Consider the following 115,343-nt stretch of genomic DNA (forward strand, 5'->3'; position numbering starts at 1 on the left):
ACAGTATGGCTCTGGTTGCAAAACTAACCCACGAACTCGGAGGTCAGCACCTCTTGGGGAGTCATTATGTCTATGTGTGCGCAAACTACAGACAACAGACGGAGACTTGATGACTGATTATTATGGTACTTGTCTGTGTGGCAATGCAAAATTTGAAGTGCAAGGGACGTTCGACGGTTTTTACCTGTGTCATTGTCAGCATTGCCAAAAGGATACAGGGTCTGCTCATGCGGCTAATTTATTTTTGAAGTCAGCTAAGTTGTCCTGGTTGGCAGGCTCAGAGTCTGTGACTACCTTCACGCTTCCAGGCACCCGCCACACGAAAAGTTTTTGCAAGTTCTGCGGTTCAGCATTGCCTAACATTCATGAAGGCGGTTTGCTTCTCGTTCCCGCAGGGTGTCTGGATACGGCAGTCTCTATGTCACCAACAGCTCACATCTTTACGTCTAGCAAAGCTGTTTGGGATAAAGATTTAGATGATGTACCAGAATTCGATAAGCTGCCAGAGTGAACGGCTATTACATAAAAATCCGTGTTAGTTCGCACCTCCCGGCGCCGGACTCGCTGCGCTGGCCAATTAACTTGGGCGTTAACTGTCTGAGTAAATCGCAACGTGCTTAAAAATCTGGCATTAATAGAGATTTTACTTTCAACAGCTTTTGCAGCGTTGGTTGTATGGTCTGTGTCAGGAGTTTGCTATGGAAGGTATGTCGATATTAACTGTGAGAATTTGTTCATTCTCGGAGTAAATATCTTCGCTCCACTGTCTCTGCTTTTGTTTGTTGGCTCAATTTGGTCTTTAATTAGAAAAACGTGGGTTCCTCAGTATTTTTTGGTTTTTAGTTGCGTAGTGAAGATCATCTACTGGTTGGTACACGCTCTGTAAAACAAGGTATAACAAACCCAAACAATATGCTGCGGCTCGACGGGCTTTCGCGTGACGCCCAATGCTATGCACAGGGAGTAAGCACTTATGAGGATGAACACACCTATGTGGATGCCGGTCGGCATATCCATTCTATTATTGGTATTCGCTGGTTGCAGGGATACCGCATCACCCCGGGACCCGCGTATTGCCAAAGCAGAATCGATCGCCAGAGAGTACGCGACGACCGGGAAATGGCATGGTGGCTTGCTAGTCGCTGACGGCAAGACGGTGCTTTTCCGGGGGGCGGTGGGCCAGGCGGACCGTGATGCTGGGCTGTCGAACACAGCAAAAATGCCCTTTGACCTATTCTCCGTCTCGAAGCCGTTTACTGCGATCATTGTGCTGCAACTCGTGGAGTCAGGTCAGCTCAATCTCAACGGCAGCATCGCCGACTATCTGCCGGATTACCAAGGACCAGGGGCAGCGAAAATCTTGATCCATCACCTTCTGAGCCATACCGCAGGTGTGCCCGACTATGTCTCTGTCATCCCAAACTATTGGGACAATCTCCCCAATCTCCAGCGTGACAGTGTACTTAGAATAGTCTCTGAGCAACCCCTGGAGTATGCTCCCGGAACGGGATTTGGCTATTCGAACACGGGCTACATTCTGCTGGCGAAAATCATAGAGGAGGTTACCGGGCGCTCATTTGAGGAGGCTTTGCACTCTCGCGTATTCGAACCTCTTGGCATGCGCGAGACACACTGGGCGTCAATTCCGGCCAAGGCTGGGGGTGTTGCCATTCGCTATCGGGGTGAGCAGCCAGCTCCGATTGAACGTATTCAAAAAGGGGAGGCGGGGATTGTCAGCACGCTTGATGACATGTTGCTCTTCGCACGGGCACTGGGGTCTGATTTGCTTCTCTCACAAGCTTCCTGGAACCTCGTTTTCACCCCGCACGGTGACCCTTCGCTTGCTCAGCGGTTTCACCCGGCGCACGGTGCACCCTACGGTTATGGCTTTAGCCTTCCCGTTCTGGAGCTTGAAGATGGGCGCCGGGTTCGCGTCGCGGAGCATGGCGGTGCGGGATCCGGAGGGAGCGCGATGTTCCAACGGATAATTGACGCGGATGGTGTTGTAATATTGTGGAACAACGTCGAGGAGGCCATTCCTTACATGCCGGAGATGTTGCTCCTGGTCGCTACTCCGGCTGTTGAGTAGTGGCAAGAACTGGCGCCTCCCAACAAAAAAGCATGCTGCGGACTTTCTGCCAACCGCCGCTGACGCAGACTGTTAAAAGCGAATGGAGTTATCATTGAGCATCAGGTGCGAATGATAGTGTTTTGTATGCGGCGCTGAAAAATAGCTTTATTCAAAAGCACGAAAAATTGGCGATATCAGCCCGGCTGGGTTTGAACGCCAATTTGCATAGCCGAGTGTCGACTATTAATAGGTAAGAACAATATTTTGCTGTTACATTGTTTGTTTTATCTGCATTATTTCAATCCACAGTTCACGGCAAGGAAAAGCATATGTCTGGGCCAGCACAAAATGGTGTTGTTATTTACTCTGGTGATTTGAGCAACTTATCAGCGTTTTATGAAAAACTTTTCGGCATGCGGGTTGTTCGTAAAACCAATGATTTTATCAGCCTGGAAACAGATGGTTTTAACTTAATTATTCATGTTCCGCCGTTCGATATGCCGGAGAAAACATTCAGCCCCATTAAGCTTTTCCTGACGGTAGATGATATGGCTATGTCGCGTGAGGAGGCTGTTAAATTAGGTGGTAAAGCATTCGAGGGTGAGTGGAGCAATCCAGTATTTAAAGTATCAAACATCGCAGATCGTGATGGTAACCACATTCAACTTCGTCAATTTAATAAATGATAAAAAGTATGTTGTTGGCAGTAGTAATGGTTAAAGCACATAACAATTTGCTGTTGTCGCCGCTATCGCGGCTGGGACTGCCTACGCTGCGCTACGGCAGCCCCAAAACTTCGCGTTATGCCTTTAGTTGAGCTATGAGCATTAAAATAGAAATTGGCAGTGCTGCGAATATTGCAGCCCTTAGCAAACAGATACCTGAGTTTGAGCAATCAACAACTCTTGAGCGATTACAGAGCAGGCTTGATGGAGTAGTTGGTTTAATTCTGGTAGCAAAGTATGAAGGGAAGCTTGTTGGCTATAAAGTTGGTTATCAATTAACTGAAGATACTTTTTATAGTTGGCTGGGTGGAGTTATTCCTGAGTATAGAAAACAAGGTGTTGCTACATTGCTGCTGAACTATCAGGAAGAATGGGCTCGCAATTTAGGTTACAAACAAATTAAGGTTAAATCCATGAATCGCTTTCCTGGCATGCTTATTATGCTGATATCTAACGGCTATAAAATAGTCGGTATAGATAAAAGTGCTTGTGGGTCGGAAGACAAAATAGTGTTTGTAAAAAAGCTGGCAGTTCAGGGTCAACTAACGCCTTAAACAAAGGGCTCCGGCCTTATCCCGAGACAAGTTACTAAAATTTTTTGCGGGCATAAAATTGCTTTTTTAAACTCTGGCTTAATAAGGTGTATTAGAGACTTTCAGCTGCTGGGGAGTTTTAGCAATGTTACTGAAAGCATCAAAACTTAAGGGAGTTCTGGCATGGCAGACGAATATAACGATCAGCAAAAACGTTACATTGGCGCTGGAATTTCTATCGGTGTCGCGGTCGGTATTGCTTTTGGTCTGGCGATTGGCAACCTGGCAATCGGTATTGGCCCTGGGATAGCTATCGGTGTTGCTGTTGGCATTTTAATGGCAAAGAAACAAGCTACGAAGCAAGATGGTGCGCCCCGCGATGAGGATTCAAAGTGAGCCTGTAATTTTAATGTCAATGTTAATAAGGGTTGGTGCATATTTGTTATGGATGCCAGCATGCAGGGAATAGGCTAAGGTTTGCAAAATAAAGCGGGCAATATGGATAACAGACATGTCGTGATTTTTGATGGCGAGTGCAATTTTTGCAATGGGGCGGTCAATTTCATTATTAAGCGTGACCCCGATGCTCAGTTTGTATTTACCCCCATGCAAAGTAAGCATGCGGAACAAATTATGCAGCGATACGGCGTTAGCAGCAGTGATCCGGACACTTTAATACTGTTGAAACATGGCAAAATTTACATTCTGTCAGATGCGGCCCTGGAAATTGCAAAAGATCTTCGTGGCTACTGGTACCTGTTTAATGTGTTTAAAGTAGTACCCAAATCGTTTCGTGATTGGTGTTACCGGCTGTTTGCCCGCAACCGCTACAAAATGTTTGGCAAAGCCAACAGTTGCAGAGTACCGGCAGAGGCTGAAAAAGATCGTTTTTTATGAATATTGAGCAAGCTACTATCGTAGATCTGGCGGAAGTAATAACCTGGTTAAGCAATGCAGATGAGAGCCGGACCTGGGCCGGACCAAGGGTAACTTATCCGCTGCAGCCAGCACAACTTGCTGCTGAAATTATGTTTTGTCAGGATAACAGTTATTGCTTAAAGCACGATAACGGCCTTGCCGGTTTTGGCCAGCTTATTAAAATTAATGAAGATTGCTATCATCTGGCCCGCATCATCACTAACCCCCAATGCCGGGGGCAGGGTGTGGCGCGGCAACTTTGCAGCCAGCTGATTAATCTGGCCTGGCAGCGTGGTGCAGACATACTTAGCCTGAATGTATACCGGCATAATCAGGCAGCTATTGCGATTTACCAAAGCCTGGGGTTTAAAGAACAGATTGAAAAATCAGATGAGACGCTGGTGTATATGCTGCTTGGCAACGATAACACACTAACAGCTGACAATTAGCGGTTTGCTCAGAAAAGCCCAGATGCCACCGGTAAGCCACCATACTTCATATTAAATATTTGCGTCGTGCAATGTAAAACTTACCGCCTGATTGGCGGCTTTTTTTGGTGGCAAGATTGCAAAACAATGATTTTCTGTTTAGATTGGTTAGCATAATTAGCAACAGATGGCAGGGAATAACAATGAAAAAATGGTTAGGTGCCGCAGTGGCCGCGTTGATAGTAACTGCACCGGTGCAGGCAAACACCCAGGACTACAAGCTGATAACGGTGGCGGGTTATTTAAATTTTTATCTGTTGAATATTAATGCCTGCCAGGATTTTCATCCGCAGGTGCGACAGGCTGCCTATGAGGCAGAGCAAAAACTGTATCCATGGTTAGATAAACTGCACAGCAAACTGGGTGATGGCAAACAGGTTGCTGAAATTGTGCTTAAGCGCCGGGCGATGCTGAATACCCAAATTGGTGAAGGCGATTTTACTCTTGACCATTGTCAGGCGATTGTCAAAATTTTAAACGAAGATGGCCTGGATAAAACCTTACTGGCAAATCTGGACTAAGGCCGGTATTACCGGCTATCATCGCCGCGTAGCATAATCAAACCCATTCACTGCCGGCTTTCTGCCGGCAGTGTTGTTTATTCAGGATAATTCAGGAGCGGCGTGTGCCCCCGGCGTTGTTACGACTTAATCAGGCCGCGTTAGTTATCGATGGTCAGACAATCCTTGAACCCGTTAGTTTTAGCGTTAGCAAAGGCGAGTTTATTGGTATTATCGGCCCAAACGGGGCGGGTAAAAGTAGCTTGCTAAAGCTGATTAATGGTAATCAGCCATTAACAACCGGCGATATTCTGCTTCAGCAACGTTCCCTGTCAAAACTGAGCAGCCGCCAGCGGGCTTGTCGCATTGCCAGCGTCAGCCAGGTTAGCCCACCGGTGTTTGCGTTAACGGTGTATCAGGTTGCCGCAATGGGCTTGTTACCTCACAAAGGCTGGTTTGACGTTAACAGCAGCGAAGATGAACAACATATAAAGTTGGCACTGCAGCAACTTGGCCTGGAACACAAAAGCCAGGCACTGGTTGAAACACTCTCTGGCGGCGAATTACAGCGGCTCTATCTGGCAAGGGCCTTAGTGCAGCAGGCTGAGTTGCTATTACTGGATGAACCAACTAACCATCTTGATGTGTTGTATCAGCATCAGATATTACAGCTAAGCCGGGGCCTGGGTAAAACCGTGCTTGCCTGTCTGCATGACCTTAATTTAGCTGCCCGTTACTGCGATAAAATTGCATTGCTGCACCAGGGGCAGTTACTGGCGTTTGGTTCACCGGAGCAGGTTCTGACAGCAGTACAGTTAAGCCAGGTATTTCAGCTACCCTGTGAAGTTAAACTGCACCCGGTGCATGGCAAATTACAAATTACCTTTTTTGCCAGCGGGGTGTGGGAATGAAGCAACCCTTTGTTCTGATGTTACTGCTGCTGGCATTACTTTGCAGCGGATTACTGAGCCTGACCATTGGTAGTGCCAGTTTATCAGTGGCTGATGTATGGCGCGCCTTGCTGGGTGACGCGAATAACCCGCTTGCCAGTACCATTATCTGGCAGGTGCGGTTACCGCGTTTGCTGTGTGCCATGCTCGTGGGGGCAGGGTTGGCTGTCGCCGGGGCTGTGTTGCAAAACGCCAGCCGCAATCCGCTGGCTGATCCTTACTTGTTTGGTTTAATGGCCGGAGCCGGCCTTGGGGCCAGTATCGCCAGCATAGTGTTACCTGAACATATGCTAAGTCTGGCTGTTGCTGCATTCCTTGGCTCACTTTTTGCGGTAGCACTGGTGTTTCTGGTATGTATGGGCCGGCAATGGCGGAAAATTGAAATGACGTTGCTGGCCGGGGTGGCCGTGTCGTTTATGCTCAGTGCCATTAGTAGTTTTATTTTGTACTTTGCCGAGCCTTTCGCCGCCAACAAAGTTATTTTCTGGCTGATGGGCAGCCTGAGCCGGACCAACTGGAGCAGCGTTGGCTTAATCGCGCCTGCTGTCAGTGTATTATTGCTGATAGCACTGATGCTGCGCCGCCAACTTGATGCGCTATTACTTAGCGACGAGAGTGCTCAGACGCTTGGCGTTAACCCAACCCGCTTACGTTTTATTCTGCTACTGCTAACGGCGCTGGTAACGGCCTGTATTGTAGCGCAGTGTGGCGGTATTGCATTTGTTGGCCTGATGATCCCGCATCTGGTTCGTTATTTTGTCGGGGTTACTGCCGTGCCGTTGCTGCTGGGTTGTGCAGTGTTTGGCGCAATATTTTTAGTCTGGATTGACAATCTGGCCCGTAGTGCATTGCTGAATCAGGAGATCCCGCTTGGGATCATTACCTCGGTGCTTGGCAGTGTGTTTTTCCTGGTAATTATGCGTCAGCGCAAAAGTGCCGCCTAGCATTCATTGTTAACAGCATGGCTAATAACGATATGACTGATAAAATATGACTGATAAAAATATGACTGAAAACGATAAAACTCCTAATACTGGTAGTAGTGAGCAAACCAGCCAGCAACGCCATAAGCAGCGCCAGCAAAAGTTACAGCAGCATGTGCAGCAAGGTATCGCTAAAGCGACCGCCGAGAAAGGGTTGTTACTGATTATCACTGGTAATGGCAAAGGTAAGTCTACCTCAGGCTTTGGTACCGTAGCGCGGGCCGTGGGCCATGGTTTAACGGCAGCAGTAGTGCAGTTTATTAAAGGCAGCTGGGATTGCGGTGAGCGGAATTTACTTGAGCAGCATCAGGTGGAATTTGCGGTTATGGCTACCGGTTTTACCTGGGATACCCAGGACAAAGCCGGGGATATTGCCGCGGCAGAGCAGGTATGGGCGAGGGCAGAGCAGATGCTGGCTGATCCTGCCATTGATTTAGTGTTGCTGGACGAGCTGACTTACATGGTCAGTTATCACTATATTGCGCTGGAACGTATTGTTAAAGCTTTGCAAAACCGTCCGGCGTCACAGCACGTGGTCATTACCGGTCGCTCGTGTCATCGTACCCTGATTGAGATGGCTGACACGGTTAGTGAGGTGCAGGTGGTCAAGCACGCGTTTGATGCCGGCATTAAGGCACAGCGGGGGATTGATTGGTGATAAAGCATGGGCTTATGTCTGCCATATTGTGGCTGGTGCTGGTATGTTGTGGCAGCGCTGCCAGTGCTGCCAGTACAACTGAACCGGTACCGGCCGATAAAGCTGCTGCAATACCCCAACGGATTATTGCCCTGGCACCGCATATTACCGAAATGCTGTACGCAGTTGGTGCCGGTGAGCGGTTGGTTGGAGTAAGTGCGTACAGCGATTACCCGGCCGCGGCCCGGGAATTACCTGAAGTTGCCAATTATGCCGGGGTAAATCTCGAGGCTATTTTAGCACTGCAACCCGACTTAGTGATTGCCTGGAAAACAGGTAATGTTGCTGCTGATGTCAGCCGCTTACAACAGTTCGGCATCAACGTCGCGTTCTCTGATCCGCTGCTGATATCTGATATTGCCGCTGAGTTACGTCATTTAGGTCAGCTGACTGGCAATCAACAACAGGCCAATACTCTGGCCAGCCAGTTTGAGCAGCAATTAGCGGCAATTCGTAAGGCATATAAAGATAAACCCCGCTTAAAAGTGTTTTTCAGTATGGGTACTGAACCATTAACGTCGGTGGCTAATCAGGCATGGCCGGCACAAGCAATGAGTCTTTGCGCGGCAGATAATATTATTGCCGGTGCGAAAGGCGATTACCCGCAACCAGGGTTAGAGCAGGTATTGCAGGCTCAGCCTGAGGTTATTATTCAGGCAACGGCGGGGGCCAGGCCTGCCGATAACCGTTTCTGGCAACAGTACCCGGTGCTGCCTGCCGTTGCCAGCAATCAGTTTGTAACGGTTGACGCCGACTTACTTTACCGCACCAGCCCCCGCACCATCCAGGGGATTGAACAGCTATGTCAGGCGCTGGATCGGTTTCGCTAGCTGTTAATACTGCTCATCAGGGTGTTTGCTCTGCGCATAAGTCGTTCAGCACTGCGTACCTGATTGGTTTTTAACAATTCACCTGACAGGGTAAGGTACTTGTCTGCCAGTTGCCGCTTTAAACCAACCAGTAAACTGAAATCAGCCGGCAACTGGCTGCTGTATAGCTGATACTGCTGATAAATAGTATCGGTATCACGCGCTGACCGGCTGCTGGTTAACTCTTCGCTCAGACGATCAAAGGTTTGCTGATAAAACACCGCCGCCTCCTGATGGGGGAAGGGCAGTGGTACGTCAGTTTCTTTCGCCGCATGATAAGCCGCCATGGCCTCAACCGCTGCCTGCAGTTGTTCACCGTGGGCCAATAGGTCCTGCAGTTGTCCGCTGTTAGCAAAAAATTGTTTGCCGGCTTTAATCAGTGCCTTTAAAGCCGGCGCATCGTGTTCCCTGCTTGCATCGGCAAAGGCACTTTGGTAGGCGGCAATTTCAGCGTCATCCGGCACTATGGTATAGCGTTGATCTATGCGGTTGATATCTTCCAGGATATTATAAATATCAGTCTCTTCAGTATTAACCTGATATTGCTGATTAACGAGCAGGCTATTAAGCTGATTACGCAGCACATCCAGCGCTGTTTGCTTACTGCGGTTCATGCTGCTGGCGATATCTGCCAGATACCGTGAATCCGGATACAGACTTTGCGCCTGCGCCAGCAATTGTTCAATTTGGGGGTAATCGGGGTAATTATGCCGCCGGTCGCTGATCACACTGTCAATTTGCTGTTCAAAATAGGCCAGTAGCTTGTCAGACTGTAATCGTAGCAAACCAGAGCGTACCAGCGGCTCAGCAGTTTCCAGGCGGCCATAAGCCTGTAAAAACTCAGCGGCATCGCTGTCAGCCAGTTGCAAATAATGCTGTTGCTGTTGTTGTTGTTGCTGCTGAAGTTGCTGCATTGCCAGCAATTGTTGCTGTTGCTGATTATGCAGCTGCCATAGTCCGGTTGCTGCCAGTACACCAATGCAAGCCGCCGTTGCAGCCGGCCAGTAGCGGCGGTTCAGAGCGCGTAACAGCTGATCAATGGTGGTGTTACGTGCGGAGCTTTCAAACTGCAGTGCGCGTTTTAGTGCCAGCCATTGTAACAGGTTCAGGTGCGCAGGTTTAGCTGGCTGCTTTTGTTGCTTAGCCGCTTTATCGGCCGGGATCCGCTCAAACGGATGCTTACTAGTCAGCAATTCGTAGCTGATACAGCCAAATGAGAAGGTATCATCGCTAACCGACGGGGTTTTACCCCCCAGTAAATCGGTGCTGGCATAGGCCGGGGTGTAACCACTGACGGCCGCAGCCGGGTTATGTTGCTCTGCAGCATAAATATCATGATTAAGCTGCAGGGTATGCGCCACGCCAAAATCGAGCACCTTTAACTGACCACTACGGTTAACCATAATATTGGCTGGTTTTAAATCAGCATGGACAATGCCTTTGCTATGGGCAAAGCACAGGGCTGCACCAAGCTGATCAAGCAATTTAACAGCGGCTGTCAGTGGTAAACCTTTCGGTTTGTAACGTTTGATAACCTGATCCAGGCTTTCACCGTCCAGATATTCCATAACGATAAAATAGCAGTCCTGTGAACAGTCAACATCAAATACCCTGACAATATTCGGATGCGATAACTGCTGGGTCCGGTGAGCTTCCTGCAGCAATAACTGTAGTGCTTCTGGCTGACTGACAAACTGTGGTTGCAGCACTTTAATCGCAACCTGATTTTCAGTAACCCCTGCCTCGGCTAAAAAAGTATCCCGTGCCCGGTAAATGTCGCTCATGCCACCGGAACCAATTTTTGATTCCAGCAAATAACGTTGCTTAATGGTTTTACCGCTTAAATCGCTGGCTGGCGCGCTGGCAGGCTGATTTGGTCTGGCAAATCGGGTTTTTTCATTATCGTCAGCGACCTGCGTTGCCGTGTTATCTGGAGTGCCCGCTTTAGTAATATCGTTATCAGCTGCTGCGATATTATCTGGAGGTGTCGTTTTATCGGCGTTATCAGACATCTTTAGGGTTACCTTGTTATTTATTCTGCTGTTTTATTCATCCATGCACAGCGGTGTACTGAATGTATGTTGCTGTAAGTGGCTCAGCGTTAACAAATGAGTGACAATAATTCTTTTTGCAATAATATTGTGAGGTAAATTCTGGGCGGTTAACGACTAACCGGCCAGAACGCACTCACTAAAGCTTCGCTATTTTAGCTTTAGATGAAAAAACATCAAGCTAAATTGCAAATATGTAAATAAGATATATATTGACCTGATTCTTTTTAGGCGCTAATCTTTGCCGCTGCATATTTTAGTAAATTAAATGTAGTCAACTAATGCAATGCTGGCAGGGAGTGTTAAGTGAGTCAGACGGATATGTTACTGGAACTGTCGGTGTTAAGTTATCACCGTTTATCACCTCGCCAGGTAGCGTTAAAACGATTTGATGCTAATGGCGGCACCCTTGGCCGTGCTGAGCATGCCGACTGGCACTTACCGGATCCGGAGCGGGTGGTATCTGGTATTCATGGCCAGATCAGTTTTAACGACGCAGGTTTCTGGATCACCGACAGTTCAACTAATGGCCTGTTTGTTAATCGTTCGGTAACGCCGTTGGGCAACGGGAACAAAGTCCAACTCGCTGATGGCGATTTAATTTGTCTGGGCGACTATGAAATAAAGGTAGCCATTATTAATCCGTCAGCTCAAAGTGCTATGGCTTTTTCAACAAGCCCGGCAGCGAAAGAGGCAGGCCAGGGCCTGGCGGTCAGTGATTTTGACTTTGACGGCCTGTCATCATCGGCCGGTGTCGCGTCAGGGGTGGCTCAGGGGGCGGAAAGCGAGAGTCTGACCGCTGCCACACTGGTCAGCAAGGGGGAAAACGTGCTGGCAAATAATGATATGCTTAGCGAAAGTTTTACTCCGCCACACAGCCTTATTCCCGATGACTGGCAACCCCAGTGGCAGCAACAAACCTTGCCTGATGAGCCAATTAAGCTGGCCGCAGCGCAACAGCAAACTGTTAATACCGGCAGTTCTGATGAGGCAATGTCCCGCTCACAACCCGACGCTGCGCAGCAGTGTTTACAGGCATTTCTCCGTGCCCTTAATGTGCCTGCTGTGCCAGAGCAGTATTTGAATAATCCCGCCTGGTGGCAACAGCTGGGCGAAGCATTGCAAGCCTCGTTACAGGGCATTATTGAGGTAATGCGCTCCCGCTCTGAGCTGAAAAGCAGCTTACGGGTGAACCAGACAACCTTTCAGCAACGCGAAAATAACCCACTGAAGTTTTCCGCCTCAGTGAGCGAAGCATTTCATAATTTATTTAACCACAACGCCAGTAGTTTTATGGGGCCACGGCAGGCTGTTAGCGCTGCGTTCGCCGATATCAGCCAGCATGAAGCAGCAATTGTGGCCGGTGCCGCTGGCGCTATGCAGGGGTTGCTGGCCCAACTGACGCCGGCAATGGTTGAGCAGCGCGATTTTGGTGGCAGCTTTATTGATAAAGTTAACCCGGCGCAACGCTATAACCGCTACTGGAGTTTATATCAGGCCTTACATCAGGAATTGCTGGCTGAAGTAGGCCGTACGGCCAAAGGCGGGGTAAATGATGATTTTATCCGGGCTTATGAAGCGTATTTAACAAATCAAAAATGACAGATTAATGGAGTTGTCACATATGAAACGGATCTATCTGCTGATGTTCGCTTTGATAGCAATGAGCTTAGTAACAGGGTGTCAGGCTGTCTATTCTACTTTCCCACCTTCCACCACATTGCACTTCAGGGTGGCTGAGGATATTAACCCTGATGCTGATGAGCGGCCATCGCCCGTTATTATCAAAGTGTATGAACTGGCGTCAAAGACGGTATTTGAGAATCAGGATTTTTTTGCGTTGTACGATAACCCGGAACAAACCCTGCGTACCGATCTGCTCAAAATTGATGAGCTGGTATTTGAACCCGGCCAGCGTAATGAATACAAAATGGCTTTGTTGCCGACAACCAAAGCCGTGGCAGTCATCGCTGCTTATCGTGATATCGAAGGCGCACGCTGGCGGGCAGTGGTTGATGTAAAACCAACCGGCTATGACGACTTTTATGTCTATGTTGATAAGTTAGCAGTGTATATCCGTGAACACGATTTAGAGCGGCCAGCCCGCTGATTGCGGCGTTACCCGGAGTAATAATTTAATGAGTGAATTTAGTAAAATTGCCTGGTCAGAGGGCATGTTTTTACGGCCGCAGCATTTTCAGCAACAAGAACGCCATCTGCATTACACAGATCAAAGCCGGCAGGCTCAGCTAGCACCTTTTTGCTGGGGTGTGTATGACTACCAACTGGACAGTCAGTGTCTTAAGTTTAGTCAGTTTGGTTTAACCAGGTTAAAAGGCATTTTAGCTGACGGAACCTTGCTGGAACTGCCGGATGTAGAGCCATTACCTGCGCCGTTGAGTATTGCAAAGGGGTGCCGGGATCAGCAGATATTTTTATGTCTGGCTATCGATAAGGCGAACGGTTTGAATATTGCCGATCAGCAAAGTCAGCAAATTACCCGCTTTCAGTTCGCTGATCATAGCCTCACTGATAACAGCTTAGCCGAAGCAACGGTTGAAACCTTGCAATTAGCCCGATTGCGGCTGTTGCTGAAGCTGGAAAGTGACGACAGAAGTGGCTTTGTTGGTTTGCCGATTGCCAGAGTAAGAGAAGTGACCGATCAGGGGGAAGTAAAGCTCGATGACAAGTTTATTCCGCCGTTGCTTAACGTTCAGCGTAATTCAAGCTTAAAAGCCCTGATTAATGAAACGCTCGGCATGCTTAATCAACGGGCACAGGCACTGAGCGGACGAATTGGTAAAGGTCAGGGCAATAGCAGCTCTATCGCCGATTTTTTGATGCTGCAGGTACTTAATAGGTATGAGCCGGTGTTAAAACACTGGCAGCAAATGGATGGCAGCAACCCACTGGCTATGTATCAGCTGATGGTGTCGATGCTGGGAGAACTGGCAACCTTTACCAGCAAAGACAAACGGCCTCCTGAATTTCCTGCTTACATCCATGACGATTTGACCATGGTATTCGGAAACTTAGCGGTGATTATGAACCAGACGCTGAGTGTAGTGCTGGAGCAAACCGCGCAAGCCCTGCCATTAGAGCAGGCAAAGTTCGGCATACTGGTATCACCGCTAACCGACAAAACGTTATTGGATCATGCCCAGTTTGTGCTGGCAGTAAGCGCTGATGTGCCGGCGGAAGATATTCGGAAACATTTACCAGCCAGACTGAAAATTGGTCCGGTTGAGCATATTCGTGAGCTGGTAAATAACCAATTACCAGGTATTGCGGTTACCGGGTTGCCGGTGGCACCACGCCAGGTACCGTACCATGCCGGATATCATTACTTTCAGCTGGATAAAAGCAGTATTTACTGGCAAAGGCTGGCTAACAGTGGCGCACTGGCTTTGCATTTGTCCGGTAATTACCCCGGGTTAAAGCTGGAGCTCTGGGCGATTAAGGCCTGATTAACAGGGAAAGTTGGCAATGTCAGATCAAACCATTATGAAACCGCGGCCGGGCGGTCGCAGCAGCCAGGCAGCAGCCGCTGCTACTATAAAGCCAGAATCTGTGGCAGCTGGGCCAGATATTATCGCCGGCGGTGCCGGCACAGATAATGATAAAACCCGGATTGCTACCGGCAATAGGGCCACAACAGCCGGTCCGGCTGTGCAAAGTTTATCTGTCAGCGATAATGTGCTGGTTGACGAAGCTGCAATGCTTTTCTCTCTGGTGGCACCCATTCGCAGTACGGCCAGCCATAACGATGTAAATGGTCTTAAAAAACAGTGTGTTAACTTAATTAATCAGTACGAGCAGCGCCTGCGGGCCCGGGCAGTAGTACCTGAAGTCATTGAGCAGGCCCGCTATACCCTTTGTTGCTTTATTGATGAAATTGTTCTCAATACCAGCTGGGGAGGCAACAGTGAGTGGGCCACTGAGAGTCTGTTGTCGACATTCCACAATGAAACCTTTGGCGGTGAGTACTTTTTCACCCTGTTAGAAAACGCTATTGAACACCCGGCCCAAAATCTGATGCTACTGGAATTGCAGTACTTGTGTCTGGCGTTTGGCTTCGTTGGCAAAATGCGGGTGGCAGACCGCGGCTATGAAAAACTGGAACTGATTAAAGACCGTGCCTACAAAGCGATCCGCAGTCAGCGTAAAGAGCCGCCCCGTGAGCTTTCGCCCAGCTGGCGCAGCGATGTTGAGCAATCTGGTGCGTTGGAGCACAGGTTACCTTTATGGGTATTGTGCTCAGTTGTTGCGGCACTATTGCTTGGCGTTTATATGTATCTTAATTATCAAGTTAATGATTATTCTGATCAGGTTCATCGCCAGCTCAATACCCTGGTTAACTGGCAACCTGAAGCAGAATCGGGCGTTAACGGTCAGTCTCAGCTGGATGCAGTGCGCTTACAACAATTACTGCAGACAGAAATACGCCGTGACATGCTGCAGGTTATTACTTTACCTGATCGGGTCAGGATCCGGGTTGGCCTGCATCATTTGTTTACCCCTGGCAGCGTGACAATTAACGAAAGCTTTGTACCCGTTATTACCAAAATTGCCCGCGCGCTGGAAGGTGCCGATGGCCGGATCCTGGTTAGTGGCTATACCGACGACCTGCCAATATTCACCAGTAAATACCCGTCAAACTGGCATTTATCGCTGGCCAGAGCAAATGCAATGGCCGATGCCCTTGCCGCTGGCGGCCAGTTGCATGGCCGGCTTTGGCCGGAAGGACGGGGAGAGGCCGATCCGATAGCGCCAAATGATACGGCTGAAAACCGGGCATTAAACCGGCGTGTTGAAATAGATTTGTTAGCGCAATAGCAAACAGCAAGGAGCAGATGTATGAAATTTAAAGGATTTTTTCTCTCATTGCGTCGCACTCTGACCGCGGGCTGGGTTATTACCCTATTGGGTTTAACCGCGCTGGCACTGCTGATTTGGTTTGGTGGCCCGCTGGTTGCTATTGCCGGTGTTGAGCCACTTGCCAGCACAACAGCCAGGCTGGTTACGCTACTGGTAATTGCGATTATCTGGGGAGCCAGCCACTATATCCGGGGCTTACGCCAAAACCGCTCTAATAAGCAAGCAGTTGATACCTTGCTAAATGGTGATGAGCAGCAGCACGATGCAATGGCAAAACGGGATATTGAAATTCTGCGTAACCGGATGCAAAAAGCGCTGGATATTTTAAAGCATGCCCGCTTTAGCAAAGCCCGTGATATTTATCAGCTACCCTGGTATATGTTGATTGGCCCGCCGGGTTCAGGGAAAACCACCGCTTTGCAGCAGTCCGGGCTGGAATTTCCCCTGAAAGAACAAATGGGTGTTGACGCAATAGAAGGTATCGGCGGTACCCGTCAGTGCGACTGGTGGTTCACTAATCAGGCCGTTCTTATCGATACCGCAGGACGCTATACCACGCAGGACAGTCATGCTCAGCAGGATGCGACTGCCTGGCAGGGCTTCCTCGGCTTATTGCGCAAGCACCGGCCACGCCGGCCAATAAACGGCGTGGTGGTTTTTGTCAGCCTGGCGGATTTACTGAACCAGACCCGCACCGAACGCAACCTGCATGCCAGGGCCATTAAACAACGGGTGCAGGAGCTGCAAAACCAGCTTGGCATGAGTTTTCCGGTTTATGTAATGTTTACAAAGGCCGATTTGATCGCAGGTTTTTCTGAGTTTTTTGATGATTTGGCGCCGGAAGACAGAGAGCAGGTATGGGGTACAACCTTTGCGTTGGAGCCGGAAGACGACGAAAAAGGCGTGGTTGCCCAGTTTAATAAAGCATTCCATGCCATGGTTAATCGCTTGCATCAGCGGCTGTACAGCCGGTTGCAAACCGAGCGGGAGCAGTCCAGCCGCGCCGCGATTTACGAGTTTCCCCGGCAGCTGCGGCTGTTACAAAGTGCCGCAGATGATTTTTTAAAAGAAATATTTGCGCCTAATCCTTTTGAAAAGGCGACCATGCTGCGTGGGGTTTATATTGCCAGTGCCACGCAGCAAGGGCAACCAATCGACCGGGTTATGGCTCAGTTGGGCGGCAGTTTCGGCCTGGCTGAACCACCCCTGCGCCGACATACCGGTGAAGGCAAAAGTTTTTTCCTGAAACGTTTTTTTGAACAAATCGTTATTCCTGAGCGCGAGCTGGCCTCGGTTAATCTGCAACATAAAAATAAGCACCGATGGATCAGGCACGGCACGCTGGCCGCGACTGCTGTCGCCTCGGTATGGTTACTCAGTGCCTGGACCTCAAGCTATAACTGGAACCGGCAACTGGTTGACGAGGTAGCGTTATCATTGGAGCAGTATCAGCGTCTGGAGCAGGAGCAGGCAGAGCAGTCGATGCTGCAACTAAATGAAAAGCTTAATGTGTTGCGTGATATGCCCGCCGGCTATGCCGGTTTGTTACCGGTTGACGGTCCGAAGAATCTGGGGCTGTATCAGGGTGATAAACTGGGGCAGTCGGCCAGGACCGCTTATCAACGTGCGCTATATGCTGATTTTGTACCATTTTTATTGCAAAGTCTTACCGCTGAAATGCAGCAGCATGCCGATCACCGTGACTATTTATATGAAACCCTGAAAACCTATCTGATGATATTCCAGCCGCAGCGTTATCAGCCAGAGCAGCTGCAAGTCTGGTTTACGCAATATACCGAACGGATGTTGCCCTCAGACATTAACCAACCACTGCGTGTGTCATTGCAAAGCCATCTTGATGCGTTACTGCAGGGTGGAATACAGGGTGCCCGCTATGATGAGACCGTGGTAGCTGCCAGCCGGGATTTACTGATGACGGTGCCGTTAGCCGAACGCGCGTATCAGCGCATTCGCACAGAACTGATGGATAGTCATATTCCGGATTTCAGGTTATCTGATGTGCTGGCAACCGACAGTGTTACGTTATTCAGCCGACGCAGTGGTAAGCCGCTACGGCAAGGGATCCCGGGTTTGTATACTTATCAGGGGTTTCATGGCGTATTTAATATTGAAAAACGCCGGATAATTCGCCAGCTCATGGCCGATAGCTGGGTGTATGGCGAAGATGAAAATGTCGATGAGCATAGTAATTCTGATTTGTCAGCTCAGGTAACCATGCGCTACATGCGTGATTACGCCCACTTATGGCAGGAGTTATTAAACGACATTGAACTGCAGGCTATTACCAATGTAGAGCAGGGGCTGGCACAAACCAAAATTCTGGCAGGACCAGAGCAACCTATTCAGAATATTATTAAGGCGGCACAGCAGAACTTGCGGCTGACTCAGTTGCCCCAATCGGCAGAACTTGATATGGCGGCAGATGTGGCCGGTAAAGTAGCGACAACCCAGTTTTCCAGTCAAACCAGCCGCCTGAACCGGGTATTGCCGGATGAAATGCCTGATGTCAGCCGTAGCTTACCGGGTAAGGAAGTGGAAGCTGCTTTCTCAGCTTTGCTGGCAATTGAGGCGGAGCAACTGGAGCAAATTGGCCAGACAACAAGACGTTATTACGAATATTTAGAGCGGCTATATGTGCCGGGTGGCCGGGCGCGGCAAGCATATGCCAATCAGCTTAACTCTGAAGAAGGCAACGAGCTGAGTGTCGCGCTGCGCCGTATACAAAGTGAAGTACCTGCGCCGTTCAGTACCTGGCTGGGAAATATTTCCGGCGACACGGCCCGTTTATTTGCCAGCGGCAGTCGGCAGCACATCAATGAAGCCTGGCAGGGTAAAGTATTATCTGAATACCGGGGCGCAATAGCAGGGCGTTATCCGTTAAACCGTAAGGCAGTTGAAGATATTAAACTGCGTGATTTTGAACGCTTCTTCGGTTATGGCGGCACCCTTGACAGCTTTTTCACTGATTACCTTAGCCCATTTGTCAACACCAGCCGCACTACCTGGACCTTTAAAAAAGATATCGGCCTGGATGCTCAAGTGCTGAAAACCTTTCAGCGTGCCCAGCGGATCCGTAGTACTTTTTTTGAACCGGGCAGTCAGAAACTGAAAGTGGGCTTCAGTTTAAAGCCATTGTTTCTTGATCGGCATATTACCCATCTGATGCTGGATATCGATGGCCAGGAGTTGTCATACCGGCATGGCCCAACCCGCTCAAGCCAGTTCTACTGGCCGGGCGATCGCAATAAACTTAAAACCCGCTTAGTGTTTACCCCGGCCAATGCGGGCTTGTCAGCCAATGCCAGTTATGAAGGCGAGTGGTCGTGGTTCCGCTTACTGGACGAACTTACCCGGGAGCGGCCACAAACCCGCACTGATAAAGTTTTGCATCTGGCTGTACAAGGCAATAAAGCGCGACTCGAACTGATACCCGATACCGTTAATACCCCGTTCTGGAGTAATGAGCTGGAGGCCTTCTCGTGTCCGGCCAGCCTATAGCAAGCAGCCCTGTGGCAAGCGTTGGTATTTGCGGCAAAGTGGTCAGTCAGGGCGACTTTCTGGCGCAGGGACTCGATGTTGCTTTTGTTGACAGCTGGAACGAATGGCTACAAGCAGTATTGGCGGTCAGCCGTGAGCAACTGGCTGAGAGCTGGCTGGAGACATATTTAACCAGCCCGGTCTGGCATTTTGCGTTATCAGCCGGGGTGTGTAGTGATAAGGCAATGGCGGGAACCTTAATGCCGTCGGTCGATCAGGTTGGCCGCCATTACCCTTTTACTCTGGCCGCTGAGCTGGCCGTTACCCCGGTTCAGGCGTGGCATGAACAGGATTGGTGTGGCCCGCTTGAGCAGCAGGCGCTGGCAACGCTGGAGGAGGGTTTTAATTTGCAACATTGGCTGAAAACCCTTGCAGATACGCCCTTTGCCTGGCCAACATCGCCGCGGTTTAGCGTCAGCCAAAGCAGTAACGAGGCTATCCGCCCGGCCTGGACAATCAGTGCCAGTCAGCCGTTGGACACTATTGCGCTGCTTCATCAGAGCTATTTACAACAGTTTTCCAGATACTGCCTGTGGTGGACTGCCGGCTCTGACAAGGTTGCACCCTGTCTGCTGGTTACATCTGGTTTACCCCAGGTAAGTCAGTACGCAGCCATGCTTGACGGCGACTGGTCACGCTGGAACTGGCAGCAAAAACATATTCAATATTAATCCGGACGGTTTCAGTTTATGCAAATTGCTTTTCATGCCCAGAGTCACAAGGGGTTAGTTCGACAACTTAACGAGGATGCCTGCCTGGCGCTGCCAGAAGCAGGGGTGTGGGCGGTGGCGGATGGCATGGGTGGCCATGCTGCCGGCGATGTGGCCAGTCAGATGGTGATGGATATGTTAAAAACAGTGGTCGATGGTGCTGGCAAGGCATTAACCACTGCGATGCTGAGCCAGGCCTTACAAAATGCAAATAAAGCGCTTGTTCAATACAGCAAGCAGCGGTTGTTTGGCACCATGGCCGGGTCAACGGTTGTCGTGCTCTTTATTCAGCCTGATCGTTATCATCTGTTGTGGGCAGGGGACAGTCGTTGCTATTTGTTGCGTAATAATAAGTTACAACAACTGAGCCACGATCATAGCCAGGTAAACGAAATGGTAGCACAGGGGCTACTTGCTGCCAGTGAAGCTGAAAGTCATGAACTGGCGAATGTTATTACCCGGGCTGTTGGCGTGGATACTGAATTAGACGTTGCAGTGGTATCTGATCAATCTGTACCAGGTGACTTATTTTTATTGTGTACAGACGGATTAACAAAAGAGTTACCTGATAATGAAATTTTCCAGTATTTACAACATGATGATTTAGCCGATGCCAGTAAAGCATTGCTACATTCTACGCTGGTTGCCGGGGCTAAAGACAACGTCACCAGTATCTTGGTAAAGCTGCAAAGTATAAGTAATGTTAACTCAAGTGATAAAACCATACCGTTAAACTTAAAAAATGTATAAATATAGTTTGCATTGTTGTTATTTGGTGAACTATAAAGTAACATATTTTGCTGTTAATGGTTTAAATGGTTAATTGTGATGGATCGCAGTGAATTAATAGATTTTGATATGTTAATTAACCCCGTGGCGGCCCAGGCCACCGCGGGCATTGATCCACGCAGTGATATTTCTCCCACCTCGCAATATTACACGTTAAAAGATGTTCGTAGTCAGGCCCGGGCAAATGAGCGGGCGATGCTGTTTGAAGACGACGATTTCCAATCATTGGTGCTGGACTGGCGGCCACTGGCTCAGGCCTTACCCGATATTCTGATGAACCAGAGCAAAGATCTTGAGTACGCAGCCTGGCTGATTGAAGCCTGGTGCCGGACAGAGGGCTTTGCCGGTCTGGCTGCAGGTTTTAAAGCGACCCGGCTTCTTATTGAACACTTTTGGCAGGATATTTATCCGTTGCCGGATGACGAGGGCATGGAGGCCCGAATCGCCCCTTTGATTGGCCTTAACGGCTATGAAGGCGATGGTGCACTGATTACCCCAATTCTAAGTATTCCGCTGACCGAAGTAACGTCGGTTGGCTGCTTTGCCTGCTGGCAATATGTGCGCGCGGCAGAATTATCGCGTAAAGACGAAACAAAACAAAAACAACGCGCCGATGCTGGAATAGCAAGCCTTGAGCTTATTCAGCAGGCTGTACAGGAATCTACGGCGGGTTTTTATCAGCAGTTATTTAACGACATTCAGTTGGCTATCGCCGAATTTAAATTATTGTCGGATGCGATGGACGCAGCCATGGGCGGCGAACCACAGCCAACAACCGCAATAAGCAAAGCGATGCAGAAATGTCTGGATGCGGTGACCTACCTGGCAGCAGATAAACTGAAAGTAACAGACGATAGCGCCGCAGTGGCCGATGCTGACGGTGAGATTGCCAATTTAAGTATTAATACTGTTGATGAGCAGCTGCAGTCACGCCAGCAGGTTATTCGCTCGCTGCAGCAAGCTGTCGAATTTTTCCGAAAGACTGAGCCTCATTCGCCAATGTCCTACGCGCTTGAACAGGTGATCCGCTGGAGTGATCTGACATTGCCGGAGCTGCTGCAAGAGCTGATTGACGATAGTAATACCCGAAACAATTATTTTCGTCTGGCGGGGATACCGCAGACTAAGTAGTGCAACCGGCCAGCGTTGCCTGCGCGGCCACGACAGACAAATGATAGGAGAGAGTAAATGGAAAGTATTCACAGCAAGTTGTCACGGGTGCGCAAACCCAGAGTCCACATTACCTATGATGTTGAGACAGAAGGTAACGCAGTTAAGAAGGAATTGCCTTTTGTCGTTGGTGTAATGGGCGATTTTGCCGGCCACAACACCCAGGCGCTGAAGCCACTGAAAGACCGTCGTTTTGTCCAGATTGACCGCGACAACTTTGACGAAGTGTTAAAGCGGATGAACCCGAAGCTTAATTTTAAAGTGGAAAATAAGCTGGCCGGTGATGGCAGTGAGTTTGCTGTAGATCTGGAATTTAAATCAATGCAGGACTTTGAGCCTGCTGCCATTGTCCGGCAGGTTGAACCACTGGAAAAACTGATGGCAACCCGGAATAAACTGCGCGATTTAATGACCAAGATTGATCGCTCTGAAGATTTGGAAAATATCCTGGAACGGGTACTTAACAGTGATGCTGACCTGCAACAACTGGCGCAGGAACTGAACTTAGAGGACAAATAAAATGAGTACGGAAGCCTTAGCACAAAGCCATGAAAGCGGCAGCGCAGAATTAGCATCGCTGCTTGATCAGGCCATCGGAGCCACCAAACAAACTGACGCATCCCGCGCCGAAGAGCTGATTCGTACTCTGACTGAAGAAGCGATGAGCGGCACAGTCAGCTGGAACAAAAACCTGACCGTAACCTTTAATGAGGCCATCAGTCGGTTGGATAGTCTGATATCTGATCAGCTGGCGGCCATTATGCATGCCGAAGACTTTCAGAAACTCGAAGGCAGCTGGCGCGGTTTGAATCACCTGGTAACAAATTCTGAAACCGGCAGCTCGCTGAAGATCCGCATGATTAGCATGAGCAAGAAAGAGCTGTACAAAGATTTAAGCAAAGCGGTGGAGTTTGATCAGAGCCAGACCTTTAAAAAGGTGTACGAGACTGAATTTGGCACCCCTGGCGGCGAGCCTTATGGCGCCATCATTGGTGATTACGAATTTACAAACCATCCGGAAGATATTGAAACGCTGACCTATATGTCAAACGTATCTGCCGCTGGCTTTTGCCCGTTCTTATCCAGTGCGTCGCCGGCGTTATTCGGCTTTGATGAGTGGACTGAGTTGTCGAAACCGCGCGATCTGGAGAAGATTTTTGAATCGCTGGAATACACGAAATGGCGTTCATTCCGTGACAGCGATGATTCGCGCTTCGTTACACTGACGATGCCACGGGTACTTGCCCGTCTGCCATACGGCAGTTCTACCAGTCCGGTGGAGGAGTTTGGCTATGAAGAGTTTGAACTTGATACCCAGAAGGCCGTCGCCAAAAATACTAACCATAACCATTATTGCTGGATGAACGCCGCCTATGTGCTGGGCAGCCGGTTGACGAATGCATTTGCTCAGTACGGTTTCTGCACGGCAATACGGGGTGCTGAAGGCGGCGGCAAGGTAGAAGGCCTGCCATCACATATCTTTATGAGTGATGATGGCGACCCGGATTTGAAGTGCCCAACTGAAATTGGCATTACCGATCGGCGTGAAGCTGAACTTGGTAAAATGGGCTTTTTACCACTTTGTCACTATAAGAATACTGATTATGCAGTGTTTTTTGGTGCTCAGACCGCCCAAAAGCCGAAGAAATACGAGAGCCCGGAAGCAACGGCTAATGCTGCTATTTCTGCCCGTCTGCCTTATCTGATGGCAACCTCCCGTTTTGCCCATTATTTAAAAGTACTGGCCCGCGACAAAATTGGCAGCTTTATGGAAGCCGAAGATGTGGAAGTGTGGCTCAACCGTTGGATCCTAACCTACGTTAACGCCTCAGAAGGAAGCGGCCAGGAAGTGCGTGCCCGCTATCCGCTGGCTGATGCCAAAGTGCAGGTTCGTGAGATCCCGGGACGACCGGGTTCTTACAACGCCGTGGCGTGGTTGCGGCCATGGCTGCAACTGGAAGAATTGTCTACTTCGTTACGTTTGGTAGCCAAAATTCCGGAAATGGGCAGCTAAGCCAGGCTGGCTGAGTATTAACAGCGGCTTTGTTGAAGTAAGGACGGACAGGTCATGGTTGACGCAGTTAAGTTTGTTACCGACACAGTTTTCGATATCGAGGAAGACTGTAAGGCTTGTCCGTCTTATGCCAGCGCGGCGCGCAAGGGATTGCTCAGCCGGTTTTTGCGTGAATCGGATCCGTTAAAAGCAATATTGTACTGGTTACAGCACATAGAAAGTCGGCCATGCATCAGCGCAGCCTTTGTTACCCCGGTGCTGGGGCGGGCCATTGCTGAAATTGACAATCTGATTAATCGGCAAATCAATGTCATTTTACATTCCGCCCCCCTGCAAGAGCTGGAAGCAAGCTGGCGTGGTCTGTTGTACTTAACTGAGCAGGCTGAGCGATATGATCGCGAGCAGAAAGTAAAAGTTAAATTAATATCCCTGTCATGGCCTGAACTGAGTAAAGATATCAACCGGGCAATTGATTTTGATCAGAGTGATTTTTTCAAACTTATTTATGACAATGAATTTGATATGGCAGGTGGTGAGCCTTTTGGCGTGATTATTGGCGATTATCAGATAAGCCATAAGATCCGCCGCGGCCAGAGCATTAATGATCTGGACACCTTAAAAGAAGTTGCCCGTACCGCCGCCGCCGCATTCGCGCCTTTTATTACCGCCGCTCATCCGTCACTTTTCGGGGTTGATCATTTCTCTGAACTTGGCCAGGTAGCTGATATCGCCAGCCAGTTCAAACAACCTGAATATGTAAAGTGGCGGGCACTGCGTAATATGGAAGATGCGCGGTTTTTAGGCCTGGTGCTACCGCAGGTACTGATGCGACCACCTTATAAAGATGATGGCAGCCGCAGTGAAGGCTTTGTGTTTAAAGAGCAGTTCAGCCGGCCGCAGCGCGATTATTTGTGGGGTAATGCTGCCTGGGCGTTTGCCGGCGTACTGGTGCGGGCTTATAGCGAGTCGGGCTGGTTTGGGCAGATCCGGGGTATGAAAGCAGGGCATTATAACTTTGGCCTGGTGAGCCATTTGCCAGTCAGTCAGTATGAAACTGATAAGTATCAGTCTTTTAACAAGCCATCGGTAAACTTGCTGGTGGGACACCGGTTTGAGGCTTCGTTATCCGATGCTGGCTTCGTGCCGCTTTCGGCCGTGCCTTACAGTGATTTCTATGCATTTTACAACAATGCCTCAGTGCAGGAGGCAAAAGCCTACGACAAAACTCTTTCTACGGTGAACGCCCGTTTATCTGCCATGTTGCAGTACATCTTATGCGTAGCCAGGTTTGCCCATTACATCAAGGTTATTGGCCGTGACAAAGTTGGCGGCTATGTTTCGGCAGAAGAATGTGAGCAGGAGTTACAGCGCTGGTTGCATAACTATACCACCGCCTCAGAAGATGCCTCTTATGAGGTTAGAGCCCGCAGACCGCTGCGTGAGGCCCGGATAAAGGTAAAAGAGAAACGCGGCCAGCCAGGTCGTTACTATTCAGTTATTCAATTGCAGCCGCATTTTCAGCTGGACCAGATGGTGACATCAGTAAAATTAGTCGCGGAGCTGTCTCCGAAACAAAAGGCGTCAGCCTGAGGAAATTTTTATGAAAGAACTTAATTCATTAATCAGTAGCGGTCAGCTAAAGGGCGCATTAGAGCACGCATTAACGGTGCTCAGAGATGACCCGCTGAATGCCCAGATGCGCGCAGTATATGTTGAGTTGCTGTGTATTGCCGGTGAGCTGGATAAAGCCGATGCCCAGCTGGATATGATAGTACGTCAGCACCCGGATTTTTTACTGGGCGCAGTCAATGTCAGGCAGTTAATCAGGGCTGAAACTGCCAGGCGGGATTTTTACCAGGGCGGCATGACCGCTACCTTATTTGGTGAACCTGCACCCATGTTCAGCGCTTTGCTGCGGCTGCGTTTAGCGCTGCACGAACAGGATACCAGCGCTGCAGCGCTGGCGGCGGCAGAAATGGAGCAGTTGCGGCCCCGGGTGGCGATGGAGCAGGCTGGACAATTGCATACCGATATTCGCGATCTGGATGACAGTCTGGGTGGTTATCTGGAGTTGTTTGGTACTGATGGTAAATATTACCTGGCCGGTTTTGAGCAGATAGCCAGTTTAAAGTTGCATCCGCCGAAAAGCCTGCTGGATATTATCTGGCGGCGGGTTGATATCAGTATTATTGATGGCCCTCAGGGTGAAGCATTTTTGCCGCTGATTTATGTTGCTGCGACAGCGGAAAACGCTGTTAGCAGCAGTGATCCGTCGCTTAAGCTTGGCAGGGAAACCGACTGGCATGAGCACGATGCCAGATTGGTTACCGGCAGTGGCCAGAAGATGATTTTACTGGGTGAGCAAGCCGTGGCGCTAAGTGATCTGGTTGAGCTGGATGCGCGCAGTGACCAAAATGAATACGCCGTATCTGCTACGGCAGCATTGGCTGAATAATCTGGATGAAAGTGCATCAGAAACAGGCGCTGCAAATGTCGCTGCTTGATCGGTTGATAGATGAAGCACCTGGCCTGAAGGATTCGGGCCGGCAACGTCGTGGCTTTGATTTAAAAGCGTTACGCCAGAGTGTCCGGCGTGATCTGGAAAACCTGCTCAACACCCGGGTGCAATGGCATGTCTGGCCCGAGAGCTACAGTGAGCTTTCGCAAAGTTTGCTTAACTATGGCCTGCCGGATTTTTCAGTAATGGTTGTCGATTCAACTGAAGGTCGTCAGCAACTGTGTCGGGCGGTGGAGCAGTGTATCCGCCGTTTTGAACCCCGCTTTGTTGAGGTTGAAGTGTCTCTGCCAGACGAGCAGCAAAGTATTGAACGGGTGCTGCGGTTACGCATTCAGGCGCTGTTGTACGCAGATCCGGAGCCGGAACACATTATGTTTGATTCCGAAGTAGAGCCGGTTCACTTAGGGCTGACCATCAGGGATTATCAGTAATGAATGATGAGTTGTTGAAGTATTACAATCGTGAGCTGACTTTTATTCGCAGGATGGGGGCCGAGTACGCTGAAAAGTACCCGAAAATTGCCGGCCGCTTGCGGATAAGTGAAGAAACCGTGGAAGATCCGCATGTATCACGGTTGATCGAAGCTTTCGCCCTGCTAAGCGCCCAGATCAGGCAAAAGTTAGACGATAGTTTTCCGGAATTAACCGATGCCTTGCTTGGCCAGATGTATCCCGATTATCAGGCGCCAATCCCGTCAATATCTGTGCTGAAGATGGTTAGTCAGAATTTATCGACGTCCGGCATCACCATTAAACGCGGTACAGAATTTGAAACTAGGGCAGAAGGCTTAAAGCCCTGTACCTTTCAAAGTTGTTATAACACCGATATCTGGCCGGTTGAAGTTGTCCAGGCCGAATTTAAAAATGCGCCCTTTCACGCGCCGAAACCGCCCGCCAGTCAGACGGCTAAAGCGTTGTTAAAACTGAGCTTAGCCTGTGAATTTGATAACACGTCCTTCAGTGAGCTGGCCGTTGCTAAGTTGCGGTTTTATCTGAATGGGCAACGCCACCATGTGTACAAGCTGTTTGAGCTTATTGTCCGGCAGGTGATCAGTATCGGGGTGGCGCCGGCCGGGCAGCCTGAGCAGATGCGCTTTTTGCAGCCCCGGCACATTCAGGCTGTTGGCTTTGCAGATGACGAGCAGGTGGTGCCTTACAGCCAGCGCAGCTTCAGTGGTTACCGGCTGTTAGTCGAGCAATTTTTATGTCCGGAAAAGTTTCTGTTTTTCGCGCTGACGGATCTTAACCCGGACTGGCCTGGTGTTGCCGATAAAGTCGATTTGTATTTTTATCTGGCAGAAAGCGCTGATGAGCTGGAACGGCATGTTACCGCCGACAGCGTACTACTGGGTTGTACACCGGTTATTAATTTATTTAAACAGAAGCTTGAGCCGGTTAAGTTAGAGTCGGCCCAGTATGAATACCGGCTGGCGCCGCGTTACCTTGATGCCGATGTCTGTGAAGTGGTGCAGGTGCAGCAGGTTCAGGCATTTGATCCACAGGGTAATGAATTAACGCTTAATCCTTATTACAGCCAGGGGCACCCGGATTATTTGCAGCAGCAACAGTTGTTCTGGCACACCCGGCGGGAATTTGTCGATTGGGCTGGCGGATATGCAGAAGCTGGTACCGAAGTGTATTTATCTATTGTTGACCGTCAGTTTAAAGGGGTAAGCAGCGATGATGAGCAGCAAAACTGGGTAATTCAGGTTAATGCCCTGTGCAGCAACCGCAACCAGCCGGCATATTTGCCTTTTGGTGGTGGAGAGCCGGAATTTGCGATCAGTAAACATGCTGATGTAATTAAGTCAGTTCGCTGTCTGGTCGCACCAACAATGAGTGTTCGTCCGGCATTGGCCGAAAGCAGCCGCTGGCAGCTGGTTAATCATCTTACCCTGAATCATTTCAGTGGCGATGAAGCACTTAGCGTGTTGCAGGAAACGCTGAGACTATATGATTTTCGTTGTACGCCGGAGTCTAAAGCACTGATAGATGGCATTGTTGGCCTGAGCCTGAGCAGCGGCTCGGCCAGAGTTAATCAGCAGGGCCGGATTGCGGTATGCAGCGGCACTGAAATTTTGCTTGAGTTTAGTCAGTCGGCTTATGCGGGTAGCAACGTTTACTTTTTTGCCAATATTCTGGATGCTTTTTTTGCCCAGTACGCCAGTATCAACAGCTACACAAGGCTAACCGTTAAGCTGAAAGAGCACGAGCAGATTTATCATCGCTGGCCCGCCAGAGTAGGCAGCAGGGTGTTGTTGTGAGGTTACCTGCATGAGCTTAGCAACATTAGTGGCCAGCCCGGCAGATTTCGACTTCTACCAGGCGGTATACCAGATAGAGCGCCAGCTGAGTACCGAGCAAAAACAATGGCATGGTGTCGGCCGTGATGCATTTCCAGCGGCAGAGTTAGTCCGGTTTAAAGCAGAGCAGCATCTGGGGTTTGCCGGCCAGCCAATTAACAAGGCCAATGCCCGCAGCAACAGTAATGACAAGCTGGCACTGGAGCTTTATGTCAGTTTTCTGGGGTTAACCGGGCCAAGTGGCGTGCTGCCCCAGCATTATACTGAAATGGTGCTGCAACGTCTGAAGCAGCGCGACGGCGCCATGCGTGATTTCTACGATATGTTTAATCACCGGCTGATCTCATTGTATTACCGGGCATGGGAAAAATACCGTTTTGCCTGTCAGTATGAAAATGCAGATGGCCTGAATGACCCGTTTAGTAAGCTGCTGCAACAATTAACAGGCTGTCGGGATAACCTTGGTTTGTATTACGCCGGTGCGTTTAGTCAGCGTAATCGCCCGGCCCAGTTTCTGCAGCAAATGTTAACAGAGTTAGTGGGTGCTACCGCCCGGGTATTATCACTGACCGGACGCTGGTTAGCTCTGGATGTTACTGAACAAAGCCGGCTTTCTTCCCGCACAATGCCGGAGGGGCAGAGTGGTGCACTTGGCCATACCAGTATGCTTGGGCAACGGGTGTGGGATGTCAGTTCTGCGGTAGTGATTGAGGTTGATGCCCCGCCTGAAAAGCTACCCGACTTATTACCAGGCGCCAGCCGTTATCGGTTAATTCAGCAAATGGTTAGCCGTTATCTTGACCCTCATCTGCAGGTACGGCTGGTTATCAAAGGAAAGCACCAGGATTTTGCCTGCACCCGTTTGGGTAGCCGGCAAACTGCTCTTGGCCGCGGTAGCCGCTTAACTATTCGCGCTGCAATATCGCAGCATCCTGCTCAGGTTGGTTTTAGCCTGAGCCGGCTTTAAACATTGCACAGGAAGCATGTATGTCGACAAGTTCTCTGAAAAGTCTGGTTGAAAAACTTAATAATGATTGTAAGCAGGCACTGGAAGCGGCGACAGCACGTTGCCAGTCACGCAGCCACTATACCGTGGAAATTGAACACTGGCTGGACGCCTTGATACAGCAAGGCAATGCTGATTTTAATTTATTGTTTCGCAGCTTTGGCGTCGATACCGGCAAACTTCAACAGCAGCTGCAGCAAGCGCTGGAGCAGCTGAAAACCGGTAATAACTCATTACCCGGCATATCTGTGCAACTTATCAGCTGGTTAAAAGCAACCTGGCTTAATACCACTATTGAATTTTCTGATCGTCAGATCCGCAGTGCTTATTTGCTGTACACCTTACTACAGGATGAAAGTCTGGCAGGATTAGTGCTGCGCCGGATCCCAGAGCTGGATAACGTTAATCCGGCAGAGTTGCTGCGGGTCTGGCCGAGTCTGGCGGCACAATCAGCAGAGCAGGGCACTGCGCCTGCCATGCTAAACGCTGCACAGAGCGGCAAAACGCTGGCGCTCGATCAGTTTACTATTGATTTAACCGCGCAGGCGCGGGCCGGGAAAATTGATCCTATTGTTGGCCGCGATTTTGAAATCCGCCAGATGATAGATATTTTAACCCGCCGGCGCCAGAATAACCCTATTTTAACCGGTGAAGCGGGGGTGGGTAAAACCGCCGTGGTAGAAGGTCTGGCGCTTAGAATTGCCGCGGCAGACGTGCCTGAAAAGCTGAAGTCTGTAGCAATAAAGGTGCTTGATTTGGCCTTACTGCAGGCCGGCGCCGGCATGAAGGGCGAATTTGAAAACCGCCTTAAAAACGTGATTAACGAAGTGAAACAAAGCCCCACACCGATTATTCTGTTTATTGATGAAGCTCATACCATGATTGGCAGCGGTGGCCAGGCCGGGCAAAACGATGCTGCTAATTTACTGAAACCGGCGTTAGCCAGGGGGGAGCTAAGAACCATTGCTGCCACCACCTGGGCTGAGTATAAAAAGTTCTTTGAGAAAGATGCAGCTTTAACCCGACGTTTTCAGGTGGTTAAAGTTGAAGAACCCAGCCCGGCTAAAGCCGTGTTAATGATGCGCGGCTTACTTAAGGTAATGGAACAGCACCATGGTGTCAGTATTACTGATAAGGCGCTGCAGGCTGCAGCATACTTGTCAGATCGCTATATAAATGGCCGTCAGTTGCCCGATAAAGCAGTGGGTTTGCTTGATACAGCCTGTGCCCGGGTGGCGATGAGCCAGGATGCGGTGCCCGGCACGGTAGAGGATCAGCAGCGAAGGGTAGACCAGCTGCATAGCGAAATCAGCGTGCTGCAACGAGAGCAAACTCTGGGCGTGCAACATACCAGTCAGCTGGAGGAATTACAGCAGCAACTGGCAGCGGCACAAATTACACTGCAAGAGTTGCAGCAACAATGGCAAACCCAACGCGAGTGGGTAATGCGCGCTCGTGAGCTGGCTGCAGCCCTGCATAAGGCTGACGCTGACGCAGAGCCCGGTACTGCTGCGCAGCCCGAAAAGGAACAGCTGTTACAGCAATTAACTGAGATCCGGGCATCATTAGCGGAGCTTGCCAGCCCTATGGTGCACTGGCAGGTGACAGAGCAACTTATTGCTGAAGTGGTGGCAGACTGGACCGGCATTCCACTTGGCAAAATGCATATCGATGAAATTAATAATGTACTGGCGTTGGAGCAGCACCTGGCTGAAAGAGTTGTGGGCCAGCAACATGCATTGGCGCTTATTGCCCGAACAGTGCAAACCTCAAGGGCGCAACTGGCTGATGAAAAGAAACCAAACGGCATTTTCCTGCTAACCGGGCCAAGTGGCGTTGGTAAAACTGAAACCGCGTTGGCAATCGCTGAGCAGGTGTATGGTAGCGAAGAAAATCTGACCGTTATTAATATGTCAGAGTTTAAAGAAGAGCATAAAGTATCACTGCTGCTGGGCTCACCCCCGGGCTATGTCGGTTATGGCGAAGGGGGCATTCTGACCGAGGCGGTGCGGCGCAAACCATACAGCGTTGTATTACTGGATGAAATGGAAAAAGCCCACCCCGGGGTGCAGGATATTTTTTATCAGGTTTTTGATAAGGGCACCATTAAAGATGGTGAAGGCCGTGATATCGACTTTAAAAACACCATTATAATTATGACGTCAAATGTGGGTACCGACACCACTATGCGGTTGTTTGAAGATCCTGATACTGCGCCGTCAGTTGAAGGCCTTGGCAAAGCACTAAAAGATGACTTACTGCAAATTTTTAAGCCAGCTTTTCTGGGACGTTTGAATGTCATTCCGTATTTGCCTCTGGCTGACGATATTCTGGCAAAGATTAGCCGCCTGCAACTGCAACGGATTGAAAAGCGTCTGCAACAACATTACGGCGCGGCTTTCAGTTATCAGCAGCCGGTGATTGATGCTATCGTCAGTCGTTGTCAGGACGCCGGCTCCGGTGCCCGTACCATTCACAATATTCTGCAAAACAGTTTGTTACCAGAGTTGTCGGTGTTAATCCTGCAACGCAGTGCCCGGCAGCAACCCATCGGGCACGTTACTCTGCGTGTTACTGATGAACATTTCGACTTTGCTGTTGATTAAATATTACATTTATTAAACAAATATGATTTCAAGCTATCATGAATATAGCTTGCAATCTTTAAGGTTAAAAATAGATATAAATAGTTAATTAAAAGTTGATCATACTTACTTTGAATGTATAATTTGTTCAGTTTAAAAAAGTGCTTTACCGACAAATTCCGCTTTAATGTTTAAACATTGTTAATTATGTTTGCTGTACGCAGAGTGGTTGAAGGGAGTGTTTTTTTGGCGTTTGGCCGGGGTGTGGTTTGCCCGGGTTTATACCTGTCCTGAGTGGACACTATTTTAAATATGCAAAAGGAGCATAGCATGCAAGCAAATACCTACCTGCAGTATGGCGCGATCAAAGGCGAATCAACCGCTGATGAATTCAAAGACATGATCACCGTACTATCGATGGATTGGGGTTCTCACCGTGAGTTAACTTCATACACCGGTACTGCGATGGACCGTGAAGCCAGCTCTACCCGGTTAAACGATATTGTTATTACTAAACTGCAAGACAAAGCATCACCGGATTTATTCAAAGAAGCCACTATCGGTAAAGGCCAGAAGGCAGTATTTCACATTACCAAGCAGGGCGACAAAATTGAAGAAATCATGAAAATTGAACTGACTGATGCCATGATCAGCAGCTATCAGATGTCAGTTTCTGGTGACCGTCCGGTTGAAACTATCGTAATCAGCTACACCGAGCTGATGATGACTGTTACACCTACTGACGATAAAAACAACGTTACTGCTCCATTGGTATACGGTTACAGCGGTGTTAAAGGCGCCAAGCTGTAAGTTGCAGCTGCAGTTGGCGCCCTGTGCGGTGCCAGCTGCATTACTTGTTATTTATGATAGCCCGGAATTTTTACCAATCCATTCTTGATTGAGGCATACGGATGCAAAAAGCTACCCAGGATGAGAACAGCATCAGAATTGATACCCCTTTGGGTAAAGATGCACTTTATCTGACCCGGTTTGTGTTAGATGAAGGGATCTCCCGGTTATTTTCGGTGGCGGCCACGGTGTATACCAATGGCCAGGAAATTGCAGCTAAAGATTTGATTGGTAAAGAGGTCTGTATAACGCTTGAAATGGGCAATGACAGCCAACGTTATGTGCATGGCGTTGTAGCCAGCTTAACATCATTGGGTTTAAGGGTTAATAAAGACGCCGGTGACAACAAGTTTCGCGACTATCACCTTACTATCGTTCCCGCCGCCTGGTATATGCAGCATAAGGTGAATAGTCGCATTTTTAAAGCACAGAATGTACTGAAAATTGTCGAAACCCTGGCATCTGAACATGGTATTAAACTGGATGCCAGCGCCAAAATCAGCAGCAGTTATCCTGATTATGAATACAAAGTTCAGTACGAAGAAGCCGATTTCAGTTTTATCAGCAGGCTGCTGGAGCAGGAAGGCATTTTCTATTTTTTTGAACACAGTAAGGGCCAGCATAAACTGATCCTGGCTGATAAAGCATCAGCGTACGAACCCTGTATCGAGAAAAGCGTTAAATTTCACACCGGCACGTTGGCAGAAGCGCATATCAGTCAGTGGCAAAAGGCGCTGCGGATGGTACCGGGGAAATTTGTCGAGCGCGGTTACAATCTGGAAAAACCAAAAGCGCTGCCTACCGGTAGCTATGACAACGGCAGTCTTATCAGCAAACATGCTGACTATGAAATATTTCATTACGGCGCAGAGGCCGATACCCATAAGCGCTCGAAGGCAATTGCTACCCTTAGGTTAGAAGCGCTGCAACGGGATATGGCCATGCAGCAGGGCGCCAGTAGTTGTCGTAGTTTCACCGCCGGTCGCACTTTTACCATCAGCGAACATGAAGATAAGGCAGAAGAAGGTAAGCAGTATGTGATTACCGACTTGCGGTTAGACGCAGCAGTGATTAACCAGGCTGGCGCAAGTCAAAGTGCAGAAAACCTTATTACCAACAGTTTTCGTTGCGTGCCAAAAGACGTGGCATACCGGCCGTTATTGCAAACCCCGAAACCCCTGGTAAAAGGGGTGCAAACGGCGACGGTAACCTGTAAAGGTGGCGAAGAGATATCAGTTGATAAGCTTGGCCGGGTTACGGTGAAGTTTCACTGGGATCGCAGTGATATTACTGATAATGAAAGCTCTTGCCCTATCAGGGTTAGCCAGAATTGGGCGGGAAAAAAATGGGGTATGTTCTTTTATCCGCGCCGGGATCAGGAAGTATTGGTTGAGTTTTTAAATGGCGATCCGGACCAACCAGTGATTATCGGTGCCGTTTATAACTCCGATCATATGCCGCCATATGACCTGCCCGTTGCGAAAACCCAGAGTGGCGTTAAAAGCCGCTCCAGTGAAGGGGGCGGTGCAGGCAATTTTAATGAAATTCGTTTTGAAGATAAAAAAGGCGATGAGTTGCTTTATCTGCATGCAGAAAAGAATTTCAAACTGCAGGTGGAAAATGATCAGCAGATTAATGTTGATAATGACAGCACCCGGCTAATTAAAGGGAATGATAAGGACACCGTTAATAAAGACCGTACCAGCACCATTGACGGCGCTGAAACCCATAAGGTGGGTAAGTCGCTGACAATTGAAGCAGGCGATGCAATTACCATAAAAACCGGTGCCGCCTCGATTGCGATGAAAAGCGACGGCTCTATTGCCATTAAAGGCGTAAAAATTACCATTAATGGCGCCAAGGTCAGTATTAATTAACTATCAGCCCTGGCCGGTATTACGATAGCGCCATAAGTTAACGTTAATGTTATGCAGGTAAAATATGAGCAAACCCGCTGCGATAATCGGTTGTATGCACCTCTGTCCTAAAACCACAGGCCAGGTGCCGCATGTCGGGGGCCCGGTATTGCAAGGCTCACCGAATGTCAGTATTGCAGGAATGCCTGCAGCAAGAAAGGGCGATAAATTACTGTGCGTCGGCCCGCCTGACAGTGTTAGCAGCGGTTCTGCTACGGTATTTATTAATGGCAAAAATGCTGCACGCTTAGGTGATGACACCGCCCATGGCGGCAAAATTGTGGTTGGTGTGCCCACTGTGCTGATTGGTGGCTGAGTAATGGCGCAAGCAGGTTTAAGAAATGATGCACACCTATACTGATCTGGCCGAGCGCACCCACTTACTATGGTTGCAGCGGTTGGCTCTGACAAGCAGTGATTACGTTACCCTTAGTCAGCTAAAGTTGCATGATAACCGGCTGCTGCAAAGTGTCAGATTATGTCAGCGATATCTGAGTGGTAGCGATCCCGAATTGCCATTATGGCTTAACGCTTTGCTGGATAACCGGGTTGCAGATCTGGGCACAGTGCTAACCATACCACTGCCGCTTTCGGCCCAGGCTTTGCTGGCTGAACTATGGCTGGCATTACATCAGAAAACCGCGAGCCATTACGTTCAGCAGTATCAGCGGCCGGAGCAAAGCCCGCTGCTCTGTTTATTAGTAAACAAAGCACTGGCGGCAAATTTGTACCAAGCAATGCAGGCACTGGATTTAAGAAGCGCAGTGCAGCTGGCCGGCCAGTTCGGATTAACAGAGCAACGTGGGCTGTTACAGCAGTTTTCTTCAAAGCCCGGAACCAACTCAACGCTTTTGGCCGAGCTGAATTACAGCTTATATTTGCTGGGGCAACGTACCAACGAGTTTGATTTAGTGCTGTCGCTGCAGCAAGCAGAGTGCCTGACACCAAGGCAGCTGCAATTACTGTTATTGGCGGCGCCTGCTGAGGATAAAGTCAAAATAGTTAATGCGTTGTCTGTCATTGATATCGGCCTGGCGATCAATGCGATGGGGTTTAGTGGTCAAACTAAATTTTTGCCTTTACTGCATGAGCTTACAACCGATCCAGCGTATCAGGGAGCTGCGCAAAGTGCGCTTATTACCATGTCCGGTAATCTGAGTGCCGAGACCCTGCAAATGCGCGACCCACTTACAGTAAACGGCGTGCAGCACAGTAGCAATCAGCATCTGATTGGCGGCATGACAGCTGAAACGCTGAATTTACCGGCACTATGGGCTGATGGTAATCAGTATCAGCGCTTTGCTGCGGCAGCACTGCTGGTTTTACAGCAACCGGGTTTGGCGCTGGCTGAGCCAAACAGCTGGCAGGGAGGGTTATGGCCAGTTGCATAGCGCTGAAACAACATGCGGTAATTGTGGGCAAAACATCTGATACTGACTGGGCATTGCAGCTGGATGTGATGCCGGTGGATCCAATACTTATCCAGCAGGCAGGCCAGTTGCGACAAGTTAACACTTTAAGCGGCATCGATGCTGCGCTGCCATTTAACAGCAGGTTACTGGCAATGTTAACCAGACTATTGGCTCAGTTTGAACCCGGCCCGGCTAATGCACCGGTATTGTTAGTGCTACCCGAGCTGTTAGCAAATGAGACAGTATTGTCTGCTTTTGTTCAGCAGTTACGACAACAGTTTCCAACGTTGTTAAGTCATGGCGGATGTCAGTTATTCCCCTACGGCCGAAGTGCAGGTCTGATGGCACTCTCAGCGGCCAGACAACTGCTGGAAAGCGGCGAGCCTGTCGTCTGGATCATTGGCCTGGATAGTCCGGTGGCATTGCTGCAAACAATGGGATCAGAGCTATCAGCATCTGCTGCCCAGCAGCTAATTTCTGAGGATCAGCAGGTGGAGCAGGTAGTATGGTCTGAAGGCGCGATAGGCATGGCATTGCAGCACAGCGATACCGGGCTTAGCTGTCAGTATCTGGCGTCAGATGCCACGGTAGGTAACGATGTTGATGAGTTGGCGCTGGCTCAGCTGTTTAAGGGAGCAGCGTCACAGGCTGGCAGCAGTATGGCGCAGCTGTATATGCCCGATAATGGCTTAAGCGAACTAACAGCTTGCTGGCAACCGCATTATCTGCATCTGGCGCCGGTAATCAGTAAAACAAGTCAATTGTGTTTTCCAGCCTATACCACCGGTGAACTGGGGGCTGCAGGCGGACTTTACCGGTTTTTACTGTTATATCTCAGTTATAGCAATGCAAGCCAAAGTGGTTTAAGCCTGCAGTGTGAGATCTCTGAGCGATTATATCGCGCAGTGGCCGTTTTTAGCTGGCAGAACGCCGGCAGCTTATCTGAAAATTAAGGACAATTACTGATATGGCTGTGCACTCGTTAACCCTTAAATCCCGTTCGGGCAAAATGTTTCTGTTTTGTACTGAAAGCCAGGGGCAAAGCGGCACAGTTTTGCAGTTTGCCAGCTGTGACGCGGCAAGCCAGTGGATTAGGCAATCATTCGATCGCCATCCAAGCCAAAGTGACAGTATCCGTAATGTTTATCAGTGGTTTTCCGGCCAATTGTCGGCGAAAGATTTGCTGGCGCCCTGGAGTGCAGTACGTGACGCTGAATTATGCCGCACCCTGGCAACTGCGGTGCTGGAAGGCAAGCTGCTTATCTTGCAGCAACCGGAGAGAACAGCGGTTTTAACTGCCCCGCAGTCGGTTACCCCTGCGCCTGCCAGCAGCAAAACCCTCGAGCGTGGTGGCAAAGCCACTGACAAAACCCCGACGACAAACTCCAGTGTAGCCAGCGGGTTGGCTGGCACTAATGCGGCAAATAACCCGACGCCGGCAACGGAAAATGTGGAAACTTGCGGCGATCCTGTAGCAATGTGTACCGGTGAAGAAATTCTTGAACTTACTGATTTTGAGCTGGCCGGGCCTTTGCCAATGCAATGGATCCGAACTTATCGCTCGAGCCAAAGCCATCAGAATATTGGTTTTGGTTACGGCTGGCGCAGTAATTTCAATTTATATATCGACACCTTGACGGCTGACGACGGCACCGTTGCCCTGCAGTTAGTTAACGAGGAAGGGCGGCGGCTACACTTTGCCAGGCCTGAACCGGGACAAACCAGTTATCAGCTGGCAGAAGAGCTGGCACTGCGCTCGGAAGCTGATGGCAGCCTGGTGTTACTAAAACCAGATAATACCCATTGGGTATTTGTGCCCGCTAACAGCAATGCCGGTTCTGCTAAGAGCAGGCGCTGGCTGTTACATCAGGTGATGGACAGTGTCGGGCGCCACTTACAGCTTTACTATAATTCGCAAAGCCAGTTAAGCCGGATAGATTACACCGGTAAAAAAGGTATTGAGCTGCATTACAACAGTGCTGGCTTACTCAGCCGGATTGAAGCGGTAAGCCTCAGTAACCCAACTGAACAGCCCGGCAAAACAGCGCAAACTCCGCCAGTGGTGCTGGCACAGTATTGCTATAACGACGATCAGGAGTTAATCAGCGCCGCAAACAGTGCTGGCCAGACCGAAAAATATCAGTACAGCCAGCGTTTATTAACAGTGCGGCAGCGGGCCAGCGGCTTCTGCCATTACTTCAGCTGGCAGGGCAACGGCCCGGCTGCCCGGTGTATTCGTAACTGGGGTGACGATGGCATTTATGACTATCGTTTCAGTTATGATGATAAAACCCGCAGTGCCAGTAGTATTGATGGCAACGGCCATTGCTGGCAGTACTTTCACAATAAACGCAATCTGCTGATTAAGAAGGTGGCACCAGATGGCTCGACCTGGCAGTACAGCTGGAATGCACAGGGTAAAAAAACTGCTGAGACCACGCCTGATGGCAGTACCACCCGTTTTTATTACAACGAAAAAGGCCAGCTGGTTACCCGGGAACAGGCCGATGGTGCCATTACCCATTTCCAATACAATGAGCTGGGCCAGCGCAATGTCATTATTGATGCAGAAGGCCGTCAATGGCGCCGTGAATATAGTGCTGCAGGCTTATTGTTGTCTGAAATTAATCCTGATAGCTCGGTTACGCGTTATCAATACAGTGGCAATAATCAGCTTGAAAGAGTGTATCTGCCCGATGGCAGTACTCAGCGTTTACTCTGGAGTGACGAAAGTCAGTTGCTGGCACTAAAGCATAATGACGCGCTAACCCGCTACAGTTATGACAGCCTGGGCCGGTTAAACGGTGTGGTCGATGCCAGTGGTCTGGTAACAGAGTACCATTACAACCCTGCCGGTAAACTACTGAAACAGGTGCAATACCCGGCTGATAGCGCAAGCCGGGCTGATGCGCCAGTATTGGAGCAATACTTCAGCTACGATGAAAGTGGCCGTTTGCTGAGCACTACCAATGCCAACGGAGATATCGTTGAACGCCAGTACGGCGGCTTAAGCCAGCCTACCAGCTTACTGCAGGCCGATGGCAGCGCTTTTCATTACGAGTACGATAACGAGCGTAACTTGACAGCTATTATGCGCAGCGACGGTGCCCGTTATCAGCTTGATTACGATGCATTGGAGCGACCGGTACGACTGCAGGGCTTTGATGGCCGCCAGCAACAGTTTCAGTATGATGTTAATGGTAACGTCGCCAGCGTTCGTGATGGCAGTAAGCGGCAGCTTAAAGTAAAACGCGACAAGTGTGGCCGTATTGTCGAGCAAACCGCATTGCATGGCCAGAACCTGACCAGCAACCATTTCCATTACGATAAAATTGGCCGGGTATTGCGGGCCAGTAACGGCCAGCGCAAATTGCGTTTCAGTTATCATTTAAACGGCCAAGTAACGGAAATATGGCAGGATAACAGCTGTATTGCGCATCAGTACAATCAACAGGGAAAGCGCAGCAGCACCACATTGCCGGATGGCAGTCTTATTGATTATCGCTATAACGAAGAGGGGCAACTGACACAACTGGCTGTTAATCAGCAACCTTTGTTATGGCGCACATTTGACTGTGCCGGACGCGAAACCGCCCGCGAGTATCAAAGTGGTTTGTTGCTACAGCAGCAGTTTGATGCGTTTAACCGGCTAACCTCGCAGCAGTGGCAGCGGGGCGAGCAAACTCAGCAGCGGCAGTACAGTTATTCGCCATTACATCAGTTGCAAAAAGTAACGGATAACCAGCTTGGTGATATTGAATATCAGTACAATAAGCTGGATCAGCTAATCAGCAAGCAACATAGTGCAGACCCCAGCCAGAACGAAAGCCATCAGTGGGACAGCTTTGGTAACCCGCAAGGCGACGGTATTGAGGTTAAACAGGACAGGTTGCTGCGCTATCATAATAAACAGTATCAGTATGATGACAGCGGCAATCAGATACATGCTGTCTCTGGCCCTGCCGGTCAGCAGCGCGAGTTTAACGGCTTAAACCAGCTCACCAGCGTAAGTTGTAACGGTGCCATCAGCCGTTACGAGTATGACGCTTTTGGCCGGCGCAGCGCGAAAATCAGCGACGGTGAGCGCACCGAATACTTCTGGGATGGTGATAAGCTTATCGGCGAAAACCGGGCTGGTGAATATAGCTGGTTTATATATGAGCCAGGTAGCAACAAACCTCTGCTGTTACTGAAAAATGGTGCGGTGTATTACTATCAGCTGGACCAGCTCGGCACGCCGTTGTCACTTACCGACAGCAACAACAACATAGTCTGGCAAGCCAGCTACTCAGTTTTCGGTAAAGCGACCGTTACGCGTAACGAAACTGATAACCCAATCCGCTTCCAGGGCCAGTATTTTGACAGTGAAACCGGGTTACACTACAACCATTTTCGCTACTACGACCCCGAAACCGGACGTTTTATCAGCCAGGATCCAATAGGCCTACTCGGCGGTATTAACCACTATCAGTATGCGCCTAATCATGTGAATTGGATTGACCCGCTGGGGTTGAGTTGTAAGGAGGGTAAGCCGCGTTACAAAATAACTGATCTTTTGCCTGGGTATATAGGTGAAAATGATCCAGACAATTGTAATCGTTGGAATAAACCTAATGTAGTTGAATACCTTAATGAAAAACAAAAACTAAGTTTTGAACTTGAAGTCAGTAATGGTTTACTAGTAAACAAAATTTCAGGTCAGCCTTTCGATACGGGGGAGTCAATTTCAATTTGGGGTGGTGCTATATTTATTATGGAAGCCGACGGTCGCATATATGCTTCTAATTATCAAGAACGAGAGATATTTCATCATTCTTCGTTAGCGAGTGGTTCTGCCGTTGCATCAGCGGGTACCTTGCAAGTCATTGATGGATTATTAACTGAAGTGAGTAATAAGTCAGGTCACTATGAAACGACCCAAAATCATAATAATCAGTTTTTCGAGGAATTAGAGAGCCGTGGCATGAAAAAGGAGTTTTTAGATAAAGTTAAAAGAACTGGATATAGACAAGACGGCTTTTCAATGAATGAAAAAACTCATGCAGACTTTAGAAGAGCAGAGAGTTGGCAGACGGGTGAGGAAATTCCTGATGACTGGATGGATTTTTAATGATTAATAACTTACCAAGAAACGTGTTTTCATTTTTACATACTATGTGGGGGATTATCCCTAATAAAAACTTTACATTTCTCTCACCAAAAAAAATTAAAGAAGCTAAAAAAGATTTAGCTAAACTTACTGAAGATTGTAAAGCGATAATTTGGATTCTTTCCCACAAAGATGCAGACTACACTGAGACCGTTGCGAAATGTTATACCAGAGAAGATGTTTGGCATTTTGCTTCTAGTACAGCGATAATTTTTGAGCATGAAAAAATATTTGATTTTTGTGGTATAAAATTCGATCGAAAGAAATTAATAAGTGAAATTAGTGAAAATGATGTTTTGAAATTCTACGTGGATTACCCTCCAGAAATAAATATAATGAGATATTTATATAGTAATTGCAAAGATTCAAAAGCTTTAGAAAGTGATATTTCTGATAAATTTATGGGTAAAACTCTGAATATGCTACAGGCTATAGAATCAATGTCACATTTTGATTCAGTCGATTATGCAATTGCTCTTGAAGATTATGATCATCCTGAACGAGCTGAAAAATTTTTCCGAACTTTAGAACAAACACTCAATGAAACTATCACTAAACAGTAGTAACAAATCGTTATGTAGATTAGGGTAGATCAGTTCAGAACACAAGTTGATTTAGGACAAGCATTTTACACCTTTGACGTGAGTTCCCCTACAGAAGTATTAGTGATTAAATCACTACAGGCTAAAGTACTCGAGAGAACATATGCGAGTTTTAAAGACAAAGGCTTTGATATAGCAGGTTACGACGTAATCTTGTTGGAGAACGAACAGGTTTGGATAGTCGTCTATCAACCGTCCGATTATCCGGTCGGCCAAAGAGGTAGTGTGGGTAAAAAAGTTTTTACTGTAGAGGTAGATAAAACTAATAACAATGTCATTAAATCGTATTACTCCTGACCTTTCCCCCAAATTTAAAACCATGACATCGATGAGATTTCCAATAAAATGGAGCCAATGGAGATCTCAAAATGAAAAAGCGTTACACCGAAGAGCAAATTATCAAAGCTATCAAGCAGCATGAAGCCGGGGCAAAGGTCGACGACATTTGCCGTGACATGGGCGTTTCTGTTGGCACGTTCTTGTAGTGGTCTAATAAAACCGGACACCATTTTAGGTGGTAAGATTACCACGTTAGAAGAGGTGTTCAATGGCAAAACAACGTCGTACGTTTTCAACAGAATTTAAGCGTGATGCTGCCGGTCTGGTGCTTGACCAGGGCTACAGCATTGCAGAAGCAGTTAAGTCCCTTGGTGTTGGTGAGAGTGCACTTCGCCGCTGGGTAGAGCAGCTTGAGCAAGAGCGCGGTGGTGTCACACCGAAGGCAAAGGCTCTGACGCCGGAGCAGCAGCGAATTCAGGAGCTGGAGGCCAGAGTCAACAGGCTGGAGCGGGAGAAGTCCATACTAAAAAAAGGCAACCGCTCTCTTAATGTCAGACGAGTTCGAACGTACACGCTGATAGACCAGTTAAGAGAACATGAAGCGGTAGAAGTGGTCTGTGAGGTGTTTGATGTGCCCGTCAGCAGCTATTACGAACATAAGCAGCTCAGTAAGCAAATCAATGTCGAACGGTTAGAACAGCGCAGTAAAATCAAAGAGCTGTTCAAAGCCAGCCGTCATTCTGCCGGTAGCAGAACCTTGCTTGGCATGATGCGGGAGCTGGGTTATGAGATTGGTCGCTTTAAAGTCATGAGCCTGATGCGGGAGGCAAAGCTCATCAGTAAGCAGCCGGGACCACATCGTTACAAAACGGCTCAGGTTGAACGGGTTGATATTCCTAACCATCTCGACAGAGAATTTGATGTCAGCGCGCCTGATAGCGTGTGGTGTGGTGATATTACCTACATCTGGGCAGAAGGCCGGTGGCACTATTTAGCTGTGGTTTTGGATTTGTACCGTCGTCGTGTTGTTGGCTGGGCGTTATCGGCCAGGCCTGATGCAGAGCTGGCGATTAAAGCACTGGATATGGCGTATGAGCAACGTGGCAGACCGCAAGGTGTGATGTTCCATTCTGACCAGGGCAGCCAGTACGCCAGCCGCTTATTCCGCCAACGGCTGTGGCGTTATCGGATGACGCAAAGCATGAGCCGCCGGGGTAATTGCTGGGATAATGCCCCAATGGAACGACTGTTCAGAAGCTTAAAGACTGAGTGGGTGCCGGTAACCGGTTATATGAGCAAAGCAGAAGCACAGCGTGATATCAGTTTTTACCTGATGGATTATTACAACTGGAGCAGGCCACATCAGTTCAACAATGGTGTGCCACCGGCAAAAGCTGAGGATCTATCTAATTTACTGTCCGGAATTAGTTGACCACTACATCTACAACTGGCGTAGCAAGTATGCTGGATTGGAAGTGAACGAAGCCAAGCGGCTGAAGGAGCTTGAAGTCGAAAATAATAAGCTTAAAAAGATGCTGGCTGACAAGATGTTGGAAGTCGAAGCCATGAAGGATGTGCTGTCAAAAAAGTGGTGACGCCAGCGGCACGGAAACCGGTTGCTCAACATCTGATTGACGCATTTCGTCTGAGTGAACGGGTGGCCTGTAAGCTGGCGGGGGTAAGCCGAACGGCATTTCGCTACAAACTTAAGACAAGTGCAGATAGTGGCCTCAGGAAGCGCTTAAAGGCACTGGCAACGCAATACCCACGCTATGGCTATCTGATGCTGCATGGCTTGCTACGCGGCGAGGGCTGGGTGAAGAATCGTAAACGCACGTACCGGCTTTACACCGAAGAAGGCTTACAGGTTCGGACGAAGAAACGCAAAAAACTGACCCGGCCGCGACAGCCGATTGAAGTACCAACAGCCCCTAACCAGCGTTGGTCAATGGACTTTGTGTCAGACCAGCTTAGTAACGGCAGACGCTTTCGGGTGTTGAATGTGGTGGATGACTATTCGCGTGAAATGGTTGGTCAATTAGTTCAAGTGTCTATCAGCGGCAGACAGGTGGCCAGATTCCTGAGCCTGCTGATTGAACAACGCGGTAAGCCTGGCAAGGTGGTCTGTGACAACGGAACTGAATTTACCAGCAAGGCTATGTTCTTCTGGAGCAAAGAAACAGGTGTCACTTTAAGTTTTATTCAGCCAGGTAAGCCGACGCAGAATGCGTTTGTTGAGAGTTTGAACGGTAAATTCAGGAACGAATGCCTGAACCAACACTGGTTCAGAACACTGGATGAAGCCAGATATGAAATCGAGTTATGGCGTGAGCACTACAACAATGTACGACCGCATAGCTCATTGAATTACATGTCGCCTGTTGAATATGCAAAACAGGCAGCATAAGCTGGAAAATCTCATCACGGGATTGGTATTAATTCCGGGGAAAGGTCACTCCCGATAGGTAGTATCTGTGTTGACCGAATTGGGAGCAGCCTGTCAGCACCTTTGAGGTAAATAAACTTATGACGATTAACTAGTTGTTGCTGGCAAATGGATAAAAGCATGATATTCGAAAATGCACGTGGAGGCATCTATATTCATGGAAATACTGAAATTAATATTCCCGATTATGACCCTAGCCAAATATTTTCTGCTGAAGAATCCGAATTTAAAGCCAAACTGATCGATGCACTAGTTAAGTGTTACCGCACTGGACTGTTAGTTAATATTCGTAGGCATATTGCTGTTTCTAAAGTATCAGAGTTCTCAGAGAAATGTATGTTTGAATGGAACAATGAACAGGTCTCACTTGCTGATGCTGAAATAATTATTAAAATGAATATCGAGATTTACTATTTTAAAACATCTCTGATTTATAATGTTTTTAGACATGGCTACAAACCAGATAATTGTCTGATTAATATTATCATACAGCAATTTGGATGAGGGGGAAGCCATGCATATGATTGCTAATTTGCCAAGGCCAGTATTTGCGTTTCTTTACTTAATGTGGGGTGGAGTGAAGCATAAATATATGACTTTTCTTACCCCTAAATATGCGGCCAAAGCGAAGCAGGATCTTGCAGCACTAAAGTTCGATTGTGAAGCTATAATTTGGATCCTTAGTAATAAGGATGCCGACTACAGTGGAGCTGTTGCTCGTGCCTACACCAATCAGCATGTAATCAATTTTGCGGCAACTAAAGCCACCATTTTTTTACATGAAGATATGTTTCAGTTAGCTGGGGTAACATTTAATGAACGGCTGATTCCTGAACATATAAAAAAGGAGGAGGTTTTAAGATTTTATGTTGATTACCCTCCTGATATGAGTTTGATGAGGCATCTTTATAGAAATTACATTAATTCTAATGAAATACATGCTTTGAAATATGAATTATTTCATAGGTTTAGGGTTAATGTGGAAAAAATGCTTCAAGCGATTATGTCTGTTTCACACTTTGATTCGGTCGATTACGCAATTGCTGTGCAAGATTATGATAATCCTAAGCGGGCAGAAGAATTCTTTAGAACGTTAGAAAAAGTATTAGAAGAGAGTATTGTTAAACACTAGTTGTAAAGCTTTGTGGTCTAGTTTCAAGTCAATATAGGACAGGGACAGTCAACGGAAAGAATTGCGGGAAGAATTGGACAGGCACAGCTTAGAAGATTTTTTGGCTGGCGCGGGAGTCGCATTAGCTGGCGAGATGGTCGTCAACGATAGTGAGATTTCAGATGTATCAAACTTGAGTGGGCACTATCGTCCTACTCAGTCTACTAATGACCAATTGTTTACTGAGCTCGAATTAAAAGGGATGAGTAAGTCAGATATTGACAATATTACTAGGTCAGGTGTAAATGACTCTGGGGAGTATATGACTCCAAAACCGCATAGAAAGTTTGATGAAGCAAATAAATGGCAGGACGGTGACGACATACCTTATGATTGGAACGACTTTTAATGATAACTAAAATTCAAAAAACAGACTCAAGTGCGTTATCTCTAATCTTATATGCTTTTCAGTTTGAAAGAATTACTGATGATTTCTCTTGGGATGAGCGGCATCAAAATAAGTTGGCAAACTTATATGACATTAATAAGTTGAAACTCATTTCTGAACATATAAATCACTATTTTGTTGCTAGAGATCTTGATTTGTCGAATGTGCTGCCTCCCATGAACGCTAGTGCTGCTGAAAAAGAACTTTTGCTTAAAAATATTCAAATTGGCTTAGACCAAATTATAGGCAATTATTAATTTATGACTGATTTCACAGCACGGACAGCAATCAATATAAGACAGGCACATCTGAAAGTCAATGTAGGACTGGCACAGCTGAGAAGGTCCTATATTGCTCCATCAAATACTGACGCTGCAGTTAATATGCTACGGGTAACGTAAAAGTTCGCGCAAAGTAACTGTTGTAAGGTATTGTCAGGTATAACGGTTCCTGAATGCTAGGTTGTGACGCTGAATAATTTTTAGTTGAGAGGGTAGAAGAGATGTTCAGGCTGCGTCACGGCGGGCTCGTCGGCTAAATAAGGTTGTATAGCGAGCCTCGAATTGCGTGGCGCGAGTCAGCCATTCTTGCTGGCTAAGATTGAGCCGCTGCAGAATAGGTGGGAGTAGTTCTGCTATGGAGCCCCTTTTGTCGCTGCTGATAACGCGACCGGTATAGTCCAACAGCTGCAGATAGTCAGATAGGTTAAATAATATGCCTTGTTGTGGTGGGGCAACCAGCGCCCCTTCGAAAGGAAGCAGAGGTTTGAGAGGATGCCTGAAGTGTTGCAGATTACCTTGCCGGGTTTGTTCAGCAATAGCTTGTAATATATCGAATGAGGGCATCAGACGCTCTTTGATGCTGGTGAATTCTGAGCTTTCTGGTGTCTCAGCCATTTGTGCGCGTACCGGGTTTAAATCTACGTAGGCCATGCAGGATAGTAAAGCCTCTTCGGTTAGCAATGCTTGAGATTTGAATCTTGCCTCCCAGAAATGCCCAGTGCAACCGTCTTCCTTATTCGCCTGACGGGCAATGGGTTCGTTAAGGCATTTCATAAACCAACTCAGGCTGGTCAGCCGCTCACGATATACGTCGGCACAGCTGTGCACTGTGTCAAGCTCAGCGGTGCTAAGTTTACCCTTTGCCAAATAGCGCTGCACCAGCAGAGTACTCTTGTGAAGGCTGGTCCAGCGAGCCAGCACATCTTGCAAATTCCAGTTATTTGCTTGATCTGGCTGAATTTTCACCACGATGTGCAAGTGGTTTGACATTACCGCATAGGCGCAGATGTCGATAGCAAATAATGAGGCCAGCAAGCGGATGCGCTGCTCAATCCAGGCTCGGCGGTGTTCGTAATTTTTACCCGTTTCTCTGTCAATACCACACAAAAAAGATCTACGCACGCAACGAGATACAACATGGTAGTAAGGAGTGTCTTCTACTGCGATAAGTGCTTTACGAGGTCTGGGCACAACGCACCCTTTCACTGTTTAAATATACAGTTAATAGATTAGTAATCGTTTGTTGAGCTGTCAAGATTTTGTTAATATGGTCGGCTTGGCTACTATGCCTGTCCATTACATCTAACATCGCTCAATCCAGGCTCGGCGGTGTTCGTAATTTTTACCCGTTTCTCTGTCAATACCACACAAAAAAGATCTACGCACGCAACGAGATACAACATGGTAGTAAGGAGTGTCTTCTACTGCGATAAGTGCTTTACGAGGTCTGGGCACAACGCACCCTTTCACTGTTTAAATATACAGTTAATAGATTAGTAATCGTTTGTTGAGCTGTCAAGATTTTGTTAATATGGTCGGCTTGGCTACTATGCCTGGCTACTATGCCTGTCCATTACATCTAAATATGGTCAGCTTGGCTACTATGCCTGTCCATTACATCTTTATGAAGTACCCGTTATTGCGCGCCCGGATGAGCCCGAGTTATTGGCGTTATGCGAAGAGTATGGGTTTTTGACTGAAGATACCATTGGCTTAACGCTGGGCTACGGCATTTACATTAAACAGGGTTACCTTACCAGACGTTTACTATCACACGAACTTCGGCATGTGCATCAGTATGAGCAGGCCGGTTCGCACGAAGCCTTTCTGACTCGTTATATCGGCGACATTATCCGGTTTGGATATCTCGATTCGCCCTATGAAGTTGATGCCAGATATCACGAGATAAATATTTAATACATCATTCACCGAGCAATTATTTTAGTGGCGCCCAGGGCGGTTTTCAACCCAACAGCGCGCGACCTGCAATAGTAAAAGCCGCTATCATTCCCACCAGCCAGACAGTGGAGCGCGGGGTGGCATAATCGAACCAGTAACATAAAAAATAAACCAGCCGGCTGGCGATAAACACCCAGCCCAGGATAACGCTGGTGTTATCCACCGCATTCATTGCTATTGCTGTCAGCACTGCGCAACCATATATAATTAATGCTTCAAAACTGTTGTAGTGGGCGGCATTGGCGCGCTGGCCGAAGCCTTTTAAGGCAGCTTGCTGTTCCCGCGGGTTGTTATTGTCATATCCGCCGGCTTTTTGCATGGCAAAGGCGAGGGGCGCTTTGGCCAGAAATGGCAGCAGCATGGCAATGAATAGCGTGACTAGTAAAGAACTGAGCATAGTAAAAACCCTCCGGTACAGCAGTGGTAACGCTGTCATAATTAAACAATAAACCAGTTACAGCTTACTGCTTAGAGAGTGACCTTACCAGTTTAAATCTGATACTCTGTGCGATGGGCGACAATAAAAACAACAGCCCTGATAAACCCAAAATATTAAAAAGCATAAAAATGGAGCAAATCTGGTGAAGCACACTTTTTTTTCTAACTCAGTTTCATTGCCGGTTTCAGTACTAAGTTTAAGCCTGTTAATCGGCTGTACTGAGGTGGTTATTCCTGAGCCAACACCGCAGGCAGACAAGGGGGCGCTGGTACTAGTTGGTGGCGCACTTGCAGGTTCTAATGCTGAAGTTTATCAGCGATTTATTGAGCTGGCTGGCGGAGAATTGCAGGCGCGGATAGCCGTCATCCCGGCTGCCAGTGGTCAGCCGGTAAAATATTTCAGGCAATTTCAGCAAGATATGCAGCGCTATGGCTTGGATGAAGACCAGATGACCTTGTTTCCGGTAGCCGTTAATGATGATAAAAGCACCAAAGATGTTGATGAAAGTCAGTGGCGGCGGGGTGCGACTGACCCAAAACTGGCTGAGCAGCTTAGCCAGTTTACCGCTGTCTGGTTTTTAGGGGGCGATCAGTTAAATATTACCGCTACTCTGGCACCTGAGGGGCAGAACTCTGTGCTGCTGGATGCTATATGGGCGCTTTATCAGCGAGGGGGCGTGGTTGGTGGCACCAGTGCAGGTGCCGCTATGATGAGTGAAGTGATGATTGCGGCCGGCGATTCCTGGGGGGCTCTGACCGAAGGTACTACTGATACTTATAATGGCATGCAGGATCAGGAAAACGGCCCGTTACTGCTGGCAAAGGGGCTGGGCTTTTTCCCCCACGCTATTGTAGATCAGCATTTCGATCGTAAAGCCCGTTTTGGCCGGCTAATTGTGGCAACGGAGCTTAATAAAGCGACCTTTCCGCTCGGTTTTGGTATTGATGAAAACACAGCACTGGTATACACCGCGTTTAACAATAGTGCTGAGGTTATTGGTGCAGGGGCGGTTACCGCGATAGACGTTACTCATGCCAGACGGGTAGACAACCCTCATGGTTACCATATTGAAAATGTCAGAGTAAGTGTGATGCAGGGTAATGATCACTATCATTTTGATACCGAGCAATTTGTTGCTAACCCCCTTAAATCTGCCACTGTCGGTCATGAGTATCTTGATCTGGCAAAACCGGTGGCATCAGGCGTGTTCAGTCGTAATAGCAGACTAAAAGATTTGCTGACGTTCGATCTGGTTGATAATAAAGGTACGAACGAAGTTATCAGCTATTTGCATCAGGGCGAAGGACGGGGTTTTACCCTTCGTTTCAGTCAGGACGAATACACTACAGGCTACTGGCAGTATCTGGATGGCTTGCTAGATAGCGGCAGTGCCTTTGGTGTAAAACTGGATATTGTCCCTACCAGCTTCAGTATTACGCCATTAACACCCACCGCCACTGCAGATACTTCTACAGATAGCATAGTGGACGACCCAAGACCGCAGTAGCAGTACTTACAACGCTTCGAGTTGATACTGGCCGCTGGCAAAATCAGCGGCCAGTTCGTGTGAGCGTTCAAGCACAGTCTGCCAGTTCGCCAGGCGCTGCTTGTCTGGTAATTTAAAATCATTTCTGTCCGGAATCTTGCCATTCGGTAAACTGGCAACCCAGCTGGCACTGGGGCAGAGCAGTACCACATTGTGCAGGTGCGCCGAGTGTGCCCGTCGCCACTTTAATGCCTTGTCAAACCAGCCAGGGGTAAGCTGCGGGTAAAAGTGTGGATACAGCACCAAACCATGATTACTGAACGGCAGGTCAAAATGGTAGTCGGTAATGCCACCATCATAATAAAAACCAGGGCCGGCACCTTCGATATCTTTAACCGGCGATAAAACCAAAGGAATTGAGCCACTTGCCATTACTGCCTGGCGTAAATTGGCCTGGCTTAATGGCACGTGCTGGGTAGGCAAGCCGGTGTAGCGATGAAACGGCGCCTGGCATTGCTCCGGATAAAACTGTACCCGTTGGTAAAAGTGTTGCAAATAGCGCCGGTTCAGTAAATTTGCACCGGCAGCAAGCGTTAAGCCGGCGGCTTGCCAAATTTTGCGCTGACTGCGGTTCAGCCCTTTTGCTTTGGCTACTATCAGGTTCAATTTCATTACCGGGTTGTTCAGCACCTCGGTTACCTGTTGTTCGTTTTGGAACACTTCGTCGATAATTGCCGTGGAAATGCGGGTAACTTCGTTAATATCAGCACCCGCCGGGTAACGGATCGTGGAATAGGCCTGAGCAAAACGTTTTGACGCTGCGACAGGGTCGGCCTGGGCATAGCAGGCAAAACGCCAGGCACCGGCTGAGCTGCCAAGTAAATGCAAAGGCTTACTGCGGCCAGCAAAAAAATCGCTAAGAAGGTACTGGTCCAGGCCGAATAAGCTAAACCATTTCGGACCACCGCTGGCACCTACCATCACACTGATATCATTGGCTTGCAGGCCATGTTGTTTAATATGGGCCATAGCCCCGGGGCCGGCCAGAACACGAAGCTTATTCAAAACTATTGGGGTCTCCTTTGGCTGTCGCTTATGCGCATCTGTTGTAATTAAATTGGTCCGAACAGAGTTTTATGTATTCGTTCAGCGTAGTCATCTGTCATGCCTGAAATGTAATCACAAATTACCCGCATGCCCTGGCCTTGTTCACTGGCGCTGTGCCAGCGTTGCTGGGTATTAACCGGTAATAAGCGACTGGGATCAGAGGCAAAAGCATCAAATAACTGCAATAGCATATTCTGACAGCGAAAGCGTGATTGTTGAATTAGCGGCTGGCGAATTACACAGTTAAACACCAGCTGTTTCAGGCTATGCAGCACGGCAGTTTCTGCGCCGGGCAGCCTGGCATTAAACCGGATTAGCGGCTCTGAGGCCTCCGGCAGGGCCTGATACAGCTCCACTGACGTGATTAACCGGTTAACCAGTGCGCCTATTGCATCTTTTCGGATGTGGTGCTCGCTGCTGAATAATTTGGCACCAAGCGTTTGCATATCATCGCCGGTATAGTGCTGCCACTGGCTGTAGCTGACATTACCCAGCACGATGGCATCCTCAAGGTCGTGCACGCCATAAGCGATATCGTCGGCCAGTTCCATAATGGATGCATCAAGCGACTTAAAACGGGATTTAATAAAAGGTGATTGCGCTAACGTATCTACCTGCTGGAAGGCAGCACGATCGGCGCTACTCAGGGGTTGTAGTATCCAATCAAGAATATCGGCATCTGCCTGAAATATCGCTTTGGCAGGTTTCCAGTTATTTAAGTTAAGTGGGTTGTCAGTATTAGCAACAGCCGGGAAACCTGGCTGTAACACCGGGTATTTAAGCAAACCCAATAAGGTGCGCCTGGCCAAATCCATGCCATGCTGCTGAGTGTACGGCTCCAGCTTGGCAACAATCCGTAAAGTCTGGCCATTACCTTCAAAACCACCATCGGCCAGCATTTTATAATTCAGCGCGGTTTCACCACCATGGCCAAAGGGCGGGTGGCCAATATCATGAGCCAGACAAAGGGCTTCCATCAGGCTTGGGTCGGGCAGAATGGCTTTAATATCGTCAGTAGATTTTCTGACCAGCTGACTAACCAGCCCGGTGCCTATTTGCGCGGCTTCTAGTGAATGGGTAAGGCGGGTACGATAAAAATCATTCTGGCCAATGCCTAAAATCTGAGTTTTAGATTGCAAACGCCTGAAAGCGGCAGAGTGCAGAATGCGGGCCCGGTCCCGTTGCCAGGGCGAGCGTTGATCGTTTGGCCGGTCGTGGCTGTCTTCAGAATGTCGCGCTGACCAAATTGCTAACATAACCTTCCTTAATCATGGTAAAACAGCTTAGCAAGAGCCGTTATAGTACGCGACTATTGATTTTATTTCGAGCACTCGACACCGGCTAAATTATACTGTATAAAATAACAGTTAAAATTAATCAGGGGCAGCAAAATGGCAGTGTTAATAAAATATATTGTAGAGCGCAATGGAGTAGAGAAAATGACTTTTACCTCAAAAGCGGAGGCGGACGCCTATGACAAAATGCTGGATACCGCTGATGAGTTGGCCAGCTTTTTAACTGCCAGCAGCTTACTGGCAGATGAAGCGCAAACCGAAACGCTGGCCTTATACCTGGCTCAGAATAAAGAGGCTTTACTGGTGGCCTTAGGGGCAAAAAAGCCGGCAAAAGCGCCGGCCAAAGCAGCAGTTAAACCCACTGCTGTAGGTGAAACAGCTAATTCTGATGACAATTCAGCTCAAAAAGGCGGCAAGAAAACTGTCACCGGCCAGGCTGCCTGATCAAGCAGGTTTGACAATAATGCCAGGCAAGCCGCTGTTGGCTGGCAGGATGGGTACTGGCTTAGCATCAGCCCATATTGGCTGGTGCTAAATGGCCCGCTTTTGCCAGTACGCTTTTAAGTCAGCTTTTACTTCCGGTAACAGCAGATACAATGCCAGAATATTGGGCACCGCCATTAAAAATATCATCGAGTCTATAAAATCAAATACTGCCATAACATTTGGCACAGCACCGATTGAGACAATAAAACAAAAAAACACTTTGTACAGCTGAGTCAAACGCTGATTATGGCCAACCAGATAGCGCCAGCCGGTTAAGCCATAGTAAGACCAGCTGATTACGGTGGAAAAACCAAATAGCAACAGTGCCACCATTAAAACCCACGGAAACCAGCTAACTACCGAGGCAAAAGCGCCAGAAGTGATTTGTACGCCGTCCAGGCCCGGGGTCTGGTAGGCGCCGGTTAATATAATAACCAGCGCGGTAATGGTGCAAATCACTACAGTATCAATAAAGGGTTCCAGTAAACCGACAAAACCCTGGCTGACCGGGTCTTTGGTTTGCGCCGCAGCATGAGCAATAGGTGAGGAGCCAATACCGGCTTCATTAGAATAAGCTGCGCGCCTGAAGCCCTGAATAAGCACCCCAATAAAACCACCGTAGCCGGCTTCAGGGGTAAAGGCGCCCTGAACAATTAGCCACAGGGCAGCGGGAATGGCGCTAAAGTGGGTAAACATCACCAACAACGAAGCCGCCAGATAAATGCCGCACATTAATGGCACCAGTTTACTGGTTACCCGGGCGATACTTTTTAAACCACCAATAATAACTGCGCCTACCAAAAGCGCATAAATTGCACCAAACAGCCAGGCGTTGTCAAAGCCGGTAACACTTTGTACCTGCACAAAACCCTGATTAACATGGACAAAACCTGCTGAGCCAAAAATAACAAATACCGAGAAAGCCATAGCCAGTACTGTACCCAGCATTGGCAGTTTAAATTTATCCAGCGCGGCTTTAATGTAATACATCGGGCCGCCGGAAACGCTGCCGTCGCTGTTAATTTGCCGGTACTTTACCGCCAGGGTACATTCAACAAACTTGGTCGACATACCCAATAAACCTGCGATGATCATCCAAAAGGTGGCGCCCGGTCCGCCTAAACTTATGGCAATGGCCACCCCGGCGATATTGCCGGTACCGACTGTGCCGGACAACGCGGTGCTGAGTGCCTGAAAAGGGCTGATTTCACCGCTGGCCCCTGTTGTTTTATTTTTTTTAAGTAAACTAATAGCATGACTGAACCCCCGGACATTAATAAAACCGAGATAACAGGTAAATACCAGGGCACCACAAATCAGCCAGATTAAAACCATCGGTATGGCAACGCCATTGATTTCAAAAGCGTAGAAAACCACAGAGGCCAGTTTTGACGTCAGGCTTTCAAACATTTGTTGGAATGAGAAGTCAGTTATCATTATTATAATCAGCAGTATGGATGGCTATTTGATTCGCCCAGCCTACTGTTAAATGAATGCAGAAACAAGAAATTAAACCGTGGCTTGCGGTGATTTACCAGCAGAACACGGTGTTTACTGCGGAAATCTCTGGCAACTCACCGCTGCCGCTCAGGGCGACAGCGGTTTTGAATCCTACTGACTATAACCTGGCAAGAATTGCGCGAGCTTACCCAGTGCCGCGGCCAGTTGCTCTTTGTGGGGCAGAAACACGATGCGAAAATGATCAGGCTCCGGCCAGTTAAAAGCCCGGCCATGCACCAGTAGAACTTTGTGCTGACGCAAAAAATCCAGAACAAACAGCTCATCGTCCTTAATCCGGATTTTTTTGCGATCTATTTTAGGAAATAAGTACATGGCGCCCTTAGGCCGCATGCAGCTTAACCCATCAATATCGTTAACCAGCTTATGGGCCAGATCCATTTGTTCGTACAAACGGCCGCCAGGCACCACCAGTTCATTTATGCTCTGATAGCCGCCAAGTGCAGTTTGCACTGCATGCTGGCAGGGAACGTTGGCACAAAGCCGCATTGAAGCCAGCACGTTTAAACCTTCGATATAGTGCCGGGCCAGGTTTTTGGCTCCTGAAATAAATAACCAGCCAACCCTGAATCCGGCTATCCGGTAATTTTTGGAAAGGCCGCCAAATGTCAGCATAATCAGATCATCAGCCAGCGATGCTGTGCTGACGTGCTCGATGCCGTCGTACAGCACTTTATCGTATATTTCATCACTCAATACCACCAACCGATGCTCACGGGCTATTTTCAGCAGTTCCAGCAAAAAAGCCTGATCATAAACCGCACCGGTAGGGTTATTCGGGTTTATCAACACTATTGCTTTAGTTTTAGTGCCGATTTTCTGCTTAATATCGCTAAGATCCGGAAACCAGTCCTGTTGCTCATCACAGCGATAATGCACTGCTTTACCGCCGGCCAGATTAACCGCCGCTGTCCACAGTGGATAATCGGGCGATGGGATCAGCACTTCGTCACCATTATTCAGCAGAGCCTGCAACGACATTAAAATAAGCTCTGAGACACCATTGCCAATATACACATCATCAGCGTCAGCACCTCTGATCCCACGTTGCTGGTAATACTGCGCCACGGCAACCCTTGCCGGATATATACCCTGAGAGTCTGAATAGCCCTGAGCCGTAGGCAGATTATGAATAACATGCTTAAGTATTTCATCTGGTGCTTCAAAGCCAAAAGGTGCCGGATTACCGATATTCAGTTTAAGAATACGGTGACCTTCTTCTTCCATTCTTCTGGCTTCCTGTGCGACAGGGCCGCGAATGTCATAACATACTCCATCGAGCTTGGTTGAACGTTCAATTGGTTTCATAGCCTGAACCGGTTTGCCCCCTATAATAATATCCATCCAGATAGCTAAAATATCAGGGTGTAGTTGTCACATAACCGCGGCAGATTTGCAATGCGGCGACCAGAAATGTTGACAAATTTTTGTAAAAAAACCAGCTGAAATATTTTTTAGTTCAATCTGAGCCAGGCAAAGGCTAAAATAGCTAACTAAATTTCAAATCCGCAATCCATTCAGTTACTTTAGATGGCTTGCGATGGTGCAGAATGTAATGGTGAATTTTTGATTAAAAAAAGTGTGATCGTAGCAGGCTGGTGCCTTGTTGCGTATGCGGCGTTAAGCCCTTTTGTCGGGCTGCAGCCGGTGCCACAGCAGGACTCACTCGATGAATGGCAACGACCTGGCAGAATCGCGGCGCTGAGTCAGGCTGATCAGCAAAAGGTGCTGGAACGGCTAGCCTATACCGAACCCGCTATTCCTTTTACTGCATTGCCAGATTTTAGTGCTATTACTGATACCAATGCCAAAAAGCGAGCTTTTTTTAATTATCTGCGACCCCATGTACAGCGCGAAAATAACCGGTTGCGCAATTTGCGGCGGCAATTAATCGAGCTTGCAGAAAAAAAACAGAAAAACCAACGGCTCACCATCAACGAATATGCATTTCTGTATAGCTTGTATGATGAGTTCCGGATGGACGTCGCCGAATCAGATCCGCAAATGCTGCAGGAATTACTGAAAAGGGTCGATATTTTACCTGCTAGCCTGGTGTTAATGCAGGCCGCCAATGAATCTGCCTGGGGGACCAGCCGCTTTGCGGTTGAAGGCTACAACTTTTTTGGTCAGTGGTGTTTTCGGGAGGGGTGTGGTCTGGTGCCGCTTAGTCGTGCTGACGACATGAGCCATGAGGTTGCAAAGTTTGATAGTCCCGCCAAAAGTATCCGCAGCTATTTTTACAACCTGAACACCTTTCATACCTACGAGCCGCTGCGCGAAATCCGGGCGCAATTAAGAGCCGAGCGCAAGCCTGTGCGTGGCGAGGCCCTTGCGGCCGGTTTAGGCCGCTATTCAGAACGCGGTGATGAGTATATTGCTGAAATAAGCAGTATGATCCGCTTTAACCGGCGCTTTCTGGAAGACTAATCTCTGAGCAACAAAATGTAGCAGTTAAGTGCAGTTATGATAACTGCACAATTTTCAGGCTGTTACTGAGTTGATGTTTGTCTGCTAAGGTTGAGTATTCGTCTTGTTCCTCGTCGCTGGCAAGGCCAACAGGAATGGCCGGTACGGCCTGATGATCGAAAGCCGTATCTCCTTCAACGGTATTCTGGCCATCTTTTGATATGCCGGCAAAATCAAATAAGCTGTTGTCAGCCAGATGAGATGGCACCACATTCTGCATTGCCTGAAACATGGTTTCAATCCGGCCCGGAAAGCGTTTATCCCAGTCTTGCAGCATTTCTTTTATAACCTGACGTTGTAAACCATCCTGCGAGCCGCATAAGTTACAGGGGATTATCGGAAACTGGCGCGCTTCAGAGTATTTTTCAATATCTTTTTCTTTACAATATGCCAGTGGCCGGATCACGATATGCTCGCCGTTGTCACTGATCAGCTTAGGTGGCATCGATTTCATTTTGCCCCCATAAAACATATTTAAAAACAGTGTTTCCAGCATGTCATCGCGATGATGGCCCAGCGCTATTTTAGTGGCGCCCAGCTCCTTTGCCGTGCGGTATAAAATGCCGCGGCGAAGGCGCGAGCAAAGGGAGCAGGTAGTTTTACCTTCAGGAATTTTATCTTTGACAATGGCATAGGTGTCTTCAGTCACAATTTGATAATCAACACCAATGCTCTGCAAATATTGGGGTAATACATGTGCCGGAAAACCCGGTTGTTTCTGATCCAGGTTAACCGCAACAATACTGAAACTGACTGGCGCAGATTGCTGTAAGTTAAGCAGAATATCCAGCATGGTATAAGAGTCTTTGCCACCGGATAAGCAGACCATAATTTTATCGCCTTCGCTTATCATGCCAAAGTCACTAATGGCCTGACCCACGCCGCGGCGCAGCCGTTTGTGCAGTTTGTTTAAATTATACTGTGCTTTTGCTTGTGCTGCGTGCGACATAACTTCGGTAACCCTGCAGAAAAATGGCGCACATTATAACCAAGTGTGCGCCAATACCATAGGGCGGATTTTAGTGTTTTGCTAACGGGCTGACAAAATTTGCCGGTTTTAACGCTAAAACATCACAGTCAAGCTGGTCAATTAAGTGTTCTGCGGTGTTACCAATAATGGCGGCTGAAAAACCGGTTCGACCAATCGTGCCAATAACCACCATTTCTGCGTCCAGCTCGGTAGCCAGCGCCGGAATAATATCTTCAGGCATGCCCTCCAGCACATGGGTATCCTGTTCGGCCATATCAAACTGACTGGCCAGCTCAGCTACCGCGTTTTCATGATGGCGGCGCATAGCAGAATTATATTGTTGTGGGTTAAACTCCGGAATTTCGATGGCGATATTAACCGGCGTGCCGGGAAAGGCATTAACCAGATGAACTTTACCCTGCAACACTTTTGCCATGGCTTTGGCATTGCTGATCACCCGCTGGTTCAGCGATTGATGATGATCCTGTTCACTACCCGCATTTACTGCAGCAATAATATTGCCATTGTCAGGCCAGGCATGCTCTTTAACCAGCAATACTGCGCACGGACATTTGCGTAGAATATGCCAGTCTGTCGGAGTGAAAATCATCGATTTTAAGATGTCATGGTTGTGGGTGCCTTTGATAACCAGATCGAAATTTTGCTCCAGCACTTCATGCACTATCGCTTCAAAGGGGCGGTTATGCCACACCACCTTTACACTAATATCAACTCCCTGATTTCTGGCATCATTAATCAGCTCACCGACCCATAATTCGCGGTCATGAATAACAGCCTGGCGCATCGATTCCCGTTCGTCACCCGACAGCATGGTAGTCATTTCATAGGAAAAGTCGTATACCGATAAAAAAGCGGTTAGTTTACAAGGTTGTTTGTGGGCAAGCTCTAAACCACGGTTCAGGGCTTTATGCTGACTATCTGTCGGATCAAGTACCACTAACACATTGCTGAAAACGGTCATTACACTCTCCTTGTTACAAAAGGCCTTGTTACAATAAGGGGTTGGCCATGCGCAACTTAATGTGCTGGCAGGCGCTGCTTTTTGTTGCTACTGAAAAGTGTAGTCAATAAAACCGTAATAGGGGGAACTTCAGTTTGTGCTAAATCAAAAAAACTAACAATTACCGGCTAACTGCTGCATAGCAGCCGGTGCAGTAATGGTAATTAGCTTGCCATCGACAACAATTAGCTGTTCTTTATGTAATTTACTTAATAAACGGCTGATGGTTTCAACAGTTAAACCAAGATAATTGCCGATGTCACTGCGGGTCATTGATAAACGGAATGCCTTATCAGAAAAACCACGATTACCAAACCGTTGCGCCAGATGGTTTAAAAAAGTCGCTAACTTTTGTTCAGCTGTTTTGCGGTTTAACAATAACAGCATTTGCTGATCGGCCTGAATATCCTGGCTCATTAAACGCATTAACTGTTGGCGTAACTTTGGTAATTGATCCAGCAATGACTCAAGATTGGGATAGGGTATTTCACATACCATGCCGGTTTCCAGCGCTTCTGCATAGCTGTTATGTAACTCATTGTTTATTGCATCAAAGCCAATAACATCACCAGGTAAATGAAAGCCGGTAATTTGTTGTTCACCTTGTTCGGTAAGGGTGAAGGTTTTGAATGACCCGGAACGAATAGCATACAGCGCTGTTAATGGCTTATTGCTCTCAAACAGCATGTCGCCTTTGTGCAACGGCCTTTTGCGTTGAATAATATCATCTAACCGGCTAAGTTCCTGCTCATTCAGGGAAAACGGCAGACATAGCTGGCTGAAACCACAATCCTGACAATTTATTGCTGAACGTTGCATAATCTGGTTTCCTGATTGTCCCCGAAATAACCGCTACAGCTTAAAAAACTAGTCTTTTTAAAGCAAGGAATATTGTATAAACACCATAAATAGCTAATATTCCCGCCGCGCTATAACGTACGGCTGGCCGGTTTTTAAATTTACTGAGTGTACTGGCCAAACTACCGAATGTCAGCAGTGCGGGCAGGGTGCCCAAGCCAAAAAATAACATAATAAGTGCGCCCTGAATGGCACTGCCGCTGGCCAGACTCCACCCCAGGGTTGAGTAAACCAGGCCGCAGGGCAACCAGCCCCAGCACAAGCCGTACAGGTATGCTTTAGGTAAAGTATCCAGTGGCATAATCTGCTGACTCAGTGGCCGTATCAGGGCCCATAACCGTTGACCACCCCGTTCAAGGACGGTAAGCCCAAACCATAACCGTGCAATATACAATGCCATCAGCAATAGCAACAAACCGGCTATTAACCGCAGCCAAATCAGTGATATGCCTGCCAGTGCCATGGCCTGCATGCCAAAGTAGCCGACCAGTGCGCCAAGTAAGGCGTAGGTGGTTAATCGGCCCAGGCTTAACAATAACTGCATGGCAAATTTCCAGCCAATGCTGCGTTGGGGCATGGCCAGTTGCAGTGCTGCAATGATACCACCACACATCACGATACAATGACTACTGCCCAGAAAACCTATCAGTAGCGCGGCAAACAGGTCTGTTGTCATGACCCTGGTTTATCCTGCTGCTTAGCAGCGGGTTCAGCCTGCTTATCTGGCATAACTGCTGAGCTTTGATTTGTTTTTTTTGATGCCGGGTTGCCGGTTGTTTGCTGTTCATCAAATAAAATGCTGAAACCTTCTTTATCCAGATCTTCAAACTGTTTGCTGCGCACAGCCCAGAAGAAAATAGCCAGGCCCAGCATGACAAATAAAATAGCGATAGGGATCAAGACGTAAATGATACTCATATGATACTCATGATTAAAAAACCGTAATATTGAGGGCTCATATTAAAAACTCATTTTTTCAATAGTCTGAGTGAGTTAGAAACAACCAGTAATGAGCTGAAAGACATTCCCAACACCGCAATATAGGGTGACACCAGGCCGGCGACTGCCAGCGGGATGATTAACAGATTGTAACCCACAGCCCACAGCAAATTTTGCCGGATAATGCCGGAAGCTTGTTTACCAGCAGCAAGTAAGAATGCCAGCAAGCTGATATCCGGCTTTAACAGTACCACATCTGCCTGATTTTTGGATAAGTCAGTACCTGAATCCACCGCTACAGAAATATGAGCCGCGTTAAACCCGGGGCTGTCATTAATACCGTCGCCGAGCATTAACACCTTATGGCCGTCATTAACCAGCGCAGTAATTGCTGCTACTTTATCGGCAGGGCTGCAGCCTTGCTGCATAAAATCTAAGTTAAGGTCGGCGGCAAGCTCTGCAGCCTGACCTGAACTGTCACCGGTTAACATGCCAAGCCGGTAACCCTGCTGCTGTAAATTTCTGATCAGGGTTAACGCATGAGGCCGCAGATTATCGGCCAGCGTGAAGGCAGCCACTAATTGCTGGTCGATAGTCACAAATACATTCGCATTAGCCGCACCGATTTGCTCAGGGTTATTAATCTGACAAAACTCGGCACTGCCGACACGAAGTTGCTGGTCCTGCCAGATGCCGCTGATACCCTGACCAATACTGATGGTGACCTGGCTAATCGCCAAATTCTGTTTTAAGTGGCTGACAAAGGCCCGGGCAATAGGATGTTCAGAGTGCTGCTCCAGGTTTGCGACCACATTTAACAGTTCGTTGTCGGTGATCTGACGGCTAGATACCGGCTGAAAACGTTGAATATTAACAATACTGAAGCGGCCTTCAGTCAGGGTACCGGTTTTATCAAAAATAATATGAGTAAGTTCTGGCAGGGTTTCCAGTGCTTGTGAGTTCTTTACCAGAATACCCAGCCGGTTTAACCGTGACAGCGCGCAGGTTATTGCGGTAGGGGTGGCCAGACTTAATGCGCAGGGGCAGGTTGCCACTAACACTGATAACGTAACCCAGAATGCCCGGTCGGCGTCTAACCAGAAATACCAGAGGGCGAAAGTCGCTGCGGCAATAAGCAAAAGCCGCTCGACGAAATAACGGGCCAGTTGATCGGTTTTTTCCACCAGCCGCGGTTTGTTGTGCAAGGTTTGTTGCTGCAACTGAATGATCTGGCCCAGGCGCGAATGTACCAGAGTACTGCTGACACTAATCGTTAGCAGGCCATCATGATTTATACTGCCTGCCAGCACCATATCGCCCTGCTGCCGGCTGATGGCGGTGTATTCACCGGTCAGCATTGACTCGTCGACAGTGCTGCTACCGCTAAGTACCATACCGTCTGCCGGCAGGGTTTCACCTGGTTTTACCAGAATAATATCACCGGCAACCAGACGACGGGCTGAAACCGCCTGCTGTTGATCATTCTGCAACAATGTAGCCGATACCGGCATGATTTTCAGTAAGTTACTGGTTGCATCCCGCGCCTGCGCCCGGGCCCGGTATTCAAAAAACTTACCCAGTTGCAGCAGGAAGGTAAACATACAGACCGACTCGAAATAGACGTCACCGGTTTGCATAACAGTGGCATAGGCCGATGCAAAAAACGTGTAATAAATTGCCAGGCTCACCGGCACATCCATATTCATTTGTCGTGCTTTAATACTGCGCCAGGCACTGTTAACAAAAGGCAGCGCTGCATAAAGTACTACCGGCAGGGTGAGCAGCATGCTAATCCAGCGCAGATAGCCATGATGCGATTCGTCAATACCGCTGTATTCGCCAAAATACAAGGCAAAGGCCAGCATCATTACCTGCATTGTCATAATGCCAGATACCGCCAGTCGTTTTAAAAAGCGGTTCAGCTCAGCTTTAAACTGATGCTCCATCTGGTCGGCAACAAAGGGACTGGCCTGATAACCCAGCTGGTTAATCTGCAATAACACTTCACTGAGTGCTAATTGCTCAGGCTGCCAGTTAAGTAAGGCTCGCTGGGTGGAGGAGTTAATACTGATTTTATTAACAGCAGGGTGTTTATTCAGGTGCTTTTCAATTAACCAGGCACAGGCAGCGCAGCTCATGCCGCTAATAGCCAGTTCAAGCTCTGCGCCATTCTGATGTTGCTGGCTGATATCGGCCAGCACATCAGCACTGTCATATTGTTGTAAACTGGCGCGCAGCTCAGTTGGGATGAGTTCAGCTTTTGCTGCAGCTTCGGTTCGAAATTTGTAATAGTCGTCCAGGCCACTGGCGATAATAGTCTGGGCTACCGCCTGACAGCCTGCACAGCAAAACAGCTCCGGTTTGCCATTGATGGTTAACTGAAAACGCTCGCCGGTAATAACCGGCTCAAGACAATGAAAACAGCTTAGTGTTGTCAACCGGGCCTCTGCTTTTGTTCAACTAAAAACTGAGTATGTAATTAATAACCGAGCTTAATTTCCTGTGTTGCCGGCAGCTCGAAGGTGGCTCTTAATTTCCATTCATTACTGTTGTCAGTGACATTCAAGCGCCATTTTCCGGTTGGCGTCAGGGGCAGGGTAGCCACATACAGTAGCTCACCACTACGCTGTGCATCCACCGCAAAATCCTGTGCTGCCAGGGTAGGGTGATAAAAATCAAGGTGAATACTGCTGTCCAGCACGGCATTCTCAGTAAACCTCACCACAGCCCGGTTACCGGCAATCAGCACTGTCGCATTTAAATTACGCAATGCCGCTTCACGGTATTTTGCCAATTGTAAATTGATGCTTTTACCGGCTTTATAGTAGTCGTCAATCACCAGATCAGGTTGTTGCTGATTCATCAGAACCACGGCATAAATGGCCCGTAATGCAGTTACTACCGGTATGGCAATGAGGATCCAGGGCCAGACTTGCTTATACCAGGGTTTTGTGTCCTGCTGCATCATTACCTCTATGTTGATAATATTAAGCCCCTTTACGGGGCTTAGTTGCTATTAGCCTGTTTTTGCGTATCTTTATTAACGCAGATCTTCCGGGTTCGACAAACGGTAAACATATGCTGTCAGTATATGTACCTTATCTTCGCCCAACGTATCTTTAAAAGCAGGCATCACTCCATAACGACCTTTTATCAGTGTTTCTTCAATGGCACCAGCTGAGCCACCGTACAACCAGATATTATCAGTCAGGTTAGGCGCACCAAATGGCAGATTGTGGGCAACACTACCTTTACCATCAGCGCCATGACAGGCTGCACATAAACCGAATTTGGCTTTACCGGCGCTGGCATCACGCTCGTTTACTGCACGGCCAGACAAACTAAGAACATAGGCAGTCATTTCCTTAATACCTTGTTCACCAAGCGCTGCTTCCCAACCTGGCATGGCTGCTCTGCGACCATATAGCAGCGTTTCTTTAATCTTGTCCGGGCTGCCACCATACAACCAGTCGTTGTCAGTAAGGTTTGGATAACCACGCTGACCACGGGCATCGGAGCCATGGCATAACGCGCAGTTTTGCAAAAACAGCCGTTGACCAATTTTTAATGCGTCCGGGTCATAGGCCAGATCCAATACGTCACGCTTGGCAAACTGCTGAAAAACCGGGCCGTAGGTTTCTGCCGCAGCTTCCTGTTCAACATCCAGCTGGACGTAACGCCCTTCAGCTTTTGCCTGGGCTACCGCTGCACGCGACTCTTCCAGGTTTTTAATGCCCTGGTTTGAGCTGGTCCAGTTTAAAAAGCCCGGCCAGTTACCTAAACCCGGATAGGCGGCAAGATAAAATACCGACCAGATCAGGGTGCCGTAAAACATGTACGTCCACCACTTTGGCAGTGGGTTATTGACTTCTTTCAGGCCGTCTACTTCATGATCAGTGGTTTCATCTTCCGGCACACCGACATAGTTAGTTAAATTCCAGCGCAGTAAAATAAAGCAGCCAATTAGCACAGGTAAAGTTAAAACAATGATCCAAGCACTCCAGAAGCTACTCATGATCTGACTCCCGTTTGATTTTTTGTTCTTTCGATTCTGGTTCGTCGTCAAATACCAGGTTGGCAGCTTCGTCAAAATCTTTCTTACGTTTTTTACCGTATGCCCAGATAACGAATGCAACAAAGCCAACAAACAGAATCACGGTTAACACGCTATGAACTGTTGCAAATTCCATAATGGTTACTTCAACGCTGTGCCCAGCGATTGCAGATAAGCAATCAAGGCTTCCATTTCAGTTTTACCTTTAACTGCATCAGCAGCGCCGGCAATGTCTTCATCGGTATAAGGCACGCCAAAACCACGGAAGATTTCAAGCTTGCGGGCAGTATATTTCCCATCCAGAACATTAGTGTCCAACCAGGGGAACCCCGGCATATTAGACTGTGGCACTACTGAGCGTGGGTTCATCAAGTGGGCATAATGCCAGTCATCACTATACCGTTCGCCAACCCGGGCCAGGTCAGGGCCTGTGCGCTTAGAACCCCACAAAAAGGGATGTTCCCATACGCTTTCGCCTGCGACAGAGTAGTGACCATAACGCTCAACTTCGGCCCGGAAAGGACGGATCATCTGGCTATGGCAATTAACACAACCTTCCCGGATGTAAATATCCCGGCCTTCCATTTGTAGCGCAGTGTAGGGTTTTAAACCGTCGATCGGCTGTTTGGTTTCTTCCATAAACATCAGCGGTGTAATCTGCACCAGAGTACCGAAGCTGATAGCGATAACGGTAAAAATCCCCAGTAAACCAACACTTTTCTCTATTTTTTCATGATGATTCTTCGACATGACCTGCCCCTTATGCCGTTACTGGCACAGCTTGTGCCACTTCATCTTTACTACGGACAGTTTTGTAAACGTTGTATGCCATAATCAACATACCTGTGACTACAAAAACCCCACCAATAAAGCGCATCAGATAAAATGGCATAGATGCTTCCAGACTTTGCACAAAACTGTAAGTCAGGGTGCCGTCAGTGTTTACCGCGCGCCACATCATGCCCTGCATAATACCTGAGATCCACATGGCCACGATGTACAACACCACGCCAATGGTATGCAACCAGAAGTGGGTGTTGATTAGCTTGGTGCTGTACATACCCACTTTGTTATAAACCACCGGAATAACATGGTACATAGCGCCTATAGAAATCATGGCTACCCAGCCTAAGGCACCAGAATGGACATGGCCGACGGTCCAGTCGGTATAATGAGATAAGGCATTGACCGATTTAATTGCCATCATCGGGCCTTCAAAGGTCGACATACCATAGAAAGATAACGAGACAATTAAAAAGCGCAGAATAGGGTCGGTTTTCAGTTTATGCCAGGCACCTGACAGCGTCATGATGCCGTTAATCATGCCACCCCAGCTGGGTACGAACAGCACAATAGACATGACCATTCCCAACGACTGGGTCCAGTCAGGCAGGGCAGTGTAATGTAAATGGTGCGGTCCAGCCCAGATATAGAGGGCAATCAGGGCCCAGAAGTGAACTATCGACAAGCGGTAAGAATAAACTGGCCGGCCAGCCTGCTTCGGCACAAAATAGTACATCATGCCAAGGAAGCCAGCAGTTAACAGAAAACCCACTGCGTTGTGGCCATACCACCATTGCACCATGGCATCGACTGCACCAGCATAGATAGAATAGGATTTAAACAGATTTAACGGTACTGCCATACTATTAACGATATGCAGGGCTGCTACGGTGATAATAAAACCACCATAGAACCAGTTTGCGACATAAATATGGCTGGTTTTACGTTTTACTAAAGTACCGAAGAACACGATAGCAAAGGAGACCCAGACAATCGTGATCAGTATATCTATTGGCCACTCCAGCTCAGCATACTCTTTACTGCTTTGGCCAATACCAAGCGGCAATGTTATGACTGCGGCAACAATAACCGTTTGCCAACCCCAGAAGGTAAACATCGCCAGTTTTTCAGCAAATAACCGGGTTTGACAGGTTCGCTGTACCACGTAATAACAGGTAGCAAACAAGGCACTGGTACCAAACGCAAATATCACCGCGTTGGTATGAAGTGGCCGTAAACGACTGTACGTTAGCCACGGAATATCAAAGTTTAATGCCGGCCAGTAAAGCTGGGCTGCGAGTAATACGCCCACCACCATGCCAACAATACCCCATAAAACGGTAGTAATGGCAAAGTGGCGGACAACGCTATAGTTGTATTCAACATTTAACGGTTTGGTCTGGCTCATGTTGAGTTCCGCTGCAGTTATGCTGGTTACTAAAATCCACCTTAAGGTGGCCCTATTGTTATAAAGTGGGCAACTAACAAGATGTTAACTTTGCGGTTGCGGCCACTGAATTTTGGGCGAAATGATACGAGTTTTGACTTTTAAAAGATAGGTAAACTCACCCATTTTATGACGTAGAACAAAGTCTCTGCACAATAAGTAGCCAATTGTAGTCACAATTTAGCCCTTTTGCAGAAAAGCCGGTAAAATGTGTGTTTTCACGCCGCCCAAAGTTGCCCATGCAAAACAGTATTATTTGTCATGTATGCCTGCTGATGTTTTTGCTAGTGTTAGCGGCGTGCCAGCCACAACGAGCCGATCACAGTACCAGGGTGTTTACTCAGGGCCCGGACATATCCCTTGGTTTGACGCCGGGAACAGTTCCGGTAGAAACACCGTTGCGTCTTCAGTTGGTCAGCCGGCAGCCAATAAGCAATATTACGGCTGACGTTACCGGCGTTAGTATGTACATGGGGGTTGTCCCGTTGCGCTTTCAAAAGCTAAGTACGCCAGACAGTGGTGGTGCAGAGCAATGGCAGGCAGAGTTTTTACTGGGTGCCTGTAGCGATCCAGCCATGTTATGGCAACTGAACGTGACAGTACAGTTCGCAGATGGCAGAAAACTTTCGTTAAAAGAGCAGTTTAATTCAAGCTGGTAAAAAGCGGTTTTTAATGCTTGTCAGCTGGCTAAAATTTGTTCAGTATAGGCAGGCGAAAAAGACAGAAGATACAACTAAAACTAATCTGAGGTTACCTGAAATGACCAGTGATTTTGTCCGTAATATCCATTTGGCTACCGCTCAGCAACTTCGGGATCAAGGTGCTGATTTAACAGTTATTTTAGAGCATTTTGATAGCGTTTTTTTACCTCAGGAAGAGTTTCCGGAGTTACTGGATCAGCTGGGTTACCCACAACAGGATCTGAAGCAATTTCTGCAGGGCCAGCTTTAGGGCGAAAGCTGATGTCACTGCCGGGCCCGGATTGTTTGTAACAGATGTAACTCGTTGGCAGTAGTGACGTCAAGCCTGGCTGTTTCCGCGCAAACAAATTCAGTAAAGCCGCAATCTGCCATATCGGGCAGATCGCGGCTTTTTTGTTGGCCTGGATTCCAGATAACACTGGCATCATGGCCATTTTGTATAACAGTTAACTGTTTTTGCTGATCTATCAGTTGCAACTGGCTACTGGTGTTATAGTAAATCCGGTCGGTTTCACCGTTAAAACCTGTTTCGTTGCTGGCAGATATCTGCATAACATTCGCCACTTTATCAAAGTAATGCTCGCTTAAACCTTTAACCCTGGCCTGCTGCAGATCAGATACCCGAAAATAGCTATGAAGCGCTGCCTGTTGATAAAGCGAAGTGTCACACTTAAGTTGTATTGTCAGTTCGCTGTCACTCAGTAGCAGGTTTAGTAAAAGCTTCATGGGCTTCGATATTGTGTTACCCGTTGCGCTAATTACAGCAGAATCGGCTGGCCATAACGCCGGTGGTATATCAGTAACAGTAATGCTTAAAGTCACGCTAACGCTGTCAGCACTAACCCGGCTGTCGGCAAGCTGCCAAAACCGGTTACGTACCAGGCCATGGTTAGGCAATGATTGGTGCTGCTTTATTTTATCGTCAGCAGGGCCAAACCACGGCCAGCAAACCGGTACGCCGCCGCGAATTGCTGCGCCGTTATGCCATTGTGCTTTGTCAGATAACCACAATACTTCATTGCCAGCTGTCGGCTGATAGGACAATAACTGGCCCCCATATAATGAAATCACCGCCCTGGCTTGCCCGCACTGCAATTTCAGACAGGGCAAATCGCCAAGCTGGCCAAAACCGGTAATCGTACTGATGCTTTGTTGTGGCATAAAAAGTCCTTCAAATGCAGATAAACTTGCCGATAGCATAGCGGAGTAGGTGTTCTTTCGAAACAGCGGCATGGATACCGCGCAGGCTGAAACAGCACAGGGATGTGCTGTTGAAGGCGGTGCAGAAAGAATTTTCTGCTCTGCTATGTTAAGCAGAGCAGCGATAAAGCCTGCTTTAAAAACGGTACTTTATGGTTTTACTTCATCAGCTCAACCACGTTATCCAGCATCCGGTTACTAAAGCCCCATTCATTGTCATACCACGACATGACTTTGACCAGGCGGCCATTTACCCGGGTTTCAGTAGCATCAAAAATGGATGACATTGGGTTGTGGTTAAAATCAACTGATACCAGTGGCAAATCGTTGACTGCCAGTACCTGGTTCATCGGGCTAGTTGCGGCCGCTGCACGGATGATGTCATTCACTTCTTCTATGCTGGTTTCACGGCCGGCGATAAAGGTCAAATCAACCAGCGACACATTTAAGGTTGGAACGCGCACTGCCAGACCATCAAACTTGCCTTTCAGCTCAGGAACCACCAGGCCAACTGCCGCCGCTGCCCCGGTTTTTGTGGGGATCATCGACATTGCCGCAGCTCTGGCCCGGCGTACATCAGTATGATAGACATCACTTAAGCGTTGATCATTGGTGTAGGCATGAATTGTGGTCATTAAACCAGATTCAATACCAAGCGAGTCTGACAGCGGTTTGGCAATCGGTGCCAGACAGTTTGTAGTACAGGACGCGTTTGAAATAATGGTCATCTGTGGCGTAATAACCTGATGGTTAACGCCATATACTACCGTGGCATCGACATCTTTGCCTGGCGCTGAAATAATGACTTTTTTTGCACCGGCGGTTAAATGGGCGCCTGCTGTTTTGCGATCGGTAAATAAGCCGGTACACTCTAATACAACGTCCACCTTTAAATCGGCCCACGGCAAATCAGCCGGGTTACGGATGCTCAGGGTTTTAATCTGGTCGTCGTTAACGTAAATAGCTTCATCGTTGTGGCTGACGCTGGCAGCGAAAATACCATGCGCTGTGTCATACTTCAGCAGGTGTGCATTAATAGCCGCGTCGCCTAAATCGTTAATGGCAACAATTTTAATATCGTAATTTTTGCTGCTTTCATATAAAGCACGTAATACATTGCGGCCGATACGACCAAAGCCATTAATTGCAACCCGAATAGACATAGTGACTCCAGAGTTAGTTTTAGAAAATAAGGCTGAAAACGTATTCAGCAAATAATATGTAGTAAAATTACATTAATGCTGGCATTTTTCAAGTTTAAAACGGCAATAAATTGCTTTTATGTAATTTAATAACGTAAATTGATTTGGCAGTTTGGTAGCATAAAGTAGTAAAGTAATGCCAAGCTGCTGTTTATAATAAGGATTAAATAATGGATGCCGCGTTGCTGGCCGAACTGGTTGCATTTTCCGGAATAGAAACCGAATTTAATGATGCCTGGGGTAAACCTACTCAGGTTGCCAGCGCTGACCAGCTGGCACTGCTGGCTGCTCAGGGCTTTAATATAGCAGATGATGCTGCTGCCAGGGCCGAGCTTACCGAGCGCCAACTGGATTTCTGGCAGCAAATTCTGGCGCCGGTGTCTGTGCAACTGCTGGGTGAGCCCCTGACGTTTGAGTTGCAGGTTCCTCTGGCACTGGCAAACAGCCGTTTTGACTTTACATTACAAACAGAGCAGGGGGCCTGCTATCAATTCAGCACCGAGCCCGTTGCCGGCGAACTGGTGCAGGTTGCTATTATTGAAGATGAAGAATACCAGCAGTATCAGCATAGTCTGGATTATCCGCTGGACCCTGGTTATCACCAGCTAACCCTCAGCTGTAGTGAAACCGGTTTTAGTTTTGAGCAAAGGTTGATTGTCAGCCCCGGCAAATGTTACCAGCCAGAGCAGTTTAATCAACAAAAGCAGTGGGGCGTATCGGTGCAACTGTATGGGCTGCGTTCTGCACGAAACTGGGGCATCGGAGACTTTAGCGACTTAAGTACCCTGGTTTCTTATCTGGCTGTTCATGGCGCTGACTTTATTGGCTTAAACCCTATTCACGCTCTTTATCCTGCCATGCCGGAAAGTGCCAGCCCGTATAGCCCATCGTCACGGCGCTGGCTAAATATTATTTATATTGATGTTTGTGCAATGCCGGGTTACCAGCAATGTAGTAACACCCAGCGCTTGGTTACTGCCCCGGCCTTTGTTACATCGGTTAACGAGCAGCGCAGCCGTGACTGGGTTGATTACAGTGGCGTATTACAGCTGAAACTGCCGGTGATGCACAGTTTGTATCAATGGTTTGTACAGCACTGTGGTAACGAAGCGCATTTAGCGGCTGAGTTTGCTGAGTTTAAACAGCAAGGTGGTGCAAGTTTGCAGCAACTTGCCCTTTACGATGCCTTGCATGCCTTTTTGATTAAGCAGGACCGTAATTACTGGGGCTGGCCAAACTGGCCAGAGCAATACCGCGACCCTGAAAGTGATGCCGTGCAACAGTTTGCCAGGGATCATCAGCAACAACTGGATTTCTATTGTTATCTGCAATTTATCGCATCGCAGCAGCTTAAAGCCGTGCAGCAACAGGCGAAAACTGCCGGCATGTTATTGGGCTTGTATCGTGATTTAGCCGTAGGCGTCAGTGAGGCGTCCACTGAAATATGGGGTAACGGCGACTTATATTGTCGTGATGCCAGCGTTGGTGCACCGCCTGATCCGCTTGGGCCTGCGGGTCAGAACTGGGGCTTGCCGCCAATGCAGCCTTATCAGTTATTCAGCCAGGCGTATCAGCCAATGATTGAACTGTTTCGCAGTAATATGCAGGATGCCGGTGCCCTCAGGATCGACCATGTAATGGCATTGCTGCGGTTATGGTGGGTGCCAAAAACCGCAGCAAACGCAGGTGGCGGCGCTTATGTCTATTACCCGATTATGGATTTGCTGGGCATTCTGGCACTGGAAAGTCAGCGCCAGGGGGCAGTCATTATCGGTGAAGACTTAGGTACGGTACCCGATGGCATTCGCGAGTTGTTAGCAGACTATGGCATATATTCATACCGGGTATTCTTTTTTGAGACTGCTGCCGATGGCGGTTATATTTCACCTGCTCATTACCCGGTGCAGGCAATGGCAACCCTGAGTACCCACGACTTACCGACCTTAATTGGTTTCTGGCATTGTGACGATTTGAAACTTGGTCAGCAATTAGGGCTATATCAGGACGAGCAGCAGCTGCAGGGTTTATATCAGCAGCGCCATGCCAACAAGCAGCAAATTCTCGATTCGCTGCACGGCCATGGCATCTTGCCCGCTGACTACCCCCGAGCGGTAGATAGCCTTGGCATGGATCGTACCCTAAACTATGCACTGCAACGCCACCTGGCTGCCGGCAGCAGTCAGCTATTATGTCTGCAGCTTGAGGACTGGCTGGAAATGACCCAGCCGGTGAATGTACCCGGAACCAGTGATGAGTATCCAAACTGGCGGCGTAAATTAAGCCGTGAGCTGGAGCAATGGACTACTGAGCCGCATATTGAGCGGTTACTGACAGAGCTAACGAAAGCACGGGCCAGCTAATACGCTGCGCGGCTATTTAATTAATAATAAAAGGGCAGATACTATGACATTAGCGCAATTACAACAGGCAAATTGTGCCCATCCTTTTGCTGTGCTGGGATGGCAGACCAACAGCTACAGTGCCAAAGGTAGCGGTTTGCTGTTACGGGCTTATTTGCCGCATGCGCTGACAGTTGAAGCTTTTGAATTAAAAAGTGGTAAAAGCCTCGGTAACTTAACGGCTCATCCTGAATATGCTGGCGTGTATGAACTTGTACTGGCCCGCAAACGCAAAGCCAGTGCCTATTATTTGCAAGTGACTGACCCGCATACTACTTATCGTTGCATCGACCCGTATCAGTTCCGTGAACAGGCTTTTTATGCGGTACACCACGTTAACAGCCAGCCAGAGAACCTGTATCGCCAGCTGGGCGCGCAGATCATCAGCCTTGATGTCGACGGCAAGCCATTAACCGCAACCCGCTTTGCGGTGTATGCACCGGCCGCCAGCAGCGTTAGTTTAGTGGGTGATATGAATGGCTGGGATGGTCGCTGTCACCCAATGGAGCGCACAGATTGCGGCCATTGGGTACTGGTGTTACCTGAAGTCACAAGCGGAATACGTTATAAATTTGAAATTAAAGACAGAGACGGCCACTTGCTGCCCCATAAAGCTGACCCGATGGCATTTTATGCTGAACAGTACCCGTCACATGCTTCTCTGGTGTATGACCACAATAGCTATCAGTGGCAGGATAAAAGCTGGCGCGAAAGATCGCCGGTCAACCCTTATCAGAGCGCCATCAGCATTTATGAGCTGCACATTGGTAGCTGGCGGCGAAAAGATGATAACCAGCCACTCAACTATGCTGAGCTGGCTGAACAGTTAATTCCTTACATTAAAGACATGGGTTACAGCCATATTGAATTGCTGCCGGTAATGGAACACCCCTTTGATGGTTCCTGGGGCTATCAGCCGCTGGGCTTATTTGCGCCAACTTCGCGGTTTGGCAGCCCGGATCAGTTTAAAGCCTTTGTTGATGCCTGCCATCAGGCCGGCATTGGCGTTATTCTGGACTGGGTACCGGCGCATTTTCCTGAAGACGGCCACGGCTTAGCCCGGTTTGATGGCAGCCATTTATACGAATATGCCGATCCGCGTCGCGGTTGGCATCCTGACTGGAATTCCTGCATTTACGATTATGGCAAAGATTATGTCCGGCAGTTCTTAGTCGCCAGTGCCTTGTACTGGTTGGAACATTATCATATTGACGGCATCCGGGTTGATGCTGTGGCTTCGATGCTGTACTGGGATTACTCAAGAAATGAGGGCGAGTGGGTACCTAATATCGACGGGGGCAATCATAATTATGAAGCGATCAGTTTATTCAAGTGGCTGAACAGCGAAGTGTATGGCAAGTTTCCTCAGGCGATGACTATCGCTGAAGAGTCAACGTCATTTCCGCAAGTTTCGCGGCCAGTCGACAGTGGTGGCCTGGGTTTTGGTTTTAAATGGAACATGGGCTGGATGAATGACAGCCTGCGTTATATCAGCAAAGATCCGTCTTACCGCAAATATCATCATAGTGATTTAACCTTCTCTATGGTGTACGCCTATAACGAAAATTTTATTCTGCCGTTATCTCACGATGAAGTTGTGCATGGTAAAGGCAGTTTAATTAATAAGATGCCGGGTGACGAATGGCAACAGGCCGCCAATTTGCGGGCTTATATTGCGTTTATGTTTGCTCATCCGGGTAAAAAGCTGAATTTTATGGGCAACGAGTTTGGCCAAAGCCATGAGTGGCGCCATACCCAAAGCCTGGACTGGCATTTACTGGCCTATCCCAAGCATCAGGGTATTCAGCAGCTTTATCGTGATTTAAACCACAGTTATCAGCACTGTAAGCCATTACATGAGCTGGATTATCAGCAATCGGGTTTTAGCTGGCTGGATCATAACGACGCTGAGCAAAGTACCCTGAGCTTTATCCGCCGCGACAGTGCCGGCAACGTCATTTATATTGTTGCCAATTTTACGCCGGTGCCGCGCGATAATTTTATGCTCGGGGTAGAGCAAAGCGGTGAATATGAGGTTATTGTTAATACTGACAGTGAGTATTACTGGGGCGGCAATTATGCCGTGGGTAGCTATTTACCGGCGCAGCAGCGTAGCTGTCATGGCAAAAACTATGCTATCAGCTTAAACCTGCCAGCGTTGGCCTGTTTGTATCTGCGGAAAAAGGACAATGATTAATGCCTGACAAAACCGCCGGCAAAACGGCGTTATTATCTGTAACGCACGGCAGCAGTTATCCGTTGGGGCCGTCAAAAGTGGCGGAAAATTGCTGGAATTTTGCGGTTTTTGCGCCCGATGCATCGGCGCTGACATTATGTTTATATCAGCCTGATACCGAAGAAGAGCTGGCTGAACTGCCGTTTATCGCCCGAACCGGTAATATATGGCATGTGCAAATCAGTGATGTCAGCGATGGCAGCCTGTATGCGTTAAAAGCGGATGGACCAGCAAACAGCAGTGCAGGTTTACGCTTTGACAATAACCGGGTACTTATTGACCCCTACGCCCGGAAACTTAACCGGGCGCAGGTGTGGCAAAGTGAGCAATATCAGCAAAAAAGCCATCTGGCATTAGCTAAAGGGGTGCTGGATCCGGCGGCCTTCAACTGGCCCGGTGCAGCATTTGACTGGCAAAAAAGCATTAAACCCAGAATAGCCCGTGAAAAAACCGTAATTTATGAGGCGCATGTTAAGGGCCTTACCATGTTGCACCCGGATGTGCCGGCTGCACTTCGCGGTACCTATCTGGGTTTGTGTCATGCCAGTATTATTAACCATTTAAAGCAGTTAGGTATTACTACGGTGCAACTGCTGCCGGTAGCCGCTTTTATGGCGGAGCCAAGGTTAACGGCGCTGGGCCTGACTAATTACTGGGGCTATAACCCGGTGAATTTTTTTGCACCAGATCCGCGTTATCAGTTGGAAGATGCGGTTAGCGAATTTAAGCAAATGGTGCGTACCTTACACCAGCATGGCATTGAGGTTATTCTGGACGTGGTGTTTAATCACAGTGCCGAAGCAGGGGACGATGGTCCGGTACTAAGCTTTCGTGGTCTTGCCGACCGGCATTATTACTTATTTCACAGCCACGCCGATATGATTGACTACCAGAACTATTGCAATTTCACCGGTTGCGGTAACACCCTGAATATTGCCAATCCGGCGACCCAGCAATTGGTGATGGACGCGCTCCGCTACTGGGTAACTGAAATGCAGGTTGATGGTTTCCGTTTTGATTTAGCGGTGACCCTGGGCCGCGAGCATAAACGGTTTAACCCTTATGCCAGCTTTTTCCAGATCATTGCCCAGGATCCGGTATTATCGCAGGCTAAGCTGATTGCTGAGCCATGGGATGTCGGGCCTTTTGGCTATCATCTGGGCCAGTTTCCTGCCAACTGGTCTGAATTAAATGATAAATGCCGTGATACCTTCAGAGCATTCTGGCGCGGTGACAAAGGGGTGTTAGCAGACTTTGCCACCCGTTTGCTTGGTTCGCGTGATATCTTCCAGAAGCATCACAAACCAGCCAGTTGCAGTGTAAATTTCCTGACTTATCACGATGGTTTTACGCTGGAGGATGTTGTCAGCTACAACGATAAGCACAACTGGCAAAACGGTGAGCAGAACCGGGATGGTCACAGCCATAATTTAAGCACAAACCATGGCGTGGAAGGGCCGGCCGATGATCCGCATATTATTGCCAGCCGGTATCTGCATAAACGTAATCTGGCGGCGACCTTGCTGCTTAGCCAGGGCATGATCCACTGGCTGGGAGGAGATGAACTAAGCCATACTCAGGCTGGCAATAACAACGCCTACTGTCAGGATAACCCGATAAGCTGGCTGAACTGGCAGTTAGACGGTCAGCAGCAAAAGTTTCTGCAATTTGTACGTCAGCTGCTTACATTACGCAAAAAGTTTAGTTGCTTACAGCAAATATCGTTGCAGGATGACCAATACCAGTTGCACGGCGATAAGCATAAAGTATGCTGGTTTCTGGCTGACGGTACAGAAAAACAACAACACGACTGGCATGATCCGGAGCGGGCAATTTGTATTTTCAGAATCACAAACCGGCAAACTGGCAAGGCATTATTGTTTGTGTTTAATGGTGCCATGCAGCCGGTAGCATTAAATCTGCCTGATCAGTCTGAGGGTGCCGGCTGGCAGCTGGTGTTTGATACGGCAGTCAATGACGGCTTACTGAATAATGACAGCAACATTGTGACCGACTATTTACAGGCTGCACATAGTATTTCGGTCTGGCATTAAGTAACTATCTGAAATGGCAACAGCCAGGTTGTCGGTTTATTGCTGCTTTTACCATGCTTTTACAGTAGAATGCTCGCCATTTTCCGAGCCTGTTGTTGGCTTAGCAATACTAAGTAAAGGATCGTCAGATGACTGATACAGCGCCACTTTGTGACATCGGTTTTGTCGGAGCCGGGGTAATGGGTAAAAACCTCATTTTAAACCTTGCAGATAATGGCTACCGGGTAGCGGCCTTCGATTTAGACCATCAGAAACTGGAAGCGGTATTAGCGCAGGACGCTGCCGAGCGTGGCGATAAACCCGCCCGGGTTGTTGGCTGCAGCTCTTACACAGAACTATTGTCACGCTTATCTGCACCGCATCTAATCGTGTTATCCGTCCCAGCGGGTAAGCCAGTGGATGATATCTGCCATAAACTGATTGATGCCGGCATTCAGGCCGACGATATTATAGTTGATACCGGCAACAGTCTGTGGACAGATACGGTTGCCCGCGAAAAACAGTACGAGGGTAAGTTTATTTTCTTCTCTACCGCTGTTTCAGGCGGTGAAGTGGGAGCCCGTTTCGGGCCGTCTCTGATGCCAAGTGGTGACCCCTATGCCTGGACCCGCATTAAGCCATTGTGGCAGGCAATTGCTGCCAAAGTTGACCCTGCTACCGGTAAGCCTATCGAACGCTTTGAACCCGGCAACCCCGTAACTGAAGGCGAGGCCTGTGCCACCTATATCGGCCCCAGCGGTTCAGGCCACTATGTAAAAATGGTGCACAACGGTATCGAATACGCTGATATGCAGCTTATTTGTGAAGCTTATCAGGTAATGCGGGATATTCTGGGTATGACCTCAGCCAGCATTGCTGAGGTGTTTAAGCAATGGAATGATGGCCCCCTTAACAGCTATTTAATTGGTATCAGTGCTGAAGTACTGGCAACCAAAGACTCGGAAACCGGTTTACCACTGGTTGACGTTATTATGGATAAAGCCGGTCAGAAAGGCACAGGTTTGTGGACGGCGGTAAGCAGCCTGCAACTTGGAAGCCCGTCGCCAACAATTGCTGAGGCGGTTTATGCCCGTTCACTTTCAGCTCTGAAACATGAGCGGGTTAAGGCTGCTACCGTGTTAGCGGGGCCAGCCCAGAATATAATTTCTGCCGAGCAGAAAGATGAAATTATTCAGGCGCTGCACGATGCATTGTATTGTGCCAAAATTTGCGTCTACGCTCAGGGTTTTCATTTAATGAAGACAGCAGCAGACGAGCACGGCTGGCAACTGAACTTTGCTGAAATTGCAAAGATCTGGCGCGCTGGCTGTATTATTCGTGCGGTATTTTTGCAGTCGATTTCCGATGCCTTTGATCGCAATGACGAGCTGGAAAACCTGCTGCTTGACCCGTTTTTTGCCAAACAAATTTCGGTGTATCAGCAAAACTGGCGTAAGGCAGTGGCTAATGCCACCCTGGCTGGTATACCGGTCGCGGCGCTAAGCTCAGCGCTGAGTTATTATGACTCTTACCGCACTGCCGTATTACCGGCCAATTTATTGCAGGGCCAGCGTGATTACTTTGGTGCCCATACCTTTGAGCGTACTGACAAAGCCAAAGGTAAAATGTTTCATGTCGACTGGAGCAATCCGGCACGACCAATGGTGAAAATAAAATGATACCACAGGATAAAATGTCAAAAACTCCGGAACAGATAGGAACCCCCGGGGCGAACAGCAGCACTAAGGTGTTGCTGTTAGGCGCTGGTGAACTGGGTAAAGAGTTGTGTATAGAGCTCAAGCGCTATGGCTGTGAAGTGATTGCAGTAGACCGTTACCCTAATGCGCCTGCGATGCAGGTGGCAGACAAAGCAGTAGTAATGTCGATGCTGGATAACGCAGCGTTGCGCCAGCTGGTGATCAGTGAAAAGCCGGCGTTAATTGTGCCTGAGCTGGAGGCCATTGCCACCTCAGTATTAATTGAACTGGAAGACTGTGGTTTTAACGTGGTACCCAGTGCCAGAGCAGTAAACCTGACGATGAATCGCGAAGGTATTCGCCGCTTAGCAGCTGAAGAGCTGAAGCTCGCCACTTCGCCGTTCCGGTTTGCCAGCGACAAAGAGAGCTTTATCGCCGCGGTTAACGCAATTGGCTACCCATGTGTAGTCAAACCTATTATGTCGTCCAGCGGTAAAGGCCAGAGTGTGCTGCGCAGCGAGTCAGATATTGATGCCGCCTGGTTGTATGCGCAGGAAGGTGGCCGGGCCGGTAAGGGCAGGGTTATTGTTGAAGGTTTTATTGATTTTGACTATGAAATTACCTTACTGACTGTCAATTCGATGACCGGGATCCAATATTGTGCACCGATTGGCCATCGTCAGGAAAAAGGCGACTACCGGGAAAGCTGGCAGCCACAAGCTATGAGCGACAGGGCATTGGCTGAAGCTAAACGTTATGCCAAAGCGGTAGTTGAAGCCCTGGGTGGCCTTGGTTTATTTGGGGTTGAGTTGTTTATCAAAGGCGATACGGTATATTTCTCTGAAGTATCTCCACGGCCGCACGATACCGGTATGGTTACGTTGATTTCGCAGCAGTTAAGCGAATTTGCCCTACATGCCCGAGCCATTTTGGGTTTGCCCATTCCTTATATAAAACAATATGGCCCGGCTGCGTCGGCTGTATTGCTGGTCCCCGGCCACAGTTCAGATATTCAGTACCAGGGCCTGGCGGACGCACTGAGTGAGCCGGATACCGAACTGCGTATTTTTGGTAAGCCGGAAGTACAGGGCGAGCGGCGGATGGGTGTTGCACTGGCGCTGAGCGACACGGTTGAAGCGGCAACAGATAAAGCGCTGAATGTTATCAGTCAACTAAAAGTGACGCTCAGCTAGTATTCAGGAGGCAGTTACCGGCTACACTAAAACCACCTGCGGGTGGTTTTTTATTGGACTGGTTACTCAGACCTTACCGGAGCAAAAAAATACATTGCCAGAAACATAAAATGTAATTAATTTTATTCACCTATTTGCTGAATTCAATTAGCATCTTTCCTTTCTTTACCGCAATAGCACGCGAAGCAGTTGTTGCTAAAAAGTAGCTATAAGAGCCATATCATGTCAAAAAATACACTCACTCAGGACGAACTAACCGAGGTTTTGCATCGCCGGGATGCTGCAGATAGGATCAGTTGGTTAATAAAACAAAAAGATATTAACCCTGATTTATTGCGTTTCGGGCAGCGCAAACTGCCGCTGTTAAATGAATTACTTTGTGAAATGGGTAACAGATTTCATGCCATACAGAAAAATGTTGCTGTCGCTATCGCATTGCTTAATGCAGGCGTAAACCCACAGAAAATTCAAAGAGATAAGTTTTGTCCGTTAAGTTTAGCCTGCCAGAGTGTGCGGATGGATGCAGTGCTTATCGAGCCTCTTATTCATGCTTTATTGCAAGCAGGCGCAAAACCAGAAGTTTGTAAACAGCCACACTTGTTGTTTGTTTGCGGTATGATTTCAGAGTCTGACCGTTCCGGATATCTGAGTTCACCAATAGATGGATACGGCAATACGCCAGTTGATCCCGCTAAAAAACAGGCGTTAATCAATATTATTACTGCGCTCGTTGCAAATGGCGCTGATATTGATGCGTTCGATAAATATCACAAATACAATCCTCTGATGCTACTAGTTCAAACACCTGCCAGCTGCATTGTGGAGGATGTGCTGGTGCTTGGCGCGAATGTTAATATTGCTAATGCTGCAGGTAATACCCCGCTTTTATTTGCATGCGGAGATGTTGAGGTTTCAGGCCTTAAAGAGAATCGTAATGTAGAAGTTGTCAGGCGTTTACTGGCAGCAGGTGCTGATCCGGCAGTAACTAACCGAAATGGCAGAACACCACTCAGTGTTGCCAGCAAAAATGGTTACCATGATATTTGCTACGCGTTATATCAGGAATTGCAAGCGCGTGGCCAGTTTTATGCTGATGACAGAAAATACTTTAAAGACAGCCCATATAAAGACAAGATAGATGTCAAAGCCAAGCTTGCCAAAGCGCCTGAAAAAACTAAACGTAAGCCGGAGGGGCAAGCTGAATCCTGGCCTGCTGCCGCAGAGCGGCTGTATCGTAATTATCCGGAAAGTAGATTAGGTGAATTATTAAGACAGTTAACTTCCAGTGACAGTCTTATCGACGTTCGCCAGCGTCTATTTGCGGACACGTACTGCGATAGTTTTCACATTGGAAAGACTAAAAAGCTGTCGTATGTAGCGGGCACTATCACGCTTACTGATAATGTTTACGACAAGTACTTTACAGTGTCTTTTGAGCGAGAAGGCGCTAGTACGCTTAACATTCCCCTAACCACGAACGTTTCGTATTCTTCAGTGGCACAACTTCCCATAGCTGAAGTTCAATCCGCTATTTTGGCATTTTTGCCGGGATTGGAGTAGAACGCAGATGACAGGCAAAAGAACCCGTTCTGCAAATGCATTGCTGTTTGGATATGACTTAGTTGAACACGCTGAATCTCTGGATGTGGATCCTGCATTGCTTCAGCCACTGTTTACACTATGCAAACAGGAGGGGTTTATCGACGCACGTTGGTATAAGGAACAGCGGGATTATCTGGAAATGTGGCATCCCAAGGCAATTGATCTCGTTATGAAGTATCGGGATTTTGATGCCATCCCTGATAGTGAATTCGGGACGCTCGCTCCTAATCAAAGTTTTGATCTAGTTAATGCATTTACCAGGCATGATCGTCGGTTTCTGATTTATGACGGTTGGACAAGCTTAATGAAAAAAGCCGATATCATTAACACACTTACTAAAAGTCTAACGGCACTCAGATTACCGGTTTCAGCTATACATTGTGCAGAAGTTCCAAATACAAGTTACGATTTACAGCTTAAGATTGAATTGTCTGAGCAAAGTTATCAAACACGTTTTGTACCCAGGGCTAATAGTTGGCCACCTAAAGTATGGATGTTAATAAAAAAAATTATGTTTGAACAAACTAAGCTTGTTGCTTTGCACATGCCGGGGAAAAGCATGATATTTATGTCTGACAGTTTGGGGTTGGCACTTGTGCAGGCAGGTTTAGCTGTGCGGCGAGAGAAAGTTTAAGTTGTCATAACTCTTTTTATGACATCGGTTTCAAACTTAGTGGTTTATCGCTAAACAACCAGTCGACGCCGCGGGCTGCTTCACGGTTCATAATGTCAGGCAGGTTAATCTGGCCTGTGCCCACTTGTTTTCCAGCTAGCTGCAGTCGGCGGATCGTGGCATTGCCAATCAGCGCAAAAGAGCCCGCCACCGCGCCATGCCCCAGCGCCTGGTTCTGGCGCAGAATGTCACTGACATTAGTAAGGGCCACATCTACTAACGCGGCTGGTGGCAGCTGTCGAAACCCTTCCAGGTGATCCGGTTCAAGGCTCAATAGATGATAATCCTCGGCAGGTTCAAGCGCTGTTAATAACCTGGTTAGCTGAGGCTGCAATGGTTTGTAATCACGCCAGGATACTTTTAGCTCGATCATCAGGTGCAGCTGCTTGCCATATTGCTCAATCACTTCCTGTAAGTGCGGTATTTGCGGCAGTTCGCGGCGCAGTGTGGCAAAAGTAGTGTTAGCAATCTGTAAATCAGGCCGCTGAAATAGCCGGCCACAAGCCGGATCATGATGCACCACCGGCTCGCCATCCTGAGTCAGCCGCACATCCAGTTCAATGCCCCAGATGTTGTGCTGAAGGCAACGGTCAAAGGCTGCCAGGGTATTTTCTGGTGCCAGGCTGTTAATGCCCGCAATATAAGCACCACGATGCGCCACCAGCTTTAAACGGCCAGGGTCAGCCGTTATCCGGCAAGCCGGGCTCAGCCGCCACAGCTGGTTGGCCAGAGTATTCAAATGTTCAGTCCAGTCGGGCACTGCATTTCGCCATTTCTTAGAAACAAGTTGTTCACTTTACGAATAAAATCCACTAGCATCAAGCGCGTTGTAATTAGCAGATGATAACGGGATGTCCGGCCATGAATAATAAACAACAACGGCTTAAAGCTATTGAGAAAGAGTTAATCATCGCTGGTATTCTTGATGTTCCGGGGACCTTGCTGTTTGCTGCAGGGCTATACGCCACCTTTACGCCAGAAGGCGAGGCGTTTTTACCGGTATTAAATAACCCAACAGTGGTAACCAGCTGTCTGGTATTCGGTGGTGGCATGATGCTATGGGGCGGGTATAAGTTGTTTACGCTACTACGCGAAAAAGCACAATTATTGAAAATGCCGGGCTAGCGGAATATAGCGCAGTTTTTTAAGGATCTATTTTGAAATTTTTTACACTTCTGTTGGTGACACTGTCTTTCAGTGTTTTCGCCTTACCTACTCAGTTTATTAAGGTTAATGAATTTGAGCTGGAGTATGAAATTGCCGGTAGTGGTAAGCACGTCGTATTGCTTGAAGCCGGTGGCAGATCGGCGATGACAGATTGGGATCCGGTTTTTAGCCAGATAACAGAGAAGGCAACAGTTATTCGCTACTCCCGGGTTGGTAATGGCAATTCAACCCAGATTAAACGCCATTTTACCTCGCGCGATTATGCAGACCATGCCAGTGAGTTGCTGAAAAAATTAAACATCGCAGAGCCGGTTATTCTGGTCGCGCATTCCTATGGTGGCAGTGTGGCACGGGACTTTGCCGCTGCTTACCCTGAAAAAGTGAAAGCCTTACTTTTATTGGACCCGTCTTCTGAGCATGATGTTGATATATTGCGAGCTATTAATTTAGAGCAGGGCAACCTCGAAATAGCCCAGATTAAATTGGACGATATGAAAGACGGTATGTCAAACCAGTATCTGGATTTTTGGAGTAAAAGGCCTTTGCCAGATTATCCCCAGATTAAAGCAATGCCAACTACAGTCATTGTTTCAGTGAAAAAGGTAGAAAACCCAACCAACTTATTTTTTACTGATCAAGGCCGCAAGCTTTGGGGTGAGCATTGGCACAGCTGGGCTGCAGCTTTTCCACAAGGGCGGGCTGTGTTAACTGAGCAAAGCGGCCACTATGTCCAGTTTGATGAGCCGCAATTGGTTGTGCAAGAGTTAACACGATTGGTTGAGCAATTGGACTAACCGCTAACGAATTAAATCAAAAAATGATTTCTGAATGCCACGGAGGGTAAATGTACTTTGAAAAGATAAGAAACTATCTGCCTTACATGCTACTGGGTGTTTGCAGTATAGTTGCAATGCCCACGCTAAGTTCTGAACCTGCACCCGGACCATTGCAGCACTGGCAGCAGCAAGCTGTTGCTGAAGGCTTTGACGGTCAGGTATTGGTAAGGCAAGCGGGTGAAACACTGTTATTACAGGCTTTTGGCACGGCTGATTATGAGGCCGGTCGCGCTTTTACTACAGATACCGTATTTGATATTGGTTCATTGACCAAACAATTTACTGCTGCCGCTATTTTAAAACTACAAGAGCAGGGCAAACTGCAGCTTACCGATACTCTGGGCCAGTTTTTTCCTGAGGCTGGAAATGACAAAAAAGCGATTACATTACATCAGTTGCTTACCCATAGCTCTGGCCTGGTAAACAATTTATCTGGTGGCGATTACAGTAGAGTTAGCCGCAACACCTTTATTAAGCGTTTGTTTCGCTCAAAACTTAATGCAACGCCTGGTACAGAGTTTTCGTACTCTAATGCCGGTTATGCGCTACTGGGGTTAGTTATTGAACGGCTATCTGGTCTGAATTATGAGCAATATGTGCATCAGTATTTGCTAAAGCCTGCCGGATTACAACATACTGGTTATCGGATCCCTGACTGGTCTGGTTTACCCGTAGCAACAGGGTATGAGCTAAAACGCGATAGCTTATTCGGTGGTAAAGCCGATGGCAGCAGCGAGCGCTGGGGCACGCCACTTGAAAAGTCCTGGGATAAAGATGGCCCTTGGTGGAACTTACATGCGAATGGCGGCTTTTTGTCGACGATGGGCGATCTGCACCGCTGGCAGCTGGCACTGCAAACCGAAACAATACTCAGCCAAGCATCAACTTCTCTATTATTCACGCCACATGTTGCAACGCCTCGTGAAGGTGTGTTTTACGGTTATGGTTGGATTGTTGAAACCGCTAGCCCAGCGGGTAAAGTGGTGCGTCATGGCGGCAGTAACGGCATTTTTAATACTGATTTTCGCTATTACACCGATACACAATTGCTGATTATTTTTATGACTAACAACGATAGTCAGTTTTTCCCGGCTTATCGGGATACGTTAGTTGAGGCGGTGCTGTCGTCCGCCGCCGTTGAGGAGTAACCATGTACCAGGGCGGGTGTTTGTGTGGCGAGGTTGCCATTGAAATTAATGGGCCTATCAGTAGTATTATTCATTGCCATTGTTCGCTGTGTCGTAAATCCAGCGGCACTGCCTTTGCTACTAATGGCTTTGTTCAGACAACGGACTTCAACGTGGTAAAAGGTGCTGCGCTGTTAAGCCAATTTGCTTTTAAGCCAGGTCGCATCAGGCACTTCTGCAGCAATTGTGGCTCACCAGTGTACAGCAGTAATGCAGATGATACTACGCGCATCAGAGTCAGGTTAGGTATTCTCAACACGGCTATCAGCGAGCGACCGCAATCACACAATTTTTATAGTTCAAAAGCCAATTGGGAAGATTTGGACGCTAACCTGCCGCGTTTTGATAGTTTTGAACCTGGCCGCAAATAGCCTGAATAAACCAAGGCGCTTATTTGCCCAAGACCGTTTTGTTATTGCTGCAGCACTGTGCTGTATTGACGCAGCCGTCGCGCCAACTGCGTCCAGCATGAAATCATATATTATTTACATTTTGATACTAAAAAATGACATTCGTTTGCCTAAACTATGCTAACGTTTCAGCAGCAAAATAGCGTGAACAGGAGTTCATAATGGCGATTGATACCAGTGGTGTAAAAATTGAAGACCGGCCGTTTGATCAGGTAAGGCAAGAGGCTATTGATCAGCTGATTATGAATTACAGCCATGGTGTGATATCAGCTGAGGCTTTTGAGCGGCGGCTTGACGTTGCCTCTGATGCCAGCAGCATTCAGGAACTGATAGATGTCGTGTCTGACCTGTCATTGCAACCAGATAACCAGTATCAACAGCAACGTGAACGAACATTCTCGCCGCGATATCAGGCCGGCAATGATACCCGCAACGAACGTATTATTTGCGTCCTTTCATCAAATCAGCACAGTGGTCAATGGCTGGTGCCTGCTGAAATCTGCATTGTTAGCGTGCTTGGCACGGTAGAACTGGATTTTTCTGAAGCAATTTTCCAGCACCAGCGAATTGTAATCCGGGTTAATAACTTAATTGGCAGTTTAACCATTCTGATACCCGAGCAGGTAAACGTGGTATCCAATATGTTTAATATTATTGGCAGTACTGATAACAGTGCGCCTTGCATGGGCGACCGCCAGGCGCCACAAATTGTGGTAGAGGGGTACTCTGTTCTTGGCTCGCTGGATATAAAGCTGAAAAAAACCATGAAAGAAAAGTTTACTGCTTTTGCCGATCAGTGCCGGGCTATGTTTGGTTTTAATAAACCATAATCGTTTCCATTAAAACGTTTTAAATCTCAGTAAGTATCGGCTATGGAGAATGAATGCGCGCCCTGTTTTTTATTGTGTTAAGTGTTATTTCTGGTGCAGTTAGCGCACAGCCTGCTGACTTTTCATCAAAACTGGTGCAGGCAGCGCTGCAGCGAACCGAGCATCAGGTTCGTTATGACGGTGCATACATGCGTATTGAGTATCCGGGCGGTGACGTTCCGGCAGATATTGGGGTGTGTACTGATGTGGTTATTCGTAGTTATCGTAGCCTTGGAATCGATTTACAACAATTAGTGCATGAAGATATGCGCGATAACTTCAGCAGTTACCCGTCAAAACGAATTTGGGGGCTAACCAGGCCTGACAGTAATATTGATCATCGCCGGGTACCTAATTTACAGGTGTTTTTTCGTCGTCATGGCACCTCGCTGCCAGTAACGCAGCGGGCGGCAGATTATAAACCCGGCGCCATTGTCAGCTGGATGTTGCCCGGTAATTTGCCACATGTAGGTATTGTTACTGATAGGCTGGTTGCCGGCACTGAGCGGCCAATGATCGTACATAATATTGGCGCCGGCCCACAACTGGAAGACGTCTTATTTTCCTACCCGATAACCGGGCATTTCAATTATTTTAATTAGCGAGCCGTTTTAAATCGCGAACAGTACTTTAACTCGATTTAAGTTACTGACTTTCAGCACGTTTTTTGGCACTACGTAAATAGCGAATTAGTCTTGCCTCTTCATCATTTATCGGTTCCTGGCCGATATAAGTAGCCTCTTGTTGTACAGCTTGCTGCTTTTGAATATTTTCCTGCAGTAACAGCAGCTCTGCTTCAGAAAGTTGCTCCCAAAGACCATTTCTGTCTGAAGCTAGTTCACATTTTCTTGGGAGCGACTCTAAAATTAAAATCGCACCCAATGAGTAAAATTTATTGTCATAAACACAGCCGAGAATTTTGCCTCTGTCGACCACCAGCTGCCAGGGAAAATTCTTGTCACTGACACTTATACCAGGGGCTGTCAAACGGGCCGTCTCTTCTGCTGCAGCCGCTGGCAGTTGTAGCACGCAAAAAAGAAATAGGGAAAATGTTGTCAGTTTCATCTGACCTTCCTTTAGTCGTTGTCATTGGATGTATAAATTAATAGTGTGCTAACCTAAACAACATTTTTTTCTAAATCAATTACAAAGTTATGCCGTATTGTGTTTTTGAAGTTTATTTCGCTGCGTATTACCAGTAACTTCGATAATATGGGCAAAAAACTGACTAAATTAGTAAAAACAAAATTATCAATTGCATACTGACATTAATCCATCTATAACTTAATATGCGTATTTCGATAGTAAGAGGTACGAGCAGTTAAAAAGTGTAATGGAGGACGCAGTGTGAGTAGTTTTTTAAAGCCATATGTGTGGGTTGTTGTTGGCGTGTTGTCGCTGTCGTTTCAGGCTGCTGCTGCGGTAACCGTGCAGTTTAATTCTGAGCGGAATGCTGCCTGCTGGCAGATTATAGAACAAAGAAAGCCAGGTTTCTGCCGGCTGCACTTTGAGTTTATCGATCCTAAGCCTGACTCTGTTTATGCTGATCAAACTTTACTGAGCAACTCTGTTAGTGATTACCCAGCCAAGCGCAATGGCTACCCAACCTCATTTCAAAAACTGGAATATTCGTTACAGTTTTTTCAGTACAGCGCCGCGCGTTTTAAAATTCGCAATAATTTGGTGTTTATCCGTTCTGATGACGGTTCAGTACAATTGAATATGGGTATATTAACGTCCGCCAGTGGTGGCTACAGTTATTTACTGGCTGATAGTGAAAGCCAGATCAGACAGCTAATTGCGGATATGCAAAAATCAGACGGTCATTCAACCCGTTATCAGCGCAATATTGAGCAGCTTTTTCGAAATTAAAGGTAGTACGGCTAGTTCAGGATTGGTTCATTGGGTCGGCTTTAAGGTTACACTCTGATTTTGGTAATGTGCCGCCTTTGCGAATTTTTTAATCATAAGTCGCGGCACAGCAGGGATTGGGAGACGAATGGATTCCGTTACGGCTATACTTGGCAGCTTTTCGGTAAAAACTGAATATTACATCTGGTTATTTATTTTTATAAATCTGCTGTGGTTTGCATTATTTTGTTTCAGTAAATATGCCGCCAGTAAACGTTACCAGCAATTGCAGCATTCATTAAACCATGAGCTGGAGCGCCGGCGCAAAGTTTACGAACTTAAAGTTTGTCAGTATGAAGACTACTGCCATGAGCTGGAGACATTTCAGCTTAAGCATCAGAATGATTACCAAAGTGTGTTCCTGCCGCTTTATACCGAATTTAGTAAGCGCTATCAGGCCGCTGATGCGGCTGAAGATACCGCTGCTGCCTCTTTAGCGACTTTATGGTTTTGTGGCGAAATTCAACAAGTCAGCAGCAAAAATAATAACGAACTGACAGCGCTCGATAAAAAGACGGCAGAACTAACACTCAGTGCTGCTGATGATGTTGTGGAAATTCTGACGGATATTCAACTGCTCTGTCAAAAGTTGCTGGTGGTAACCACTGAGCAGATGAATAAACTTGTCGCCGTTGCGCTAAGTAAAGATCATCAGGCAGTGAAATTTATGGGTGATGAGTTGCAGCAAACCAGCAGCGATCTGCACGCAAAAACCCGCCAGTTAATGCAGGAAATCAGGCGGGATCTTCTGATTTTCTGAATTTTCAGCAACCAGGTTAAGCTTGTTTTAATGATAGATTCTGCGCTGCAGTAAAATATCGAGAACCTGAGTCCCGTCAGTCAGGCTGAGTTGTTCAGCTTCGCGCCACACGCTCAACTTCATATGCGTTTTCAGCATCAAGCTTAACGCCATTATGTCTGCATCACTAAACATGTAGCAATCGGCATTGGCATTGGCTGCCTGGCCATCGTTTATTCTGACTTGCTGTTCTGTCAGAAACAAAACAACCTGATCAGCCTGATGCAAAGCCCGGCGAAGGCTTTTGTCTGGCAGCGGGTCAACAACAGCCCACAGTGTAAAATGCTGCTGGTCGTCCCGCAAATACAAATCTGGCAATTTACCAAAGCCGGGGTGCTGGTTAAGAGTCGGGTGTAAGTCGTACAATATAAGATACGCTAGTAGTCGTCTGGCAAAGTGTTCAGCTGATTCTTGTTGATACGGAGCAATATAGTGACGATGTTGCTGAAATAGCTTTAACGCCTCACAGTTATAGTTTAAATCAAGTCTGACAACCTTGGTATTCATCATCATTTGTGTCACCAATCTGGTTCTGCTGGTTTGTGTCTGCTGGTTTGTGTCTGTCCTGTTATCCTCCTTTTAAGCAATATCTGTGCCTGTCGTCCTGTTATCCTCGTTTTAAGCAATATCTGTTTAAGCAATATCTGTGCCTGTCGGCTAATAAATCAGTCCGGAACAATGGCAAAAAAATAAATCTTATAAGCTCCAGTGTTGACGAAAGGCACTGGCCTGACGGCGGGAAATTTCTACCTGCTTACCATACTGTAGCTGAACGTCAAAACCGCCAGCAACAGATGGGGTTATCTCTTTGATATAGTGCGTATTAATTATCCAGCTTCGGCTGGCCCGAAAAAAACTTTCGGTCGGTAGCCGCTCTGCAATCGCGCTGATACTGCGATATGTCGCTGGTGTTGCATTAGCCAGATGTACCCTGGTGTAATTACCCATCGCTTCAAAACAAATGACATCAGCTAAGGTGACAAAGAAGCAATTATCACCATCTTTTAGAAAAAATTGCTGGTGTAATGCCAATTTCTGTTCATTCTGACTAACTGGTTTTAACTTATCAAAAGCAGCTTGTAAGCGTTTTAAGGTTACCGGTTTAAGTAAATAATCCAGCGCATTATATTCGAAAGATTTAATGGCGTAATGATCATAGGCGGTAACAAAAATAATCTGCGGCAAGTAATCCAATTGCTCAAGCAGTTTAAAACCGTCACCACCTGGCATATTAATGTCCAGCAGCACTACGTCTGGTTTAAGTGTCTCAATTTGCTGCTTAGCCTGACGAATATTGGCAGCTTCACCAATCAGGGTGGCACCATTGATATGGTTTAATTGTTCTGACAGTTCCAACCGGGCCAGCCGGCTGTCATCTACGACAAGTACCTGCATGCTAATACTCCAGTGGTATTCGAATGTGCGTTTTGACTTTATTATGCTCACTTTGCAGTGTTAAACCGGTTTGTTTGCAGTCAGGGTACAGCAGTCGCAGCCGTTGCCGGATGTTCTGTAAGCCCAGGCCCCGATAGTTTTCTGGTTGCTGAAGATTGCCATCATTACTGATAACAATGTCCAGCATACTATCGTTGCAATGCACTGTTACATCAATACTGCCGCCATCAATTTCAGTACTGATCCCATGCTTAATGGCATTTTCAACACAAAGCTGCAGCAATAATTTGGGCACCAGTGCTTGCCGGCATGTCAGTTCAGTATTAATCACGAAACGCAATCGGTCTTCAAACTGAATTGAACATAGCGCAACATATTCATTAACGATGGCAAGCTCAGCATCCAACGTAACTTTCGGGTTGTCGTCCTTACTCAGGCTGTACCGCAGCATGTCAGCCAGCCTTGCCAGCATATCTCTGGCCCGGGCTGGGTCTTCCAGAATTAATGCCCTGATATTATTGATAGCATTGAACAAGAAATGTGGATTAAGCTGATGTATTAATGCATCAAGCTTACTGGATTTCAGCAATTCGCTGGTCTGATGCAGTTGTCTGACCTTACTAATGCTGAAGTACAGAGCAGACCAGAATAGTAATGCCAGTAGCATATTGAAAAAATTACCGGAAAACACGACTCTGATCACAAACCAACGCTGTGCTGCCGGTATCGGATTGGTTACGCCAAAGTGGGCAAGGACCAGTACCGTTATAATTAGCAACAATGTTGCTGTAGCGGCAACCAGTATGCTGCCAGCGGTCAGATAACACACTTGCTGCCAGATATTTTTGCCCCGCAGATATGCTTTATATCCGTTGCGGATAAAATGCGAGCCAATAGCAGTGCTGCCAACCAGCACCGCAGCGTATAGCCATTCAACCGGCGTAAAGATTACCCTCATCCATGCCACGATACAGATCACGCTTAAAAGTAAAAGCCAGCCAGTAAGCTGGCATATCAGGTAAAGATGTCGTTGCACAAAAGCCAGGGTAGGGTAATTCATTTGGATGATAACTCATTGTCTGTTACCCCGGCATGTTGGGGTAATTGCTGCGGCTGCTGTAATTGCTGCAAAAGTGCCATACCGCCAGGTGTTACCGGAATAGATGAGTTACTCAGGATCACAATCCCTACCTGTTCGGCAGGAGCAAAACCGACAAAAGCGTTGAAGCCGGCAGTCTGACCATTGTGCCAGACCAACCCCCGGGGGTGCAGCATCCAGCCATAGCCTACAGCCGGGTCTGAAAGCAAAGATGTTACCGATAAACGCATAGCATCTGCCAGTGCCGGCGAAGAAACGGGTTCAGACGCTGAGATCGCGGTAGCTTGCAGATAATGCTGAACCAGTAACGCCATGTCGTCAATGGTTGATAACACAGCGCCCGCACCCGCCAGCGCCTGAAAATGCCAGTTTGCAGCCGTGCTGCCGTCAATATGGTAGCCTTTTGCCCGCTTTGGATAACGGCCGTTTGTTATGGCAACGGCACTGTCGGCCATACCCAGGGGTTGAAATACTTGTTGTTGAAGCAGTGCCGCAAAGCTGCTGTTCTGCTGCTGGCTAACTATCTCTGCCAGCAAACCAAAGCCAAAGTTCGAGTATTCAAACTGCTGTTCACCGGTTTTCACCTGTTGCAAGGCTTGCATTAAATCTGCATGGGTATAATTTGCATAAGGATCGGTTAAGTCAGAGAGTGGCAGGTTAGCTGGTAAACGCGGCAATCCGCTGGTATGGCTCAGTAAGTTGGCAATGCTGTACTGATGATGCTGATATACAGGGTCTTTTAACAGCGAGGCGATAGTACTGTTTACTGATAGTTGTTGGTTGTTGACAGCCAGCGCAGTCAGCAAACCAACTAAAGGTTTAGTGACTGAGCCTATTTCAAATAACGTTTTATTGCTGACAGCCTGGTTCTGCTGATTATTGGCCAGGCCATGCAGATAAAACCGGGTTTGACCTTCGCTGATGATGGCAATGGCAACACCAGCATCAGCGAATTCTGCATCTAACCATTGATCTATATCAGCTAAGGTCGGCTGCAATGGTTTACTCAATCTGGCTTTTTTTTTAGAACCAACGGCATAGCCGCACCCTGCACAAAGGTGCCTTGCCAGTTGCCATCCTGCAAGGTTGCGCTATAGCTGGCATTTATAATGGCAGAGCTGAATTCCAGCTTGTCTGAGCTGATACTGAATTTATCAACCGGAATTCCAAAGCTTTGCTGTTTAGGGCTGTCAAGCGTGACATGATAATCCTGACCTGCTACCGCTATATTAAGTACCAGCGGCAGGCGGGCACTGTTGTTGATAATAAGATCACCATACCAGCTGCCCTCATTTTCCAGCAATTTAAGCTGCTGCTCGTCAAGCTTAGTTAAGTTCAGCTCGCGGGCTTTACCCTGGACAAAGGTGCCCTGCAGCTGACCTTGTACCAGACTACCACTAAAACTGGCATTCAGTTTATCGTCCTGGAATTGCACACTATTACTGTCGATGCTGAACTGGCTTGGTTGATAATCAAACATTCCCTGGTTCGGGCTGTCTATCGTTAGCGAGTATCCTTCAGGTGTATTGTTGATATTAATACCTAACGTCAATGCTGCCTGCGGCGCCATCTGCATTTTTCCGCGCCACTTCCCGGTAAGCTTTTCTGCAGCTCCCGGAAACGACACTACTATTATTAGTAAAGCACTGAACCATACTAGTAACTTTTGCATAATAATCTCCTTTGCGGTGTTGGTGTTGTTACTGTCAGGTAAGTGTAATCACTGAAAAAAGTAAGTGGCGCTTTTTATGTCTAACGGCATTTTTTATATATTAAAGGTAACCTTGCAAAATAACGCTAAGCTATTAGTAATCAATAGTTGCATTATTGCAACTATGTCGTGGTCAGCAGGAAGGTATTATGAAGTTAACTGAGCAGCAATGGCAACAACGTTTAACCGAAGAGCAATACCGGGTAACCCGGCTAAAAGGTACTGAATACCCTTTTACCGGCCAGTTACTTCATCATACAGCAGATGGTACCTATCACTGCATTTGCTGTGGTGCCGTGTTGTTTTCCTCCGATACTAAATTTGATGCGGGTTGTGGCTGGCCCAGTTTTTATCAGGCGCTGGAAGGCAGAGTAAAATATCACACTGACACCAGCCATGGTATGCAGCGTACCGAGATTGTCTGCAGCAACTGTGATGCCCACCTCGGCCACGTGTTTGAAGACGGCCCGGCACCGACCGGGCAACGATATTGTGTAAACTCGGTAAGTTTAAGGTTTCAACACGCAACGAAAACCTGAAATTAACCTGTTGTGGTTGTGGTAAGGTTTCAATATCTATTACAATGTGCCGCCTTTAATAAATAAGCTGTACCCTACAAAACAGCGTAAGGCTCCGATTAATTCATCTTCTTGAAGTAAAAGGCCGACACATGACCCTATCACACGCAGAGCAATACCAGAAAAGCTGGCAGGAACGCCAGGAATATGCCGAGAATATGCAGCCTATTATTGGCCGCTTATACCGTAATAAAGGAATTGAAGTGGTGGTTTATGGCCGCCCGCTGGTAAACGCTACGACAATCGATATCATTAAAGCGCATAAAACTGTAGAACGCTTTGAAGGCGAAAAGCTGCGGCTGCGCGAAAGCTTCCCGGTATTGGAAGCCATTAGCAAAATGAATCTGGCACCTGGACGGGTCGATATCGGTAAACTGGCATATGGCTTTTTATTTAAGAATTCAGGCGCAGGCTTAAATCTGGAGCAATATTTAGCCCGTGAATTGAGCGATATTCTGGACCGGGAAGATAAAGTACAGGCAACAGATGTTGTCCTGTATGGCTTTGGCCGTATCGGCCGTTTACTGGCCAGGCTAATGCTTGAACGCTCTGGTCCTAGCAGCAAATTACGACTAAAAGCAATAGTGGTTCGCGGCGGCAAAAAAGGTGATTTGGAAAAGCGCGCCAGTTTATTGCGGCGTGACTCTATACACGGCCCTTTTAACGGCAGCATTACAGTTGATGAAGAAAACCAGGGCATTAAAGCCAACGGTACTTTCATTAAAGTTATTTATGCCAGCTCACCCGAGCAGGTTGATTATACAGCATATGGTATAAATAATGCGCTGGTGGTCGATAACACCGGGATTTGGAAAGATGACAAAGAACTAGCCATCCATTTCCAGAGTAAGGGGACAGCCCGGGTATTGCTAACGGCACCGGCAAAAGGCGAAGTGCCTAATATTGTTTATGGTGTAAACCAGGAAATGATATTACCAGAACATAAGTTTGTTTCTGCGGCAAGCTGTACCACAAATGCCATAACGCCGGTACTAAAAGCGCTGAATGATGAATTTGGTATTCGTAATGGTCATGTTGAAACCGTGCACTCTTACACCAACGATCAAAACCTTATTGACAACTTCCATAAAGCAGAACGCCGGGGCAGGGCAGCACCACTTAATATGGTTATTACCTCTACCGGTGCGGCCAGTGCAGTCGCCAAAGCATTGCCAGAGCTAAAAGGTAAACTTACCGGTAATGCTATCCGGGTACCGACACCAAATGTTTCAATGGCCATTTTGTCGTTAAATCTGAATAAAGAAACCAGCCGGGATGAGTTAAATGCGTTTTTACAGCATACCTCTTTGTTCTCTGAGCTACAGGATCAAATTGATTACACCAGCTCAACTGAGATTGTTTCATCTGATTTAGTGGGTTCACGTTATGCCGGCGTAGTAGATTCGCAAGCTACCATTGTTGATGGTGACCGTTGCGTCTTGTATGTCTGGTACGATAACGAGTTTGGTTACAGCACTCAGGTTATCCGGGTGATGAATGATATGGCAGGCATTAAATACCCAACCTTGCCGGTTGCCAAACCATAGCCATATGAGGGTTTAGCAAAAAGCCGCTGTAAGCGGCTTTTTTAATGGGCGTAAGACGTGTTTTGCTATTACAGCAAGGTTACGTTAGCAGCTTGCGGGCCTTTCTGGCCTTGTTCGATTTCGAAAGCAACGCGCTGGCCTTCGTTTAAGGTTTTGTAACCTTCAGTCTGAATTGCACGGAAGTGAACGAACGCGTCAGCGCCGCCGTTATCCTGGGTGATGAAACCGAAACCTTTATCTGCGTTGAACCACTTTACTACACCAGTTACTTTAGCCATGACTGACTCCTAAAAAATTTAAAATATTAATTACGCTTAATGCGTTGTAAGCCTGACTGTTACTTATGCGGCCAAACGTGCGTGAATCTTCAGGGACATGACTTACTATGAAGCTGTGTAGCGAAGTGTTCAAAAACATGTTGTTACATAGGTCTGCTTTACAGGCCGGCGCTAATAATATCAGCTCTGGTTAAATTGTATAGTGTTATTAATAATCCAATACAAATAAAAAAAAACCGGCTTAAAGCCGGTTTTTTTGCTGAACGAACTTAGCTATTAAAGCACAGTTACGTTAGCAGCCTGAGGGCCTTTCTGGCCTTGTTCGATTTCGAACGATACGCGCTGACCTTCGTCTAAGGTTTTGTAACCTTCAGTCTGGATTGCACGGAAGTGAACGAACGCGTCAGCGCCGCCGTTATCCTGAGTAATGAAACCGAAACCTTTATCTGCGTTGAACCACTTTACTACACCAGTTACTTTAGCCATGAATGACTCCTAAAAATTTTGATAAAACTAAATTACGCTTAATGCGCTGTTAGCCTGACTGTTAAATTTACTTATGCGGGCAAACGTGCGTGAATCTTCAGGGACATGACTTACTATGAAGCTGTGTAGCGAAGTTTTCAAAAACATGTTGTTACATAGGTCTGCTTTACAGGCCGGCTGTCACTTTAACAGGTCTGAGCCGAATGTATAGCTTTATTATTGATTTATTGAAATTATTTGAAAAAAACAACAAAAAACCGGCTTGAAGCCGGTTTTTATCTGGTTTTTTAAGACTAGCCGCCTATTTGTTGCTGCCGATAGCCTGCTCTGGTGCAACGTAGTCAAAGCCTAACGCTTCGGCAACACTCTGGTTGGTTACCTTGCCATGATAAACATTCAAACCAGCCAGCAAGTGCTTATCTTCGGTCAAGGCCTGTTTGTAACCTTTGTTTGCCAGACGGATGATAAATGGCAGGGTAGCATTGTTCAGGGCAAAGGTAGAGGTACGCGGCACAGCGCCCGGCATGTTTGCCACACAATAGTGAACAACATCATCCACAATATATGTTGGGTCGGCATGGGTAGTTGCACGAGACGTTTCAACACAGCCGCCCTGGTCGATCGCAACGTCAACGATGGCTGAGCCAGGTTTCATTCGTTTAATGTGTTCGGCCGTAATTAATTTTGGTGCCGCAGCACCTGGCACCAACACACCGCCGATGACTAAATCAGCTGCCAGTACTTCCTGCTCTAATGCTGCTGCGGTTGAATAAATTGCTTTTACAGCGCCGTTAAACTGAGCGTTAATACGACGTAGTACATCAACATTGCGATCTAATACAGAGACATCTGCACCCATGCCAACTGCCATTTGCGCTGCGTTAGTACCAACCATACCGCCGCCGATAACCACAACTTTTGCCGGTGCGACACCAGGCACGCCGCCTAACAATACACCACGGCCGCCACAGGACTTTTCCAGTGCCCGCGCACCAGCCTGAATTGACATCCGGCCAGCAACTTCAGACATTGGCGCCAGCAGGGGTAAGCCACCTTTGCTGTCGGTTACCGTTTCATAAGCGATACATACCGCTTTTGATTTAATTAAGTCTTCTGTTTGCGCTAAGTCTGGAGCCAGGTGCAGATAAGTAAACAGGATTTGACCTTCACGCAGCATAGCCCGCTCAACAGCCTGGGGCTCTTTTACTTTTACGATCATTTCTGCTTTAGCAAATACTTCAGCAGCGCTGGCTAATACAACAGCGCCCGTTTCTGTGTAATCTTCATCAGTAAAACCAATGCCGATGCCGGCATTGTGCTCAACATAGACATTGTGACCATGGCCGATTAGTTCGCGCACGCTGGCCGGTGTCATGCCGACACGGTACTCATGGTTTTTAATCTCTTTTGGGATACCGATTATCATAATATTTCGCCTTGTAGGTATGAGGTAAAATTTGTGCGCAGTATACAGAGTAAAATGCAGAATTAATGCTTGTTTTAAGGCGTTGAGTTAGTGCAAAATCCTGTTTAAATATTAAAATAGGTGGTTTTCACTGCTATGTACTCTTTAAGTAAAAGTATCAAGAAGTTAGACCGGATTGATCGTAAAATACTGACCGAACTGCAACACGATGGCCGTCTTGCCAACGTTGAATTAGCAAGGCGGGTAGGGTTAAGTCCGACTCCTTGTCTTGAGCGGGTTCGTAAGCTTGAAGCCGAAGGTTATATTATAGGCTATACCGCTCTGGTTGACCCCCATAAGGTTGGGGCCGCGTTATTAGTTTTTGTTGAAATAACTTTAAGTAAAACGTCGCCTGAGGATTTTGACGAGTTCAGTAAGGCCGTACAGAAGCTGGCTGAAATTCAGGAATGCCATCTGGTTTCAGGTAGTTTTGATTTTTTGCTAAAAACCCGGGTGGCTAATATGGCTGCTTATCGTGAACTTTTAGGAGAAACTTTACTCAGGTTACCCAGTGTAAGGGAAAGCAGGACTTACGTAGTGATGGAAGAAGTAAAGCAAAGTAGTTTTGTGGCAATGACATCATAGCATTCTGACCAGGCGCGTAATTCTGGTTATTCCGGGATAAAAAGGATACAGCGGACGTTAATTTTAACTAAGCTAGCTTTAAATTTGTCATCCGACAGCTGGCAACAGCATCGAAATAAACCCCTTGCCAGGTTATGGCGCAGATGCACTTTTTTGCTGGCTCTGGTATGGTATTAAGGTCTGCGCAGACAGTATAAAATAATGAGGCCCTTCATTTGCAAAGCAAACAATTATTTCCGTTAAATGGCGTACAACGCTTGCTCGAAGTGGGATTAATCCTGTTCTGGGCACTAGCGCTGTTTTTACTGCTGGCATTATTTTCGTTTGACCCTGCCGACCCAAGCTGGTCTCAAACCGGCTATCAAACCAGTGTAAATAATTATGCCGGCCCCATTGGCGCCCGGATAGCGGATATGTTGCTATTTAGTTTTGGCTGGGTGTCTTACCTTGTACCGTTTCTGATCGCAGTATTTGGCTACTTACTGTTTAAGCGTTATCACGACGTTTTTGCCCTGGATTATCTTATACTGGGCCTGCGTCTGATTGGACTGTTGCTAACCCTGGTAAGTGCAACTGCTATCAGCAGTATGAACTTTAATGATATTTATTATTTCTCATCGGGTGGAGCAGTTGGGGACGTCACCATCAGCGTGCTGTTACCTTATTTTAATTTTATTGGTACCAGTTTACTGTTGCTGGCAGGTTTTGCGACCGGGCTTACCCTGATGACCGGTATTTCCTGGTTAACAGTAGCTGACTATCTGGGCATTGCCTGTTTTAAGGCCGGACAAGGTCTGGCAGCTTTGCCCGGCTGGCTGGGTGAGCGCTTTGGCAGCGCCCCACCAGAAGATGATGACAACCGGGATGAGCCGGCCACATTGGCATTGAATCAGCCACAACAACAGCTGACTAAACCGCGGTCAGAGCCAGCATTATTCTCAGAACCCAAAATAACTGAGCCACTGCCGATAAAACCATTAAATCCAAAAACAGAAGCAAAATCCTATTACAGCATGGATCAACTGGCAGATGAGCAGTTGTCTTTCAGCGCCGTTGATGAGCCATTAAATCGGGAGCATGTCTCAAAAACGCTCGCTCAGCTTGAGCCGCACGAGCAGCTGGACCCGCTGATGCAGTTTCCTGAAGACGAAGAAGATCCTGATGACAGTGAAGAAGTGCAGCATACGCTGGAAGAGCTGCCGTCGCTGGCACTACTTGATAGACCAGATAAAGCCCAGAACCCGATTGACCCGGCAGATTTAGAACGGGTATCCCGACTGGTTGAAGCCAAATTACTTGATTTTAACGTTGAAGCCCGGGTAGTAGGTGTACATCCGGGGCCCGTTGTTACCCGCTTCGAGCTGGATTTAGCGCCAGGCGTAAAAGTGAGTAAAATTACCGGTCTGGCAAAAGATTTAGCACGTTCATTATCGGCAATCAGTGTTCGGGTTGTAGAGGTGATCCCGGGTAAATCATACATCGGCCTGGAGCTGCCGAATCAACACCGGGAAATTGTCCGGTTATCTGAAGTGATAGGCGATGAAGTATTTACCGAGTCGAAATCTGCATTAACCATGGTACTTGGTAAGGACATTGCCGGTAAATCTGTGGTCGCCGACTTAGCAAAAATGCCGCATTTACTGGTAGCCGGTACTACCGGTTCAGGCAAGTCAGTTGGCGTTAATGTCATGATCTGTAGTCTGCTGTATAAATCGACGCCGGATGATGTGCGGTTTTTAATGATTGACCCGAAAATGCTTGAGTTATCTATTTATGAAGGGATACCGCATCTGTTGACTGAAGTGGTCACCGACATGAAAGATGCGGCTAATGGCTTGCGCTGGTGTGTTGGTGAGATGGAGCGCCGTTATAAATTGATGTCTGCGTTGGGTGTGCGGAATCTAAAAGGCTATAATGCCAAAGTTAAAGAGGCAATAGCGGCGGGTGAGCCTTTAAAAGACCCACTTTGGAAACCGTCGGACGATATGCGCACTGAAATACCGTTGCTGGAAAAATTACCGGCTATTGTGGTGGTAATTGACGAATTTGCCGACATGATGATGATCGTTGGTAAGAAGGTAGAAGAGCTGATTGCCCGGATTGCCCAGAAGGCCAGGGCTGCAGGTATTCACCTGATACTTGCCACGCAGCGGCCTTCAGTAGATGTGATTACCGGCTTAATTAAGGCCAATATTCCAACCCGGATTGCGTTTCAGGTGTCATCAAAAATTGATTCCAGAACCATTCTTGATCAACAAGGGGCGGAGAGCCTGCTGGGGCAGGGCGATATGTTATACCTGCCACCAGGCTCGGGGGTGCCAAACCGGGTGCATGGTGCTTTTGTCGATGATCACGAAGTGCATGCGGTAGTGGCTGACTGGAAAAAACGCGGTAAACCGAATTATATTTCAGAAATATTAAGTGGAGAAACCAGCGAAGAAAGCCTGTTGCCCGGGGAAACGCTGGAAGGTGACGATGGCGAAGCTGATCCGTTATATGATCAGGCTGTGGCCCACGTTATTGAAAGTCGCAGGGCATCGGTGTCTGGGGTCCAGCGTAAATTCCGGATAGGTTATAACCGGGCAGCAAGGCTGGTAGAGCAAATGGAAATGAGTGGTGTGGTCAGTGGTCCTGGCCATAATGGTAACCGTGAGGTCATGGTTCCGGCACAACCTAAAGGGTATTAAATGAAAAAACTGGCGTTAATTGCATTGTTGTTCAGTCATTTTGCGCTTGCGCAGCAAGCCCCCCCGGCCGATTTTGCACCGCATTTAAAGCAGGCGCAGCAACAACGGCTAAGTGCACCTGATGGCAGTGCTGAGTTATTAGCTGAACTGGCCAGAATAGACAGCTTTTCTGCACGATACCAGCAGCAGGTTTTTGACCAGCAACAGCAGTTGCTGCAACAGGGTCAGGGCAAGTTGCTGCTTAAAAAAGTAGCGCAATTCAGGTTTGAAGGTGAGGAGCCCGAACCGGTATTGCTGGTAAGCGACGGGACAAATCTGTGGTTTTATAATGAGCTGCTGGAACAGGTAAGTGTTTACAATGCACAGGCTCAGGTTGGTCAAACCGCTTTCGCCCTGCTAACCACAACGGATCCTGAATTGTGGCAGCAGTACCAGGTGATCGCCCAGCAAGAAGTATTTATTATTCATCCGCTGGATACCAATAACCCGGTTCAGCAATTAATGCTGGCATTTAATGAAAATGGTATCAGTGAAATGACTGTTATTGACATCAATCAGCAGCAGAGTGTTTTTCGGTTTTCAGATGCCCGCTTGAATCCGGAAATTGATGATAAACAATTTCAGTTCACTGTTCCTGCAGGTGTTGATATTGATGATCAGCGTCAACAATAAAAACCGTGGCTAATCTCCCGCTAGACTTCAGTGATGATATCAGGCCGTTGGCAGCCAGGCTGCGGCCACTTAGCCTGAATGACTATGTTGGTCAGCAACACCTGATTAGTCCTGGTACGCCGCTTCATCAGGCAATACTGGCTGGCAAAGTATTTTCGCTTATTTTATGGGGCCCGCCTGGGACTGGCAAAACCACCCTGGCTGAGCTGATAGCAAGTCACGCAAAAGCAGTTCTGCAGAAGTTATCTGCAATAACCAGTGGTGTTAAAGATATTCGCGAGGCGATCAGTGCTGCTCAGCAACGCCAGCAGCAGTATCAGCAACGCACCTTGTTGTTTGTTGATGAAGTGCATCGTTTTAACAAAGCACAGCAGGATGCTTTTTTACCATACATTGAAGATGGCACCATTATTTTTATCGGTGCGACTACTGAAAACCCGGCATTTGCCCTGAACAATGCGATATTGTCCCGAGCCAGGGTTTGCGTGCTGAAAAGTCTGACAGATGACGATTTACGTCAGGTAATACAGCGAGCGTTAACCGACACTGAGCTTGGGCTTGGTGACTTGCAGCTGACAGTAGAGCCGGCAGCAGAACAGGTATTATTGCAACTGGCAAACGGGGATGCCCGCAAATTACTGAATATTATTGAGCAGGCTGCTGAGTTATGCCTGGTTGCGGCAGACAGTAGCCGTCAGATCACAAAAACAATTATAAAGCAGATAGTCCCCAGACAACTGCCCGGATTCGATAATCAAGGCGATATGTTTTACGACCTGATATCGGCTTTTCATAAATCCGTGCGGGGCTCAGATCCTGATGCCGCGTTGTACTGGTTTTGTCGAATTCTGGCCGGTGGTGGTGATCCTCTATATGTGGCCAGAAGGCTGCTGGCAATAGCCAGTGAAGATATTGGCAATGCCGATCCCAGAGCATTAACGCTGGCGCTGAATGCCTGGGATACCTTTAGCCGCGTAGGGCCGGCAGAGGGCGAGCGGGCCATTGCTCAGGCGGCAGTGTATCTGGCGCTGGCTCCGAAAAGTAATGCAGTATACAGCGCCTTTAATCAGATGCGTCAGCTTGCTGAAGAGTTACCTGATTATCCTGTACCGCTGCATTTGCGTAATGCCCCCAGTTCATTGCAAAAGCAACTCGGCCATGGCGAAGGGTACCGTTATGCTCATAATGAACCCGGTGGTTATGCTGCAGGTGAGCGTTATCTGCCGCCAGAGCTTGCAGATAAACAATGGTATCAGCCTTCGGAGCGGGGTATGGAAAAACAGCTAGCCGAAAAGCTACGTTATTTACGTGAGCTCGATACACAAAGCTTGCAACAACGCTATAAAGAGTAAGCTTTATTTAAGCAAAGCATTTCAATTTCAGTCCGAGCTGGTTAATATTCGGGGCTGAAATTTCAACCTTGTCTGCCAGTTTTGGCTTCAGCCGACAGAAGAACTCATTATTATGCTAGATCCAAAATTTTTACGTACTGAATTAGCGGCAACCGCAGCGCATTTAGCCAGCCGGGGCTTTACACTTGACGTTGATAAATTCACTGAACTGGAAGAGCAGCGCAGGGTATTGCAGGTACAAACCCAGGAATTGCAGAATCAACGTAACAGCAAGTCGAAAGGTATTGGTCAGGCGAAAGCCCGTGGTGAAGATATTACGCCTTTGCTAAAAGAAGTAGACGGCTTAGGTGCTGAGCTTGATGCGGCGAAAGCAAAATTAGAGGCTGTGTTAGCTGAGGTTGAGCAGCTGGCCTTAACTATCCCCAATTTACCGGATGAAACCGTGCCGGTAGGTAAAGATGAAACTGAGAATCAGCTGGTACGCCAGGTTGGTGAGCCGCGTCAGTTTGATTTTGCGGTCAAAGATCATGTTGAGCTGGGTGAAGCCTATGCCGAGGGGCTTGATTTCGCCGCCGGTGTCAAATTATCCGGAACCCGCTTTATTGTAATGAAAGGTCAGATGGCGAGGCTACACCGCGCTCTGACTCAGTTTATGCTGGATTTACACAGCACTGAGCATGGTTATACCGAACTGTATGTGCCTTATCTGGTAAATCACACCAGCTTGTATGGTACTGGCCAGTTGCCCAAATTTGGTGCAGATTTATTTCACACTCAGCCTGCCACTGAAGAAGGACAGGGTCTGGCGTTAATCCCTACTGCAGAAGTGCCGGTCACGAATCTGGTTCGCGACAGCATTATTGATGCGGCTGATTTGCCGTTAAAGTTTACCGCCCATACGCCATGCTTTCGCAGCGAGGCCGGCTCCTATGGCCGGGATACCCGGGGCCTGATCCGTCAACATCAGTTTGATAAAGTTGAACTGGTACAGCTGGTTCAACCCGAGCAATCAATGCAGGCACTGGAGCAACTGACCGGCCATGCCGAAAAAGTATTACAGTTACTGGGCTTACCGTACCGGGTAATGTTGTTATGCACAGGAGATATGGGCTTTGGTGCCTGTAAAACCTACGATCTGGAAGTGTGGTTACCAGCCCAGAATACCTACCGGGAAATTTCGTCGTGCAGTAATATGGGCGATTTTCAAACCCGTCGGATGCAGGCACGCTATCGTAACCCTGATATGAAAAAGCCTGAATTGATGCATAGTTTAAATGGCTCGGGTCTCGCTGTAGGCAGAACCTTAGTGGCTATCCTTGAGAATTATCAGCAAGCAGACGGAACGGTATTGATCCCCGAGGTGCTACAACCTTATATGGCTGGCCAAACGCACCTCAAATAGCCTCGTTACTTCTCGACCCGTTGCTGTTACAGGCAGCGGGCGGGTTTAGGCAGGCCAGCCAGGCGGGTTGCCTGCTTGGCGGGGCCTTGCGGAAACAACATAAACAAATACTTACTGTTGCCTTTATCGGGGCCAAGCTGCTGAGCCATGGCTTTCACCAGTACCCGGATGGCTGGTGACGTACCAAATTCCTGGTAAAAATCTCTGACAAACTGAATTACTTCCCAATGAGCGGCCGTTAAGGTTAATTGCTCCAGCTGCGCAAAGTGTTCAGCCACAGCTGGTTGCCACTGATTGATATCGGCCAGATAACCATGTTTATCCAGTTCCAGCTGTTTACCCGCAATGCAAATAGAGCTTAACGCCATAAGATAACCTGTTTAGCAGAAGCCGTTAATTCTACCCATTGAGCGGCGCTAATGGCGCCGATGGCCGTAACCGGTATTATCTGGCGTACCTCGAGATCACTAGCAAGGGCGAGGATAGTATCGCATGGCCATGCAATATCACTGCGCCGGGCCAGATACACTGCATCCTGTCTTAACAATAGGGTATCAGTGGCCTGGCATAACAGGGCTAATTCGGCAACGTTTACCGCTGGGCTGGTCAGGTTAATCAGTTTCATTTAAATACACACTACCTGGTGCTGGCTGGCCAGCAATTGCTGAATTTGCAAAGCGTCAACCGGCTTAGCAGCAAGGGATAGTTGATTACTATCAAGCTGACGCTGCTGCAGTGATGCCTGACAAACATAAAGATGTTCAATATCGTACAAGCCGAACAGTTTAAAGCTTTGCTGATATCGTTTCAGGGCGAACTCAGTGGCTGGGTTATAGTCAAGCAGCTGATATACTGCATCACCGGTGAAAATAATAGTTAACTGGTGCTCAACGGCTGCCAGCGCCAGTGCCAGGTCGAGTGCCTCCCGTCCACTACTGTGGTTAAACGGACTTTGCCGTTGAATAATGGTGATATGTTGCATCAGAATTGCACCAGCTTGCTATCGGTTAGGCGCATGGCAAACTCTGCCAGCCCGGCAGCGATAAAACCTGTGTTAACAGTAACGATGCCGCGTTTTTCAGCGGCCGTAACGCAGTATAGTAAAGGGATTTGATGTTGCCGGCAAAAATCGGCCAACCGCTGGCTCAGATTGGGCTCGTCAGCGGGTAAATCGATATCAGCCGCAGCTGCCAATACCGCGTCCTGATACAAAAAAAACTGATCAACCTGATAGCCTGCCGTCAGCGCAGCGCCGGCAAATTGCAGGGCACTGGCAAAATCCTGGCTGGCCAGTGGGCTGGTTGTCAATAACAGGCTGAAGGTGGTCAAATTTGCCTCATAAAAAAATACCCCGTACAGGACGGGGTATTCTAACGGAACTTAACAATGGGGCAAAGGGTTACTCGTCACCCATAATACCCAGCAAGCTTAGCAGGTGAACAAAAATGTTGAATATGTTCAGGTATAATCCCACTGTTGCCCGGATATAATTAGTTTCACCACCGTGGATAATCCGGCTGGTATCGAACAGTATAAAACCAGACATGATTAAAATGATAGCTGCACTGATTGCCAGGCTAAGTGCCGGGATATCCAGGAAGATATTAGCGATAACCGCAACCAGCGCCACTATCATGCCCACCATCAGGAAACCACCCATAAAGGAGAAGTCTTTGCGGGTGGTTAACACGTAGGCTGACAGCGAAAAGAAGATAACAGCTGTACCACCCAGCGCCTGCATAATCAGGCTTGGGCCATTTGCCAACCCAGCATAAGCATTAAGTAGTGGCCCTAACGATGCCCCCATGGCGCCGGCAAAACCAAACACCCAAAAGATACCGCTGGCAGAGTCAGCTTTCTTGTTTACCACAAACAGCATAATAAAGCCTGCTACAAAGCAGACAATTGACGCCATTGGTGACAGGTTCATTGCCATGGCAATCACTGCAGTAAGTGCACTGAACGCCAGGGTCAGACCAAGTAAAAAATAGGTATTACGAAGTACTTTATTTATTTCAATACCGCTGCTGACGGTGTTGATAGTACTGGTTTCTCTGTACGACATACGCAGTCTCCTGTTAGCTGAATATTATGTCTGTTTGGCAGTTATCATACTGACTAAGTTCCCGTATCTCCAGTAGTTATCAGATAAAAAACTGCATCTGATGAATTTTTTTAACTTTTGGCTTTCTTTTCTCTGCCAAACTGATTAGTATACGCAGCGCTGGAGGGATGGCAGAGCGGTTTAATGCACCGGTCTTGAAAACCGGCGTGGGTTAATAGCCCACCGAGAGTTCGAATCTCTCTCCCTCCGCCACTCAACGCTTAGTTGAGATTATACGCAAACCACCGCAAGGTGGTTTTTGCGTTTTAATCACCTATGTTACCGCGAATGGCAATAATATTGAAAAATGCCCTGTTGTTGGCGGATTAATAGCCAAACAGGCAAAAGTCACTAAAAACTGCTTTACAAAGTAATGGGGAGTTCTTAATATTCGGCCCATAGCGCGGAGGGATGGCAGAGCGGTTTAATGCACCGGTCTTGAAAACCGGCGTGGGTTAATAGCCCACCGAGAGTTCGAATCTCTCTCCCTCCGCCACTTTTCTAAATTGCACCTATCTTCAATTTTCTTTCTATTCTTCTATTAAATATTTTGTGTTTTGGTTAAATAGATATGGAATAATGTTTCCTATTATTTACCTTTCTGGCACACTAGCTACCGAAAAGCCAAAATCAATAGTATTGGTGTCGAACCAGTTAGCAGAAAGGCTCAGGCTCGACTATGCTAGCTGCATAAAAATTCTAATAACCAGTGAGACGGAGAAGCCAAGTTGATTAACGTGCTGTTAGTTGATGATCATGAGCTTGTACGAACTGGGATCAGTCGCATACTAATGGACGAGCGCGGTATCAAGGTGATAGGCGAAGCAGGATCCGGTGAAGAAGCTCTGCAATTTTGTCGTCAGCATGAACCTGATGTGGTGCTGATGGATATGAATATGCCTGGTATGGGCGGTATGACTGCCACCAAGCGAATTTTACACTTTTGTCCTGATATTAAAGTGTTGGCGTTGTCGGTTTCTTGTGAAGAACCTGTGCCCACAAAGGTGATGCAATTAGGGGCTGCTGGTTTTATTTCTAAAAACTCAGCTCCTAAGGAAATGGTTTCCGCTATTCGTAAAGTCTATAGCGGTGCGCGGCATATCTCTGATGAAGTTGCTCAGAAAATGGCCCTTTCTAAGGTAAACAACCATAGTGAGAATCCGTTTGAGGGTTTGTCTGACCGCGAGCTGCAAATTATGCTGATGATTACCCGGGGGCAGAAGGTCAACGATATTGCTGAACAGTTAAACGTGAGTGCCAAGACAGTAAACTCCTACCGGTACCGGATGTTTGAGAAGCTGGCAATAAGTGGTGACGTTGAGCTGACGCATCTGGCGTTGCGTCATGGCATGATCGACATTGCCAAGGTATCTTCCTGATTTGATGTTTGACCCTAAAACGTTTTTAACGACAGTACCTGCTCAACCCGGTGTCTATCGGATGTTTAACCAGGCAGAGCAGGTCATTTATGTCGGTAAGGCGAAAAACTTAAAAAAGCGCTTAAGCAGCTACTTCCGGCAGCAGCTAGACAGCGTTAAAACCCGGGCCCTCGTCAGCCAGATAGCCAGTATAGAAATTACTGCAACCCACAGTGAAACCGAAGCGCTGATCCTGGAAAATAACCTGATCAAGCAATTCATGCCCAAATACAACGTGCTGCTCAGGGATGATAAATCTTATCCCTATATATTTATTTCCGGGCACAAACATCCACGCATCAGTTCACACCGGGGCCCGCGCAAACAAGCCGGTCAGTATTTTGGCCCTTACCCTAATGCCGGTGCAGTCTGGCAAAGCCTGAAAACCCTGCAGAAGATTTTTCCTATTCGTCAGTGTGAGGACGGTTTTTACCGGGCCCGCACCCGACCTTGTTTGCAATACCAGTTAAAGCTTTGCTCGGCGCCCTGTGTAGGCAAAATTTCAGATGAGGAATATGCTGAGCAGGTACAGCTGGCCAGTTTATTTTTAACTGGCAAAAACCAGCAGGTGGTTGAGCAACTGGTGCAGAAAATGAACAGTGCCAGTGAGCAACTGGCTTTTGAAGAAGCAGCCAGTATTCGCGATCAGATAACGGCATTGCGTAAAGTTCAGGAGCAACAGTACGTCAGTGGTGACCACGCTGAATTGGACATTATTGGCTTTGCCATGGCAGGCCAGGTGGCGGTGGTACATGTGCTGTTTGTGCGTCAGCAGAAAATCCTTGGTTCAAAGTCTTACTATCCTAAAGTTCCCGCTAACACTGAAACAGATGAAGTACTGACTGCTTTTTTACTGCAGTTTTATCTCAGTGGCGGTGGTGGTCAGCAAATCCCACCTGAGATTGTAGTGCCGCTGGAACTTGACGATGCCGCTTCCTTAGCTGAGGCCGTCAGCGAAGCAGCAGGGCGTAAAGTTCGCATAATTGCAGCTAAACGCGGCGAAAAGTCACAATATCTAAGCCTGGCACAAAAAAATGCCCGCCTGGCATGTGATAGCAGACAATCTGCTGGTCAGAAAATGCAATTGCGTTACGCTGCATTAAAGTTGTTGCTTGGCTTTGAGCATAATATTCAACGAATGGAATGCTTTGATATCAGCCATACTATGGGCCAGGCGACCATTGCCTCATGCGTGGTGTTCGATGGCGATGGCCCTTATAAGCAGGAGTATCGGCGTTACAATGTTACCGGCATTACCGGGGGCGATGACTATGCTGCCATGCAATTTGCCCTGGATAAGCGTTACAGTAAGTTAACTGATGAATCAAAAATCCCTGACATTATTTTTATCGATGGTGGCCAGGGTCAGTTAAATATCGCGCTGACACAGTTTTCAGGCTGGCCGCATCAAAAAATGCCATTGCTTATTGGCATTGCCAAAGGTGTCAGTCGTAAACCTGGCCTTGAAACGTTAATTCTGGGAGACAGTGGCCGGCAGTTACATTTATCCCCAGACAGTCCGGCTTTACATTTAATTCAGCAAATTCGCGATGAGGCTCACCGGTTTGCCATTACCGGCCATCGCAGCAAGCGGGGCAAAAGTATGACCAGAAGCCCACTGGAAGATATTGCCGGCGTTGGAGAGAAGCGACGGCAGGCGTTGTTGCAATATCTGGGGGGCTTGCAAGGGGTGATGAAAGCATCAATAACTGAATTGAGTTCAGTGCCGGGAATTTCCCGTCAGCAAGCAGAAAAGATTTACCAGGCCTGTCATAACAAGTAGCATAGCAAGATTGATTTTGTGAGAACCGTTATATGTGGAATATTCCCAACCTTTTGACAATGTTCAGGCTACTGCTGATCCCTGTGTTTATTTTTTGTTTCTATTCCGGCTGGGAGTACTATCGGTTTTGGGCCGCATTAGTTTTTTGTTTAGCGGCAATCACCGATGCGCTTGACGGATACCTGGCCCGAAAACTAGAACAGTCAACGCCATTTGGTGCGTTTTTAGATCCGGTGGCTGATAAAGTAATGGTTGCTGTTGCCCTGGTAGTGCTGGCAATCCATGAGCAATCGTTATGGTTTAGTATTCCGGCCATCATTATCATCAGCAGGGAAATTGCCATTTCGGCATTGCGCGAATGGATGGCAGAAATTGGTAAACGAGCTAATGTAGCCGTTTCAAGTCTGGGGAAGTATAAGACCATTGCCCAGATGCTGGCATTAATTGGCCTGATTTGGCAGCCGCAGTTTGCGTTACTGGCCTGGTTTACGCCAGTGGGGTACGCCATGTTATATCTCGCAACGGTGTTAACGCTATGGTCAATGTATCAGTATCTTACTGCTGCCTGGCACGATTTATCACAGCAGTAGCCTGGTTGCAGATATTTAGTACAAGTCAGTTAAAAATTAAGCAGTCAGATGTAAAACTACTAATTTGTTATTGACTGCCCTAATTAAAACAGTAGAATGCGTCACGTGTTAAGGCAATGGCCATACGCATTGCGAGTATAGCTCAGCTGGTAGAGCGCGACCTTGCCAAGGTCGAGGTCACGAGTTCGAACCTCGTTACTCGCTCCAACTCTTAATTTTGATCTGACGATTAGTTTAAATCAGACTGAGAGTGGCGTTTTGATTATTGGCGGGTTGGCAGAATGGCCATGCAGCGGATTGCAAATCCGTCTATCTCGGTTCGACTCCGGGACCCGCCTCCATAACACGTTTAGGTTGAAAAAGTTGTCTGCCCGGGTGGTGAAATCGGTAGACACAAGGGATTTAAAATCCCTCGGGGGAAACCCCGTGCCGGTTCAAGTCCGGCCCCGGGCACCATTTACTGCTTATTATAAGTAGTTACAACACCAGATATTTCGCGAGTATAGCTCAGCTGGTAGAGCGCGACCTTGCCAAGGTCGAGGTCACGAGTTCGAACCTCGTTACTCGCTCCAAATTTAAATAAAAAAAGCAGCCTTAAAGCTGCTTTTTTTATTTTGTCTGCTTTACCTAACGCAATGTTGGCGTTGGCCTGATCAAAAGTTAAATAGCCAAGGACTGATAAACCATACAGCAGCGGTAATAATGAAAATTGCCAGTATATTGAGTACTAAACCTGCTTTTACCATATCTGCAATTTTGAGTTTTCCCGAGCCGAAAACAATGGCGTTAGGGGGGGTAGCCACTGGCATCATAAATGCGCAACTGGCTGCTATTGCAGCGGGGATCACCAGCATAGATGCGTTGGTATCAAGCGATACCGCAACAGGGCCTAGCAGTGGCAAAAACGCCGCGGCGGTGGCGGTGTTGCTGGTAACCTCGGTTAAAAAGATAATAATAGTGGTAACCAACGCTATCAGCAGCAATAAGTTTATAGTACCCAGGGCACTAACCTGGCTGGCGATAAAATCAGCAAGACCGGATTGCTGGATTTGAGCAGCAAGCGTTAAACCGCCACCGAATAAGATTAAAATGCCCCAGGGTAAGCTGGCACAATCTTCCCAGGTTAGTACCCGTTGGCCGCTGGCAAAGTTCACAGGAATAATAAACAGCAGGCTGGCACAGAAAACGGCGGTTAAGGTGTCATTTAATGGCAAGCCTGTAAGGCTGACCAGCCAGGTTTTAAATACCCATAAACAAGCCGCCAGTAAAAATACCGCCAACACTATTTTTTCTGCCCGTTGCATCGGCCCAAGCGCCTTCAGCTTATCAAGATACAGCTGACGGCTAACCTGTATTTCATTGTCGCCAAAGCGGAAATGGCATTGGCTAAGCCAATACCAGGCCCCCAGCAGCATAACAACTGCCACCGGTACACCCAGTAACATCCATTGGGCAAAACCCACCTCCAGTTGATATTGATTACGTAAATAACCAGCAAGCAAAGCGTTGGGTGGGGTGCCGATAATGGTGGCAATACCGCCAATACTGGCTGCATAGGCGATGGCTAACAGCATGGCTTTAGCAAATTTTTCGCTGATATTGTCTTGCATGCCGATAATAGACAAAGCAATAGGTAGCATCATAACTGCGGTCGCAGTGTTAGACATCCACATAGATAAAAATGCCGTAACCAGCATCATGCCGCCAATTTGCTGGCTGGGCTTCGTGCCGACCGCCAACATGGTTAACAAGGCAATTCTTTTATGCAGGTTCCAGCGCTCCATGGCAATGGAGAGGATAAAACCGCCGAGGAACAGGAAAATAAGCGGATCAGCATAAGGCGCAGTAACATTGGCGACGGAGTCTAGGTTAAGCAACGGCACCACCACAATCGGTAAAAGTGATGTAGCAGGTATTGGCACACTTTCGGTTATCCACCAAATCGCCATCCAGGCGGTCAGGCCACTGAGCCACCAGGCGCTTTGTGACATGCCGGCAAACAGCGGCTCATTCAGTAAAACCAGCAGAAATACTGCCGGACCAGCCAGAAGCGATGGCAGATAGCCTGAATGTAGCCGGTTCATCGGTGTGGTTACTCCTCGTCATCCTGCTGATTCTGGCTGGCGTCGGTTGCCGTTTTGCTGGAATGTTGCAATAACTGCTCCATTTGGCTTAGTTCAAACTCGTCAAGCAACCGCCATTGTCCTGCACGCAATTCGGCCAGTCGTACATGCATAATCCGGGTACGTTTAAGTTTTACCACGTCATAACCAAGGTATTCGGTCATCCGGCGAATTTGCCTGTTAAGACCTTGGGTTAGAATTATTTTAAAGGTGTTTTTGGATATCTGGGTAACGGTACAGGGCAGGGTAACCGTATCAAGAATTGGCACACCACTGGCCATTTTAGTAATAAAGTTCGCCGTTACAGGCTTGTTTACTGTAACGGTATACTCTTTTTCATGGGCATTACCCGCACGTAATACTTTGTTGACGATATCACCGTCATTGGTTAGAAATATCAACCCCTCAGAGGGTTTGTCTAACCTTCCTATCGGAAATATCCGCTCGGGATAACCGATTGCGTCGATAATATTCCCTTTAACATGCCGCTCAGTGGTACAGGTTATGCCAACAGGTTTATGGTATGCCAGATATATCCTTGCTGGTTTTTCTTTCAGGGGCTTACCTTCTACCCGCACTTCATCACTGGCAGACACTTTTAATCCTACCGGGGCAGGCTGGCCATTTACTGTCACTAAACCTTGTTCTATATATTTGTCGGCCTGACGGCGGGAGCAAAAGCCGGTGTCACTGATAAATTTATTTAAACGATAAAGGGTAGGTTCTGTCATTGGCTTCTTGATTCAATAAAAACAGCCCCTAGTTTAGGGGCTGACAGCTCGCGCAGCAAGCATTTGGCTTAGTCTGTCGCCGTAGATTTTTTTGCCGTTGGGCTGTTAAGTGAAATAACCTTGGTTTTGCTTATTTTATGCCGGTAAATTTCCCGCAGATACTTAATGGCTTTTTTAACACTTTCACGACTGAGCCGGATATCATTGATTGAAATAAATTTATCTTTGTTATGAATAAGCTCACGGTATTTTTTCTCATACATCGGCTTTATCGCATACCAGTTGGTATCAAGAATTTTTGCCGGATTTTCAAATTCATTCAGCATGGCGTCGACTCTCTGCTCATCAAACTCATCAATGCGGATAAAATCCAGCATAGCCTGATCGAGTTTTTCATCAAAACGGTAACTGTCCTTAGCAAAACAACGCTTAATAAAAGCAACGATCAGGGTTAAAAAGTCGTCGCTTAAACAAGGGCTTTTAACGATTAGCGTGGTAAGAGAAATATTGGCTGAAGCGCCAATCACTAATGCGTAGCGCTTTAATGTAGTATTGGGAAATAAGTTATTTAAATGCGATTTCAGCCGGTTTAAATCCATGTAAGACAGTTTATAGTCTTTGGGCAACGATACTATTGATACGACAGACGAACAATTTTTGAAAAAGTGCAGATTGTTTAATTCAGCCGCGTTGTAGCCATTCTTTACGTAACTTGCCAGTGTCTGGCGGTAACGACCAGACTCAATTGGCAGTAAGCTTATTCCTTCAATTGCCTGAGTCACTTTATTAAAGTGGGGCAGATCAATTGACCGGAAAAACAGATCATCAATATTTAAACCATTTTTATCAGATGCCTTACTCCTCTCAGTGCTATCCCGTTGATTAGCTGGAATTACAGATTCGGCGTACGCCACAGCAACCGGGCCAGCCAGGCTCATAAATAAGTCGTTGGCATCAAGCCGGATGGTTTCTCCAATATCAATCCCCGCCCGCCTGAAATAGTTTTCGTCATAGTCTGTGGTCACAGCCTGAGCCGTCAGAATATTGAAAATTTGTTGTGATATATACTGGTTTGCATATTTCTCCATGGCATTGACGTCGATGTGCTGTATATCACCGTCGTCAGTTTCTTCCGCGTAACGCATAATGTCATTTGAAATCAACATCATAGCGTTCCATGGCCGGATGCGATGCATGACACTGGACTCACTGCTGTTTTCGTTATCAAAGTTGTAAGAAAAGTCCCATTCTTCCGCCAGATATTTGCACAACAAACGGCCGGCGTTAATATGCAGGGCTTCAGACATTTCGACACCATGGTCTGAAATGTTTGGCAAAATACAAATACCGCTGGTAAATATCGGCTCAAATACAAAAGAATGGCCACGGTTTTCTTCGCTTTCATTGACCGGTCGGGTGTCAAAGGTTTTGCTCATGTAAGCATATTGCTGGGCCAGACCAAACTCAGAAGCCATACCTGAACCGGTACCGCCGCCGGCACTGAAGATGTAAAAATATAAGCGTGACTGGTTGGCCTTGATACCGCAGGAGTCAATTAGGTAAGAATGAATAAACTTCCACTCGGC

The 115,343-nt window shown here is 47.7% G+C and carries 109 protein-coding genes, 6 tRNA genes and 2 pseudogenes (1 of these 117 running past the window's edge); 79 read left to right on the forward strand and 38 right to left on the reverse strand.

The features are described 5' to 3' along the window. The first annotated feature begins 109 nt into the window (after positions 1-109). The 12 genes from KQY15_RS11265 (at position 110) to KQY15_RS11320 (ending at position 8,695) form a co-directional block, all read left to right on the forward strand. Positions 110-511 carry a GFA family protein gene (locus KQY15_RS11265; RefSeq protein WP_217669307.1) on the forward strand — a complete coding sequence of 134 codons (402 nt, stop codon included), beginning with the start codon at positions 110-112 and terminating at the stop codon, positions 509-511. A gap of 480 nt (positions 512-991) precedes the next feature. Next, positions 992-2,089, forward strand: coding sequence for a serine hydrolase domain-containing protein (locus KQY15_RS11270; RefSeq protein WP_217669308.1), 1,098 nt, complete (start codon positions 992-994; stop codon positions 2,087-2,089). 311 nt (positions 2,090-2,400) lie between these two features. Next, positions 2,401-2,757 carry a VOC family protein gene (locus KQY15_RS11275; protein WP_217669309.1) on the forward strand — a complete coding sequence of 119 codons (357 nt, stop codon included), beginning with the start codon at positions 2,401-2,403 and terminating at the stop codon, positions 2,755-2,757. A gap of 134 nt (positions 2,758-2,891) precedes the next feature. Continuing rightward, the gene (locus KQY15_RS11280) at positions 2,892-3,350 is read left to right on the forward strand and encodes a GNAT family N-acetyltransferase (RefSeq protein ID WP_217669310.1); all 459 of its coding nucleotides are present in this window, start codon (positions 2,892-2,894) and stop codon (positions 3,348-3,350) included. Between the two features lie 162 nt (positions 3,351-3,512). Beyond that, positions 3,513-3,725 carry a glycine zipper domain-containing protein gene (locus KQY15_RS11285; protein WP_217669311.1) on the forward strand — a complete coding sequence of 71 codons (213 nt, stop codon included), beginning with the start codon at positions 3,513-3,515 and terminating at the stop codon, positions 3,723-3,725. Positions 3,726-3,827: 102 nt separating this feature from the next. Further along, a complete protein-coding gene (locus KQY15_RS11290) occupies positions 3,828-4,226 on the forward strand; it encodes a thiol-disulfide oxidoreductase DCC family protein (RefSeq protein WP_217669312.1) in 399 nt (132 codons plus the stop codon). After that, positions 4,223-4,696: a GNAT family N-acetyltransferase gene (locus tag KQY15_RS11295; protein WP_217669313.1), complete on the forward strand. Its 474-nt coding sequence runs from the start codon at positions 4,223-4,225 to the stop codon at positions 4,694-4,696. Before KQY15_RS11290 ends, KQY15_RS11295 begins: the two co-directional genes overlap by 4 nt. A gap of 182 nt (positions 4,697-4,878) precedes the next feature. Beyond that, positions 4,879-5,256, forward strand: a complete 378-nt coding sequence (locus KQY15_RS11300) for a hypothetical protein (protein WP_217669314.1) — start codon at positions 4,879-4,881, stop codon at positions 5,254-5,256. A gap of 104 nt (positions 5,257-5,360) precedes the next feature. Then, positions 5,361-6,146: an ABC transporter ATP-binding protein gene (locus tag KQY15_RS11305; RefSeq protein WP_217669315.1), complete on the forward strand. Its 786-nt coding sequence runs from the start codon at positions 5,361-5,363 to the stop codon at positions 6,144-6,146. After that, positions 6,143-7,129 (forward strand): FecCD family ABC transporter permease, encoded by a 987-nt coding sequence (locus KQY15_RS11310; protein ID WP_217669316.1) that lies wholly within the window; start codon positions 6,143-6,145, stop codon positions 7,127-7,129. The genes KQY15_RS11305 and KQY15_RS11310 overlap by 4 nt, the downstream gene beginning before the upstream one ends. Before the next feature lie 61 nt (positions 7,130-7,190). Further along, positions 7,191-7,826 carry a cob(I)yrinic acid a,c-diamide adenosyltransferase gene (gene cobO / locus KQY15_RS11315; RefSeq protein ID WP_217669759.1) on the forward strand — a complete coding sequence of 212 codons (636 nt, stop codon included), beginning with the start codon at positions 7,191-7,193 and terminating at the stop codon, positions 7,824-7,826. 14 nt (positions 7,827-7,840) lie between these two features. After that, positions 7,841-8,695 carry a cobalamin-binding protein gene (locus KQY15_RS11320; protein ID WP_254795668.1) on the forward strand — a complete coding sequence of 285 codons (855 nt, stop codon included), beginning with the start codon at positions 7,841-7,843 and terminating at the stop codon, positions 8,693-8,695. On the opposite strand, the gene KQY15_RS11325 is transcribed toward KQY15_RS11320, so the two are convergent. Continuing rightward, complete coding sequence (locus KQY15_RS11325) at positions 8,692-10,746, reverse strand: serine/threonine-protein kinase (protein WP_217669317.1); 2,055 nt, start codon at positions 10,744-10,746, stop codon at positions 8,692-8,694. The genes KQY15_RS11320 and KQY15_RS11325 overlap by 4 nt on opposite strands. A gap of 345 nt (positions 10,747-11,091) precedes the next feature. Here KQY15_RS11325 and tagH point away from each other — a divergent pair, with 345 nt between their 5' ends. The 30 genes and pseudogenes from tagH to KQY15_RS11475 all read left to right on the forward strand — a co-directional run bounded on the left by tagH (position 11,092) and on the right by KQY15_RS11475 (position 46,784). After that, complete coding sequence (gene tagH, locus KQY15_RS11330; RefSeq protein WP_217669318.1) at positions 11,092-12,387, forward strand: type VI secretion system-associated FHA domain protein TagH; 1,296 nt, start codon at positions 11,092-11,094, stop codon at positions 12,385-12,387. 22 nt (positions 12,388-12,409) lie between these two features. Continuing rightward, positions 12,410-12,895, forward strand: a complete 486-nt coding sequence (tssJ, locus tag KQY15_RS11335) for a type VI secretion system lipoprotein TssJ (protein WP_217669319.1) — start codon at positions 12,410-12,412, stop codon at positions 12,893-12,895. A gap of 28 nt (positions 12,896-12,923) precedes the next feature. Next, positions 12,924-14,252, forward strand: a complete 1,329-nt coding sequence (gene tssK, locus KQY15_RS11340) for a type VI secretion system baseplate subunit TssK (protein ID WP_217669320.1) — start codon at positions 12,924-12,926, stop codon at positions 14,250-14,252. Positions 14,253-14,271: 19 nt separating this feature from the next. Further along, positions 14,272-15,621, forward strand: a complete 1,350-nt coding sequence (gene tssL / locus KQY15_RS11345; protein WP_217669321.1) for a type VI secretion system protein TssL, long form — start codon at positions 14,272-14,274, stop codon at positions 15,619-15,621. Positions 15,622-15,642: 21 nt separating this feature from the next. Further along, entirely contained in the window at positions 15,643-19,182 is a 3,540-nt protein-coding gene (gene tssM / locus KQY15_RS11350; protein ID WP_217669322.1) for a type VI secretion system membrane subunit TssM, read from the forward strand. An 11-nt stretch (positions 19,183-19,193) separates the two neighbouring features. Further along, positions 19,194-19,892 (forward strand): type VI secretion system-associated protein TagF, encoded by a 699-nt coding sequence (tagF, locus tag KQY15_RS11355; RefSeq protein ID WP_308160241.1) that lies wholly within the window; start codon positions 19,194-19,196, stop codon positions 19,890-19,892. Between the two features lie 18 nt (positions 19,893-19,910). Beyond that, positions 19,911-20,681 (forward strand): PP2C family protein-serine/threonine phosphatase, encoded by a 771-nt coding sequence (locus tag KQY15_RS11360; protein ID WP_217669323.1) that lies wholly within the window; start codon positions 19,911-19,913, stop codon positions 20,679-20,681. A gap of 78 nt (positions 20,682-20,759) precedes the next feature. Beyond that, the gene (gene tssA / locus KQY15_RS11365; RefSeq protein WP_217669324.1) at positions 20,760-21,851 is read left to right on the forward strand and encodes a type VI secretion system protein TssA; all 1,092 of its coding nucleotides are present in this window, start codon (positions 20,760-20,762) and stop codon (positions 21,849-21,851) included. A gap of 57 nt (positions 21,852-21,908) precedes the next feature. Further along, complete coding sequence (tssB, locus tag KQY15_RS11370) at positions 21,909-22,409, forward strand: type VI secretion system contractile sheath small subunit (protein ID WP_097109783.1); 501 nt, start codon at positions 21,909-21,911, stop codon at positions 22,407-22,409. A gap of 1 nt (position 22,410) precedes the next feature. Beyond that, positions 22,411-23,904 carry a type VI secretion system contractile sheath large subunit gene (gene tssC / locus KQY15_RS11375; RefSeq protein ID WP_217669325.1) on the forward strand — a complete coding sequence of 498 codons (1,494 nt, stop codon included), beginning with the start codon at positions 22,411-22,413 and terminating at the stop codon, positions 23,902-23,904. 54 nt (positions 23,905-23,958) lie between these two features. Beyond that, positions 23,959-25,494 carry a type VI secretion system contractile sheath large subunit gene (gene tssC, locus KQY15_RS11380; RefSeq protein ID WP_217669326.1) on the forward strand — a complete coding sequence of 512 codons (1,536 nt, stop codon included), beginning with the start codon at positions 23,959-23,961 and terminating at the stop codon, positions 25,492-25,494. 10 nt (positions 25,495-25,504) lie between these two features. Next, complete coding sequence (locus KQY15_RS11385) at positions 25,505-26,359, forward strand: type VI secretion system accessory protein TagJ (RefSeq protein WP_217669327.1); 855 nt, start codon at positions 25,505-25,507, stop codon at positions 26,357-26,359. A gap of 35 nt (positions 26,360-26,394) precedes the next feature. Then, positions 26,395-26,853 (forward strand): type VI secretion system baseplate subunit TssE, encoded by a 459-nt coding sequence (gene tssE / locus KQY15_RS11390; protein ID WP_254795669.1) that lies wholly within the window; start codon positions 26,395-26,397, stop codon positions 26,851-26,853. Continuing rightward, positions 26,853-28,685: a type VI secretion system baseplate subunit TssF gene (tssF, locus tag KQY15_RS11395; RefSeq protein WP_217669329.1), complete on the forward strand. Its 1,833-nt coding sequence runs from the start codon at positions 26,853-26,855 to the stop codon at positions 28,683-28,685. The genes tssE and tssF overlap by 1 nt, the downstream gene beginning before the upstream one ends. A gap of 10 nt (positions 28,686-28,695) precedes the next feature. Further along, on the forward strand, positions 28,696-29,691 hold the full coding sequence (gene tssG / locus KQY15_RS11400; protein WP_217669330.1) for a type VI secretion system baseplate subunit TssG: 996 nt from the start codon (positions 28,696-28,698) through the stop codon (positions 29,689-29,691). Positions 29,692-29,711: 20 nt separating this feature from the next. Beyond that, entirely contained in the window at positions 29,712-32,336 is a 2,625-nt protein-coding gene (gene tssH, locus KQY15_RS11405) for a type VI secretion system ATPase TssH (protein ID WP_217669331.1), read from the forward strand. Between the two features lie 309 nt (positions 32,337-32,645). Beyond that, positions 32,646-33,125: an Hcp family type VI secretion system effector gene (locus tag KQY15_RS11410; protein WP_217669332.1), complete on the forward strand. Its 480-nt coding sequence runs from the start codon at positions 32,646-32,648 to the stop codon at positions 33,123-33,125. A 101-nt stretch (positions 33,126-33,226) separates the two neighbouring features. Continuing rightward, on the forward strand, positions 33,227-35,041 hold the full coding sequence (tssI, locus tag KQY15_RS11415) for a type VI secretion system tip protein TssI/VgrG (protein WP_217669333.1): 1,815 nt from the start codon (positions 33,227-33,229) through the stop codon (positions 35,039-35,041). Positions 35,042-35,105: 64 nt separating this feature from the next. Further along, positions 35,106-35,396, forward strand: a complete 291-nt coding sequence (locus KQY15_RS11420) for a PAAR domain-containing protein (protein ID WP_217669334.1) — start codon at positions 35,106-35,108, stop codon at positions 35,394-35,396. A 25-nt stretch (positions 35,397-35,421) separates the two neighbouring features. Continuing rightward, positions 35,422-36,471 carry a hypothetical protein gene (locus tag KQY15_RS11425; RefSeq protein ID WP_217669335.1) on the forward strand — a complete coding sequence of 350 codons (1,050 nt, stop codon included), beginning with the start codon at positions 35,422-35,424 and terminating at the stop codon, positions 36,469-36,471. Next, on the forward strand, positions 36,456-37,445 hold the full coding sequence (locus KQY15_RS11430) for a hypothetical protein (protein ID WP_217669336.1): 990 nt from the start codon (positions 36,456-36,458) through the stop codon (positions 37,443-37,445). Before KQY15_RS11425 ends, KQY15_RS11430 begins: the two co-directional genes overlap by 16 nt. A 14-nt stretch (positions 37,446-37,459) precedes the next feature. Beyond that, positions 37,460-41,602, forward strand: a complete 4,143-nt coding sequence (locus KQY15_RS11435) for an RHS repeat-associated core domain-containing protein (RefSeq protein ID WP_217669337.1) — start codon at positions 37,460-37,462, stop codon at positions 41,600-41,602. Continuing rightward, positions 41,602-42,204, forward strand: a complete 603-nt coding sequence (locus KQY15_RS11440; protein ID WP_217669338.1) for a hypothetical protein — start codon at positions 41,602-41,604, stop codon at positions 42,202-42,204. The genes KQY15_RS11435 and KQY15_RS11440 overlap by 1 nt, the downstream gene beginning before the upstream one ends. A 407-nt stretch (positions 42,205-42,611) precedes the next feature. After that, positions 42,612-42,722: pseudogene (locus KQY15_RS11445) on the forward strand (transposase); the annotation flags it as partial. Between the two features lie 68 nt (positions 42,723-42,790). After that, a complete protein-coding gene (locus tag KQY15_RS11450; RefSeq protein WP_217669339.1) occupies positions 42,791-43,954 on the forward strand; it encodes an IS3 family transposase in 1,164 nt (387 codons plus the stop codon). Positions 43,955-43,964: 10 nt separating this feature from the next. Then, positions 43,965-44,929 (forward strand): annotated as a pseudogene (locus KQY15_RS11455) (IS3 family transposase); the annotation flags it as partial. A gap of 159 nt (positions 44,930-45,088) precedes the next feature. Then, positions 45,089-45,472, forward strand: coding sequence for a hypothetical protein (locus tag KQY15_RS11460; RefSeq protein ID WP_217669340.1), 384 nt, complete (start codon positions 45,089-45,091; stop codon positions 45,470-45,472). A 10-nt stretch (positions 45,473-45,482) separates the two neighbouring features. Further along, positions 45,483-46,100 carry a hypothetical protein gene (locus KQY15_RS11465; protein ID WP_217669341.1) on the forward strand — a complete coding sequence of 206 codons (618 nt, stop codon included), beginning with the start codon at positions 45,483-45,485 and terminating at the stop codon, positions 46,098-46,100. A gap of 61 nt (positions 46,101-46,161) precedes the next feature. Beyond that, the gene (locus KQY15_RS11470; protein ID WP_217669342.1) at positions 46,162-46,488 is read left to right on the forward strand and encodes an IQM protein middle domain-containing protein; all 327 of its coding nucleotides are present in this window, start codon (positions 46,162-46,164) and stop codon (positions 46,486-46,488) included. Further along, positions 46,488-46,784, forward strand: a complete 297-nt coding sequence (locus tag KQY15_RS11475) for a hypothetical protein (RefSeq protein WP_217669343.1) — start codon at positions 46,488-46,490, stop codon at positions 46,782-46,784. Before KQY15_RS11470 ends, KQY15_RS11475 begins: the two co-directional genes overlap by 1 nt. Positions 46,785-47,033: 249 nt before the next feature. Here KQY15_RS11475 and KQY15_RS11480 read toward each other — a convergent pair whose 3' ends face one another. Continuing rightward, a complete protein-coding gene (locus KQY15_RS11480; protein ID WP_217669344.1) occupies positions 47,034-47,999 on the reverse strand; it encodes a transposase in 966 nt (321 codons plus the stop codon). A 501-nt stretch (positions 48,000-48,500) separates the two neighbouring features. Between KQY15_RS11480 and KQY15_RS11485 the strand changes: the two genes are divergently transcribed. Beyond that, on the forward strand, positions 48,501-48,725 hold the full coding sequence (locus tag KQY15_RS11485) for a hypothetical protein (RefSeq protein ID WP_217669345.1): 225 nt from the start codon (positions 48,501-48,503) through the stop codon (positions 48,723-48,725). A 46-nt stretch (positions 48,726-48,771) separates the two neighbouring features. Here the strand turns inward: KQY15_RS11485 and KQY15_RS11490 are convergent, their stop codons facing one another. Next, a complete protein-coding gene (locus KQY15_RS11490; protein ID WP_217669346.1) occupies positions 48,772-49,164 on the reverse strand; it encodes an MAPEG family protein in 393 nt (130 codons plus the stop codon). A 184-nt stretch (positions 49,165-49,348) separates the two neighbouring features. Between KQY15_RS11490 and KQY15_RS11495 the strand changes: the two genes are divergently transcribed. Beyond that, positions 49,349-50,713 carry a cyanophycinase gene (locus KQY15_RS11495; RefSeq protein ID WP_308160242.1) on the forward strand — a complete coding sequence of 455 codons (1,365 nt, stop codon included), beginning with the start codon at positions 49,349-49,351 and terminating at the stop codon, positions 50,711-50,713. A 6-nt stretch (positions 50,714-50,719) separates the two neighbouring features. On the opposite strand, the gene KQY15_RS11500 is transcribed toward KQY15_RS11495, so the two are convergent. After that, on the reverse strand, positions 50,720-51,757 hold the full coding sequence (locus KQY15_RS11500; RefSeq protein ID WP_254795671.1) for a patatin-like phospholipase family protein: 1,038 nt from the start codon (positions 51,755-51,757) through the stop codon (positions 50,720-50,722). A gap of 47 nt (positions 51,758-51,804) precedes the next feature. Beyond that, positions 51,805-53,055 (reverse strand): anti-phage deoxyguanosine triphosphatase, encoded by a 1,251-nt coding sequence (locus KQY15_RS11505; protein WP_217669347.1) that lies wholly within the window; start codon positions 53,053-53,055, stop codon positions 51,805-51,807. A 135-nt stretch (positions 53,056-53,190) separates the two neighbouring features. Here KQY15_RS11505 and KQY15_RS11510 point away from each other — a divergent pair, with 135 nt between their 5' ends. Next, complete coding sequence (locus KQY15_RS11510; RefSeq protein ID WP_217669348.1) at positions 53,191-53,538, forward strand: YebG family protein; 348 nt, start codon at positions 53,191-53,193, stop codon at positions 53,536-53,538. 87 nt (positions 53,539-53,625) lie between these two features. Here the strand turns inward: KQY15_RS11510 and KQY15_RS11515 are convergent, their stop codons facing one another. Both KQY15_RS11515 and KQY15_RS11520 read right to left on the reverse strand, forming a co-directional pair. After that, positions 53,626-55,017 carry an alanine/glycine:cation symporter family protein gene (locus tag KQY15_RS11515; protein ID WP_217669349.1) on the reverse strand — a complete coding sequence of 464 codons (1,392 nt, stop codon included), beginning with the start codon at positions 55,015-55,017 and terminating at the stop codon, positions 53,626-53,628. 174 nt (positions 55,018-55,191) lie between these two features. Continuing rightward, entirely contained in the window at positions 55,192-56,406 is a 1,215-nt protein-coding gene (locus tag KQY15_RS11520) for a pyridoxal phosphate-dependent aminotransferase (RefSeq protein WP_217669350.1), read from the reverse strand. A 258-nt stretch (positions 56,407-56,664) separates the two neighbouring features. Between KQY15_RS11520 and KQY15_RS11525 the strand changes: the two genes are divergently transcribed. Continuing rightward, positions 56,665-57,525, forward strand: a complete 861-nt coding sequence (locus KQY15_RS11525) for a glucosaminidase domain-containing protein (RefSeq protein WP_217669351.1) — start codon at positions 56,665-56,667, stop codon at positions 57,523-57,525. A 34-nt stretch (positions 57,526-57,559) separates the two neighbouring features. Here KQY15_RS11525 and ttcA read toward each other — a convergent pair whose 3' ends face one another. The 11 genes from ttcA to ccoN all read right to left on the reverse strand — a co-directional run bounded on the left by ttcA (position 57,560) and on the right by ccoN (position 67,597). Further along, positions 57,560-58,513: a tRNA 2-thiocytidine(32) synthetase TtcA gene (gene ttcA, locus KQY15_RS11530; RefSeq protein WP_254795672.1), complete on the reverse strand. Its 954-nt coding sequence runs from the start codon at positions 58,511-58,513 to the stop codon at positions 57,560-57,562. Between the two features lie 70 nt (positions 58,514-58,583). Further along, a complete protein-coding gene (uspE, locus tag KQY15_RS11535; protein ID WP_217669352.1) occupies positions 58,584-59,516 on the reverse strand; it encodes a universal stress protein UspE in 933 nt (310 codons plus the stop codon). 153 nt (positions 59,517-59,669) lie between these two features. After that, positions 59,670-60,374, reverse strand: coding sequence for a fumarate/nitrate reduction transcriptional regulator Fnr (gene fnr / locus KQY15_RS11540; RefSeq protein WP_217669353.1), 705 nt, complete (start codon positions 60,372-60,374; stop codon positions 59,670-59,672). Positions 60,375-60,414: 40 nt separating this feature from the next. Beyond that, on the reverse strand, positions 60,415-61,089 hold the full coding sequence (locus KQY15_RS11545) for a sulfite exporter TauE/SafE family protein (protein ID WP_217669354.1): 675 nt from the start codon (positions 61,087-61,089) through the stop codon (positions 60,415-60,417). Further along, positions 61,086-61,331: a cbb3-type cytochrome oxidase assembly protein CcoS gene (gene ccoS, locus KQY15_RS19050; RefSeq protein WP_254795674.1), complete on the reverse strand. Its 246-nt coding sequence runs from the start codon at positions 61,329-61,331 to the stop codon at positions 61,086-61,088. The genes KQY15_RS11545 and ccoS overlap by 4 nt, the downstream gene beginning before the upstream one ends. A 50-nt stretch (positions 61,332-61,381) precedes the next feature. Then, complete coding sequence (locus tag KQY15_RS11555) at positions 61,382-63,790, reverse strand: heavy metal translocating P-type ATPase (protein ID WP_217669355.1); 2,409 nt, start codon at positions 63,788-63,790, stop codon at positions 61,382-61,384. 41 nt (positions 63,791-63,831) lie between these two features. Further along, complete coding sequence (locus KQY15_RS11560) at positions 63,832-64,317, reverse strand: FixH family protein (RefSeq protein ID WP_217669356.1); 486 nt, start codon at positions 64,315-64,317, stop codon at positions 63,832-63,834. A gap of 75 nt (positions 64,318-64,392) precedes the next feature. Further along, positions 64,393-65,367 (reverse strand): cytochrome-c oxidase, cbb3-type subunit III, encoded by a 975-nt coding sequence (gene ccoP / locus KQY15_RS11565; RefSeq protein WP_217669357.1) that lies wholly within the window; start codon positions 65,365-65,367, stop codon positions 64,393-64,395. Next, positions 65,360-65,542: a cbb3-type cytochrome oxidase subunit 3 gene (locus KQY15_RS11570; RefSeq protein ID WP_217669358.1), complete on the reverse strand. Its 183-nt coding sequence runs from the start codon at positions 65,540-65,542 to the stop codon at positions 65,360-65,362. Before KQY15_RS11570 ends, ccoP begins: the two co-directional genes overlap by 8 nt. A gap of 5 nt (positions 65,543-65,547) precedes the next feature. Beyond that, the gene (gene ccoO / locus KQY15_RS11575; protein ID WP_217669359.1) at positions 65,548-66,156 is read right to left on the reverse strand and encodes a cytochrome-c oxidase, cbb3-type subunit II; all 609 of its coding nucleotides are present in this window, start codon (positions 66,154-66,156) and stop codon (positions 65,548-65,550) included. 10 nt (positions 66,157-66,166) lie between these two features. After that, entirely contained in the window at positions 66,167-67,597 is a 1,431-nt protein-coding gene (gene ccoN / locus KQY15_RS11580; RefSeq protein ID WP_217669360.1) for a cytochrome-c oxidase, cbb3-type subunit I, read from the reverse strand. Between the two features lie 278 nt (positions 67,598-67,875). Between ccoN and KQY15_RS11585 the strand changes: the two genes are divergently transcribed. After that, on the forward strand, positions 67,876-68,295 hold the full coding sequence (locus tag KQY15_RS11585; protein ID WP_217669361.1) for a hypothetical protein: 420 nt from the start codon (positions 67,876-67,878) through the stop codon (positions 68,293-68,295). A gap of 100 nt (positions 68,296-68,395) precedes the next feature. Then, positions 68,396-68,587 carry a hypothetical protein gene (locus KQY15_RS11590; RefSeq protein WP_217669362.1) on the forward strand — a complete coding sequence of 64 codons (192 nt, stop codon included), beginning with the start codon at positions 68,396-68,398 and terminating at the stop codon, positions 68,585-68,587. Between the two features lie 14 nt (positions 68,588-68,601). Here the strand turns inward: KQY15_RS11590 and KQY15_RS11595 are convergent, their stop codons facing one another. Together KQY15_RS11595 and gap are read right to left on the reverse strand one after the other, a co-directional pair. Beyond that, positions 68,602-69,498, reverse strand: coding sequence for a D-hexose-6-phosphate mutarotase (locus KQY15_RS11595; RefSeq protein ID WP_217669363.1), 897 nt, complete (start codon positions 69,496-69,498; stop codon positions 68,602-68,604). A 197-nt stretch (positions 69,499-69,695) separates the two neighbouring features. Beyond that, a complete protein-coding gene (gene gap, locus KQY15_RS11600; RefSeq protein WP_217669364.1) occupies positions 69,696-70,700 on the reverse strand; it encodes a type I glyceraldehyde-3-phosphate dehydrogenase in 1,005 nt (334 codons plus the stop codon). Positions 70,701-70,909: 209 nt separating this feature from the next. Here gap and malQ point away from each other — a divergent pair, with 209 nt between their 5' ends. The 7 genes from malQ to KQY15_RS11635 all read left to right on the forward strand — a co-directional run bounded on the left by malQ (position 70,910) and on the right by KQY15_RS11635 (position 82,533). After that, on the forward strand, positions 70,910-73,099 hold the full coding sequence (malQ, locus tag KQY15_RS11605) for a 4-alpha-glucanotransferase (protein ID WP_217669365.1): 2,190 nt from the start codon (positions 70,910-70,912) through the stop codon (positions 73,097-73,099). Between the two features lie 43 nt (positions 73,100-73,142). Continuing rightward, positions 73,143-75,335, forward strand: a complete 2,193-nt coding sequence (gene glgB / locus KQY15_RS11610; RefSeq protein ID WP_217669366.1) for a 1,4-alpha-glucan branching protein GlgB — start codon at positions 73,143-73,145, stop codon at positions 75,333-75,335. After that, positions 75,335-77,428, forward strand: coding sequence for a glycogen debranching protein GlgX (gene glgX / locus KQY15_RS11615; protein WP_217669367.1), 2,094 nt, complete (start codon positions 75,335-75,337; stop codon positions 77,426-77,428). Before glgB ends, glgX begins: the two co-directional genes overlap by 1 nt. Positions 77,429-77,556: 128 nt before the next feature. Further along, the gene (gnd, locus tag KQY15_RS11620; RefSeq protein ID WP_217669368.1) at positions 77,557-79,086 is read left to right on the forward strand and encodes an NADP-dependent phosphogluconate dehydrogenase; all 1,530 of its coding nucleotides are present in this window, start codon (positions 77,557-77,559) and stop codon (positions 79,084-79,086) included. A 14-nt stretch (positions 79,087-79,100) separates the two neighbouring features. Beyond that, positions 79,101-80,297: a formate-dependent phosphoribosylglycinamide formyltransferase gene (gene purT, locus KQY15_RS11625; RefSeq protein ID WP_217669369.1), complete on the forward strand. Its 1,197-nt coding sequence runs from the start codon at positions 79,101-79,103 to the stop codon at positions 80,295-80,297. Between the two features lie 222 nt (positions 80,298-80,519). Continuing rightward, positions 80,520-81,857, forward strand: coding sequence for an ankyrin repeat domain-containing protein (locus tag KQY15_RS11630; RefSeq protein ID WP_217669370.1), 1,338 nt, complete (start codon positions 80,520-80,522; stop codon positions 81,855-81,857). A gap of 7 nt (positions 81,858-81,864) precedes the next feature. Continuing rightward, entirely contained in the window at positions 81,865-82,533 is a 669-nt protein-coding gene (locus KQY15_RS11635) for a hypothetical protein (protein ID WP_217669371.1), read from the forward strand. Between the two features lie 16 nt (positions 82,534-82,549). On the opposite strand, the gene KQY15_RS11640 is transcribed toward KQY15_RS11635, so the two are convergent. After that, positions 82,550-83,332 (reverse strand): glycerophosphodiester phosphodiesterase, encoded by a 783-nt coding sequence (locus KQY15_RS11640; protein WP_217669372.1) that lies wholly within the window; start codon positions 83,330-83,332, stop codon positions 82,550-82,552. 101 nt (positions 83,333-83,433) lie between these two features. Between KQY15_RS11640 and KQY15_RS11645 the strand changes: the two genes are divergently transcribed. The 6 genes from KQY15_RS11645 to KQY15_RS11670 all read left to right on the forward strand — a co-directional run bounded on the left by KQY15_RS11645 (position 83,434) and on the right by KQY15_RS11670 (position 87,643). Further along, positions 83,434-83,697, forward strand: coding sequence for a hypothetical protein (locus tag KQY15_RS11645; RefSeq protein ID WP_217669373.1), 264 nt, complete (start codon positions 83,434-83,436; stop codon positions 83,695-83,697). Positions 83,698-83,729: 32 nt separating this feature from the next. Next, positions 83,730-84,533: an alpha/beta fold hydrolase gene (locus tag KQY15_RS11650; RefSeq protein ID WP_217669374.1), complete on the forward strand. Its 804-nt coding sequence runs from the start codon at positions 83,730-83,732 to the stop codon at positions 84,531-84,533. A gap of 50 nt (positions 84,534-84,583) precedes the next feature. Then, complete coding sequence (locus KQY15_RS11655) at positions 84,584-85,723, forward strand: serine hydrolase domain-containing protein (RefSeq protein WP_217669375.1); 1,140 nt, start codon at positions 84,584-84,586, stop codon at positions 85,721-85,723. A gap of 2 nt (positions 85,724-85,725) precedes the next feature. Then, entirely contained in the window at positions 85,726-86,133 is a 408-nt protein-coding gene (locus KQY15_RS11660; RefSeq protein WP_217669376.1) for a GFA family protein, read from the forward strand. 200 nt (positions 86,134-86,333) lie between these two features. Then, positions 86,334-87,002: a LiaF domain-containing protein gene (locus KQY15_RS11665; protein WP_217669377.1), complete on the forward strand. Its 669-nt coding sequence runs from the start codon at positions 86,334-86,336 to the stop codon at positions 87,000-87,002. A 53-nt stretch (positions 87,003-87,055) separates the two neighbouring features. After that, a complete protein-coding gene (locus KQY15_RS11670; RefSeq protein WP_217669378.1) occupies positions 87,056-87,643 on the forward strand; it encodes a DUF1287 domain-containing protein in 588 nt (195 codons plus the stop codon). 43 nt (positions 87,644-87,686) lie between these two features. Here the strand turns inward: KQY15_RS11670 and KQY15_RS11675 are convergent, their stop codons facing one another. Then, complete coding sequence (locus tag KQY15_RS11675) at positions 87,687-88,106, reverse strand: hypothetical protein (protein ID WP_217669379.1); 420 nt, start codon at positions 88,104-88,106, stop codon at positions 87,687-87,689. Positions 88,107-88,388: 282 nt separating this feature from the next. On the opposite strand from KQY15_RS11675, the gene KQY15_RS11680 reads away from it, so the two are divergent. Both KQY15_RS11680 and KQY15_RS11685 read left to right on the forward strand, forming a co-directional pair. After that, the gene (locus KQY15_RS11680) at positions 88,389-88,913 is read left to right on the forward strand and encodes a hypothetical protein (RefSeq protein ID WP_217669380.1); all 525 of its coding nucleotides are present in this window, start codon (positions 88,389-88,391) and stop codon (positions 88,911-88,913) included. A gap of 127 nt (positions 88,914-89,040) precedes the next feature. Next, complete coding sequence (locus KQY15_RS11685) at positions 89,041-89,712, forward strand: hypothetical protein (protein WP_217669381.1); 672 nt, start codon at positions 89,041-89,043, stop codon at positions 89,710-89,712. 27 nt (positions 89,713-89,739) lie between these two features. Here KQY15_RS11685 and KQY15_RS11690 read toward each other — a convergent pair whose 3' ends face one another. The 5 genes from KQY15_RS11690 to KQY15_RS11710 form a co-directional block, all read right to left on the reverse strand. Beyond that, positions 89,740-90,264 carry a YaeQ family protein gene (locus tag KQY15_RS11690; protein WP_217669382.1) on the reverse strand — a complete coding sequence of 175 codons (525 nt, stop codon included), beginning with the start codon at positions 90,262-90,264 and terminating at the stop codon, positions 89,740-89,742. 183 nt (positions 90,265-90,447) lie between these two features. Further along, positions 90,448-91,146, reverse strand: coding sequence for a LytR/AlgR family response regulator transcription factor (locus KQY15_RS11695; protein WP_217669383.1), 699 nt, complete (start codon positions 91,144-91,146; stop codon positions 90,448-90,450). A gap of 1 nt (position 91,147) precedes the next feature. Then, the gene (locus KQY15_RS11700) at positions 91,148-92,206 is read right to left on the reverse strand and encodes a sensor histidine kinase (protein ID WP_217669384.1); all 1,059 of its coding nucleotides are present in this window, start codon (positions 92,204-92,206) and stop codon (positions 91,148-91,150) included. Continuing rightward, entirely contained in the window at positions 92,203-93,255 is a 1,053-nt protein-coding gene (locus KQY15_RS11705; protein WP_217669385.1) for a serine hydrolase domain-containing protein, read from the reverse strand. The genes KQY15_RS11700 and KQY15_RS11705 overlap by 4 nt, the downstream gene beginning before the upstream one ends. Continuing rightward, positions 93,252-93,917, reverse strand: coding sequence for a hypothetical protein (locus tag KQY15_RS11710; RefSeq protein WP_217669386.1), 666 nt, complete (start codon positions 93,915-93,917; stop codon positions 93,252-93,254). Before KQY15_RS11710 ends, KQY15_RS11705 begins: the two co-directional genes overlap by 4 nt. 188 nt (positions 93,918-94,105) lie before the next feature. Here KQY15_RS11710 and msrB point away from each other — a divergent pair, with 188 nt between their 5' ends. Both msrB and KQY15_RS11720 read left to right on the forward strand, forming a co-directional pair. Next, entirely contained in the window at positions 94,106-94,495 is a 390-nt protein-coding gene (gene msrB / locus KQY15_RS11715) for a peptide-methionine (R)-S-oxide reductase MsrB (protein ID WP_217669387.1), read from the forward strand. Positions 94,496-94,626: 131 nt separating this feature from the next. Then, positions 94,627-96,081, forward strand: coding sequence for a glyceraldehyde-3-phosphate dehydrogenase (locus tag KQY15_RS11720; protein WP_217669388.1), 1,455 nt, complete (start codon positions 94,627-94,629; stop codon positions 96,079-96,081). Between the two features lie 68 nt (positions 96,082-96,149). Here the strand turns inward: KQY15_RS11720 and cspE (KQY15_RS11725) are convergent, their stop codons facing one another. From cspE (KQY15_RS11725) to ald, 3 genes are all read right to left on the reverse strand, one after another. Beyond that, positions 96,150-96,359 (reverse strand): transcription antiterminator/RNA stability regulator CspE, encoded by a 210-nt coding sequence (gene cspE / locus KQY15_RS11725; RefSeq protein WP_213994945.1) that lies wholly within the window; start codon positions 96,357-96,359, stop codon positions 96,150-96,152. A gap of 276 nt (positions 96,360-96,635) precedes the next feature. Then, the gene (gene cspE / locus KQY15_RS11730; RefSeq protein WP_217669389.1) at positions 96,636-96,845 is read right to left on the reverse strand and encodes a transcription antiterminator/RNA stability regulator CspE; all 210 of its coding nucleotides are present in this window, start codon (positions 96,843-96,845) and stop codon (positions 96,636-96,638) included. 301 nt (positions 96,846-97,146) lie between these two features. Continuing rightward, positions 97,147-98,271, reverse strand: coding sequence for an alanine dehydrogenase (gene ald, locus KQY15_RS11735; protein ID WP_217669390.1), 1,125 nt, complete (start codon positions 98,269-98,271; stop codon positions 97,147-97,149). 135 nt (positions 98,272-98,406) lie between these two features. Between ald and lrp the strand changes: the two genes are divergently transcribed. The 5 genes from lrp (at position 98,407) to serS (ending at position 105,008) form a co-directional block, all read left to right on the forward strand. Further along, entirely contained in the window at positions 98,407-98,895 is a 489-nt protein-coding gene (gene lrp, locus KQY15_RS11740; RefSeq protein WP_217669391.1) for a leucine-responsive transcriptional regulator Lrp, read from the forward strand. 215 nt (positions 98,896-99,110) lie between these two features. Beyond that, positions 99,111-101,582 carry a DNA translocase FtsK gene (locus KQY15_RS11745; RefSeq protein ID WP_217669392.1) on the forward strand — a complete coding sequence of 824 codons (2,472 nt, stop codon included), beginning with the start codon at positions 99,111-99,113 and terminating at the stop codon, positions 101,580-101,582. Continuing rightward, a complete protein-coding gene (lolA, locus tag KQY15_RS11750) occupies positions 101,583-102,254 on the forward strand; it encodes an outer membrane lipoprotein periplasmic chaperone LolA (RefSeq protein ID WP_217669393.1) in 672 nt (223 codons plus the stop codon). Between the two features lie 5 nt (positions 102,255-102,259). Further along, the gene (locus tag KQY15_RS11755) at positions 102,260-103,606 is read left to right on the forward strand and encodes a replication-associated recombination protein A (RefSeq protein WP_217669394.1); all 1,347 of its coding nucleotides are present in this window, start codon (positions 102,260-102,262) and stop codon (positions 103,604-103,606) included. Between the two features lie 112 nt (positions 103,607-103,718). Next, positions 103,719-105,008 carry a serine--tRNA ligase gene (gene serS, locus KQY15_RS11760; protein WP_217669395.1) on the forward strand — a complete coding sequence of 430 codons (1,290 nt, stop codon included), beginning with the start codon at positions 103,719-103,721 and terminating at the stop codon, positions 105,006-105,008. A 26-nt stretch (positions 105,009-105,034) separates the two neighbouring features. Here serS and KQY15_RS11765 read toward each other — a convergent pair whose 3' ends face one another. From KQY15_RS11765 to KQY15_RS11785, 5 genes are all read right to left on the reverse strand, one after another. Next, positions 105,035-105,376 carry a TusE/DsrC/DsvC family sulfur relay protein gene (locus KQY15_RS11765; RefSeq protein WP_217669396.1) on the reverse strand — a complete coding sequence of 114 codons (342 nt, stop codon included), beginning with the start codon at positions 105,374-105,376 and terminating at the stop codon, positions 105,035-105,037. Next, positions 105,367-105,633 carry a DsrH/TusB family sulfur metabolism protein gene (locus KQY15_RS11770; RefSeq protein ID WP_217669397.1) on the reverse strand — a complete coding sequence of 89 codons (267 nt, stop codon included), beginning with the start codon at positions 105,631-105,633 and terminating at the stop codon, positions 105,367-105,369. Before KQY15_RS11770 ends, KQY15_RS11765 begins: the two co-directional genes overlap by 10 nt. Then, positions 105,634-105,990, reverse strand: a complete 357-nt coding sequence (gene tusC / locus KQY15_RS11775) for a sulfurtransferase complex subunit TusC (RefSeq protein WP_217669398.1) — start codon at positions 105,988-105,990, stop codon at positions 105,634-105,636. Continuing rightward, the gene (locus tag KQY15_RS11780; protein WP_217669399.1) at positions 105,990-106,337 is read right to left on the reverse strand and encodes a DsrE/DsrF/TusD sulfur relay family protein; all 348 of its coding nucleotides are present in this window, start codon (positions 106,335-106,337) and stop codon (positions 105,990-105,992) included. Before KQY15_RS11780 ends, tusC begins: the two co-directional genes overlap by 1 nt. A 70-nt stretch (positions 106,338-106,407) precedes the next feature. Continuing rightward, entirely contained in the window at positions 106,408-107,073 is a 666-nt protein-coding gene (locus KQY15_RS11785; RefSeq protein ID WP_217669400.1) for a Bax inhibitor-1/YccA family protein, read from the reverse strand. Between the two features lie 161 nt (positions 107,074-107,234). Here KQY15_RS11785 and KQY15_RS11790 point away from each other — a divergent pair. From KQY15_RS11790 to KQY15_RS11830, 9 genes are all read left to right on the forward strand, one after another. Beyond that, positions 107,235-107,325, forward strand: a tRNA-Ser gene (locus KQY15_RS11790). 192 nt (positions 107,326-107,517) lie between these two features. Next, positions 107,518-107,608: transfer RNA gene (locus tag KQY15_RS11795), tRNA-Ser, on the forward strand. A 241-nt stretch (positions 107,609-107,849) separates the two neighbouring features. Continuing rightward, complete coding sequence (gene uvrY, locus KQY15_RS11800) at positions 107,850-108,491, forward strand: UvrY/SirA/GacA family response regulator transcription factor (protein WP_443627114.1); 642 nt, start codon at positions 107,850-107,852, stop codon at positions 108,489-108,491. Between the two features lie 4 nt (positions 108,492-108,495). Further along, on the forward strand, positions 108,496-110,313 hold the full coding sequence (gene uvrC / locus KQY15_RS11805) for an excinuclease ABC subunit UvrC (protein ID WP_217669402.1): 1,818 nt from the start codon (positions 108,496-108,498) through the stop codon (positions 110,311-110,313). 32 nt (positions 110,314-110,345) lie between these two features. Next, the gene (pgsA, locus tag KQY15_RS11810) at positions 110,346-110,903 is read left to right on the forward strand and encodes a CDP-diacylglycerol--glycerol-3-phosphate 3-phosphatidyltransferase (protein WP_217669403.1); all 558 of its coding nucleotides are present in this window, start codon (positions 110,346-110,348) and stop codon (positions 110,901-110,903) included. A 131-nt stretch (positions 110,904-111,034) separates the two neighbouring features. Beyond that, positions 111,035-111,110 (forward strand) — tRNA-Gly (locus tag KQY15_RS11815). 60 nt (positions 111,111-111,170) lie between these two features. Beyond that, positions 111,171-111,244, forward strand: a tRNA-Cys gene (locus tag KQY15_RS11820). 28 nt (positions 111,245-111,272) lie between these two features. Then, positions 111,273-111,359, forward strand: a tRNA-Leu gene (locus KQY15_RS11825). 40 nt (positions 111,360-111,399) lie between these two features. After that, positions 111,400-111,475 (forward strand) — tRNA-Gly (locus KQY15_RS11830). An 81-nt stretch (positions 111,476-111,556) separates the two neighbouring features. Here KQY15_RS11830 and KQY15_RS11835 read toward each other — a convergent pair. From KQY15_RS11835 to KQY15_RS11845, 3 genes are all read right to left on the reverse strand, one after another. Further along, positions 111,557-112,987 carry an SLC13 family permease gene (locus KQY15_RS11835; RefSeq protein WP_217669404.1) on the reverse strand — a complete coding sequence of 477 codons (1,431 nt, stop codon included), beginning with the start codon at positions 112,985-112,987 and terminating at the stop codon, positions 111,557-111,559. An 8-nt stretch (positions 112,988-112,995) separates the two neighbouring features. Then, positions 112,996-113,757: a 23S rRNA pseudouridine(2604) synthase RluF gene (rluF, locus tag KQY15_RS11840; protein WP_217669405.1), complete on the reverse strand. Its 762-nt coding sequence runs from the start codon at positions 113,755-113,757 to the stop codon at positions 112,996-112,998. A 68-nt stretch (positions 113,758-113,825) separates the two neighbouring features. Next, positions 113,826-115,343 carry the 3' portion of a hypothetical protein gene (locus KQY15_RS11845; protein ID WP_217669406.1) on the reverse strand. 672 nt of this gene lie beyond the right edge of the window, so 1,518 of the gene's 2,190 nt are visible here — the last part of the coding sequence; its start codon lies off the right edge, out of view — the gene reads right to left on this strand; its stop codon occupies positions 113,826-113,828.

The organism is Arsukibacterium indicum (assembly GCF_019100565.1).
GTDB lineage: Bacteria > Pseudomonadota > Gammaproteobacteria > Enterobacterales > Alteromonadaceae > Alishewanella > Alishewanella indicum.

What these genes read in the sequence shown, in the direction of transcription:
- KQY15_RS11265 (WP_217669307.1), top strand. Translation starts at nt 110, where the DNA reads ATGACTGATTATTATGGTACTTGTCTGTGTGGCAATGCAAAATTTGAA.
- KQY15_RS11270 (WP_217669308.1), top strand. Translation starts at nt 992, where the DNA reads ATGTGGATGCCGGTCGGCATATCCATTCTATTATTGGTATTCGCTGGT.
- KQY15_RS11275 (WP_217669309.1), top strand. Translation starts at nt 2,401, where the DNA reads ATGTCTGGGCCAGCACAAAATGGTGTTGTTATTTACTCTGGTGATTTG.
- KQY15_RS11280 (WP_217669310.1), top strand. Translation starts at nt 2,892, where the DNA reads ATGAGCATTAAAATAGAAATTGGCAGTGCTGCGAATATTGCAGCCCTT.
- KQY15_RS11285 (WP_217669311.1), top strand. Translation starts at nt 3,513, where the DNA reads ATGGCAGACGAATATAACGATCAGCAAAAACGTTACATTGGCGCTGGA.
- KQY15_RS11290 (WP_217669312.1), top strand. Translation starts at nt 3,828, where the DNA reads ATGGATAACAGACATGTCGTGATTTTTGATGGCGAGTGCAATTTTTGC.
- KQY15_RS11295 (WP_217669313.1), top strand. Translation starts at nt 4,223, where the DNA reads ATGAATATTGAGCAAGCTACTATCGTAGATCTGGCGGAAGTAATAACC.
- KQY15_RS11300 (WP_217669314.1), top strand. Translation starts at nt 4,879, where the DNA reads ATGAAAAAATGGTTAGGTGCCGCAGTGGCCGCGTTGATAGTAACTGCA.
- KQY15_RS11310 (WP_217669316.1), top strand. Translation starts at nt 6,143, where the DNA reads ATGAAGCAACCCTTTGTTCTGATGTTACTGCTGCTGGCATTACTTTGC.
- cobO (WP_217669759.1), top strand. Translation starts at nt 7,191, where the DNA reads ATGACTGAAAACGATAAAACTCCTAATACTGGTAGTAGTGAGCAAACC.
- KQY15_RS11320 (WP_254795668.1), top strand. Translation starts at nt 7,841, where the DNA reads ATGTCTGCCATATTGTGGCTGGTGCTGGTATGTTGTGGCAGCGCTGCC.
- KQY15_RS11325 (WP_217669317.1), bottom strand. Translation starts at nt 10,746, where the DNA reads ATGTCTGATAACGCCGATAAAACGACACCTCCAGATAATATCGCAGCA.
- tssJ (WP_217669319.1), top strand. Translation starts at nt 12,410, where the DNA reads ATGAAACGGATCTATCTGCTGATGTTCGCTTTGATAGCAATGAGCTTA.
- tssK (WP_217669320.1), top strand. Translation starts at nt 12,924, where the DNA reads ATGAGTGAATTTAGTAAAATTGCCTGGTCAGAGGGCATGTTTTTACGG.
- tssL (WP_217669321.1), top strand. Translation starts at nt 14,272, where the DNA reads ATGTCAGATCAAACCATTATGAAACCGCGGCCGGGCGGTCGCAGCAGC.
- tssM (WP_217669322.1), top strand. Translation starts at nt 15,643, where the DNA reads ATGAAATTTAAAGGATTTTTTCTCTCATTGCGTCGCACTCTGACCGCG.
- KQY15_RS11360 (WP_217669323.1), top strand. Translation starts at nt 19,911, where the DNA reads ATGCAAATTGCTTTTCATGCCCAGAGTCACAAGGGGTTAGTTCGACAA.
- tssA (WP_217669324.1), top strand. Translation starts at nt 20,760, where the DNA reads ATGGATCGCAGTGAATTAATAGATTTTGATATGTTAATTAACCCCGTG.
- tssB (WP_097109783.1), top strand. Translation starts at nt 21,909, where the DNA reads ATGGAAAGTATTCACAGCAAGTTGTCACGGGTGCGCAAACCCAGAGTC.
- tssC (WP_217669325.1), top strand. Translation starts at nt 22,411, where the DNA reads ATGAGTACGGAAGCCTTAGCACAAAGCCATGAAAGCGGCAGCGCAGAA.
- tssC (WP_217669326.1), top strand. Translation starts at nt 23,959, where the DNA reads ATGGTTGACGCAGTTAAGTTTGTTACCGACACAGTTTTCGATATCGAG.
- KQY15_RS11385 (WP_217669327.1), top strand. Translation starts at nt 25,505, where the DNA reads ATGAAAGAACTTAATTCATTAATCAGTAGCGGTCAGCTAAAGGGCGCA.
- tssE (WP_254795669.1), top strand. Translation starts at nt 26,395, where the DNA reads ATGTCGCTGCTTGATCGGTTGATAGATGAAGCACCTGGCCTGAAGGAT.
- tssF (WP_217669329.1), top strand. Translation starts at nt 26,853, where the DNA reads ATGAATGATGAGTTGTTGAAGTATTACAATCGTGAGCTGACTTTTATT.
- tssG (WP_217669330.1), top strand. Translation starts at nt 28,696, where the DNA reads ATGAGCTTAGCAACATTAGTGGCCAGCCCGGCAGATTTCGACTTCTAC.
- tssH (WP_217669331.1), top strand. Translation starts at nt 29,712, where the DNA reads ATGTCGACAAGTTCTCTGAAAAGTCTGGTTGAAAAACTTAATAATGAT.
- KQY15_RS11410 (WP_217669332.1), top strand. Translation starts at nt 32,646, where the DNA reads ATGCAAGCAAATACCTACCTGCAGTATGGCGCGATCAAAGGCGAATCA.
- tssI (WP_217669333.1), top strand. Translation starts at nt 33,227, where the DNA reads ATGCAAAAAGCTACCCAGGATGAGAACAGCATCAGAATTGATACCCCT.
- KQY15_RS11420 (WP_217669334.1), top strand. Translation starts at nt 35,106, where the DNA reads ATGAGCAAACCCGCTGCGATAATCGGTTGTATGCACCTCTGTCCTAAA.
- KQY15_RS11425 (WP_217669335.1), top strand. Translation starts at nt 35,422, where the DNA reads ATGATGCACACCTATACTGATCTGGCCGAGCGCACCCACTTACTATGG.
- KQY15_RS11430 (WP_217669336.1), top strand. Translation starts at nt 36,456, where the DNA reads ATGGCCAGTTGCATAGCGCTGAAACAACATGCGGTAATTGTGGGCAAA.
- KQY15_RS11435 (WP_217669337.1), top strand. Translation starts at nt 37,460, where the DNA reads ATGGCTGTGCACTCGTTAACCCTTAAATCCCGTTCGGGCAAAATGTTT.
- KQY15_RS11440 (WP_217669338.1), top strand. Translation starts at nt 41,602, where the DNA reads ATGATTAATAACTTACCAAGAAACGTGTTTTCATTTTTACATACTATG.
- KQY15_RS11450 (WP_217669339.1), top strand. Translation starts at nt 42,791, where the DNA reads ATGGCAAAACAACGTCGTACGTTTTCAACAGAATTTAAGCGTGATGCT.
- KQY15_RS11460 (WP_217669340.1), top strand. Translation starts at nt 45,089, where the DNA reads ATGATATTCGAAAATGCACGTGGAGGCATCTATATTCATGGAAATACT.
- KQY15_RS11465 (WP_217669341.1), top strand. Translation starts at nt 45,483, where the DNA reads ATGCATATGATTGCTAATTTGCCAAGGCCAGTATTTGCGTTTCTTTAC.
- KQY15_RS11475 (WP_217669343.1), top strand. Translation starts at nt 46,488, where the DNA reads ATGATAACTAAAATTCAAAAAACAGACTCAAGTGCGTTATCTCTAATC.
- KQY15_RS11490 (WP_217669346.1), bottom strand. Translation starts at nt 49,164, where the DNA reads ATGCTCAGTTCTTTACTAGTCACGCTATTCATTGCCATGCTGCTGCCA.
- KQY15_RS11505 (WP_217669347.1), bottom strand. Translation starts at nt 53,055, where the DNA reads ATGTTAGCAATTTGGTCAGCGCGACATTCTGAAGACAGCCACGACCGG.
- KQY15_RS11510 (WP_217669348.1), top strand. Translation starts at nt 53,191, where the DNA reads ATGGCAGTGTTAATAAAATATATTGTAGAGCGCAATGGAGTAGAGAAA.
- KQY15_RS11515 (WP_217669349.1), bottom strand. Translation starts at nt 55,017, where the DNA reads ATGATAACTGACTTCTCATTCCAACAAATGTTTGAAAGCCTGACGTCA.
- KQY15_RS11520 (WP_217669350.1), bottom strand. Translation starts at nt 56,406, where the DNA reads ATGAAACCAATTGAACGTTCAACCAAGCTCGATGGAGTATGTTATGAC.
- ttcA (WP_254795672.1), bottom strand. Translation starts at nt 58,513, where the DNA reads ATGTCGCACGCAGCACAAGCAAAAGCACAGTATAATTTAAACAAACTG.
- uspE (WP_217669352.1), bottom strand. Translation starts at nt 59,516, where the DNA reads ATGACCGTTTTCAGCAATGTGTTAGTGGTACTTGATCCGACAGATAGT.
- fnr (WP_217669353.1), bottom strand. Translation starts at nt 60,374, where the DNA reads ATGCAACGTTCAGCAATAAATTGTCAGGATTGTGGTTTCAGCCAGCTA.
- KQY15_RS11545 (WP_217669354.1), bottom strand. Translation starts at nt 61,089, where the DNA reads ATGACAACAGACCTGTTTGCCGCGCTACTGATAGGTTTTCTGGGCAGT.
- ccoS (WP_254795674.1), bottom strand. Translation starts at nt 61,331, where the DNA reads ATGAGTATCATTTACGTCTTGATCCCTATCGCTATTTTATTTGTCATG.
- KQY15_RS11560 (WP_217669356.1), bottom strand. Translation starts at nt 64,317, where the DNA reads ATGCAGCAGGACACAAAACCCTGGTATAAGCAAGTCTGGCCCTGGATC.
- ccoP (WP_217669357.1), bottom strand. Translation starts at nt 65,367, where the DNA reads ATGAGTAGCTTCTGGAGTGCTTGGATCATTGTTTTAACTTTACCTGTG.
- KQY15_RS11570 (WP_217669358.1), bottom strand. Translation starts at nt 65,542, where the DNA reads ATGGAATTTGCAACAGTTCATAGCGTGTTAACCGTGATTCTGTTTGTT.
- ccoO (WP_217669359.1), bottom strand. Translation starts at nt 66,156, where the DNA reads ATGTCGAAGAATCATCATGAAAAAATAGAGAAAAGTGTTGGTTTACTG.
- ccoN (WP_217669360.1), bottom strand. Translation starts at nt 67,597, where the DNA reads ATGAGCCAGACCAAACCGTTAAATGTTGAATACAACTATAGCGTTGTC.
- KQY15_RS11585 (WP_217669361.1), top strand. Translation starts at nt 67,876, where the DNA reads ATGCAAAACAGTATTATTTGTCATGTATGCCTGCTGATGTTTTTGCTA.
- KQY15_RS11590 (WP_217669362.1), top strand. Translation starts at nt 68,396, where the DNA reads ATGACCAGTGATTTTGTCCGTAATATCCATTTGGCTACCGCTCAGCAA.
- KQY15_RS11595 (WP_217669363.1), bottom strand. Translation starts at nt 69,498, where the DNA reads ATGCCACAACAAAGCATCAGTACGATTACCGGTTTTGGCCAGCTTGGC.
- gap (WP_217669364.1), bottom strand. Translation starts at nt 70,700, where the DNA reads ATGTCTATTCGGGTTGCAATTAATGGCTTTGGTCGTATCGGCCGCAAT.
- malQ (WP_217669365.1), top strand. Translation starts at nt 70,910, where the DNA reads ATGGATGCCGCGTTGCTGGCCGAACTGGTTGCATTTTCCGGAATAGAA.
- glgB (WP_217669366.1), top strand. Translation starts at nt 73,143, where the DNA reads ATGACATTAGCGCAATTACAACAGGCAAATTGTGCCCATCCTTTTGCT.
- glgX (WP_217669367.1), top strand. Translation starts at nt 75,335, where the DNA reads ATGCCTGACAAAACCGCCGGCAAAACGGCGTTATTATCTGTAACGCAC.
- gnd (WP_217669368.1), top strand. Translation starts at nt 77,557, where the DNA reads ATGACTGATACAGCGCCACTTTGTGACATCGGTTTTGTCGGAGCCGGG.
- purT (WP_217669369.1), top strand. Translation starts at nt 79,101, where the DNA reads ATGTCAAAAACTCCGGAACAGATAGGAACCCCCGGGGCGAACAGCAGC.
- KQY15_RS11630 (WP_217669370.1), top strand. Translation starts at nt 80,520, where the DNA reads ATGTCAAAAAATACACTCACTCAGGACGAACTAACCGAGGTTTTGCAT.
- KQY15_RS11635 (WP_217669371.1), top strand. Translation starts at nt 81,865, where the DNA reads ATGACAGGCAAAAGAACCCGTTCTGCAAATGCATTGCTGTTTGGATAT.
- KQY15_RS11645 (WP_217669373.1), top strand. Translation starts at nt 83,434, where the DNA reads ATGAATAATAAACAACAACGGCTTAAAGCTATTGAGAAAGAGTTAATC.
- KQY15_RS11655 (WP_217669375.1), top strand. Translation starts at nt 84,584, where the DNA reads ATGTACTTTGAAAAGATAAGAAACTATCTGCCTTACATGCTACTGGGT.
- KQY15_RS11660 (WP_217669376.1), top strand. Translation starts at nt 85,726, where the DNA reads ATGTACCAGGGCGGGTGTTTGTGTGGCGAGGTTGCCATTGAAATTAAT.
- KQY15_RS11665 (WP_217669377.1), top strand. Translation starts at nt 86,334, where the DNA reads ATGGCGATTGATACCAGTGGTGTAAAAATTGAAGACCGGCCGTTTGAT.
- KQY15_RS11670 (WP_217669378.1), top strand. Translation starts at nt 87,056, where the DNA reads ATGCGCGCCCTGTTTTTTATTGTGTTAAGTGTTATTTCTGGTGCAGTT.
- KQY15_RS11675 (WP_217669379.1), bottom strand. Translation starts at nt 88,106, where the DNA reads ATGAAACTGACAACATTTTCCCTATTTCTTTTTTGCGTGCTACAACTG.
- KQY15_RS11685 (WP_217669381.1), top strand. Translation starts at nt 89,041, where the DNA reads ATGGATTCCGTTACGGCTATACTTGGCAGCTTTTCGGTAAAAACTGAA.
- KQY15_RS11690 (WP_217669382.1), bottom strand. Translation starts at nt 90,264, where the DNA reads ATGATGATGAATACCAAGGTTGTCAGACTTGATTTAAACTATAACTGT.
- KQY15_RS11695 (WP_217669383.1), bottom strand. Translation starts at nt 91,146, where the DNA reads ATGCAGGTACTTGTCGTAGATGACAGCCGGCTGGCCCGGTTGGAACTG.
- KQY15_RS11700 (WP_217669384.1), bottom strand. Translation starts at nt 92,206, where the DNA reads ATGAATTACCCTACCCTGGCTTTTGTGCAACGACATCTTTACCTGATA.
- KQY15_RS11710 (WP_217669386.1), bottom strand. Translation starts at nt 93,917, where the DNA reads ATGCAAAAGTTACTAGTATGGTTCAGTGCTTTACTAATAATAGTAGTG.
- msrB (WP_217669387.1), top strand. Translation starts at nt 94,106, where the DNA reads ATGAAGTTAACTGAGCAGCAATGGCAACAACGTTTAACCGAAGAGCAA.
- KQY15_RS11720 (WP_217669388.1), top strand. Translation starts at nt 94,627, where the DNA reads ATGACCCTATCACACGCAGAGCAATACCAGAAAAGCTGGCAGGAACGC.
- cspE (WP_213994945.1), bottom strand. Translation starts at nt 96,359, where the DNA reads ATGGCTAAAGTAACTGGTGTAGTAAAGTGGTTCAACGCAGATAAAGGT.
- cspE (WP_217669389.1), bottom strand. Translation starts at nt 96,845, where the DNA reads ATGGCTAAAGTAACTGGTGTAGTAAAGTGGTTCAACGCAGATAAAGGT.
- ald (WP_217669390.1), bottom strand. Translation starts at nt 98,271, where the DNA reads ATGATAATCGGTATCCCAAAAGAGATTAAAAACCATGAGTACCGTGTC.
- lrp (WP_217669391.1), top strand. Translation starts at nt 98,407, where the DNA reads ATGTACTCTTTAAGTAAAAGTATCAAGAAGTTAGACCGGATTGATCGT.
- lolA (WP_217669393.1), top strand. Translation starts at nt 101,583, where the DNA reads ATGAAAAAACTGGCGTTAATTGCATTGTTGTTCAGTCATTTTGCGCTT.
- serS (WP_217669395.1), top strand. Translation starts at nt 103,719, where the DNA reads ATGCTAGATCCAAAATTTTTACGTACTGAATTAGCGGCAACCGCAGCG.
- KQY15_RS11765 (WP_217669396.1), bottom strand. Translation starts at nt 105,376, where the DNA reads ATGGCGTTAAGCTCTATTTGCATTGCGGGTAAACAGCTGGAACTGGAT.
- KQY15_RS11770 (WP_217669397.1), bottom strand. Translation starts at nt 105,633, where the DNA reads ATGAAACTGATTAACCTGACCAGCCCAGCGGTAAACGTTGCCGAATTA.
- tusC (WP_217669398.1), bottom strand. Translation starts at nt 105,990, where the DNA reads ATGCAACATATCACCATTATTCAACGGCAAAGTCCGTTTAACCACAGT.
- KQY15_RS11785 (WP_217669400.1), bottom strand. Translation starts at nt 107,073, where the DNA reads ATGTCGTACAGAGAAACCAGTACTATCAACACCGTCAGCAGCGGTATT.
- uvrC (WP_217669402.1), top strand. Translation starts at nt 108,496, where the DNA reads ATGTTTGACCCTAAAACGTTTTTAACGACAGTACCTGCTCAACCCGGT.
- pgsA (WP_217669403.1), top strand. Translation starts at nt 110,346, where the DNA reads ATGTGGAATATTCCCAACCTTTTGACAATGTTCAGGCTACTGCTGATC.
- KQY15_RS11835 (WP_217669404.1), bottom strand. Translation starts at nt 112,987, where the DNA reads ATGAACCGGCTACATTCAGGCTATCTGCCATCGCTTCTGGCTGGTCCG.
- rluF (WP_217669405.1), bottom strand. Translation starts at nt 113,757, where the DNA reads ATGACAGAACCTACCCTTTATCGTTTAAATAAATTTATCAGTGACACC.